The organism is Pseudomonas sp. LS2P72 (assembly GCF_054897865.1).
The window spans coordinates 5705564-5819466 of sequence record NZ_CM142708.1 but is presented as its reverse complement, the minus strand read 5'-3'; the positions used below and the strand labels follow the sequence as shown (position 1 = coordinate 5819466).

Sequence of the window (113903 nt, the reverse complement as noted above, 5' to 3'; positions counted from 1 at the left end):
GGGTTCGGGTAAAACCATCCTCGCACTGGCGGCGGCGATCGAGCAGACCATGGTCAGCAAACGCTATCGCCGGATCATCGCGACCCGTAGCGTGCAGGGCCTGGACCAGGAGATTGGTTTCCTGCCCGGCACTGAAGCGGAAAAAATGGAGCCTTGGCTGGGCGCCATCACCGACAACCTCGAAGCCTTGCACATGGATGACGAAAACACCCATGGCAGTGTCGATTACATCCTCAGTAAAGTGCCGTTGCAGTTCAAATCCCTCAACTACATTCGAGGCCGCAGCTTCCAGCAAAGTCTGATCCTGATCGATGAATGCCAGAACCTCACGCCGCACCAGATGAAAACCATCATCACCCGCGCCGGCGCCGGCTCCAAAGTGGTGTGCCTGGGCAACCTGGCGCAGATCGACACCCCTTACCTGTCCGCGACCAGTTCCGGGCTGACGTACCTGACAGAGCGTTTCAAGGATTTCCCTAACGGTGTGCACATCACCCTGCAAGGGGTGCCACGTTCGATTCTGGCCGAATACGCCGAATCGCATTTGTAACCTTCACCAAAACCGGGCGGCCTGATGGTCGCCCGGTTTTTTATGGGCAACTCTTTTACCCCTGTGGGAGCGAGCCTGCTCGCGATGGCGGTCTGGCATCAGGCATTGATGTCGACTGACACGCCGCAATCGCGAGCAGGCTCGCTCCCACAGGGATATGTAGTGATCGGATAATCTTGCGTGCGGAATTTTGACCCACAGGTTTACAATCGGGGCTCCTGATCAGGAGTATCCCTGTGCTGACTCATCTCGATTCCCAAGGTCGCGCCAATATGGTCGACGTCACTGAAAAAGCCGTGACGTTCCGTGAAGCTACGGCCCAAGCGCTGGTGCGCATGCTGCCCGAAACCCTGCAGATGATCGTCAGCGGCGGTCACCCCAAGGGTGATGTGTTCGCCGTGGCGCGTATCGCCGGCATTCAGGCCGCGAAGAAAACCAGCGATCTGATCCCTTTGTGCCATCCGCTGCTGCTTACCGGCGTCAAGGTCGAACTCAGTGCCGAAGGCGACGACACCGTGCGCATCGTGGCGCGCTGCAAGTTGTCCGGACAAACCGGCGTGGAGATGGAAGCACTGACCGCCGCCAGCGTCGCGGCGCTGACTATCTACGACATGTGCAAAGCCGTGGATCGCGGCATGACCATTGAAAGCGTGCGCCTGCTGGAGAAGCTCGGCGGCAAGAGCGGCCATTTCCAGGCGGATCAGCCATGAACGTCACCGTGAAGTTTTTTGCCCGTTACCGTGAAGCGCTCGGCGTTGATTCGGTGAAGGTTGAAGGCAACTTCGCCACCGTCGACGATGTGCGTGCACTGTTGGCCCAGCGAGACGGTGCCGAAGTGTTGAGCGAGCAAAACTTGATGTGCGCTCGCAACGAAGACCTGTGCCAGCTCGATGAGCCGGTGAGCGATGGCGATGAAGTGGCCTTTTTCCCGACCGTGACCGGAGGCTGAGCCATGGCGATTCGCGTGCAATGCACGGCGTTCGATCCGGGTGCTGAAGTCAACGCCATGCACGCCGCCAATGTGGGCGTTGGTGCGGTAGTGAGTTTTGTCGGCTATGTTCGCGATTTCAATGACGGACTCGACGTCGCCGGGATGTTCCTTGAGCACTACCCGGGCATGACCGAAAAAGCCCTCGCCAAGATCGCCGCAGAGGCCGAGCAGCGCTGGCCGCTGCTCAAACTTGAAGTGCTGCATCGCATCGGCGCCCTGGAACCGGGGGAGCCGATTGTCTTCGTCGGCGCCGCCAGCGCCCACCGCCAGGCCGCGTTCGATGCCTGCGCCTTTGTCATGGACTACCTGAAAACCCGCGCACCGTTCTGGAAGAAAGAAAACACCCCTGACGGGGCGCGTTGGGTTGAAGGGCGCGACAGCGATCATGCAGCGGCGGATCGCTGGAAGCAGTAAGATCTTTGGCGTCCGCCAATACGCCTTCGCGGGCAAGCCATGCTCCTACAGGTTTTGTGTCGTTCACCTAATGCGTGATCACCACAAAACCTGTAGGAGCATGGCTTGCCCGCGAAGAGGCGATCCGCAACACCCAATCTCTTCGTGACCCACCTCCCGACCACCGGCCGGCACATCTTCATTTGTCCCAATTGACGCGATATACATAAAAGTCCAGTATGGAATTATAAGTACAAAAAAGGCCTTGCCCGTTTCTGCTCTTCTTTTGTCTTGCCAAACCAACAACAACCCGCGAGAGAACGAACATGAAGAAATTCCCCCTCATCACCGGTCTGGCCCTGAGCCTGTTGGCGTGCAGCAGCCTGTTCGCCGCCGATAAAACCCTGCGCATCGGCATCGAAGCGGCTTACCCGCCATTCGCGTCCAAAACCGAAAAAGGCGAGATTGCCGGGTTCGACTACGACATCGGCAATGCCCTGTGCGCGCAGATGAAGGTCAAGTGCGTTTGGGTCGAAGGTGAGTTCGACGGTCTGATTCCTTCCCTTAAAGTGAAGAAAATCGACATGGCGCTGTCGTCCATGACCATCAACGAAGACCGCAAGAAGTCGGTGGATTTCACCCACAAGTACTACTTCACCTCATCGCGTCTGGTGATGAAGGATGGCGCGGTCGTGGATGACCAGTACGCCAGCCTCAAGGGCAAGACGGTTGGCGTGCAGCGCGCAACCACCACTGACCGTTACGCCACTGAGGTTTTCGAGCCGAAGGGTATCAACGTCAAGCGTTACAGCAACAACGAAGAGATCTACATGGATCTGGCTGCCGGTCGCCTCGATGCCATTTTTGCCGACACCATCCCGCTGAATGACTTCCTGACGATGCCGCGTGGCAAGGGTTATGCCTTTGTCGGGCCGGAGCTCAAGGATCCGAAATACGTGGGCGAGGGCGCCGGGATTGCGGTGCGCAAGGGCAACACCGAGTTGGTCTCCGAGTTGAACACGGCCATCGACGGCATTCGCGCCAGCGGCGAATACCAGAAGATTTCAGAGAAGTACTTCAAGTCTGATATCTACGGCGAGTGATCAATCGCATCGCCAGCAGGCTGGCTCCCACAGTTGAATGCATTCCAAAGTAGGCCAGCCTGTGAATGCATTCCAAAGTGGGAGCCAGCCTGCTGGCGATGCAGTCGTGGGATCATGCAAATCTCCGGAAATAGCCCGAATTTAATCCCTTCTTAACCGGCTTGTCGTCTATTCCCCGATACCCCGCTGTGCGCGCCGGACTCTCAAAGGTCAGGGCCAGCGTGTAGACTTCTGGGCAATCGATATTTAGAAGGGAAACGCAATGAGCGAGGAAACGATGCGGTTGAGCCGTGAACGGCGCTATCTGGTGGTGCTGGGCATCATCTGCCTGGGGCTGATCGGTGGCGCGCTGTACATGCAAATTGTTCTGGGCGAGGCGCCATGCCCGCTGTGCATCCTGCAGCGTTATGCGTTGCTGCTGATTGCGCTTTTCGCGTTCATCGGCGCGGCCATGAGCACCCGTCGCAGTATCACGGTATTTGAAACCCTGGTGGTGATCTGCGCCATTGCAGGCGTCGGGGTGGCCGGGCATCACGTCTATACCCAGTTCTATCCGGCGGTCAGCTGCGGCATCGATGTGCTGCAACCGATTGTCGACGGTTTGCCACTGGCGAAGATCTTCCCGCTGGGCTTCCAGGTCGACGGCTTTTGCTCCACGCCGTACCCGCCGATCCTCGGTCTGTCGCTTGCACAATGGGCGCTGCTGGCCTTTGTGCTGATCGTGGTGCTGGTGCCGCTGCTCACTTCGCGTAACCGCAAAGCGCTGCGCTGAAGTCAACCGCCGCAATCGCTGCCACACAAAAAAAACGCCCCGGCCCTCGTTGAGGGGGCCGGGGCATTTTGCATTTCAGGGCACAGGTCAAATGACCTTGATGCGCGACAAGTCTGGGTGCGGCACGTGTGCGACATGTTGTCACAGCGGGAGTGTCGCAAGGCATTTCAGGGCGCCGAATTGGTGCGTTGGTACGCAACAAAACTGGTCTGTTTTAGCGTCTGACGTCTTCAACCCGAATTATCCGCAACAGGCAGTTTTAACAGGCCCTGGCGAATCGCCGAAGCCCTTGTCTCATGGGGCCTTTGGCAGTGTCGAAGGAGGGCGCAGAGCCTTCGATACTGTCTGAACTACCTAAGGTAGACCTACAATTTTTGGTGTTTTTGTTGAGAATTAATTTCGATACCATGGCGCACTTTTGCAAATACCGTGAATGATTGTTGCTGGAATGGATAAAAATTATTTCGGGATGAGACATGGTTTATAAAACGTTACATATCTACAATCGCCCGCACTGAATTCCCGGCACTGCTCATCCCTGAGCAGGAATAGGGCGTCGAGAGGCCGATTGGCTTCATGCGACTCCCAGGTGTCGGTGCCTTCCAATTATCCGCGCCAAATGGAATTGGTCTGTAACAAGGCCTTTGACCACGAATTCGAATAAGAACTCAACGCTAGCCCAGGATTTGTCGAACAGCGTCTGACGCGCGACGGGCAGCCACTTATTCAATCCAAGAAAAATGCCAACCCTTGGCAGGGTGAAGTGTTGGCGATCAAAACCCAACTGCATTGCGCAAGCTGCTTTAGAGGTCGTGAGATGAGTAAAAACAGGTACCCCAGACTACTAGGCTTATTGCCGCTGATCGGCACGTTGTTGCTGTCAGGCTGCAACATGACCTTGCTCGATCCCAAGGGCCAGGTCGGCCTGGACGAGCGAAACCTGATCATCACCGCAACGCTGCTGATGCTGTTGGTCGTGGTTCCGGTCATCGTCATGACCTTCCTGTTCGCCTGGAAATACCGCGCGTCCAACACCGACGCCGTCTACACGCCGAAATGGTCGCACTCCACCAAGATCGAAATCGCGGTGTGGGCTGTTCCAGTGCTGATCATCATTGCCCTGGGTTATGTCACCTACAAGTCGACCCACGCGCTGGATCCTTACAAGCCGCTGGAATCCGACGTCAAGCCGATCACCATTGAAGTAGTCGCGCTGGACTGGAAGTGGATGTTCATCTATCCAGAGCAAGGCATCGCCACCGTCAACAAGATCGTGTTCCCGGCGCACACGCCGATCAACTTCAAGGTGACTTCGGACTCCGTGATGAACTCGTTCTTCATCCCGGCGCTGGGCGGCCAGATCTACGCGATGGCCGGCATGCAGACCAAACTGCACCTGATCGCCAACCAGAACGCTGAAATGGACGGTATCTCCGCCAACTACAGCGGCGCTGGTTTCACCGGCATGAAATTCAAAGCTATCGCCACCTCTCAGGAAGATTTCGACGCCTGGGTCAGCGAAGTCAAAAAGGCACCTAAACAGCTTGAAAAAGCTGAATACGAAGCTCTTTCCAAGCAAAGCCAGAACAACCCAGTCGAGCTCTACTCCTCGGTCACACCAAACCTGTTCCAGATCATCGTCGACAAGTACGAAGGCATGAAACCGGGCAAGCCGATGCACCACGAGAAGAAAGAGCACGAAATGGCCGCCATGGAAGGGATGGACATGAGTTCGCATTCAGCTGCCGGGGCAGAGGAGTAAACGATGTTTGGTAAATTAAGTTGGGAAGCGGTCCCGTTCCACGAACCGATCGTGATGATAACCATCGCCATGATCGCGCTCGGTGGTCTGGCGCTGTTCGCTGCAATCACCTATTTCAAGAAGTGGACCTACCTGTGGTCCGAGTGGCTGACCTCGGTCGACCACAAGAAAATCGGCGTGATGTACATCATCGTTGCCATGGTCATGCTGCTGCGCGGTTTTGCCGACGCCATCATGATGCGTACCCAGTTGGCCATGGCCACCGAGGGTTCGCCTGGCTACCTGCCGCCTGAACACTATGACCAGATCTTCACCGCTCACGGTGTGATCATGATCATCTTCATGGCGATGCCATTCTTCACCGGCCTGATGAACCTTGCAGTGCCGCTGCAGATCGGCGCGCGTGACGTGGCCTACCCGTTCCTGAACTCCTTGAGCTTCTGGCTGCTGGTTTCCGGCGTGGTGCTGATCAACCTGTCCCTGGGCGTCGGCGAATTCGCCAAGACCGGTTGGGTTGCCTATCCGCCGCTGTCGGGCCTGCAATACAGCCCGGGCGTGGGGATGGATTACTACATCTGGGCGCTACAGCTATCCGGGTTGGGTACGACGCTGACCGGGGTCAACTTCCTGGCCACCGTGCTGAAAATGCGTACCCCGGGCATGAAGCTGATGGACATGCCGATCTTCACCTGGACCTGCACATGGGCCAACGTTCTGATCGTCGCTTCTTTCCCGATCCTGACCGCTACCCTGGCACTGCTGACGCTTGACCGTTACATGGATTTCCACATTTTCACCAATGAACTTGGTGGCAATCCAATGATGTACGTCAACCTGTTCTGGGCCTGGGGTCACCCCGAGGTTTACATCCTGATTCTGCCGGCGTTCGGGATCTTCTCCGAAGTCATCTCGACCTTCACCGGCAAGCGTCTGTTCGGCCACCACTCGATGGTCTACGCATCGGGCGCGATCTCGATCCTGGGCTTCATGGTCTGGCTGCACCACTTCTTCACCATGGGTTCGGGTGCCAGCGTCAACGCCTTCTTTGGTCTGGCGACGATGCTGATTTCGATCCCGACGGGGGTGAAGTTATTCAACTGGCTGTTCACCATTTACCAAGGGCGTCTGCGTTTCACCAGCCAGGTTCTGTGGACCCTGGGTTTCATGGTGACCTTCGCCATCGGCGGCATGACCGGCGTACTGCTGGCCATTCCGGGTGCGGACTTCGTCCTGCACAACAGCCTGTTCGTGATCGCTCACTTCCACAACGTGATTATCGGCGGCGCGGTATTCGGCTACATCGCAGGCTTCAGCTTCTACTTCCCTAAAGCGTTCGGCTTCAAGCTGCACGAAGGTTGGGGCAAGGCAGCGTTCTGGTTCTGGATCTCGGGCTTCTTCGTCGCGTTCATGCCGCTCTATGCACTGGGCTTCATGGGCATGACCCGTCGTCTGAACGCCACCACCAACCCTGAGTGGGTGCCGTACCTGTACGTCGCCATGTTCGGTGCGGTGATGATCGCGGTCGGTATCGCCTGCCAGCTGATTCAGCTGTACGTCAGCGTGCGTGATCGCAACAAGCCGGAAAACATGTGCGAACACGGTGACCCGTGGAATGCACACACGCTGGAATGGTCGACCTCGTCGCCACCACCGTTCTACAACTTTGCCGTGCTGCCAACAGCGGAAACCATCGATCCGTTCACCGAAGCCAAGGAAAACGGTACCGCGTACAAGGCTCCGGCCAAGTACGAACCGATCCACATGCCAAACAACACTGCGACCGGTGTGGTCATGGGTGCTCTGTTGACCGTGTTCGGTTTCGCGATGATCTGGCACATCTGGTGGTTGGCCATCGTTGGCCTGGTTGGCACCGTGGTCTACTTCGTGATCCACGCTGCCCGTGATGATCAAGGCTACATGGTGCCGGTCGACGTGATCGAGCGCATCGAAGCCGAGCAGCACAAGCGTCTGGTAGCGGCCGGGAAAGTTCCAGCCACCGCCACCCGTGTTGAAACCTCGTTGGAACAGGCTTAAACCATGTCGAACTTAGTGACCACTGCTGGACACGCCCATGGCACGGACCATGGGCACGACGACCATCACCACGACTCGGGCGAGATGACCATATTCGGTTTCTGGCTCTACCTGATGACCGACTGCATTCTGTTTGCGTCGATCTTCGCGGTGTACGCGGTACTGGTTAACAACGTAGCGGGTGGCCCGTCGGGCCACGAGATCTTCGAACTGCCGTACGTACTGGGCGAAACCGCTCTGCTGCTGTTCAGTTCGATCACCTACGGCTTCGCCATGCTGGCGTTGTTCAAGGGCAAGAAAACCCAGGTACTGGGCTGGTTGGCCATGACCTTCCTGTTGGGCGCCGGCTTCATCGCCATGGAGATCAACGAGTTCCACATCCTGATCGCCGAAGGCTACGGTCCTAGCCGCAGCGGCTTCCTGTCCGGGTTCTTCACCCTGGTCGGCACCCACGGTCTGCACGTGACCAGCGGTCTGATCTGGATGGCGATCATGATGTATCAGGTGCAGAAAAACGGCCTGACGGCGACCAACAAGACCCGTCTGAGCTGCCTGAGCCTGTTCTGGCACTTCCTGGACGTGGTGTGGATCTGCGTATTCACCGTTGTTTATCTGATGGGGACTATGTAAATGGCTAACGCTCATTCCCACGATAGCCACGACGCCGGCCACGGCAGCGTCAAGTCTTACGCTATCGGTTTCATTCTGTCGGTGATCCTGACGGTCATTCCTTTCGGCCTGGTGATGTACCCATCGCTGCCGAAAGCCCTGACCCTGTGGATCGTACTGGCCTTCGCAGTGATCCAGGTGCTGGTGCACCTGGTGTACTTCCTCCACCTGGACCGTTCGGCCGCGCAGCGTAACAACGTGATTGCGTTTGTTTTCGCCGCGATCGTGATTGTCCTGCTGGTTGGCCTGTCGCTGTGGATCATGTTCAGCATCCACTCCAACATGATGGCGCACTGAGGAAAGTCCGGATGTCCTTTAAGCACTTTATCCAAATCACCAAACCGGGGATCATTTTCGGTAACGTGCTTTCTGTGGCGGGCGGATTTTTCCTGGCCTCGAAAGGGCATGTCGATCTGGCCATTTTCCTGGCCGCCATGATCGGCACGTCGCTGGTGGTGGCTTCCGGTTGCGTGTTCAACAACTGCATCGACCGCGACATCGACCTGAAGATGGAACGCACCAAAAACCGGGCGCTGGTCCAGGGCTTGATCTCCCTGAAACTGGCCCTGGCGTTTGCGACCGTCCTGGGTGTTTTCGGCGTTGCACTGTTGTACAAAGTGGCCAACCCGTTGGCCGCGTTGTTCGCGGTAATCGGCTTCGTCATCTACGTCGGCTTCTACAGCCTGTATCTCAAGCGCAAGTCGGTTCACGGCACGCTGGTGGGCAGTCTGTCGGGCGCCATGCCGCCGGTGATTGGCTACGTGGCTGTGACAAACAGCTTCGACATGGCCGCACTGACATTGCTGGTGATGTTCAGCCTGTGGCAGATGCCGCATTCCTACGCCATCGCGATCTTCCGCTTCAACGATTACCTGGCCGCATCGATTCCGGTGTTGCCAGTGAAGCGCGGGATTCAAGTGGCGAAGAAGCACATCCTGCTCTACATCCTGGCGTTCCTCGTGGCGACCTTGATGCTGACCTTCAGCGGCTACGCCGGCATGAGCTACCTCGCCGTCGCCGCGGCCATGGGCATGTACTGGTTGTACATGGCCTGGACCGGCTACAAGGCAGTGGATGACACGGTCTGGGCACGCAAGCTGTTCGTGTTCTCGATCTTCACCATTACCGCGTTGAGCGTGATGATGTCGCTGGACTTTAAAGTGCCGAGTGAGCTGTTGCTGACGTATGCGCCTTAAGATCCGGATGCTGCACAAAAAGCCCCGCCTTCGAGAGAAGCGCGGGGCTTTTTATTGAGCGATTTCTGGCGGACCGAGTTGCCCCATTCGCGAGCAGGCTCGCTCCCACATTGGATCTGAGTTGCCGCCATTTATGAGTACGACGCTGAACCCCTGTGGGAGCGAGCCTGCTCGCGATGGCAGCACCGCGGTCTATCAGGAAAACTCAGCTGTCCAGCAACCGGAAAAACCGTTCCCGCACCTGGCTGTTATCACTGTGCGCCACGTTGAAGCGCAGGAAGTGGCTAGCGCTCGGCGCTTTGCTGAGCAGGGTGCCGGGCGCCAGTACAAGATCGATTTCCAGGCCTTTCCTTGCCAGCGTTTCGGCATGCAGCCCTTCGGGCAGACGCGTCCAGATAAACAACCCTTCGCCCGGCAGCGAAGACACCGAGCAACCTGCCTCCACCAGCCAATCCGTCACCCGACTGCTCGACTCGTAAAGCCGATCCACCGTGCGCCGGGTATGTTTGGCATAGCTGCCGTCACTGAGCATCGTGCAGATAATCTGCTCCGCCAGTTCCGACGTCATTCCACCGCAGGCCATTTTGAGCGCAACCAGCCGCGCCGCCAGTTGCGGTGACAGCACCGCGTAGCTGACGCGGCTGTTAGCTGTCAGGGTCTTGGAGAAACCGGACACGTAACTGACGTTGTCCAGCCCGCCTGCTGCCAGACGTGGCGTGCTTCGTTGCTGCAGGTCGCAATACAAGTCGTCTTCGACGATGTGGAAACCATAGCGGTGGCTCAACTCCAGCAAGCGATAAACCTGCGCCGGGGTGAATGAATGCCCGGTCGGGTTGTGCAAGGTATTGTTGGTCATGTAGAGCACGGGACGATGGGCAATCAGCAGTTGTTCGAAGGCCTCAAGGTCCATGCCGTCACTCCCGCGGGGGATGGTGATGACCTTGGCACCATGCAAGGCCAGATTGGTGTGCATGGTGAAGTAACACGGATCGTCGAGCAGCACGGTGTCGCCGGGTTTGACCAGCAGGCGCATCAGCATGTCGATGGCCTGCACGGTGTTGGCCGTGGTGATGATCTGGTCCACCGGCACTTCGATGCCCAAGGCCGACAGCTTGACCCGCAACGCCTCGCGCAGCGGCACGTAACCGCTGGCGACGCCGTATTCGCCCATGCGCAGGGAAGTTGCGCGCAGGGTGCCGCGCACGGCTTTCAGCAACTCGTCAGCCGGCAGCCACGAGGACGGCAGGAAACCGGCCCCAGGGCGCAGCGCGCCATTGTCCAGCAGCACCGCGCGGCGGACCACGCTGAGCGTGTCTTGAGGTTGCAGGTCCGGGCCGGCATCGGTCTTGATCGTGATGCTGGAACGGTGCACGTAATGCCCCGAGCCCTGGCGTGAAACCACCAAACCCTTGGCCCGCAAGCGGTCCAGAGCATCCACCACCGTGGATTTGCCCACGTTCATCAACTCGGAGAGTTCGCGAATCGGCGGCAGCCGGGAGCCGTGAGGCAAGCCTCCGTGGCTGATTGCCTCCGATAACTGATCGACGATCTGCTGAACCAGCGGTACACCCTGCTGGAACTCGATAGCGGCGATCACTGCGCGCTGAACCTGCATTTTACTGGTCTCTCCGGCAGTAAAGTTCGTTGGATTCTATACGAACTTGCTCTGATGAAAATAAGCGTCTCTCTCTACCATACCTTACAGACTTTCCTGATTGTCGGCGCTTGTGGCCTTGGCAGTCGCATGGTTCCAGAGGTATTGCATGAGTGTAGAAACAACGGCCGTCATAGCCAAACCGGTGATAAACATTCGCCTGTTCACAATCCGAATTATCACCGCCGTGTCGCTGTTTGCCGTGCTGGGCAAGGCCAACGTCTGGCTCGATACCGCCACCAACAGCATTCTCGCCCTCGGCTATCGGGCCTTGTTGTTGCTGTTGCCGCTGACCTTGTTGGTGTTGGGCCGGCGTTCGCTGAGCGTCACGTTGCTGTGCGCCGCCCTCGGATTGGTCTTGCTCGCGGTCACCAGCAACCAGGGCATGGTGATGTTCGCTGCCGCGTTGTTTGCCTACGGCATTGCGATTGCCGGTTACCTGATCAAGAGCGAAGCCGCACAAACCAAAGAGGGCGCGGCCTACAACCGGGTCGCGATGAACATGGGCAGCCTGCTGGCGGGGTTGATCCTGCTCTCGCCCTTGTTGACCCCAACGATGTTTTTCCTCGGTGCCGCCGCTTTCGTGCTGCTCTGTTTACCCATCGCCATGGGCGCAACGTTCACCACTCAACCGGTCGTTGCCCACCCGGTGACCCAGGACGGCAGCGGCTGGCGCAACAAACTGCCGTGGGTGATCGCCGGCATCATCATGGGGATCAAACTGTTTGGCGTGTTCTCGATCCTGCCGCAAGCCATCCTGCTCGAAACCGGCGAATTACCGGCCTGGTATGGCTTGATGCTGATCCTCAACAGCGCGGTGGTGGTGTTCGCTCAGGTGCCGATGATGAAACTGATCGAGCGCACCGGACGCTTCAAGGTGGTCGCCGTGATCGGGATCATTGTCGGAGGCTTTGCGGTGCTTTCGTCTCCGGCCGCTTTTCACGTCGAAACCCTCGTCGGCGCGTTGATCTGGGTGGCGCTGCTGTCCCTCGCCGAATGTGCGTTCAGCTACCTCGATTACTTCTCCGTCAAACAAAACAACATGTTCGTCAAGGAAGTGTCCCTCGGCGTTGGCGCCGGGCTGACGGTGCTGATCATGCGGGTCGTGCCGCCGCCGTACAACGCACTGGTGCTGGCCGCCATTGGCGCGGGCGGGATCCTGGCCTGGTACTACCTCAACCGTAAATCCAATGCGTCGTTGCACGACTGACTCATCGCGGTTGCGTTATTCATTTCACAGGTGGGAGGCTTCATGAATACGACATCATGCGTAGTCGTGGTCGGGTACAACGGCAATCGGGTTCACGATATCCGGAAACTGCGCGAGCTCTGCCAGACGCTCTATGACGCCCGGCTCATCCTGTTGGTCGATCAGATTCAGCCCGATGACGAGCAAGTGGCCGATCACGTCTGCAGCACTTCACTGGCGCCCGAAGAGGTCGCGGCCTCCCTCGAACTGGTGGTGGGGTGTTTGAACGCCGATCGATGGAAGCTGATCGGGGTTCTGCCTTTTTCCGACCGTGGCGTGCTGCTCGGCGCCGCGCTGGCTTCCCATTTCGGCCTGCCCGGCATCACCCCGGGCGAGGCGCGGGCGGGGCTGGACAAGCAGATCTTTCGCAAACTGGAAGCGGCGGCCAGCACTTCACCGGAGCATTACCGTCCGGTGTTTTCCGCACGCATCCAGAGCTTGCCCGAACTGCGCCAGAGGGTCATCGAACTGGGCGGAAAAGCCTTTATCAAACCGGCTTGTGAAGGGGCGAGCAGAGGTTGTCGGGTCATCCATTATCCGTCCGAATGCGACGAGGCCTGGCAGGCACTCAAGCCATATCGCGAAGGTGGCATCGTCCTCGAAGAGCTGATCCAGAACGCCCGGGAATACAGCTGGGATTACGTGGCCGGCAGCACCTGGGTGACCGAAAAAACCACCACTGAAGGCGCCTATCGCGCGGAAATCCAGCAGGTGGTGCCCGCGCCGTTAACAGGCGATGTGCAGGCTCGGTTGTCGGCAGCGGGTCGGCACATGTCGGCGTTGGTCTCGCTGGATAACGGCGCTTACCACAACGAAGTGTTCCTGCGCGCCGACGGCCTGACCTCGGCCGTGGAAACCAACATGCGCCCCGGCGGCATGCATATCTGGGACCTGGCCCGTCTGGCGTTCGTGGATTTCGATCCGTGGGAAAGCTGGGTCAGATGGGCGGTGGAAGGCAAGACCGAACACCACGATCCAGTCGCCCGGGGTTTTTGCGGCATCCGTCTGCTCAGAGCGCCGGCTGACGGTCTTTTACGCGCCACGCCAGACATCGAATCGCTGTCCCGGAAACTCAACATCGAACTGGTGGAAGCGCTGTATGCCAAGCGCGTCGGTGATTCGGTCACGGCATTGGTGAAAGACAACACCTCATTCATCGGCCACATCGTGTTGTTCAGCAAGGACTACGGACAACTCAGCGACGACCTGTTGCGGCTGGCAGAAGCGATCGAGTCACGCGTCGAGGTCACCTGCCTGGCCCCGGCGACGAGGGCCTGTGGATGAGCTGTGGGACCTGCGTTTTTTTGCATTATTGATTCAGAGGGTTTGGTAAATGATTGAGCAAAAGAGCTGTGATGAGCGTTTCATCGACCTGGCAAAAGAGCTCGGCTATGACATCTACGGCGAGAACACCGCCGGCGGGCATTATGCCCCGCTGGTTCGGCATCATGATGAGCTGTACATCAGTGGTCTGGTGCCGCGCATGAACGGCAAAATCCAGTACCCCGGCAGAGTCGGCCTGGAATTGAACATGGCGGATGCTCAAACGGCAGCCAGCATCAGCGCGATGCGCGGGCTGGCGCTGATCGTTGATGCCATTGGTTCGCTGGATAAAATAAAGTCGCTGATACGGATAACGGTCTATGTGAAATCCACGGCAGACTTTGTTGATCTCAGCGAAGTGGCCAACGGCGCATCGGATGTATTCAGCCATGTGTTGGGGGATGCCGGTAAACATACTCGAACGACCGTGGGTGTTTATCAATTACCGAAAAATGCCGCGATAGAAGTCGACATGATTGCAGCGCTGAAGCCGTCAGCGTTATAAGTGTTAGTTGTTCGGCTTTACAGCACTGAATGGTTGGCCTAAGGTTCGGTGATTCAAGTCGACAATATAAGTTGGAACTCGCGATGAATAACGTTCAAGGTGCGTTTTTTTCATATAAGGACTTTCGCCAGAGTTTGCACCAGCCGCCGGTCAGTGCACAGGTGTGGAAGAGGGGTGAACTGACAGACATGCGTCAGAGCCTCGAGGCCAGCGAGGTCGATATTGTCGCGCTGGCTCACGACAACAGCATCGAAGGTTGCAAGTTGACGCCAGGGATGGCGGTGTCCATGCAATGGTTGAAACCGGGCGCGGTGTTGAACGGGCATGCTCATTCGTGGTGGCACCTGTTTATCATTCAGTCCGGCCGCGGCGCGTTGACCTTGGGCGATGCCGATGAAGTGAGCGTCAGCATGGGCGATGTGCTGCTGGTGCCGGCATGGACCCGGCACGGCTTCGTCAACACCAGCGACGACGAGCCGTTGGCGATGCTGAACATGAGCAACATGCCGCAAATGGCGTCGCTCTCCAATCTGGGCGATCGCCAGGCCTGATCACTGTCCAACCGTCATTTTCCCTTCGTTGCACACCAGGGAGTCAGCGTTCGCTGACTCCCTTTTTCTTTTCTGCGGCCCTGCCGAATCCTCCTGACGATCTGCGCTTTTGAACTTTCTGTATCGATAGAAACAGATAATTTCTGTATCTGTTCAGCGCTTGATCAACTAACTACGATCACTTCCAAGGCAACGGATTAATGTGGTTAATGCAAGGGAGCGTTCTATGGAAAGTACAAAGCTTAAACTCTATGTCGGCGCAGATTTTGTCAGTGCTTTTGCGATGTCGGCTTTTGTGGCGCTCAAGGAAAAGCAACTTTCATTTGAACTGGTCACGCTGGATTTAAAGGCGCGGGATAACTATCAAGCGAGTTATCGTGATCTGTCTCTCACCTGCAAGATCCCCACGCTCATTCACCAGGGTTTCGCATTGTCGGAATCTTCGGCCATTGCCGAATACCTGGAAGAAGTAGCGCCGGGGCATAACAGGCTATTGCCGCTGGACATCAAGCAGCGCGCACGCGCCCGTCAACTCCAGGCCTGGTTGCGCAGTGATTTGTTGGTCATTCGCAAAGAACGCCCGGCGGATCTTATTTATTTCGGCAAAAAAGATACTCCGCTGTCCGACGATGCCCTGGCCGCCGTCGATCGGTTGTTCTTTGTCGCCGATCGATTGCTGGAGGGAGGCGCCGAGCATTTGTTCGGTGACTGGAGCATTGCCGACACCGACCTGGCAATCATGCTCAACCGATTGGTCGCCAATGGTGATCAGGTTCCCTCCCGACTCGCCGCGTATGTCCGCCGCCAGTGGGATCGCGACAGTGTTCGGGCATGGATGGACATAGAGCGCGCAGCGCCGGCCATTCAGTAAGAACTGCCAGCCAATCACCAGGAGCGCTGCCATGCAGGGAATGTCGGAGCAGGAACGCTACAAGCCCTATAACTCACGCACCATTCGAGACACGCCGTACTGGCAGAAACTGGCGCCTGCGTTGCAGGAAGCCATGACCGTCGTGGCCCGGGTCATGCCGTTTCGCACCAATGAATATGTACTGGGCACGTTGATCGACTGGAACAACATCCCGGACGATCCAATTTTCCGCATGACCTTTCCCCACAAGGACATGCTGCTGCCGGACGAGTACGCGTCGCTCAAGCAACTGATCGAACGGGATGACGCTGTTGCTATCAAGCGGCGGATCGAGGCGATCTGGTTGCGGATGAACCCGCATCCGGCCGGGCAACTGACCCACAACGGCGCGACCCTCGACGGAAAAGTCCTGCCGGGCATACAGCACAAGTACCGCGAAACCGTGCTGTTTTTCCCCGGTGCCGGTCAGACCTGTCACGCCTACTGCACGTTCTGTTTCCGCTGGGCGCAGTTCATCGGCGAAGAAGAACTCAAGTTCAATGCGCGCGAATCCCAGGAGTTGGTGAGTTACCTGCGGGTGCACACCGAAGTCACCGACGTGCTGATCACCGGGGGCGACCCGATGATCATGAACACCCGCTCGCTGGCCGGCTACATCGAGCCGTTGTTGGAGTTGCCTCACCTGAAAAGCATCCGCATCGGCACCAAATCCGTGGCGTACTGGCCGCAACGGTTTGTCAGCGACAAGGACGCGCCCGAGCTTCTGGAGCTGTTTAAGCGGATCGTCGCGGCGGGGAAAAACCTCTCGATCATGGGTCACTACAACCACCCGGTGGAGATCCGTCAGGACATCGCCCGCCAGGCCATCGAACGCATTCGCTCCAGCGGCGCGACATTGCGCATGCAGGCGCCGGTGATTCGGCACATCAACGAGAACCCCGCTGATTGGGCGGCGCTCTGGACCGAAGGCGTGCGGCTCGGCGCGGTGCCTTATTACATGTTTGTCGAGCGCGATACCGGCCCCAGCCATTACTTCGCGATGCCACTGGCCCGGGCGTTCGAGATCTTTCAGGCGGCGTATCGCACGGTGTCCGGATTGGCGCGCACGGTTCGCGGTCCGTCGATGAGCACCTTCTACGGCAAGGTGTTGATCAATGGCATTGAAACCGTGGCCGGGGAAAAAGTCTTCGTGCTGCAGTTCCTCCAGGCTCGCGATCCGCAATGGGTGTTGCGCACGTTCTATGCGCGATTCGATCCGCAAGCGACCTGGTTCGATGAGTTGCGGCCGGCGTTCGGTGAGCGCTTGTTCTTCTTTCAGCCCGAGCCTGATCTTGTGGTTGCGCCGGCGCCCGAATTGATACCGGTTCTGCTCGAAACGGCGTAGGACGATTCATCAGGAGATATGGATATGAGCGGTATTCCGTTTGATCAGCGAGAAGGTTTCATCTGGCTCGACGGCGAGTTCGTCGAGTGGTCCCAGGCGCGGCTGCATGTGTTGACCCACGGTCTGCATTACGCGAGCACGGTGTATGAAGGGGAGCGTGTCTACAACGGCAAGATCTTCAAACTGCGCGAACACAGCGAGCGTCTGTATCGCTCGGCTCAGCTGATGGATTTCGTCATTCCCTATGAGCTGGCCAAACTGGAAGCGGCCAGCCATGAGCTGCTGCAACGCAACAACGTGGTCGACGGTTATCTGCGGCCAGTGGCCTGGCGCGGCAGTGAAATGATTTCCACCTCGGCTCGCTTCAACAGCGTCCATGTGGCGATCGCCTGCTGGCAATGGCCGAGCTATTTTGACCCTGCCGGGCACATGGCCGGCATTCGTTTGAAAACCGCCGAGTGGCGTCGTCCGCCACCGAGCTGCAGTCCGTTTGAAGCCAAGGCATCCGGGCATTACCAGATCGCCACGCTGAGCAAGCACGATGCTGAAAACAGCGGTTACCACGACGCTTTGATGCTCGACTGGCGCGGCAACGTTGCCGAAGCCACCAGCGCCAACGTGTTCTTCGTCAAAGGTCGGACGTTGCACACCCCGGTGCCGGATTGTTTCCTCAATGGCATCACCCGTCAGACCGTTATCGAACTGGCCAGGGCGCTGGATTACCAAGTGGTCGAGCGAACCATTGTTCCTACGGAGCTTGGCGACTTCGACGAGTGTTTTCTCACCGGTACCGCTGCCGAAATCACACCCGTGCAGCGCATCGATGAACATCGCTATCGACCGGGCAACGCCTGCCGCGAATTCATTGCCGCCTACACCTCAACCGTCAACGCCTGATAAACAGCCAGGAATCTCACCATGTCAGATCAAGGGATTGTCGCGTCTAAACCTTACGTTTCACTGGGCCACCGCCACGAAGAATTGTCGGCGCGAGGCTGGACGGTGCTAACGCCGGACGAGTTCGCCGATGATGTGCTCGGCACGCTGCAGGAGTTCGGCCCGGTCATTCCGCAATTCAACGGGCAGACCGCGTTCGCCATCACCCGCAAACCGGGATACGAAGACTTGCCGTATTCCCAGAGCATGAATGGAATCGGCCCACACACCGAAGCGCCGGTTTACGGACCGCCGCCGCGCTACCTGGCGTTGCATTGTCATCAACAGGCCACGTGCGGTGGCGGGCATACAGGGCTGGTGGACGGTTATGAGTTGTTGGCGTTCCTTGAGCGCACCGATCCCGAGTTGCGTGAATGGATCGACGACACGCCTGTGGAGTTCGTCGCCACCGCCAAACCCGGTGAAGCCGCGCAACGCCGGGTCAAGGAATACATCCTGACGCCTACAGAGGACGGGGATATTTTCCGCTTCAGCTACAACCAGTTTCACTACGGCGATGTGAATCCTTCCAAGACAGCGCTGCTGCACTCGCAAGTCGCCAATAGCTCGTCGCCACTGGCCAGGTTTGCAGTCCTGGGCGAAGCGTATTTCGTTGAGCACAACACGCCGGTGCTGATTCCCGACGGATGTCTGCTGATTTGGGACAACTGGCGAATGATCCACGCCCGCAGCCGATACACTGACCCGGCGCGAAACCTGACCCGCTACTGGCTGGCCTGATTCATCCGTCGCCCTTAACTCTATTGGCGTACCCGTCATCGGGTACGCGTCCTACAGGTATCGCGTCATGCAAACAGCAATCGAGATCGCCAAGGTCGATCATCAACTGGTCGTGCGGCTCAATCAGGCCTGGACAAAAAGAGCCACGGTGTGTGCACCGGACAAGGCCGAGGCCAGCGAAGCGTTCGATCCGGCGCGCCCGGATTACCCGGAGTGCATGGTGCCGTTTTTCCATCATCCGAAATTCCAGGCCCTGAGCGATGAACTCAAAAGCACCGTGGTGACCTGGGGCTGGATCGGCTACAACCTGCGCACGGTGACCGCCGAAGAGCATGTGGTAAACCCGGCGCTGAGCGTCATCGCCAATCAATACCTGGGCAAGGATGACTGGCATTTTCGCGAGGCCATGCAACAGACGTTGATCGATGAGCACTACCACACGCTCATGCACCTGCGGGCGATCGAACGGACCAAGCTGGAACGCGCACTCGATCAGGATCTTGAGTTGCCGCCGTCAGTCACCTATCTGCGGCTGATCGCCCTGCGCGAAGAATTGGCGGAGCAGTGGCAGCGTGATCTGGCAGCGATCACTTTTGCAGTGGTGGCCGAGATCAGCGTCAATGCCTATCTGGATTTGCTGGCCGACGATCAAAGCATTCAACCGCAAAACCGCCGCGTGGCCGAACTGCATAACCGCGACGAATATGCCCACAGCAAGATTCTCGCCGAAGTGGCGAAGGTCATGTACGCGAACATGCAGCCGACCCAACGGGCGTTTTTCGCTCGTACGTTGTCCGTTGCTCTGAGTGCCTTTGTCGCCCAGGACTACTCGATGTGGGAGGAAATTCTCACGCAGCTGGGGGTCGAGGACGCCGCGCTGATCATCGCCGACACCCGGGAAAGCAACAAGAACGCCACGATCATGCGGGACTACAGTGGCCTGCATCGTCTGGCCCAGGATCTGGGCATCAGCGACGAGATCGATTTCGACTTCCGTCCGACCCTTAAAGCCACCGCAGCGGCCTGAACCAGGAGGTGAATATGTCCGTTCCTGTGTACGAAGTGTTCGCCATCCGTGTCGGCGCCAATGCCCAGCGCACCGCCCGGGAGAACTTTCTCTACGACGCCTGCTGTGGTGATCCGAATGCGTCGATGCCGTTGGATTACTACTTCTGGGTCATTCGTAACGAGCAGCAGGTGATCGTGGTCGACACTTGTTTTCAACCGGCCACGGCAGACCGGCGCAACCGTCAGATGTATCGCCTGCCGGAAGAATCCCTACGCCAACTGGATATTGATCCGGCACAGGTCGACAACCTGATCCTCACCCATTTGCACTGGGATCACGCCGGCAACCTGGGGCTTTTCCCGAAGGCCACGGTGCATCTGCAAGAAGCGGAACTGCGCTTCTGCACCGGGCCGAAAATGGCCCATCACACGGTGAACAAAACCTACGAGGTCGACGACGTGATGTCGGCGCTTCCACCGCTGTTTGAAGGCCGGATGCGTTTGCACACCGGCACAGTCGAGGTGATTCCCGGTGTGACATTGCACCCGGTGGGCGGGCATACACCGGGTAGCCAGGTCGTGCGGGTGAACACCGAGCGCGGGTGGATTGTTCTGGCCTCGGATGCCGCGCACTTGTGGGCCAACATTCGTCAGCGCAGTCCGTTTCCGATTCTGGATGATCTGGCGCAGACGCTTGAGGCGTTCAGTCTCATCGATAGCCTGGCTGACGGCGAAGACCATGTCATTCCCGGCCATGATCCGCTGATTGCCGAGCGCTTCCCGCATTGGAATGACGATCCGCACATCATCTGCCTGCACCAAAACCCTCTCTGAACTCAACACCGAACCCTGTAGGAGCAGGGGGGGCGCCTAGCCCTTGCCCGCGATGACGGCGACACATTCAGCATTTATGTGCCTGACACACCGCCATCGCGGGCAAGCCTTGCTCCTACAGGGTATGTGTCAGCCTTGGGTTTTGAGGAGTTGGCCAAGGGTCGCCAGCGCGTCATCGATTTGCGATGAATACGGCGCACCGCAACCAATGCGCACAAAGTGATTGAAACGCTGGTCGTTGGAAAAGATATCCCCAGGCGCAATCTGGATGCCCGCCTTCAACGCCTCATGGAAAAACGCCATGGACGAATGCTGGCGCGGCAGTTCCACCCATAACAACGTACCGCCCCGAGGGGAAGTCACGCAGGTGCCGGCGGGAAAGTAGCGAATGATCGCTGCGCTCATTTGCTGGCGTTGGTGAGTCAGGATTTTCCTCAAGCGGCGTAGGTAACGTTCGTAGGACGGTGTCTTCATGAACGCACTGACCGCCAGTTGCGACAACGCCTCGCATCCCCGGGACTGAGTGTGTTTGAGCATTTCCACGCGGTCGTGCCATTTCCCCGCGCTGATCCAGCCCAGGCGTATGCCCGGTGCCAGGGTTTTGTTCAGCGAGGCGCAATAGATCACGTTATCGGTGCGGTCCCAGTACTTGAGCGTGGACAGCGGCTGCTCGGTATCCACCAGATCGCCATAGGTATCATCTTCGATCAGCACCGTGGCGTGCTCGGCGCACAGCTGCACCAGCCGCGCCTTGTTGGCGTCGGGCATGATGCTGCCCAGCGGATTTTGCAGGTTGGGAATGACGATCAGCGCCTGAATCCGTTCGGGGCCTTGCAGCAATTGTTCGAGGGCGAACAGATTGATTCCGGCGTGCGAAGTCGCCGGGACCTCCAGCACCCGCAAATTCAGGCTTTCAAGAATTTGCAGCAAACCGTAAAAGGTCGGCGACTCCACGGCCACGGTGTCGCCCGGTTGGGTGACCGCGCGCAAGGCCAGGTTGATCGCTTCGGTCGCGCCGTTAGTGATCACAATCTTCTCCGCTGGCAGGTTGGCCTTCGCGGTCAACGCCCGTCGGGCAAGAATACTGTGCAATGTGCTGTTGCCGCAGGTGGAACCCGCCGCGCCGAGCAAGTGCGGATCGTGACGCAGTGCCTTGACCATGTGATCTTGCAGGATCTTCAGCGGATAGAGTTCCGACGAGCAGAAGGCACTGGCGAAATTGACCTTGATCGTCGCGCGCTGACTGGCCTTGAGGACCGATGACACTTGCTCGTGAATGCCGACGTAAACGCCGGTGTCCAGCGGCGGGGGAGGTGCGATCGGGACGGGTTTGCGCAACGTATCAGGCTGGCGAATGTAATTGCCGGAGCGCGGCCGCGCTTCCAGTACGCCACAGTCCTCTAGTTCACGGCAAACCTGCACCGCGGTCGACAGGCTGACGGCGTGTTTTTCCATCATCAGCCGAATGGAGGGAAACCGTTCACCGGTTTTCAAGGTGCCGCTGCGGATCGCGTCGAGGTAGTGGTTGGCTAACTGACGGTAAAGGGGAGTTGTGTTCATGATGACCTCAGCAATCGCACCACTGAAGTCTTGGGCTGGAAAGTGAGTTGACGCTCCCTGCAGGCGGACCCGTGGTGCTGAAGGGTTAAGGAAAAGTGTTTTTCTGGCGCCGAATCACCGTGGCATGAGTGCCTTTGGGCATTGATTGCCGCACGGGGTGGCACTTTGCAACTGTCTCGGTATGGGCGACGACGACAGGAAGGGAAATTGTGGGTTTTATAAAATCACGGGCAATAAAAAGCCCCGCTCTAGGGCGGGGCTCTTGGGTCAGTGGCGCCCGAAGCGCTACTGATGGATCGTATTACTGTGCGGCGATGCTGTAGCCATCGAACGCGGTTTGGTGCTGAAGCGCGGTGATGATGTTCTTGCGGTTAACAGCTTGTTCAGCCCCGGCATTGTCCAGGAACGTCTCGCTTTCCAGCTCCGCTTCTTCGCCTTCGCCAACGAAGGTAAAGCCCAGGAACTCCAGCGCTTCACGGTCAACGTTCAGCCGCGAACGCGGAGTACGCAACGGCAATGTCACGCTGATGCCGTCCTTGCTGATGGTGAACACTTCGACATCTTTCTTGGCGCGAGCCGCCTTGCTTTTGCCACTGCTCGGGTTGCTGATGGCCTGGTGGGTCTGGTTCAGCACTTTCAGTGCGAGGCCATAGACCAATTCCTGAAATGCCGGGTCGTCCTTGAAACTGGAGAGAATCCGGCTGATCGGGAATTTGCTGCTCAAGTCTTCCAGGGCTGCAATGTCGGCAGCCTCGGCGTCCTTGAGCTGCTTGAGTTCGCCCATCAGTTGGTAGGCTTTATCGTCGTCGAAGCTGTCATGAGCCTGGCGAATCGCGGCGCGCAGCTCGCGGATCTGGTCGCTTTCCCGGGTGGACTGGAAGGCGTCCAGGACCATCTCGCTGATGGTCTTGGCCTGGGGCACGTGCTGTGAAAGATTGATGGAGTTTTCGTATTCCGCTTTGGACGACAAGGTGACTACGGATTCAGCGGTATTGGAATCGGACATTGAAATTTCACTACTTCTTTTAACTTGGGTTGAGGCGAGAAAGCTCTGGGCCTTTTCAGGCCGCCTAATCTATTGGACCGAGGCGGCGTTGTCACGGATGAACAGGCGGCTGGTCATCATTTTTGGTACAGCGGCTTTTAATCGGCGGCTATCGGGGGGCGTTTTGCCTGAAGTGTCAGCAGCAGTCGATAAAGCTTCAACGCCCGACCGCTGATCAGTCCACAGACAAAACCGGAAGCCGACGCCTTGAGCAGTAACATCTCCAGGGTGGCGGCCATTTCCGGGTGAGCGTCATCCTGGTAGCCGAAGTAATAGTTCACCGCAAAAAACATCAGATAGAGCACCAGGGTTTTTAACGTGCCCGGCACGATCAGGCCGGTTTGCGGATCATCCAGCTCAATGTCCTTGCGTGGGAAAATCAGCAGCGCCGAGAGGCTGCCCAGAATGACGGCGGCCAACCAACAACTGACCGATAGCTGCGGATTCAGCGTCAGGTTCAGCGAGTAGAGTGACCAGCCCAGCAAAATCGGCGCTGTGACGAGCAATGATGTTTTGCTTTCACGGGTTGGGGACAGGGCTTTGATACCGTAGTAGCACAGCAGCAGAAAAATCGCGTAAACCCACAAAGGGGTGTTTTGTAGGGTGTTGAGCATTGCGTAGCGTCCTTGCCGAAATGGGGGCCGGGATATTAGCCGTTGCTGTGGCCCAGGCAGTCGATTATTTCCCTAGCGAATTCAGATTCATCGACCGCCCCGCCGATTGCTCGGCCGTTTGCTGATCCACCGCCAACGAAAAGCGGAAGGTCGCGCCGCGTCCGGGAACGTCAATCAGCTGGATTTCGCGGCCATGCAATTGCAGGATTCGGTGCACGATCCGTAACCCCAGTCCGCCATCACGCCGTGCGCCGCCAATGTTGAACGGGCGCAGGAACAGACCTTCACGCAATTCGGCAGTGATGCCGGGGCCGGTGTCGCTGACGGTAACTTCGATAAACGGTCCTTGAGGGCGCAGGCTGAGCTCGATTTCTCCTCCTTGCGGGGTGTGGCGCAGGGCGTTGTCGAACAGGTTGGTGAGTACCCGCTCGATCAACCCGAGGTCGGCGCAGGCTGCTGACACATTGGGTGCAAAGGAGGCCTTGAGTTCGATGTGACGCGCCTCGGCCGTCAGTTCAAACTTCTGGAAAATGTCCTGCACCAGATCGGTCAGCGAGAAACGCTCCAGCACCGGTTGCACAAAGCCATGTTCCAGGCGCACCAGCTCCAGAAGCGATTGCGCCAGACCACCCACCTTGCGGCTTTGATCCAGCGCGATGCCCAGGTATCGGCGGCGGTCGGCGGGTGACAACGTGGCGTCCTTGAGCGACAAGGTTTCCAGGTAGCCGTGCAGCGAGGCCAAAGGCGTGCGCAGGTCGTGGGAGATATTGGCCACCAGTTCGCGGCGCTCCTGATCCTGGCGGGTCAATGAACGCCATTGTTCGCTGAGGCGGGCCTGCATCTGCCTGAAGGTGGCGTCGAGTATGGCAATTTCATCGTGGCTGGCGGCTTTTTCCACGGGGACGGATGCAGGCGGCGTTACCGGAGCGCCATCAATGTCGAACTGGCTGACGGTTTCGGTCAAGCGGCGCAAAGGACGGGTGATGAGGGCGAATGCCGTGAGACCGGCAATCAGGCACAGCAACGCGACGAGCCCGATCGACAACAGTGCGGTATTCAGCGCGGCGCTGGTGGCGCCGCGTTCGGCCAAGCGGTCGTGCTCTTCGCTCAGCAGCACCACATAGAGATAACCCACCTGCTTGCCATTGACCTGCAATGGCGCGGCGCTGAACACTTTGCGTCCATCAACGCTGCGCGGATCGTCGCCGAGAACCGGCAGGGCATCGCCCTTGAGTAGACGCTGGATCGGCGCCAGCTCGACCCGCTCCCGGCGTATCCGACCCTCGGGAGCAGCACTGCCGACAATCCGTCCATCGGGGTCGAGCAGATAGACCTCGACACTGGGATTGACCAGCATCAGTTTGCTGAACAGGTCGCGCACGGCGTCGGGCATCAGGCCTTTGGTGTCCATCAGCACGGTGTCATGGGCAATGTGTTGAGCCAGATCCCGCGACAACCCTTGCACCACTTCCAGCTCATGCATCTTGTTGGACCGCACCTGCATCCAGGCCGACGTGCCGCAGCACACCAGCAGCAACACGGCGAACACCAGCGACAGGCGCTGAGTCAGGGTCAGTCTCACGGCTGCTCCTCCCTGGGCGCGAATTTGTAGCCTCGTCCCCACACCGTGAGGATGCGCGCCGGTTGAGCCGGATCGGCTTCGATCTTTGCCCGCAAGCGGTTGATGTGCGTGTTGACGGTGTGCTCATAACCCTCATGGCTGTAGCCCCAGACGGCGTTGAGCAGGTCCATGCGCGAGAACACTTTGCCGGGCTGACGGGCGAAGAAATACAACAGGTCGAACTCCCGTGGCGTGAGGTCGAGGCGGCGACCGTCAAGGGACACATCGCGCGTGATCGGGTCGATGGAGAGGCCGTCCGTGATCAGGCTGCCGGCGTCCATTTTCAGGTTGCGGGCCATGGCGTCGACCCGTCGTAACAGCGCTTTGACCCGGGCCACCAGTTCGAGCATCGAAAAGGGTTTGGCCAGGTAATCGTCGGCGCCGAGTTCGAGCCCGAGAATCCGGTGCACTTCGCTGGAGCGCGCACTGGTAATGATGATCGGGGTGTAGCGGGCCATGGCGCGGGCGCGGCGGCAGATTTCCAGGCCATCGACGCCGGGCAGCATCAGGTCGAGGATCAGTGCGTCCCAGCTTCCTTGCTGCAGCAGGCGCATGCCTTCATCGCCGTCGGCGCAGTGCACCACCTCGAACTGCTCATCGCGTAGATGCAGGCAGATAAGGTCAGCGATATGCAGGTCGTCCTCGACCACGAGGACGCGTTTGGTCTGTTCCATCAAGCTCAATCCTTCGGCGCAATGAGCGCATTGTGCGGGTTTTCCGGGGCCTGAGTTATCACGAATTGTTTAACTTCTCGTGAGGATTTGGCGATCAACCCAAGCCTAGGCTGTGTTCCATGACAGGCACCTGGAATTTTCGGAGACGACCATGTTTTCACGGCGACAGTTTCTCGTAGCAAGCGGCGGGCTAGGCGCTGCAGCCCTGGTCATCGGTGTATTGCCAAAATTTGCCGCGCGTTCTGCACTGGTCAGTGATGCCGACGCGGCGCAGGTGTTCGAGGTGACTCACAGCGACAGCGAATGGCGCGCCATGCTCAGCGCCGAGCAGTACGAAATCCTGCGCGAAGAGGGCACCGAACGGGCCTACAGCAGCCCGCTGAACAACGAGCACCGGGAAGGTACGTTTGCCTGTGCCGGTTGCGGTCTGCCGTTGTTTTCTTCCGCGACCAAGTTCGACAGCCGCACCGGGTGGCCGAGCTTCTGGGCACCGCTGGATAAGGCTGTGGCCACTCGTCAGGACCGTTCCTTCGGAGTGCTGCGCGAAGAAGTCCACTGCCGGCGTTGTGGCGGTCATTTGGGTCACGTCTTCGATGATGGGCCCAAACCCACCGGTTTGCGTTACTGCATGAACGGCCTGGCGATGACTTTTGTGCCGCAGGCGACTTGATCTGCGGGTACTCCCTTTCACTCATTTTTGCAGGTCGTGTTGGGGCCTGGCGCTGACGGTAAACCGGTGCGCTTCAAAGTGTGATTGACCGAAAAGCCCCGGCGGCGCCAAACCGGCGGCGTGACGGATCGGACTTTCAGCATCGAGTTTCTCGATCCCGAAGTGTCAGCGTATGCGTTTACGTTCGGTTAATCGTCATTCCATTTATTCAGGAATCAGCCTCATGAAAACTCTATTCACCTGGCGCCGCACTCTATTGGGCCTGGCCGCTGCCGGCGTCATCGGCCAATGCCTGGCGTTCTCTTTCGGTGGGGCGGAAGACTCGGTCATCATTCCTCCACCCACCCTCGACGAAACCACCCAGGCCGACAGTGAAAGGGCGGTCTTTGCCGGCGGTTGCTTCTGGGGCGTCCAAGGCGTGTTCCAGCATGTCAAAGGGGTGAAGAAAGCTGTCTCCGGTTATGCCGGCGGTGCAGCCAACACTGCTCAGTACGAGCGGGTCAGCAGTGGCGATACCGGTCATGCAGAATCCGTCGAAGTCACCTTCGACCCCCGTCAGGTCAGCTATGGCACCTTGCTGCAAATCTACTTCTCGGTGGCTCACAACCCTACCGAACTCAACCGTCAGGGACCTGACAGCGGTACTCAATATCGTTCGGCGCTTTTCCCGGAAAACATCGAGCAGCAGCGTATCGCCCAGGCCTACATCGCCCAGCTGGACGCTGCCCGTTCGTTCAACAAACCCATTGTCACCAAGCTGGAGACCTACAACGGTTTCTATCCGGCCGAGGAGGAGCATCAGGACTTTCTGACCGAGCACCCGACCTATCCCTACATCGTGATCAACGATCTACCGAAGGTCGCGCAGCTGAAAAAGCTTTATCCGGATCGGTATCAGGAGAAACCGGTATTGGTGAAGGCGGGGATGTGAGACGTGAAGGACATAACCCTTACCCCGAAATCACATTCTTGCCCGCGATCTTCGACCGATACAGCGCCTGATCGGCTCTGGCCAGCAACCCGGTCTGTTGTTCTTCGTCAAAGCGCTGAACCACGCCAAAACTCATGGTCACTTGAAAGTCCCCCACTGGCAGAAGGCTTGCGAGGCCATGGCGGATACGTTCAGCGAGGGCTCGGGCGTCGGCGAGCGGTGTATTGGGAAGGATCAGGATGAACTCGTCGCCGCCCCAACGCGCGAGCAGATCGCCTTCACGCACGCAGTGCTTCACGCTATCGACCACCTGCACCAATGCCGCATCACCCAGCGCGTGGCCGTAGTGATCGTTGATAGTCTTGAAGTCGTCGATGTCCATCGCAATCAGCGACAGCGGTTGTCGAAAGCGCTGGGCGCGGTCGCATTCCTGGGGCAGGGCTCTTTCCAGAAGATAACGATTGGCGATTGAGGTCAGTGTGTCGGTTTCCGCCAGTTTTCGGTTTTCTTCGAGTTGGATTTGCAGTTGCTGATTGACGCGAGACAACTCTCGGGTGCGTTCTTCAACGATCGCTTCAAGGGATTGGTTGCGCCGTTCAAGCGCTTCGTACAGACGCTTCTTGTCTTCGATGCTGCGGTGCGCGCCGACCATCCGCGCCACCGAGCCGTCGGCATTGCGTGCCAATACATAGCCACGGTCTTCGATCCAGGTATAGCTGCCATCCTGCATGCGGCAGCGATACTCGGCCTGATAGCCGGGGGCGCGTTGATTCAGGTAGTCATCGAACAGCGCCATGACCTGCGGGTAATCGTCGGGATGGATTATGCTTTCCCAGGTCAACACGTTGTTACCCAGGGAATGAGGCGGGTAGCCGAGCATCTCGTACCACCTGGGGTTGCGATAGACGAACCCGGTGTTGGCGTTCCAGTCCCAGATCCCGTCACTGACCAGTTCCAGAATGGTGTGCAGCATGTCTTCGTTCAAATCCGACAGATTGAACTTCAACGGCTCGATACTCGACGCCTCACCCATCTCCGCACTCCCTGTCGCCCTGATATCTAAGTGACCCGCCTGGCGAGGAGATTAGTCGATGGCGTATTGAGCCGGCTAGTGCTTGCCCCACATCTGCATGGCGAAGTCGACGAAGCGGCGCAATTTCGGTAAACGGTAACGGTCCTGCGGATAAACCAGATTCATCGGCCGGCTCGGCAATTGGTAATCCTGCAGCAACGCCACCAGTTTTCCGTCCGCAAGATCCTGTTCGACCAAGGCATCGGGCACCATCACGATGCCCATGCCCGCACGCGCGGCCTGGTGCAGGCCCGCCGAACTGTTGATCTGCATCGGGCCACTGACCGGCACGACGATTTCACCTTCGGGGCCGGTCAGGCGCCATTGTTTTCCCACCGAGTGCCAGTCATCGCCGGCTGGGTAGGCAAAGGGTAAACAGTCGTGAAGTTGCAGGTCTTCGGGTTTTTCCGGTGTACCTCGGCGATTCAAGTACGCCTTCGATGCGCATACGGTCATTGTGTAGTCGATGAGCGGCCGAGCGATCAGGTTGGACGGGTGGGTCGTGCCGAGGCGAATCGCCACATCGAAGCCGTTGTCGAGCAAATCCATTCGCTGGTTGGTCAGGACCACGTCCAGCTTGACCTGTGGGCACTGCCGGGCGAATTCGCCGAGCGCCGGCGCCAGCCGCTCGGTGCCGAACGTCAGCGGTGCGGTGATGCGCAAGGTGCCGCTCGGCTCGTCGAGGGTTTGCTCGGCCAACCGTTCGGAATCGGCCACCAGCCCCAGCACTTCGAGGCACCGCTGGTAATAAGCGGTGCCGAACTCCGTTAACCGCTGGCGTCGCGTTGTTCGGTTGAGCAGGCGTACACCCAGCCGTTGCTCCAGCGCCCGCAGGTGATTACCGACCATGGTCGTGGACATTTCGCACTCCAGCGCGGCAGCGGTCATGCTGCCGGTTTCCACCACCCGGACGTAAACGGTCATTGCCTGGAACAAATCCATTATCAAGCCCAGCTTTAAAATGATTGAAGTGTTGCAGCGTTTATCCAGCTCAGGTGGCTAACCATACTGCAAAAACACCGACCATTGATGGAGCTTGATGTCATGACCGCTGCCTGCCTGATGACCACTTACCAACCTTTGGCCTTGAGTTTCAGCAAGGGACTGGGCACACGCCTATGGGATCAGGCCGGTCGTGAATACCTGGACGCGGTGGCGGGCGTGGCAGTGACCAACGTCGGTCACTCCCATCCGAAAATTGTCTCGGCCATCAGTGAGCAGGCCGGACTGCTGTTGCACACCTCCAATCTTTACAGCATCGATTGGCAACAGCGGCTGGCGCAGAAACTGACGCAACTGGCGGGCATGGAGCGAGCGTTCTTCAACAACTCCGGTGCCGAAGCCAACGAGACGGCGTTGAAACTCGCGCGGTTATATGGCTGGGGAAAAGGCATCGAACAACCGCTGGTGGTGGTCATGGAAAACGCCTTTCACGGCCGCACCCTGGGCACTTTGTCCGCCAGTGATGGCCCGGCCGTGCGCCTGGGGTTCAACGAGTTGCCAGGGGACTTCGTCAAAGTGCCATTCGGTGACCTCAAGGCGCTGGACAAGGTGCAGCAAGCCCACGGCCCGCGCATCGTGGCGATCCTGATGGAGCCGATTCAGGGTGAAAGCGGTGTCCAAATGGCCCCGCCCGGTTACCTGAAAGCCATTCGCGAACTCTGCACTCGCCGCTCGTGGCTGCTGATGCTTGACGAAATCCAGACCGGCATAGGCCGCACCGGCCAGTGGTTTGCCTTTCAGCACGAAGGCATAGTTCCGGACGTCATGACCCTGGCCAAAGGCCTGGGCAACGGCATTCCCATCGGCGCCTGCCTGGCCCGGGGCAAAGCCGCCGACCTCTTCACCCCCGGTAGTCACGGCAGCACCTTCGGCGGTAATCCACTGGCCTGCCGGGTCGGATGCACCGTGCTGGAGATCATCGAAGAACAAGGACTGCTGGATAACGCCAAGCTTCAGGGCGAGCGTCTGCTGGCCAGATTGCGCATTGAATTGGCGGACGACCCGAACGTGTCGGCGATCCGCGGTCAGGGTTTAATGATCGGCATCGAACTCAAACAGCCGATTCGCGACCTGACCCTCATCGCCGCACGGGATCACGGCTTGCTGATCAACGTGACACGGGGCAAAACCATTCGCTTGTTACCGCCGCTGACGATTGATGAGTGGGAAGTGGAGATGATTGTCAGAGGGGTTTGCCGGGCAGTGAGCGCGGCCTGAGACTTAACTCAGTAGTGGTATCTACACATCACGATGCGTATTTCACCGTCCTCGACTGCATAGACCAAGCGATGCTCGGCTGTAATCCGCCGCGACCAGAGGCCGCTCAAGTTGTACTTGAGCGGTTCAGGTTTTCCGACTCCATCGAACGGCTCGCGCTGGATTGATTTGATCAGCAGGTTGATTCGCTTGAGTCCTGCCTTATCGTTTTGTTGGAACCACAGATAGTCTTCCCAACCTTCAGGAGTGAACTCAATATTCATTCTTCGATGAGTTGCCTGGTTTTAGTTTTCCCTGCCCGCAGGTTGCCGATCGATTTGATCAAGCGTTCAGCATTAGCAGGAGAGCGAAGTAGATAGGCTGTCTCTTCGAGGGCGTTGTACTCTGCCAGAGACATCATCACCACGGGTTCGCCTTTCTGGCGAGTGACCAACAGTGGAGCGCGGTCTTCATTGACCCGATCCATGGTTTCGGCCAGATGTGCACGTGCGGTGGTGTAGTTGATAGTTTGCATGTTGTAGTCCTCGCTCGATGCAAAGAACGTACAGAAATGAGTACAGGATGACAAGGTGATACCTACGAGTGGTCGTTGCGCAGACGATGCATCCGCGCTTGTCCTGAGTATCCCCGAAGATTCTTCAAGACGTTTCCGTGATCGATGTAATCCCGATCCGATTTACTCGACATCCCCCGGCACCCAAGGACATCGGCGCAAGGACGAAACAGCGGACATCCAACGTCGGCCAGGCGCTGGAGTATTGGCTCGACGACATCGACCGTGATCTGAAAGTTGATGCCTCGACCAAACGGTGCTTGCAATGCGCCGGTCACCCACTGGCCTTCAGCCGGATCGAATTGCTCCAGCATGATCTGAACGCCGTTTTGATCGAGGTAGGCAAAACCGACTTCGGGACGTTCATAGGCGATTTGAAAACCGATCAGGGAGGTCCAGAAGTGAAGGCTTTTCTGGATGTCCGAGACCATCAGTTCGGGGACTAATTTGCTCCGTGCAAACATACGTATCCTTGGTAAACAGTGTGAGTCAGTTGGCCTGTAACACGGTGTCGGCGAATGTTGTGATTTCGGTTCGATCCCTGAGTTTGAGTTTCGAACCGCTAAACCCTTCGAACAGTTGCTGATGCGCGGCAAATCCACTGGACTCTTCGCGCGTACGATAGCTGCCGGCCCAGTCGAGCAACGCAATCAATAACTCGTCATTCCTGTCCCGGTGCGCCTCGCGCTGACGAATATTGGCAACACATTTCTCATCTTCAACACACAGCCAGATCAGTGTTGTCGCCCGGGGCATGAGTTCGCTGATGATCCAGCCGTAAACGCCTTCGATAACCCAGCGCTCTTCACTGGCCTCCACCCATGCCAAGCCCAACGCCTCGGCACGGGGGCGCGGGATGCTATGTTCGTCGGACAACCAGTGAATCGAATCGAGATCGACCCACGGCACCGGTAGGTACTCGGCCAGTCGTTCGGACAGCCAGCTTTTGCCAGAACCGGAGTTGCCGATGATCAGGATTCGAGTGAGGTTCATGAGCGACACCAGTCATGTAAGGGAGCCGAAATTCGATCAGCCTTCAGCCTTCAGTCGTCATTCTCAGGCGCAACCATTCGCGTCTTCGGCGAACCGTTCGAGTTGTGCTGATAGATCTCCTGCGGCTGTCCTTTTTCATTAAAGAACACTTGGCCGATTCCCGCCGAATTCCACAGCCGTTCCCCCGCTTCAGCATGTTCCGGGACATGCGGGACAATGCGCATGCGCCGGCGCTTGGTCAGCCAGTTGAGCGGCGAGCGGGGCGAGTAGAGCCAGCGGTTGAGGCGGTCGAACCATTCGAGCAACGCGGGCGGGAACTCGTTTTTGATGCCGCTGCTGGTGATCTGCCAGATGCGCGGGCCGGCCTTGCGGTGTCGGATCAGTACTTCGTAGACGAAGGAATAATGCACATCGCCCGACAGCACCACGTAGTTACCGGGCGTGCGCGAGTGTCGGAAAATGTTCAGGATCACCTGGGCCGCGCCGCGATGGGCCATCCAGTTTTCGGCGTCCACCAGCAGGGGATAACCGCACCAGCTGAAAACGCGCTGCACGGTTTCGATCAGTTTGACGCCGAAGATCGGTGCCGGCGAAACGATGATGGCCGAAGGGTGATCGAGCAGTTCCTGTTGCAGTTCGCTGAGGGCTTCCCAGTCCAGCAAACCCGAGGGCTGCTTGAGGTTCATCTCGCTGCGCCAGCGTCGGGTGCGGGTGTCGAGCACGACGATGGCCGGGCGGGTGGGCAGCACGTAATGCCAGTTCTGAAATCTCAGCAGCTCATCAATCAACTCGTCCTGAATGTCACTGTCGAGGTAGCGGTCATGCCCGGTCGCGGTCAATCCGCCGGCCTTCTTCAGCACAGCGCCAAACGCATCCGGGTTGTTGCCCCAACCCTGGCATAGCATGTAAGCAATCAGCGCGTTGCCGATGATGCGCCTGGAGAACGGATGGCCGTAGGCCGTTTCCTCCCATTGCGCGGAAAGATTCCAGTCATCGGTAATATCGTGGTCGTCGAAAATCATCAGGCACGGCAGGTGAGCGAGTGCTCGGGCGACGCCTCCAAGCCCAGCCTTGAAGCCATCGATGCGCGTCTGCTCGAGTGCATAACGCTCACGTCTTGCCGGCGTCAGTGCCGGTGGTTGCGGGGCGATCAATGTCCAGGCGGTTGGCGACCAGACCAGCAGGTACATGGCCATGACTTCGGCGAACGTCACCAGATGGTTGTCGGCACTGCTGCTGGTGAAAATCGGCTTACGCGCCCCACCGAAAAATCGCTCGCGCAGGGTTTCGTTGCTCTCCAGCGCCGGTAACAAATCCGCACGATGGTAGTAACTGGCGGGGTGCTCGTAGAGTTTGGCGCTGTCGCTGACCACCGCGCCTTCGAGGTGCTCTTCGAACAGCCCAAGCCGTTTGATCAAGGCATGGATGGCTCGCAGCATCGGCCCCGCGACATCGTCGGCATAAACCTGATCGCCACTCATCATCAACAGCGCCGGGCGTTTGTGTGCGTCCGGCTCGGTCTCCAGCAAACGATCGACGCACAACAAGCCATCCGTGGCCGGATGGTGAGGTTTGCGGCAGGAACCGTGCAGCAGATGATCAGCCCGTTTACGCAGGACGAAGTTTGGGCAACGGGCGTCGCCGTACAGCAAGTGCGGAGCCCAATCGGCGATGCCTGTGCCCGCGTCGTCAATCAGCAGGTCGTATTCGATTAACGTGTCGCAGGGCAGGGCGGCGTCCAGCGACACATCGATCAAATGAACAAAGGCCTGGGTGCCCACCGCAATGATCGTGCACTGATTCGCGTCGAGGTGGATGGCGTCGCGATCTTGCAGACGCAACGTCAGCGTCAACGCCCGCGACCCCACCATCCACATCACCAGCCGCGAGGGCTCCAGGCGCCGCAACAGCGGCCCGACCAGGACAGGGGGCAGGGGTTGGTGATCGTCAGGCAGCGGCAAAGACATGGACATCCGGGTTTTTGGAACAGAGAAGCGCGCGATGATAACGCAGCTGACGTCAATGAAACGCAACTGGCTCGAATCTGACAGTCAAGGCAGCAGCTCGCTGTCCGCCTTTATTACATCCGTCTCGCCATTGGCCACGAGCCAGCGAAACAGCTCTGCCACCGACACCGTGTGGCTACGCTCGATCCATCGCACCAACGCCGGCCCGTAGTGTTCGGTGTAGCGGGTGAGCACCAGTTGGCGACAGTCCGCTGACAGGCGCAGGGTAATTTCCCGACAGTGCAGAGTGGCCGGGTCGTGCTGGATGACCCGTTGCTGCAGAATCAGGCCATTGCCTTCAGAAACCATCGGCCGGTGCTCCTGAGCAGTGTGGTTGGGTGTTCTGCGCCGAGCCTTGTTTGCCATCCGCCACGTAAGCGGCACGATGCTCGGCGACCACGTTGCGTAACGCGCTGTAGTAGTCGGGCAGTTTTTGCAGGCTGTCGGTCAGCGGTAAGGCTTCTGCTCGACCATCGACGATGCCGCCGACCGTGCTGATGGTGGACAGCGTGTCCACGGTGTCGCTGTTGCTGCCAAACGGATCGACCACAAAACCGAGCACGCGGCCGACGGCGTCGCGGCTGTTGGAGGTGCCGAGCAAAGGCAGCTCGACGATCGGCCCGTTGCCGATGCCCCACACGCCGAACGTCTGGCCGAAATCGGCGTCGTGACGCGGGATGCCGGCCATGCCGGAGACATCGATCAAGCCCACCACGCCCACTGTGGTGTTGAGCACGAAACGCCCCAGCGTATTGGCCGAGCGCATCGGGTTGCCTTGCAGCAGGTCATTGATAAAGACCTTGGGCTCGCCGAAGTTCGCCACAAAGTTATGCACACCGGTCTGGAAAAAGTCCGGCGAGTAGCGATAGCCGCGAGCGACCGGCGCCATGGCGTAGTCATCGACCACCCGGTTAAACGCGAAAACCCCACGATTGAACGGTTCCGCTGGGTCGTACACCGAATAGGCGATGTCGGCGCAACTTACATCGGTGGTGGGCGGCGGCTGACTGCTGCAGCCCGCCAACCCGGCAGCCAGCACGACAATCGAGGTGTTGCGGGCCAGCCTGGGAGCATATTTGAAAGGCAACATGGACGCGATTCTCGGGAGGAATTCGCCGAGATGCTGAGCCCCAAGCCTTGCGCAAAGATGTCTTGTTTATTGCGGCGCTGACGCTTTATTACAGGATTGAAATATATGACGCGCTGCCGTGAATGGTTTTAGATGGCGGTTCCATTCGCCCCTTAAGTGAACTTCGGTGAACAGTCTTTTAATTGTGGACGACGACCTTGAGGTCCTCGATCTACTGAAAAAATTCTTCGTGCAGCACGGCTACAGCGTCGAGGTCGCCACCGACGGCCCGTCGCTGTGGACGGCCATCGAGCGACAGCCGCCAGACCTGATCATTCTTGACGTGATGTTGCCGGGGGACAGCGGGCTGATCCTGTGCCAGCAACTGCGGATTCGTTACGCCATGCCGGTGATCATGCTGACCGCCATGGGTGAACTCAGTGACCGGGTGGTCGGTCTGGAACTGGGCGCCGATGATTACCTGACCAAACCCTTCGACGCCCGTGAACTGCTGGCCAGAGTGCGCGCCGTACTGCGTCGGGTGGACGAGCGCCGTCCGGTATCGCAGGAACGGCCACGGCCGCTGATCGACTTCTCCGACTGGCACTTGGACGTCACGCGCCGGGAATTGCGTTCGCCGGACAACGTGCTGATTCCGCTGTCGGCCGGTGAGTTTGACTTGCTGCTGGTCTTCGTCGAACACCCGCAGCGCATTCTCACGCGCGAGCAGTTGCTGGACCTGGCGCGCGGGCATTGCCATGAAGCGTTCGATCGCAGCATCGACGTTCAAGTCAGCCGACTGCGGCGCAAGCTCGAGTCCGACACCAAGCGCCCGGCGATGATTCGCACCGTGCGCAATGGCGGTTACCTGTTCACGCCCAGCGTGACGCGGCGATGAGTTGGTTGAAGCGGATTCGCCGGGATACCGTGGCGCGCTGGATTGCGTTGACGATCATTTTGGCCATGCTCATTTCATTGGCACTCAACGGGCTGTTTATCCAACTGGCCGGCGTCTGGGCGCGCCCGCCGCTGACCGAAATCGGCCTGCTGGAAAAAGCCGCCGCCATCACCCGTGTCATCGAGGCCGCTCCGGCGCCTCTGCGAAACTCATTGGCGCAAGCGGCCGGCGAGAACGGCTTCACCGTCAGTTGGCACCCTGACCGGCACGGTCTCAATCTGCCGACCGTGGACGATCCGAAGTCTGGCATCGGCTCGACCATCCTGCAGCCAATGCTCAGAGCCCCTGACCGGCGCATCGAAGCCTATGAGCCGGCCGACTGGACCGAGCACACGGCGGACGCACATTACGCGCTGCTGATCGAGCTATCGGATTCGACATGGCTGATGTTCTCCGCGCCTTCGCGCAGTTGGGGCCTCGACGAAACGCCACGCTACTTGATCGTGATCCTGCTGGTGCTGATCTCCACCGCCCTAGTCGCGCTGATCGCCACCCGGCGCCTCGCCACACCTTTGCAGCACTTTGCCGACGGTGCCCGACGCTTCGGCGTGGATTTCCGTGCACCGCCCATCGAACCGCTGGGCCCACAGGAAATTCGCCAGGCGATCCTCGCCTTCAACGCTATGCAGGCCCAGCTGCAACACTTCATCCGCGACCGCACGCAAATGCTCGCCGCCATCTCCCACGACCTGCGCGCGCCTCTGACGCGGATGCGTTTGCGGGGCGAATTCATCGAAGACAGCGAGCAACAGCAGCGTTTGTTTCGTGATGTGGATGAAATGCAGGCGATGATCAACTCGGCGTTGGAGTTCTTTCGTGATGATGCCCGGCTTGAGCCGGCGACCCAGTTTGATCTGGCGGAACTGCTGCAAACGCTGCTGGATGATTACCGGGATCAGGGTGTCGAGATTGCTTTCAGTGGGCCGCTGCGTTGGGTGTATTTCGGGCGACCGTCGGGGCTTAAGCGGGTGATGACCAATCTGCTGGATAACGCGATCAAGTACGCGAGTGAGCCGGCGATTGAACTGATCCCGGGTGCTGGAGAGGTGCGGATCAAAGTACTGGATCGTGGGCCGGGTATTCCGGATGCCAGCCTTGAACAGGTTTTTGCACCGTTCTTCAGACTGGAAGGCTCACGAAACAAAAGCACGGGGGGCGTTGGTTTGGGGTTATCGGCGGCGCGGGCGATTGTGCTGGAACACGGAGGCGAGCTGACACTGCGTAATCGATCGAAGGGCGGGATGGAGGCGTTGGTGGTGTTGCCGGTGCAGCCAGGTTGAGGCTTCGGGCTACCACGGGACCGATTCTGATGAGTAGCCCCTGTGGGAGCGAGCCTGCTCGCGAAAGCGGAGTGTCAGGCGCCATATAGGTCGATTGACACTCCCTCTTCGCGAGCAGGCTCGCTCCCACAGGTTTTTCAGTCAGGCTTAAGTCGTGTGGATCTAAGCCTCCCAGCCCGCGCCACTGACCGCCGCCTGCGCCAGTGGGTGCAAGTCTGCCCCCTGATGCGCTGTCTGCCAGGCCAGCAATTCCTTGCGCATGCCGGGCGTCCAGTACATCTGCAGATGATTACGCACGCCGAGCACGGCCTGTTGCTGGTCCGGTTGGCTGGCGAAATACTGGGCGATCTGGTTGGCCATTTTGATCAGGTTTTCAGTGCTCATCGGCGTACCTCGGCTTTAGAGCCACGCGCCTGGCGGCGTTCGTCGAGCAGGCGGTGCTGGTTGTCACTGAACTCCTGATAGCGTTTTTGCCACTCGGAAGGGTGGTAGACGCGGCTCACTTCCACGGCAGTGACCTTGTACTCCGGACAGTTGGTGGCCCAGTCGGAGTTGTCGGTGGTGATCACGTTGGCCCCCGACTCAGGGAAGTGGAAAGTGGTGTACACCACGCCCGGGGCGACCCGTTCGGTGACCCGCGCACGCAGTACGGTCTGGCCGGCGCGGCTGCCGATGCCGACCCAGTCACCCTCGTTGATGCCACGGCTCTCGGCATCGGTCGGATGGATTTCCAGGCGGTCTTCGTCGTGCCAGGCGACGTTTTCGGTACGCCGGGTCTGAGCGCCGACGTTGTACTGGCTGAGGATGCGCCCGGTGGTCAGCAGAAGCGGATAGCGATTGTTGACCTTTTCCTCTGTGGGCACGTAGCCGGTGAGCATGAAACGCCCCTTGCCGCGCACGAACTCCTCGATGTGCATGGTCGGTGTGCCGTCCGGTGCCGCGGCGTTGCACGGCCATTGCAGGCTGCCGTGGCGATCCAGTTCGGCGTAGCTGACGTTGGTGAAGGTCGGCGTCAGGCTGGCGATTTCATCCATGATTTGCGACGGGTGTGTGTAGTTCATCGGGTAGCCCAGGGCGTTGGCCAGGGCCACCGTGCCTTCCCAGTCGGCCTTGCCGCCCAGAGGTTCCATGACCTTGCGCACTCGGGAGATGCGTCGCTCGGCGTTGGTGAACGTGCCGTCTTTTTCCAGGAACGAGCAGCCCGGCAGGAACACGTGGGCGAACTTGGCGGTTTCGTTGAGAAAAATGTCCTGCACCACGATGCATTCCATGGCCGACAGCGCCGCGGTAACGTGTTGGGTATTCGGGTCGCTCTGGGCGATGTCCTCGCCCTGGCAATACAGGCCCTTGAAACTGCCGCTGAGGGCGGCTTCGAACATGTTCGGAATACGCAGGCCCGGGTCGGGTTGCAGAGTGACGTTCCAGGCCTGTTCGAACTGCGCCCGTACCACCTCGTTGGAGATGTGCCGGTAGCCAGGCAGCTCATGAGGGAAGGAGCCCATGTCGCAGGAACCCTGAACGTTGTTCTGCCCACGCAGCGGGTTCACGCCCACGCCTTCGCGGCCGATGTTGCCAGTGGCCATGGCCAGGTTGGCGATGCCCATGACCGCGGTGCTGCCCTGACTGTGTTCGGTGATGCCCAGGCCGTAGTAGATCGCGGCGTTGCCACCGGTGGCATACAGGCGGGCGGCGGCGCGGATGTCGGCAGGTTCTACGCCGCAGATGACGCCGAGGACTTCCGGCGAATTTTCCGCGCGGCTGACAAACTCGCTCCAGTGGGCGAAATCCGTTCCCTCGCAACGGGCGTCGATGAAGGGCTGATTGAGCAGGCCTTCGTTGACGATGACGTGGGCCAGGGCGTTGAGCATGGCGACGTTGGTGCCCGGGCGCAGGGCCAGGTGCAGTTCGGCGCGGGCATGCACCGAGTCCACCAGATCAATGCGTCGTGGATCGATGACGATCAGTCGCGCGCCTTCACGCAGGCGGCGCTTGAGCTGGGAGGCGAACACCGGGTGGGCGTCGCTGGGGTTGGCGCCCATCACCAGGATCACGTCGGCCTGCATCACCGAGTCGAAACTCTGGGTGCCGGCGGACTCGCCCAGGGTTTGTTTCAGGCCATAACCGGTCGGCGAGTGGCAGACTCGCGCACAGGTGTCGACGTTGTTGTTGCCGAACGCGGCGCGCACCAGTTTTTGCACCAGGTAGGTTTCTTCATTGGTGCAGCGGCTGGAGGTGATGCCACCAATGGAGTCGCGGCCGTATTTTTGCTGCAGTCGACGGAATTCGCTGGCGGCGTAGGTCACCGCTTCATCCCAACTGACTTCCTGCCAGGGATCGTTGATGCTTTTACGGATCATCGGTTTGGTGATGCGATCCGGGTGAGTGGCGTAGCCCCAGGCAAAGCGACCTTTGACGCAGGAGTGGCCGTGGTTGGCCTGGCCGTTCTTGTCTGGAACCATGCGCACCAGTTGGTCGCCTTTCATCTCGGCGCGGAACGAGCAGCCCACGCCGCAATAGGCACAAGTGGTGATCACGCTGCGTTCTGGCTGGCCCAGTTCGACCACGCTTTTTTCCATCAGGGTCGCGGTGGGACAGGCTTGCACACAGGCGCCGCAGGACACGCATTCCGAGTCGAGGAAGTTCTCGCCGCCGGCGGCCTCGACCCGGGATTCGAAACCGCGCCCGGTAATGGTCAAGGCAAAGGTGCCCTGGGTTTCTTCACAGGCGCGCACGCAACGGTTGCAGACGATGCACTTGCTCGGGTCGTAGTCGAAGTAAGGGTTGGAAGTGTCCTTCACGTCGGCCAGATGGTTGTCGCCTTCATAGCCGTAACGCACTTCTCGCAGGCCGACCTGACCGGCGACGGTTTGCAGCTCGCAGTTGCCGTTGGCCGAGCAGGTCAGGCAATCCAGCGGGTGATCGGAGATGTACAGCTCCATGACGTTGCGGCGCAGGGTCGCGAGTTTCGGCGTCTGGGTGTGCACGCTCATGCCTTCGGTGACCGGCGTGGTGCAGGACGCCGGATAGCCGCGCATGCCGTCGATTTCAACCAGGCACATGCGGCAGGAGCCGAAGGCTTCCAGGCTGTCGGTGGCGCACAGTTTAGGAATGGTGGTGCCTAGCAGCGCGGCGGCGCGCATCACCGAAGTGCCTTCGGGCACGCTGATGCTGCGGCCGTCGATGTTCAGGGTGATTTGCACCTCGCTGTCGCGGGCCGGTGTACCTAGGTCAAGAGCGCCCGAGGCGATATCGGTGGCAGGGTCGAAGAGAGTGATCATTGGTCGGCCTCCGGAGATTGCAGACCGAAGTCGGCGGGGAAGTACTTGAGGGCGCTGGCTACCGGAAAGGAAACCATGCCGCCCAACGCGCACAGCGAACCGTATTGCAGGGTGTCGCACAGGTCCTTGAGGATGATCACCTGCTCATCGCGACCGCTCTGGTCCGGCGCGGCCAGCAGACGGTCGATCACTTCCACGCCCCGGGTCGAGCCGATGCGGCATGGGGTGCATTTGCCACAGGATTCCTCGGCGCAGAACTGCATCGCAAAGCGCGCCATGTGGGCCATGTCCAAGCTGTCGTCAGCCACTACCACACCACCGTGACCGAGCATCGCGCCGATGGCGGCGAAGGCTTCGTAATCCAGCGGGGTGTCGAATTGCGACGGCGGCACCCAGGCGCCGAGGGGGCCACCAACCTGAGCGGCTTTCAGCGGTCGGCCACTGGCGGTGCCGCCGCCATAGTCTTCCACCAGTTCACGCAGGGTCAGGCCAAAGGCCCGTTCCACCAGTCCACCGTGACGAATATTGCCCGCCAGCTGGAAAGGCATCGTGCCCAGGGACCGGCCCATGCCGTAATCGCGATAGAACTGTGCGCCCTTGGCCAGAATCAGCGGCACCGAGGCCAGGGTCAGCACGTTATGCACCAGGGTCGGCAGGCCGAACAAACCCTGCAAGGCAGGGATCGGCGGTTTGGCGCGGACGATCCCGCGCTTGCCTTCGAGAGAGTCCAGCAGCGCGGTTTCCTCGCCGCAGATGTACGCGCCGGCACCGACGCGCACTTCCATATCGAAGGCCTGACCGCTGCCGCCGACATTGGCGCCGAGGTAACCGGCGGAGCGAGCAATGTCCAGCGCCGCGCGCAGGGTTGCTACGGCAGCCGGGTATTCCGAGCGCACATATATGTAGCCGTAAGTGGCACCGACGGTGATGCCGGCAATGGCCATGCCTTCGATCAGCAGGAAGGGGTCGCCTTCCATCAACATGCGATCGGCAAAGGTGCCGGAATCGCCTTCGTCGGCGTTGCACACAATGTATTTCTGCGCAGCCTGGGTGGCGCGCACCGTGCGCCATTTAATCCCGGCGGGGAAGGCTGCGCCGCCACGGCCACGCAGGCCTGAATCGAACACCTCAGTCGCGGTATGTTCGCCACCAATGGTGACGGCTCTTTTCAAACCCTCGAAACCGCCATGATCCCGGTAATCGTCGAGGTACAGCGGCCGGGTGATACCGGCGCGGGCGAACAGCAGGCGCTGTTGAGTCTTCAGATACGGCAATTCTTCCACCAGGCCCAAGGCCAGTGGGTGAGCGGACGGCTCGCCTTGCAGCGCATAGAGCACGGACGGCACATCGGCAGCTGTCAGCGGGCCGAAGCCGATACGGCCTTGCGGGGTGTCCACTTCCAGCAGCGGTTCCAGCCAGTACAGGCCGCGCGAGCTGGTGCGTTGCAGGTCCAGATTGCTTTCCTGCGACTGATTGGCAAGGGCCAAGGCCACCTCATCGGCGCCCACGGCACGGGCGAGGGAATCACAGGGCAAATAGAGGTGCGGCATCATGCGTCCTCCCGGCAAGCGTCGAGCAAGGCATCCAGACGCTCGGCACTGAGCCGCGCATGCACCTGGCCATCCAATTCCAGAGCGGGCGAACAGGCGCAAGCGCCGAGGCAATACACCGGGCGCAGGCTGATGTTGCCGTCGGCGCTGCTGCCGTGGTCGTCCAGTTGCAGGCGTTCGCGCAGCTGCGCTGCAAGCTGCTCGGCGCCGCGGCTCTTGCAGGACTCGGCCCGGCACAGACGCAGGATATGCCGGGCCGGAGGCGCGGTGCGGAAGTCATGGTAGAAGCTGATCACCCCGCGAACCTCGGCCTGACTCAGGTTTAGCGCGTGGGCAATCTCGGGGATGGCGGCATCGGGGATATAACCGATGCCCTCCTGAATCTCATGAAGAATGGGCAACAGTGCGCCCGGGGAGCGTTTGTGGCGCTCCAGCAGGTTGTTGACCATAGGCAGGTGCAACATCTCATCAGGCATTCAGCATTCCTCACGGTCACGGACAAACCAGAGGGTTGTCGGTCGTCCGAAAGTGTCGGCTGCGGCACTCACACCACGTCACGGAATCGTGGCAATTTCAGGCCGTTGGCCAGGGCACCCTGAGCGGGCATCTTGTTGTGCCCGGCGCGGTCTTCGCCGCACCTCTATAAGGGCATTAAGGCAGCTTGCCACGCCGCTTTTGATTCATCTGCACCAAAGCGACGTGTTCGGTTCTTTCCACGACCTTCTATTGAGTCTAGAAGAGGGCGGCCCGTGGCGTCGTCCCTGAATGGTCGATGGCGTCGAAGTCACCGATCGAGGTGTCCGGAAATTAGTTGACCACTACACAGTTGATCACCAGTTTCCAGTGCTTGTGCCAAGCTGATGGAATGTTAATACGCCTACCGCTCAGGCAAACCTCAGGAAGCTCATGACATGAAGCCCTCTCATGCATCGCACGTCCGTCGAGAATTCTACAAAGCAGTCGGGTTCTACTTCCGCGTTGTCTGGCCGATCTTTTCTATTCTGCTTTTTTCTATCGTGCTGTTCGGCCTCATCATCAGCTACCTGGAGGGCTGGGATCCTTTTGACGGCATCTATTTCGGCTTCGTGACCGGTTTGACCATTGGTTATGGAGAACTCGTGCCGAAACTTGGCATCTCGCGGGTTCTGGCGATTTTGCTGGGGTTCAACGGGGTGTTGATGACAGCGATATTTGCGGCGATCAGTATTCGGGCGATCGAGGTTGCAGTGCGGGCAGCAGGGCCGGAAGAGTCGGGTATGCCGACGGTGTGAAGTCATGCTTGGAATGCGAATGCCTATAGAATCAGCCCAAAGCGGTCAGTCAGAGGCTACGAAGTAGGGGGGATTCAGTGACGACGTGGCCTGGGTTCTCTGCGGCCCTGATGTTTTGTGCAGCCTTGGAAGTTTTCATAATGGCAAGTCAGGCGCTTTGCTAAGGAAAATAATTACTAGACGGGGGTTGACCACGTATTTTAATACTGTACTATTCGCCTCCCGCTAACGAGCAGCTTAATGTTGCTTCTGGTGTAAGTTGTTGATTTTGTTAATGAAGTCAGAAACTTTTAAGGTTGCTACTTGAGGAGATGTGCTGTAGAGTACGCCCCTCGGTTGAGACGAAAGATCTTAACCAACCGCTCTTTAACAACTGAATCAAGCAATTCGTGTGGGTGCTTGTGGAGTCAGACTGATAGTCAACAAGATTATCAGCATCACAAGTTACTCCGCGAGAAATCAAAGATGTAACCAACGATTGCTGAGCCAAGTTTAGGGTTTCTTAAAAACCCAAAGATGTTTGAACTGAAGAGTTTGATCATGGCTCAGATTGAACGCTGGCGGCAGGCCTAACACATGCAAGTCGAGCGGCAGCACGGGTACTTGTACCTGGTGGCGAGCGGCGGACGGGTGAGTAATGCCTAGGAATCTGCCTGGTAGTGGGGGATAACGCTCGGAAACGGACGCTAATACCGCATACGTCCTACGGGAGAAAGCAGGGGACCTTCGGGCCTTGCGCTATCAGATGAGCCTAGGTCGGATTAGCTAGTTGGTGAGGTAATGGCTCACCAAGGCGACGATCCGTAACTGGTCTGAGAGGATGATCAGTCACACTGGAACTGAGACACGGTCCAGACTCCTACGGGAGGCAGCAGTGGGGAATATTGGACAATGGGCGAAAGCCTGATCCAGCCATGCCGCGTGTGTGAAGAAGGTCTTCGGATTGTAAAGCACTTTAAGTTGGGAGGAAGGGCATTAACCTAATACGTTAGTGTTTTGACGTTACCGACAGAATAAGCACCGGCTAACTCTGTGCCAGCAGCCGCGGTAATACAGAGGGTGCAAGCGTTAATCGGAATTACTGGGCGTAAAGCGCGCGTAGGTGGTTTGTTAAGTTGGATGTGAAATCCCCGGGCTCAACCTGGGAACTGCATTCAAAACTGACAAGCTAGAGTATGGTAGAGGGTGGTGGAATTTCCTGTGTAGCGGTGAAATGCGTAGATATAGGAAGGAACACCAGTGGCGAAGGCGACCACCTGGACTGATACTGACACTGAGGTGCGAAAGCGTGGGGAGCAAACAGGATTAGATACCCTGGTAGTCCACGCCGTAAACGATGTCAACTAGCCGTTGGGAGCCTTGAGCTCTTAGTGGCGCAGCTAACGCATTAAGTTGACCGCCTGGGGAGTACGGCCGCAAGGTTAAAACTCAAATGAATTGACGGGGGCCCGCACAAGCGGTGGAGCATGTGGTTTAATTCGAAGCAACGCGAAGAACCTTACCAGGCCTTGACATCCAATGAACTTCCCAGAGATGGGTTGGTGCCTTCGGGAACATTGAGACAGGTGCTGCATGGCTGTCGTCAGCTCGTGTCGTGAGATGTTGGGTTAAGTCCCGTAACGAGCGCAACCCTTGTCCTTAGTTACCAGCACGTTAAGGTGGGCACTCTAAGGAGACTGCCGGTGACAAACCGGAGGAAGGTGGGGATGACGTCAAGTCATCATGGCCCTTACGGCCTGGGCTACACACGTGCTACAATGGTCGGTACAGAGGGTTGCCAAGCCGCGAGGTGGAGCTAATCCCAGAAAACCGATCGTAGTCCGGATCGCAGTCTGCAACTCGACTGCGTGAAGTCGGAATCGCTAGTAATCGCGAATCAGAATGTCGCGGTGAATACGTTCCCGGGCCTTGTACACACCGCCCGTCACACCATGGGAGTGGGTTGCACCAGAAGTAGCTAGTCTAACCTTCGGGAGGACGGTTACCACGGTGTGATTCATGACTGGGGTGAAGTCGTAACAAGGTAGCCGTAGGGGAACCTGCGGCTGGATCACCTCCTTAATCGACGACATCAGCTGCTCCATAAGCTCCCACACGAATTGCTTGATTCATTGAAGAAGACGAGAGGCCAGCCTTTAAGGTGGTCTGTTTTGTTAGAGTTTAGAAATGAATATTCCAGTATGAATATTGATTTCTAGCCTTTGGCTAGATCGTTCTTTAAAAATTTGGGTATGTGATAGAAAGATAGACTGAACGTTACTTTCACTGGTAACGGATCAGGCTAAGGTAAAATTTGTGAGTTGCTCTGTATGAGCAAGAATCGAATTTTCGGCGAATGTCGTCTTCACAGTATAACCAGATTGCTTGGGGTTATATGGTCAAGTGAAGAAGCGCATACGGTGGATGCCTTGGCAGTCAGAGGCGATGAAAGACGTGGTAGCCTGCGAAAAGCTTCGGGGAGTCGGCAAACAGACTTTGATCCGGAGATGTCTGAATGGGGGAACCCAGCCATCATAAGATGGTTATCTTAAGCTGAATACATAGGCTTAAGAGGCGAACCAGGGGAACTGAAACATCTAAGTACCCTGAGGAAAAGAAATCAACCGAGATTCCCTTAGTAGTGGCGAGCGAACGGGGACTAGCCCTTAAGTGGCTTTGAGATTAGCGGAACGCTCTGGAAAGTGCGGCCATAGTGGGTGATAGCCCTGTACGCGAAAATCTCTTGGTCATGAAATCGAGTAGGACGGAGCACGAGAAACTTTGTCTGAATATGGGGGGACCATCCTCCAAGGCTAAATACTACTGACTGACCGATAGTGAACTAGTACCGTGAGGGAAAGGCGAAAAGAACCCCGGAGAGGGGAGTGAAATAGATCCTGAAACCGTATGCGTACAAGCAGTGGGAGCCCACTTTGTTGGGTGACTGCGTACCTTTTGTATAATGGGTCAGCGACTTATTTTCAGTGGCGAGCTTAACCGAATAGGGGAGGCGTAGCGAAAGCGAGTCTTAATAGGGCGTCTAGTCGCTGGGAATAGACCCGAAACCGGGCGATCTATCCATGGGCAGGTTGAAGGTTGGGTAACACTAACTGGAGGACCGAACCGACTACCGTTGAAAAGTTAGCGGATGACCTGTGGATCGGAGTGAAAGGCTAATCAAGCTCGGAGATAGCTGGTTCTCCTCGAAAGCTATTTAGGTAGCGCCTCATGTATCACTGTAGGGGGTAGAGCACTGTTTCGGCTAGGGGGTCATCCCGACTTACCAAACCGATGCAAACTCCGAATACCTACAAGTGCCGAGCATGGGAGACACACGGCGGGTGCTAACGTCCGTCGTGAAAAGGGAAACAACCCAGACCGTCAGCTAAGGTCCCAAAGTTATGGTTAAGTGGGAAACGATGTGGGAAGGCTTAGACAGCTAGGAGGTTGGCTTAGAAGCAGCCACCCTTTAAAGAAAGCGTAATAGCTCACTAGTCGAGTCGGCCTGCGCGGAAGATGTAACGGGGCTCAAACCATACACCGAAGCTACGGGTATCACTTAGGTGATGCGGTAGAGGAGCGTTCTGTAAGCCTGTGAAGGTGAGTTGAGAAGCTTGCTGGAGGTATCAGAAGTGCGAATGCTGACATGAGTAACGACAATGGGTGTGAAAAACACCCACGCCGAAAGACCAAGGTTTCCTGCGCAACGTTAATCGACGCAGGGTTAGTCGGTCCCTAAGGCGAGGCTGAAAAGCGTAGTCGATGGAAAACAGGTTAATATTCCTGTACTTCTGGTTATTGCGATGGAGGGACGGAGAAGGCTAGGCCAGCTTGGCGTTGGTTGTCCAAGTTTAAGGTGGTAGGCTGGAATCTTAGGTAAATCCGGGATTCCAAGGCCGAGAGCTGATGACGAGTTACCCTTTGGGTGACGAAGTGGTTGATGCCATGCTTCCAAGAAAAGCTTCTAAGCTTCAGGTAACCAGGAACCGTACCCCAAACCGACACAGGTGGTTGGGTAGAGAATACCAAGGCGCTTGAGAGAACTCGGGTGAAGGAACTAGGCAAAATGGCACCGTAACTTCGGGAGAAGGTGCGCCGGTGAGGGTGAAGCATTTACTGCGTAAGCCCATGCCGGTCGAAGATACCAGGCCGCTGCGACTGTTTATTAAAAACACAGCACTCTGCAAACACGAAAGTGGACGTATAGGGTGTGACGCCTGCCCGGTGCCGGAAGGTTAATTGATGGGGTTAGCTAACGCGAAGCTCTTGATCGAAGCCCCGGTAAACGGCGGCCGTAACTATAACGGTCCTAAGGTAGCGAAATTCCTTGTCGGGTAAGTTCCGACCTGCACGAATGGCGTAACGATGGCGGCGCTGTCTCCACCCGAGACTCAGTGAAATTGAAATCGCTGTGAAGATGCAGTGTATCCGCGGCTAGACGGAAAGACCCCGTGAACCTTTACTATAGCTTTGCACTGGACTTTGAATTTGCTTGTGTAGGATAGGTGGGAGGCTTTGAAGCGTGGACGCCAGTTCGCGTGGAGCCAACCTTGAAATACCACCCTGGCAACTTTGAGGTTCTAACTCAGGTCCGTTATCCGGATCGAGGACAGTGTATGGTGGGTAGTTTGACTGGGGCGGTCTCCTCCTAAAGAGTAACGGAGGAGTACGAAGGTGCGCTCAGACCGGTCGGAAATCGGTCGTAGAGTATAAAGGCAAAAGCGCGCTTGACTGCGAGACAGACACGTCGAGCAGGTACGAAAGTAGGTCTTAGTGATCCGGTGGTTCTGTATGGAAGGGCCATCGCTCAACGGATAAAAGGTACTCCGGGGATAACAGGCTGATACCGCCCAAGAGTTCATATCGACGGCGGTGTTTGGCACCTCGATGTCGGCTCATCACATCCTGGGGCTGAAGCCGGTCCCAAGGGTATGGCTGTTCGCCATTTAAAGTGGTACGCGAGCTGGGTTTAGAACGTCGTGAGACAGTTCGGTCCCTATCTGCCGTGGACGTTTGAGATTTGAGAGGGGCTGCTCCTAGTACGAGAGGACCGGAGTGGACGAACCTCTGGTGTTCCGGTTGTCACGCCAGTGGCATTGCCGGGTAGCTATGTTCGGAATAGATAACCGCTGAAAGCATCTAAGCGGGAAACTAGCCTCAAGATGAGATCTCACTGGGACCTTGAGTCCCCTGAAGGGCCGTCGAAGACTACGACGTTGATAGGTTGGGTGTGTAAGCGCTGTGAGGCGTTGAGCTAACCAATACTAATTGCCCGTGAGGCTTGACCATATAACACCCAAGCAATTTGCGTCGAAAGGCCAGATTGCGGTGTGTGAAGACGCAACGAACCGAAAATTCGAGAGACTCACAAAACACCCGCTGTCACATACCCGATTTGCTGAAGCGAGGCCGACTGGCCACGACTCGGTACCCGAATTTCTTGACGACCATAGAGCATTGGAACCACCTGATCCCATCCCGAACTCAGCAGTGAAACGATGCATCGCCGATGGTAGTGTGGGGTTTCCCCATGTGAGAGTAGGTCATCGTCAAGATTAAATTCCGAAACCCCTATCTGCGAATGCAGGTAGGGGTTTTGTTTGTCCTCGAAAAAAGCATCCTGAGACTGATACAGAGTCACCGTCCGGCCGTATACGTCCGGCATCACGCCTTGCGTAATTAAACCGGTTGCCACTTATGCGGCAGCAACTGATCGATTTCACTCGTCCGCTGCGTCGGCAGGCGCGTGAGAACATCTTTCAGATACGCGTACGGATGATGACCACTCAGCCGTGCAGACTGGATCAAACTCATGATTGCCGCCGCCCGTTTGCCGCTGCGCAGCGGACCTGCGAAGAGCCAGTTCTTGCGCCCCAGTGCACACGGACGGATCTGGTTCTCGCACCAATTATTATCAATGGGTACGGCCCCGTCATCGAGGTAGCGCGACAGCCCTGCCCAGCGTTTCAAGCTGTAATCCAGCGCTCTGCTGATAGCCGAACCTTCAGGCACGAGATCGCGCTGGGCGATCATCCAGGCGTGTAGTGTCTTCATCACCGGCACGGCTTTTTCTTGCCGTATTCGGCAGCGTAAATCCGGCTCCAGGTCGCGGATTTCGCTCTCGATTTCGTACAGCAACTGGATGTAGCGCAGGGCTTGTTCGGCGAGCATGCTCTTGTTGGTGGCGTGCAGTTCGAAGAACTTGCGCCGCGCATGGGCCATGCAGCCGATCTCGGTCACGCCGAGTTCGAAGCTGGCCTTGTAACCGCCAAAATCATCACACACCAGCTTGCCCCGCCAGTCTTGCAGGAAGTTGCGAGCGTGCTCACCGGCGCGGCTGGGGCTGAAGTCATAAACAACCGCTGCCGTTTCGCAGAATTGGCTGGTGGCGTAGGCCCACACCTAAGAACGATGGGTGTTCTTCGCGCCCGGAGCGAGCATCTGCACCAGTGTTTCATCGGCGTGGATGACCTGCTGCCCGAGCACTACATCGCGTAGCGCATCGACCAGAGGCTGTAACTGCACACCTGTCACGCCAACCCATTGCGCCAACGTTGAACGTGGAATCGCCAGGCCCGCTCTACCGAAAATCGATTCCTGACGGTAAAGAGGCAGATGGTCGGCAAACTTCGCGATCATGACGTGGGCCAACAGCCCGGCGGTCGGGATACCCTTGTCGATGACCTGTGCCGGAACGGGTGCCTGGATCAGTGTTTCGCAGTCATCGCATACCCACTTGCCACGGACATGGCGCTCGACGGTAAATACGCCGGGCGTGTAGTCCAGCTTCTCGCTGACGTCCTCACCGATGCGCTTGAGTGCACAGCCGCATGGGCAGTGGGTGTTGTCCGGTTCGTGATGGATCAACGTGCGTGGAAATTCTGCCGGCAACGCGGTGCGCTTGGGCTTTTGCTTTTTCTCGGTCGGCGTAGGAGCTGTTTGCAAGGCTTGAAGCTCAGCTTCAATCGCCGCGATATCGGTATCGATCAAGTCGTCGAGCAAGCTGGCCTGCTGCGGATTCAACTGCTCGCTACGCTTGGCAAACTTCAAGCGCTTGAGTTGCGCGATCTCATGGGTCAGTTTCTCGATAACCGTCTGGTCGCGGTTGATCTTCTTGCCCATGGTCTCGACCGTCTTGCCCATCGTCTCGACTTGCTGGTCGAGTGTCTCGACACGCTGTATCAACTGCGCCGCCAAAGCGCGCAGTTGTTCAGGGGTAAGGTGATCGAGATTGGGGAGCGAAGTCATGGTGCCGATTTTGCCAGACCAGGCAATTCGCGGCGATAGACCGATAGGCTAATGGAAGCCGTTAAAGCAGTGTGATCGCACCGCCGGAGCCCGCGCGCTGCCACGGCAGGCCCAACACCAGGGCCTGGAGTTGCTCGGTATCCAGCTCTATTTCAGCGCCATGGCGAATGCCTGGCCAGTGGAACTTATCTTGGTTCAACCGGCGAGCAGCCAGCCAGATGCCGAAGCCGTCATGCACCAGAACTTTCATCCGAGTGGCGCGGCGGTTGGCGAACAGATAAGCACAGTGCGGCTTCGCCGCACCGAACATCGCTATCAACTCTGGCCAACGCGGTCTCGGTGCCGGCACGCATGTCCATGGGGTCGGTGGCGAGCCAGATGGAGTCGATGCGAATCATTGAGCGAGCCCACGGATGAATCGGGCGCATCCTTCGGGATCGGAAGTTGGCCACTTTACCGTGAGCATTTGCTGGCCGAGCGGTAACTCGATGATCGCCAACGCTTCGGTCTTTCGCTTTGGTTCGACTTTCAAAGGAATGAAAGCTGGCAGAGCGACTGCCTGCTGATCCCGGTAAAGCGATATCCCTTACCAACTTTCCGCTGACTTCAAACGCCCCGCAAGTCGTCCAGCCACTGGCAGAGTGTCACTCCGAGATGATTGTTGAAGTGGGAAAAGCCAAGCTACACATCACCGGTACGCCTGACCCGCAGACCGTGCAACTTATCTTGCAGCAGCTCCTGCGATGATTGTCCCTCCCGCTGGAACCCGTATCTGGATCGCCGCCGGCGTCACGGAATGCGCCGTGGCTTCGCGATTGAAGAAGCTGCGTGCTGGGCTCACGCCCGCCGCAAGTTCTACGATGTCTGCAAAGACCTGGTCTCGCCGCTTGCCGCCCAGGCGCTACAACGGATTGCGGCACTGTATGCCATCGAAAGCGAGATTCGAGGGCAGCCGCCCAACCTGCGAAAAGCGGTTCGGCAAAGCCGAGCCAGTCCGCTGCTGAAACAACTACACGCGTGGCTTAACCAGACGCTGACTCAACTGTCGAAAAAATCGGTGCCTGAAAACATTACCTTGAGCAAGTTGCATCACGTGATTCAAGGCGGTAATGGGCTGGAGTGGTAGCGACTTGCACGAGTTTTTAATTGATGGGGAAAGTTATGGCGTACCCGAGTCAGGTTGGGGCTCGGCGGTGGTCTCGGAACAGCGCAAGACGCTGATCAAGGTGTTGTACGCAAAGAAAACGTTTCGCTATGTTTATGACTTCGGCGATAACTGGGAACACCGCATCAAAGTTGAAAAAATCTTGCCTGCCATTGTTTGTCCTCAAGTGCCGTACTGCATCGATGGCACCAGTGCTCGGCGTTTGATTGTGATCGCGTTTATCAATGGTTGAAGCAGGTCAAGGTCTCAGCAAGAGTGGATTGGGCGTACGGTTACGCTATCTTGGGATTTTCGGCGTGCAATTCCGCGGCAGCAAGGCCTCGAAGTCTTCTGCGTTCGAGGCTGTGGCAGGCGCTCAAGCGCCTGCCAACAGCCACGCATAGGGCTCTTGGCCTTTGCCTTTGATCGGGCAGTTCGTGATACGTGGAAGATCGGTGCGCTCCCGGTACAAAATGTTCACTCGATTTCGAGGCTTGTTGAGGAAAACGAAAAGCACCGGGTCAAACACCGCGACCTTGATGTCCAGTGCTGTGAAAGATAGTTATTTATATTGGTTAGTGTTTGTTTTGTAAGCTGTAGTCGTCGGATAGACAATATGATTTTATCGCTTTCATACATATGGAAATCACCTGGTTTTCATAGAGATTTTTTATGTTTGATATGTATAGATTTCTTGCGGTCTCTGTATTTTTTTTGCTGTTTTTTTACAAGAGCGATAGTTTTTCTTAGTTTAGGAAGTTCGATAAAAATGAAATTAGGAGGCTCTTTTTCTATGCCTGCATAGCCCCTGAATGTGTAGATGTTCATGGGTGTTTGCCTGCAAAGTGCGGACTATCATATTTTGCGCATTTGAAGTCGGAAGCCCGATTCCTGGGGTGACTATTTAATGGCGATAGGAAGTCGTGCGGCAAGTCTGTTTCGTGGCTTTGACGGGGGCCAGACATGTGTTGGATGCCTGCTGACCTGATGCGATGGTTGTGGCGCAGTTATAAAATAGATCCGAATATTAGGGCGAAGACGACCTTTGCAACTGGGGCATTACCCGGGGGGGGCTCTGTCAGAATCCAAAGACCCCGGCAGCTTCATTCACTGAATGTCTATCAAATAGTGCTTGAGCGCGAGTAGCGGGGAACTAAGCTGCTCCATCGTTCGTGCGCCGCTGAAATCTGCCGCCAACCTATGCAGTTCGCGACCCAAGACTGTATTAACGCCCCCGATAGCGTTTAGCGCCAGGCTCAGGCATTCGTTCACCTTCTTCTGAATCGCCTCAACATCACCCCTACGCACCAGCAACCCAAACACCTCCCTCTCATATTCACTCATCATTAGATCGTCACGCAGAATCGGACTTGAATCCTCCGTTTCGTAAGCGAGCTTCAGGGAGAACAGGGCGACGGTTTCCAGGAGCAATTCCATTGAAGGGAATCCTTGTGAAATGTTCCGCCGATGCGGGCGGTGTAGAAGAACAGCAGGATCAAAAGATCAGCTCCTACCGGATCGCGGCGGGGCGGGGTGGCTTTTTTTGCAGACGAAAAAAAAGGCCTTGCAAAGCAAGACCTTTCTTAATTTTGGTGCCCGAGGGAGACTCGAATATTAGCATAACTGTATAATTAACATAGTTTTTTGCATGTGTACACTTCCACGTTGTACCGTGAAGTGTACACCCTACCTGCCTCCAATAAGGACTGGTGTGGATGGAAGCTTGATCGGATTTCTCCGTCCAATTTCCGACGAGCTGTGAATAATATCTACAAGAAACTAGTTACGGATAGACTCCCTGGTCTGCCCAAAAAATGCCGAACCGACACCTGGCGAACTTTCGCGATTAGTCGGGCGTCATGAGCACAGCAAGCGTTATCTTGATGAACTCCTCGTTTCGATCGATCGTGTCTAGGGCGCCCCGAACATTGTCGGCGACGTCCGCCGATCCGCGCATCTTTACCCAGTTCGAAAGCTCCATGATGGCGGCCTCCAGGGCGAGCTGGTTTTCGTTGATCTTAAGCAGCAGGGAAGGGAGTAAGTCTGAGTTTGGCATTGTGCAATCCTCCGTGAAATTTCAGCGTAGCAGGGGGATTACTGACCTAGGTAGGGAGTTGCGCATGGTCGGAAGGACGCCGGAAGGAGGGTGCATCCACAGTCGATTGCAGCCCTTCGCGACAGGCAGCAACCGGCCAATAGCTGTCGCACGTATATGTCTGCGAATCTAGGGGGATTCAGTAATTGGAAGCTTGACTAGAAAGGTGGTGCCTCTACCCGAGTCGGAACTGACATCGATTGAACCGTTATGTGATGTCACGATCTCTGACGCGATGAACAAGCCCAAGCCCAGCCCTTCTGTCGGCCCGTGATCAATTGCAGATCGCTGCGAGAAACGACCCATAGGGTTAAACAAAAACGGGAGAACGTCCTCTTGTATGGGCTCACCACTGTTATGGACGGTGAAAATAGCGCAGTTTTCTGAGGTGTCTAACTCCACCTTGATAGGGAGTTGATTATCTCCATGCTGCACAGCGTTGCTGATTATGTTCGAAAAGACCTGCTCCATTCTGGCGCCATCGAACTGCCCTTGAACCGAAGTCTTCGCATCAAACAAGACAGTGGCCTCCGGATGGAACGCTCGAATTTCTTCGACAACACGTTCGCAAACGTACGCGAGATCTATACCTGACGTTTTTACAGGAATGCCTGGGCCCATTTGGCAGCGTGTTAGATCAAGTAAGTCTCCGACAATTTGGCTCGCTCGCCGCACGCTTGTATAAATCTGATTGGCAACCTTAGTAGCCTTGGTTCCGGCCCCTTCTGAGCGCCTCAACATGTCGGCACCCAGCAAAATCGCTCCAAGCGGGGTGCGCAGGTCGTGGCCGAGAATGCCCAAGAATATATTGCGCGAAGCCTCCACCGCGCGTGAGTAACTGGCGATGGATTCGGCGAGAGCCTGATCGATGGCCTCGTGGAACCGGGTCATGTCGTCGACATTAATCGGTGTGCCATCCTTCACTTGCCTCATCCACTGGCTGACGACACTTGTTCTCAGTGCTCGGTATTCCGACACCATTTGATCAATCGTGAAACCTGCCATTAACCGCGTAATTGCGTGAGTTTCAGCTGCGGTTTCTTCGTCATCTAAAGGGGCTTGGCCTTGAGACTTGGCAGCTTGCTCTCGCTTCGTCTGCTTTGTGCGTAGGTCAATTACAATTGCCCGCAACATTTGTTCCGCATGATCTCGCAGAGCTTCACTGTCGAGTTCAGCACCCGGCGTCTCAATGGTTCTGGCGAAATCTTCCCAGGCCTGCAGAATGGGCTCAAGGTTCTCAAGAATGAAATCGGACAGGCGCATGTCGGTGATCCTAATGGGAGGCGATTCAGGTGCCGGCAGGAGGCGAGGCTGCGCAGATACCGTGTGAGCGGGTCTCCAGCAGTGTAGGAGGTTGTTTATAGCTTTTAAAGCTCGGTCCGTATCAGGCTCGCTTTGTCGATACGCATGATCAAGGCGTCGCCAGCTTTGACACTGACTCTGATCTCTTGCGTCCATTGTTTGGAGCATTCCTCCGTCGTCCCGCAGAGAGAGTGTGTGATCCGAACGTCAGCCCTAAATGGGCTATTTCTGCGCCAAAAAAGTCAGCTGTCGGCTTTTGATCTATTGAAAAACGGATCGCGCAGTCATTTTCCAATGAGGCTGCGGTCAAGATGACGAGATGGACATCAGATCTTTTTGTGAAACCAAAAAGCCGCTCCTGGGGAACAGTGGTGACCTCCTCCGGAGCGGGTGCTATTTTGCAGCCTGCCATTAGAGCAAGTGTTAAAAGGAAAGTGACATACTTCATCCTATTCCTCTACGCAGTATCTTCTATCCAGTTGACGCTACTGTCCTAATATCAGCGACTTCAATCGTTGCTCCACGATGCTGTCAAAATGGTCTGATAACAATTCACAGCGCTCGGCGGGTAGGCCATCACAGCATTTTATCCCGAGTATGAATCCTTGGGCTTTAGCACCGCTTTTAACCGCTAGAATCATGGAGCCTGCGAGTTCGATCTCGCGGAGAATCCTCTCTGCCTGCTGCTTTATGGGGTCGGGTAAATCGTTTGTTGCTTCTCTCATGGCTTTTTCCACCAGCGCTTACGATCAGACAATAAATGCACCAGTTCGCTTTGTAAGCATGGACCAAAGGTTGCTTCAAGAGTTTCGCTTATTTCATATCGTAAGATCTTCGCCCGTCGACATCCAGAGTACTGCTGGTGCCGACAAGAACTCAGCAGCTGCCGCTCTTGACTGGCCGCTTCAGGCCGGCGAAAGGTTTGTAACGGCTGCCAGGTTGCTCCGGATATACCCCGCACTGGTTGCGGCTTGAAGTCCATCGTTGATCGAGTACAGCCAACGCACGCGGCGTCTGCGATAATGACGATCATAGCGGCGCGATGACATCGAGTGCTCGTGCCAGCATCCGGCATTCGCTTTTGGAGGACTCCATGCGTGACATTATTGATGGCTTTCTGCGCTTTCAGCGCGAGGTTTATCCGCAACGCGTCGAGCTGTTCAAGCAGCTCGCGACGGCACAGAATCCGAAGGCGCTGTTCGTCACCTGCTCGGATAGTCGTGTTGTGCCCGAACTCTTGACGCAGCGCGAACCGGGCGAGCTGTTCGTGATTCGCAACGCCGGCAACATTGTGCCGTCGTATGGTCCCGAACCGGGCGGCGTCTCGGCCACCGTCGAATATGCCGTCGCAGTGCTTGGCGTACAGGACATCGTGATCTGCGGCCATTCGGACTGCGGAGCAATGGGCGCGATTTCACGCTGCACCTGTCTGGATCATCTTCCGGCGGTTGCTAACTGGTTACGTCACTCGGACGCCGCGAAAGCGATTAACGCGGCGCATGAGTTCGACACGCCTCGTGCGAAGCTCGACGGTCTCGTGCGCGAAAACGTGATCGCGCAACTGGCGAATCTGCGTACGCATCCATCGGTGGCACTCGCGCTCGAGCAGGGGCGCATGAATCTACACGGCTGGGTCTACGACATCGAAGCGGGATGTATCGATGTGCTTGATGGCGCGACACGAAACTTCGTTCCACTTGCTGAATCGCCGACCACCGTCGCGATCGCTGCGCGCAACGGTAGAGGGACGTAATAGCGTCAGACAGCTAGCGGTGGGCGCATAAATTCGGGAAACGTTCGCCACGACATAGGTCAACGAAGCGGTCGTGCATCTATCGGGCAAGTTTTGGAGCCGCCCCTTCGAATGACTACTCGGCGAACTAGCGAACGACCGGAACTGGCCGATTGCTGTCCAGAAGGGGGACGCATTGATGCTTCGCTGGTTATCCCGGCTAAACCTGACAAGGCTAGAAAGCCACCGAAGGCGAAGGCTTTGAGTTAAGCCCGGAGAGAGCATACCTACAATGCCCCCCCGTCCTTACAAGCCTACTGGGATGCAGGGAAGGGTTCAGTATCCTCTCTGTGCCCTGAAATCAACGCCATCGACTTATGGCAGTCATTCAGGAAGGATAAAAAAACTGCAGAACACAGCTGTCCCCCCGTCATTTGACTGGATTTAGCCAATCAAAGTTTAAAGGGCTGCTCATCGGAGGTACTAAAAACTTGGTGGCAGTAGTAGCGCATTGCCGCTGGTGCTTGCAGTAATACTGGAGAAGGTGAAAAAATGCTCTCAAAATTCGTTGTTGTTCCTGCAATTCCCAAGGACTTGGAGTCAACGCGCATTGGGGGGGCGCTTCTACTGCCAAACCGAAGCCATAGGTTTCGATATTTATGACAACGTAGAAAAGCGAAGACTGCCGCTCACCTTTCCTACTCGTGGGGAAGCTGAAGATGAATGCCGTCGGCTTAACCGTTAGCGCCTCAGTATTCATCATTCACGTCGGCGCGCACAAACACAGGGTACCGGCAAAATGCTTAACGATTCTCTAACGGCGTGGAACACACGCTGGCATTTATCAAACGATATTGTGACCTGCCAGATGTGTAAGGCTTCACAGCGCAGGTCTGATCGGTCAGTGGTGTTTGAGCATCAAGCTAGCTGCGGGATTGCTGAGCAGGGGGTTAGCCCTTGGGATGACCTGGAAAATGTCCTGACTACCATTCGCAAAACCGGGTTATGGGAGCCGAACAAAGTTGAATGAGTTTGATGCGTTATTGGTCATTTCATGACCATTTGAACTGTCCTTGTACGAGCCGGCAGTCTTTAAGGTAGATTACGGTTACCTGATGAGGCGGTTTCAACCCACCGCGCACACATTGCAGCAGCCCATATGGACGACTAGGCGAGGACGTACATGGTGGAACCTCGCGCCGAACCCTTTGCTGGCGAACAACTCATCATTCATCTGCACCAAGCCCCGAACGATGTCACGAGCTTCGGTCAACTGAAGTGTTAACGATTCAAACTCGTTCGCGCACTCAACTGCCGCTAGTTCGTAGGCGCTGCTTTCTGATAAAAGATCGAAACGCTCGGTGCGAAAGCAGGTATATGGCTTTCGCACTACCGGCCCTGTCGAATAGAAGAATCAATACGCCATGCTCAGCAACCAGATAGTCGATACCGAGTGGGAATGGGTTATCCGCGGGTGATGGCATGGCTGGGCTCTCGATGTTGAACTGCAAGTAATGATTTTATAGCCCTAAAAAGGTCCCATTGAGAGACCGCTTTTGGCCGTTTTCTGACCTTCGCTTAGGGGTTGAACTGCCAGTATTTTCCTAGACGATGAGTGAGTAATTGCATGGTCAGCAAATAGTAATAGCGCGTCGATTCAGTGCGCTGGTTTAGATGGTGATTCAAAAACCACGCAAGGTGTTTTCTCTGCCAAGTCCATGGATTGTCGCATTGCCAGCGCTCAGCGATTGCTGTTTGGATAGTCTTTGCCTGACGAAGGTGGCGTTGGCGTGTGGTATGCGACCCGGTCAGGACGCCTGACAGGAACAGTTCCATATCGAATGTCTTGCTCATGCGCGGCCCCCGATATGCGCCGAAACCACGTCGATACGGTTGTGCCCCAGCTCATAGCTAATTTGTGTTCGGGCCTCCTGATCGAGGTGTCGGTCGAGCTGGTTCCAGCGAGGTGCCGACGCACCTAAGCGGCCCCCTTTGGTACCGTCTTGGATGTTGATCCTCTCGAGTTGCTCGGCTTCGCGTTGCAGTCGTGGAAGGTCGGCCAAAATCGCCTCCCGTAAGCGCATTCCTGTTGCTCGGGTCAACTGCGCGATGGCGGCGGCGCGCGGCTGCTGGTGTGCGCAAAGCACCTCTACGATCAGCTTCACCTGTTCGCGGTCTTGGCCTTGCGGCACCGAACGACGAACACTGGTGCGCCGCATTCCTAGCGCCTTGCTCGGACTCTGCACCTTCACATACTGATCACAGCGAAGCGCGGCCATGGTCCGATTCACACTGGATAACCGGTTTTGCGCAGTGGCGATGGAGAGCTCACCTTGTTCAACTTGCTGGCGCAGATGTCCGGCATAGTCCAACAAGGTCTGCCGATCAATCTGCCGCGCATCGTTGAACCCCGGCCCATCCTCCGAGCGACACCAGCGCACAAACGCCTGCCAGCGATCACTGTGCGCCTTGACCGTGCCGTAATGCCCGCCGCCAAATAGATCGCGCAATGCCTGGGGCCCTGCATAACTCAGTTGCCGACCATAGCCAAAATTCCGCCCATCTCGTTTACCCACCAACCCCATGATCAAACTCCTCTCGAAGCCAACCTCTTAAAACCTTCCCCACGTCATCCCGCCAAGAATGTTGAGTGTTATCAGGGATCAAGGCCCCTGCGACCTGTGAGGGTTGTCCACTAACGCGGGACTGGCGGCTCTTTACGACCGGGAACTTGGGCATCTCATGATCTGGCCTCCTGAGCACTTCCGAAGAAGTGGGCGGGTGAAGGCTGCGCTGGCTGACGAGACCAACGCCGCGAGATCCTGAGTCGGGTGAAGGCAGTGATGCGATGACCGGGGCATGCCTGACTGTCAGTCAGGAGCAGTCCATTCCTTGGGCTGCGGCACCATCATCTGCATCGCTGTTGCGGGTGACTTCGGTGTTTGTCACGCCGATTGTCACGAGGGGGATTGCCGCAAAGCCTTGTACGAGTTGGGCTGCAGCAGCGGTAGGAGCGCCCGTCTCTTTCCGGGAGAAAGAGACGGGCGCAGGTTGGCGCAAGGAAATGGCCAAGCGGATAGGTTGCTGCAGGGCAGCTATGAAAGGGAATGAGTTGCCGCAGTGGGCACACTGGTAAAAGTAGGCATCCATCACATCGCTGTGACCGTGCGAGCCGCCGGACGCTAATCGCACTTTGGGAGAACCACCACGGTGTGGCGTAGCCTTAAAGGTTCTGGCTACCTGGGTTGCTGTCAACGACAGCGGTTTGCCCGATCTTTTCTACGCCTGTGGATAATTAGGGTCAAGGCTCGACTTTTCGAGAATTCTGCGGCTGCGGATGAAATTATCCACCGATGGAAATCCGTGGTCTTCTACAGAAAGTTGCGTGGGCTTTAGATTTTTTAAGTGAGGTCCATCCAAACGGGGCGGCTTTGCAGCCCTGTTTGGATGGACCCGCGTGGAAGACTGGGCTGCGGAGATCTAACTGACTTACCAGCGTTGGAATGCGCCATGGCTGTTTTACAAGGCGATGATGTTGTCGCCGATCGGGTCGAATTGGTGAGGCGTCATGTGATCACAGAATCGCCGCTTAGTCTGTCTCGATAGGCAACTTTTGGAGGTGATCATCTTTGTGTGCATGGGATGCTGTTAGAGGCGGTGCAGAAGGACGCGCGAGGAACTGATTAACGCGAGTATCAAATTGATCGCGAAGGTTGGCTGTAATGCCTTCTTTGAGAGCATCGAGATAGTCCGCATACCACTGCATCATGATCCGACGTTGCGATAGGTATAGGGCTTGGTTGTACTCGCCGGAGATGCCGCCCTCGACGTGAGCCAGTTGGCTTTCGACATGATCCTTCAGCCAGCCATGTTCGCGCAGCAGCGTGCTTGCGGTATGACGAGTGCCATGGCTGACGAGTCGTCCTTTGTAGCCGATCTTGGCGAACACCAGGTTGATCGTGTTTTCACTGATGACTGGCTGCTTTTCACCATTGCCAGGGAATAGATACCGGCTGCGTCCAGTGCTTTGATTCAGTTTGATGAGCATGGCTATCAATTGATGAGGTAGAGGGCTGACGTAATCTCTACGCATCTTCATGCGGGCGGCCGGGATGGTCCATATCCCCTCCTCGAAATCGATTTCCTCCCATTTTGCGTAGCGAACCATCCCGGGGCGGCTAGCGATCAAAATCGTCATCCATGATGCAACCCTTGCTGGTAACCGGCTGGTGGTCTTGCTCAAGGCCTGTAGAAACTCAGGCAGTTCGTTTTCGTGCAGATGTGGGTAGTGCTGAGTGGGCGGTGGAGCTATCGCAATGGCATGGAGTTCGGAGGCTGGATTGTGTTCGCACAGGCCGCGTGCGATCGCTTGACTGAAAATCTGTTTGAGCCAGGTTCGGGTTTTGTCTGCGACGTTGAAGGCGCCCCGTTTTTCGATACTGGCCTGTAGGTTGGCGCAGTCACCTCGGGTAATTGCGCTCAACTGCTTCTCACCCAGGGCGGGTAGTAAATCCTTGTCGAGATAGTCGCGGATTTTTTTCAGCGTCGCGGGGCTGCGGCCGGAATCGGATTTGAACTGATACCAATACTCTGCTGCACGCCTGAAGGTGTTAAGTCCCGCTTCTTGCTGTTGCAGCTTGTCATCGCGGCGCTTTTCTCCCGGGTTGGTTCCTTGCTTGAGCAGGCTGCGGCACTCCGTAGCCAGTTCGCGAGCCTCTTGTAAGGAAATATGCGGGTAGACACCTAGAGACATGCGGGCAGCGCGGCCCTGGAAGCGATAACGGAAGTGCCAATACTTGCTGCCGTTCGGTTTCACCAGCAGGGCAAGACCCGAACTATCACTCAGGGTGAATGCCTTCTCGGCAGGCTTGGAAGCTTTGATCTGCAAGACGGTCAGCGGCATCTGTGTACATCTCCCGTTCTCGAACTGGATTTGTACTCAAAAATGTACCAAAAAGACGCTGGCTTGCAAGAGATGGGGGTAGAACCCCAGAGACCAAAAAGCCCGCAGTTAGCGGGCTCTAGGGGGGTTGCGTAGACGCTGGTAGTCGTCTATGTACTGCAAATGGTGCCCCGAGGGAGACTCGAACTCCCACTTCTTGCGAAAACGGATTTTGAATCCGCCGCGTCTACCAATTCCGCCATCAGGGCTCAATGGCGGCGAAGTATAGAGATGAGATTACCGTCGGTCAATCAGGTACATAGAGAATTTTCACTATTTCGGCTAGACTTCCGGCCCCTGCTAGACGAACCCCATCATGCGCGTTGCTGACTTTACTTTCGAACTCCCTGATTCGCTGATCGCTCGCCATCCTTTGGCTGAGCGTCGCAACAGTCGCCTGTTGACCCTTGATGGGGTCAGCGGCGCCCTGGCACACCGTCAATTCACTGATCTGCTCGAGCATTTGCGCCCGGGCGATTTGATGGTGTTCAACAATACCCGGGTGATTCCGGCGCGGCTGTTTGGCCAGAAAGCTTCCGGCGGCAAGCTGGAAATTCTGGTGGAGCGGGTGCTCGACAGTCATCGCGTGTTGGCGCATGTGCGTTCCAGCAAGTCGCCCAAGCCGGGGTCGAAGATCCTGATCGACGGCGGTGGCGAAGCCGAAATGCTGGCGCGTCACGATGCGTTGTTCGAGCTGGGTTTCGCCGAAGAGGTGTTGCCGCTGCTCGATCGCGTCGGGCACATGCCGTTGCCTCCCTATATAGACCGCCCGGATGAAGGCTCGGACCGCGAGCGTTATCAGACGGTCTACGCCGAGCGTTTGGGCGCGGTAGCGGCGCCGACGGCGGGGCTGCATTTTGATCAGCCGCTGATGGAGGCGATTGCCGCCAAGGGCGTCGAGACGGCGTTCGTGACCTTGCACGTCGGCGCTGGCACCTTCCAACCGGTGCGCGTCGAGAAGATCGAAGATCACCACATGCATAGCGAGTGGCTGGAAGTCGGTCAGGACGTGGTCGATGCCGTTGAAGCCTGCCGCGCTCGCGGTGGTCGCGTGATAGCGGTGGGGACCACCAGCGTGCGTTCGCTGGAAAGTGCCGCGCGCGATGGCGTGCTCAAGCCGTTCAGTGGCGACACCGACATCTTTATCTACCCGGGCCGGCCGTTTCATGTGGTCGATGCCCTGGTCACCAACTTCCATTTGCCCGAATCCACGCTGTTGATGCTGGTTTCGGCGTTCGCCGGTTATCCCGAAGCCATGGCCGCTTATAAAGCCGCCGTTGAGCATGGTTACCGCTTTTTCAGCTACGGTGATGCGATGTTTATCACCCGTAATCCAGCACCACGTGGCCCTGAGGAAACAGAATGAGTCGCACCAGTCGCATGTCTTTTGAGCTCCTTGCCACCGACGGCAAGGCTCGCCGCGGTCGTTTGACCTTCCCGCGCGGCACCGTCGAGACTCCGGCGTTCATGCCGGTGGGCACGTACGGCACCGTCAAGGGCATGTTGCCGCGGGATATCACCGCCACGGGCGCGGAAATCATTCTGGGTAACACCTTCCACTTGTGGCTGCGTCCTGGCACCGAGGTGATCAAGAAGCACGGCGACCTGCACGATTTCATGCAGTGGAAAGGCCCGATTCTGACCGACTCCGGCGGTTTCCAGGTGTTCAGCCTGGGCGCGATGCGCAAGATCAAGGAGGAGGGCGTGACCTTCGCTTCTCCAGTCGACGGTGCCAAAGTGTTCATGGGGCCGGAAGAGTCGATGCAGGTCCAGCGTGATCTGGGCTCGGACATCGTGATGATTTTCGACGAATGCACCCCGTACCCGGCCGACGAAGACGTCGCTCGCGTGTCCATGGAGTTGTCGTTGCGCTGGGCCAAGCGTTCGAAAGAAGCCCATGGCGACAACACGGCGGCGCTGTTCGGCATTGTTCAGGGCGGCATGCACCAGGATTTGCGCATGCGCTCCCTGGAAGGTCTCGACAATATCGGTTTCGATGGTTTGGCCATTGGCGGTCTGTCGGTGGGCGAGCCGAAACACGAGATGATCAAGGTGCTCGACTACCTGCCGGGTCAAATGCCGGCTGACAAACCTCGTTACCTTATGGGCGTTGGCAAACCGGAAGATCTGGTTGAGGGTGTGCGCCGCGGTGTGGACATGTTCGATTGCGTGATGCCAACCCGTAATGCCCGCAATGGGCATCTGTTCATTGATACAGGCGTGCTGAAGATCCGTAACGCGTTCCATCGCCATGATGATTCGCCGCTGGATCCGACCTGCGATTGCTACACCTGCCAGAACTTCTCCCGTGCTTATCTGCACCATCTGGACAAGTGCGGCGAAATGCTGGGTAGCATGTTGAATACCATCCACAATTTGCGCCATTACCAGGTGCTTATGGCTGGTTTGCGCGAGGCTATTCAACAAGGTACATTGGCCGCCTTTGTCGATGCCTTCTACGCCAAACGCGGGCTTCCTGTTCCGCCTTTGGACTGAGTTTTCTGACCCTAAGATTCAATATTTGCAACTGGAGTGCTAAATGAGCTTTTTTATCTCTAATGCCATGGCTGACGCTGCTGCACCTGCTGCAGGCCCAATGGGCGGCGGCTTTGAGTGGATTTTCCTGGTCGGTTTCCTGGTCATCTTCTACCTGATGATCTGGCGTCCACAGGCCAAGCGCGCCAAAGAGCAGAAAAACCTGCTGAGCAGCCTGCAGAAAGGCGACGAAGTTGTGACCACCGGTGGTATCGCCGGCAAGATCACTAAAGTGGCAGACGACTTCGTTGTTCTGGAAGTTTCCGACACCATCGAAATGAAGTTCCAGAAAGGCGCCATTGCCGCCACGCTGCCAAAAGGCACGCTGAAAGCGATCTAAGTTTCAACTTCTACTCAATCGACGGGGCGCGCAAGGCGCCCCGCGTCATAAGCGGGCGGCGTGATGCTGAACAAATACCCTCTGTGGAAATACATTCTGATCCTGGCGGTGCTAGCGGTCGGTCTGATTTATTCCGCTCCCAATCTATATCCTGATGACCCGGCCATTCAGGTCAGCGGTGCAAGCACTTCGCTGCAGGTCACTCAGGCTGATCTGGACCGTGTGGGCGCAGCGCTCAAGGAATCCGGGATCAACGTCAAGGCTGCCACCCTGGCAGCAAACGGCAAGGGCGGTTTGATTCGTCTGACCAAGGCTGAAGATCAGTTACCTGCCAAAGACGTCGTGCGCAAGGCATTGGGTGATGACTACGTCGTTGCACTGAATTTGGCACAAACCACCCCGCAATGGCTGCGCAGCCTGGCCGCGCACCCGATGAAGCTGGGTCTGGACTTGTCCGGTGGTGTGCACTTCCTGCTTGAAGTGGACATGGACAAAGCGCTCGATGCGCGCCTGAAAGTCTACGAAGGCGACGTCAAGAGCCTGTTGCGTAAAGAGAAGCTGCGCTATCGCAGCCTGCCGCAACTCAACGGTGCCATTCAGCTGGGCTTCACTGATGAAACTGCCCGCGAACAAGCCCGTACGCTGATCCGCAAGAGCTTCAACGATTTCGACATTGTTCCGGCCGACCTCAATGGCCAACCGGTACTGCGTCTGGCGATGACCCCGGCCAAGCTGGCGGAAATCCGTGAATACTCCATCAAGCAGAACTTGACCACGGTACGTAACCGCGTCAACGAGCTGGGTGTTGCCGAGCCAATCGTTCAGCGTCAGGGCGCCAACCGCATCGTGGTTGAGCTGCCGGGCGTGCAGGACACTGCCGAAGCCAAGCGCATCCTCGGCAAGACGGCCAACCTTGAGTTCCGTCTGGCCGCTGAGCCGGGCGCTTCGAAAGCGACTTCCGAAACCTTCGAGTTCCGTGAAGGCAATCGTCCTCCGGCACAGATCGAGCGTGGCTTGATCATCACTGGCGACCAGGTGACTGACGCCAAGGCTGGCTTCGGCGAGCAAGGCACGCCAGAAGTGAACATCCGTCTGGATGGCCACGGTGGCGAGCTGATGAGTCGTGCGACTCGCAGCAACGTCGGTCGCAGCATGGCAGTGATCTTTATCGAGCAACGTCCGGTTACCACTTACGTCAAGCAAGTGGTCAATGGCGTCGAGAAAGACGTGCCGGTCCAGACATTCAAGGAAGAGAAGAAGATCATCAGTCTCGCGACCATTCAGTCGCCGCTGGGTGCTCAATTCCGCATCACTGGCCTGAACGGCCAGGGCGAGTCGTCCGAACTGGCGCTGCTGCTACGTGCCGGTGGTCTGGCTGCACCGATGTACTTCGCTGAAGAGCGCACCATTGGTCCAAGCCTGGGTGCCGACAACATCATCAAAGGTGTCGATGCATCGCTGTGGGGCATGCTGTTTGTCTCGCTATTCATCATTGCCATCTACCGCTTCTTCGGCATCATTGCCACCGTCGCTCTGGCGGTGAACATGGTGCTGCTGCTGGCCCTGATGTCGCTGCTGGGTGCAACGCTGACCCTGCCAGGTATCGCCGGTATCGTGTTGACCATGGGTATGGCCGTCGACGCCAACGTTCTGATCTTCTCGCGGATACGTGAAGAGATCGCGGCGGGCATGACCGTACAACGGGCAATCAACGAAGGCTTCGGCCGGGCATTCACCGCGATTCTCGATGCCAACCTGACCACTCTGTTGGTCGGCGGGATTCTCTTTGCCATGGGCACCGGCCCGGTCAAAGGTTTCGCAGTGACCATGTCCCTCGGGATCTTTACCTCGATGTTCACGGCCATCATGGTGACCCGCGCGATGGTCAACCTGATCTTCGGCGGTCGTGACTTCAAGAAGTTGTGGATTTAAGGGGCTGCCATGTTACGTACAATCAACTTCATGGGCGTTCGCAACTTTGCGTTCGGCGTCACATTATTCCTTACCGTGCTGGCCTTGTTCAGCGTCGCCACCAAGGGCATGAACTGGGGCCTGGACTTCACCGGCGGTACGCTCATCGAGCTGACCTACGAGCGTCCGGCCGATGTCACCAAGGTGCGTGAGCAGCTGGTTACATCGGGTTATCACGAGGCGATCGTCCAGAGCTTCGGTGCGACTACCGATTTGCTGGTGCGCATGCCGGGTGAAGACCCGCAGCTGGGTCATCAAGTGGCGGAAGCGCTGCTGAAAGTCGGCGGCGACAACCCGGCGACGGTCAAACGCGTCGAGTTCGTTGGCCCGCAGGTGGGTGAGGAGCTGCGCGACCAAGGCGGCCTCGGCATGCTGATGGCGTTGGGCGGCATCCTGATCTACCTGGCTTTCCGCTTTCAGTGGAAGTTCGCGGTCGGTGCCATCGTTTCGTTGATTCACGACGTGATCGTGACCATCGGTATCCTGTCGTTCTTCCAGATCACCTTCGACCTGACGGTGCTGGCGGCGGTACTGGCGATCATTGGTTACTCGCTCAACGACACCATCGTGGTATTCGACCGGGTTCGTGAGAACTTCCGTGTGTTGCGCAAGGCGACCTTGATCGAGAACATCAACATCTCGACTACCCAGACCCTGCTGCGGACCATGGCAACGTCGATCTCCACTTTGCTGGCGATCGCGGCCCTGTTGTTCTTTGGTGGCGATAACCTGTTCGGCTTCTCCATCGCGCTGTTTATTGGTGTGTTGGCGGGTACTTACTCGTCGATCTACATCGCTAACGTCGTGCTGATCTGGCTGAACCTGAGCACCGAGGATCTGATTCCTACAGTGGCTACCGATAAGGAAGTCGACGACCGCCCATAACGGCTATCGTTTTCCCGCTGTCGGCCGAAAAGGCGCGAGTATTGAACTCGCGCCTTTTTTTATGCTCCAAGGCTGGGAGAAGCGCGGGCTTGTCCCGCATATGATGGTCAGGAGGTTCATGTGAACAAGTCGTTGCTGGTTGGTGCGGTATTGGGTGCTGTCGGCGTAACTGCCGGGGGTGCTGTTGCTACCTACAAGCTGGTTAAAAGCGGCCCTGAATATGCGCAAGTGCTAGCCGTTGAGCCGGTCAAGACACAAATCAAGACGCCACGTGAAGTGTGCAAGGACGTCGCAGTAACCCGGCAAGCGCCGGTGAAAGATCAACACCAGATCGCCGGTACCGTATTGGGTGCCGTGGCGGGTGGTTTGCTCGGTAATCAGATCGGTGGTGGCACCGGCAAGAAGATTGCCACCGTAGCAGGTGCAGTTGGCGGTGGTTACGCGGGCAACAAGGTTCAGGAAGGCATGCAGGAGCGCGACACCTACACCACGACTCAGACGCGGTGTAATACCGTGAATGACATCAGTGATAAGGTCGTAGGTTACGACGTCCGTTATTCGCTGGACGGCAAGGAAGGCAAGGTGCGGATGGATCGCGATCCGGGCAACCAGATTCCGGTCGACAAGGAAGGCAAGCTGATCCTGGGGCAGAACGAGCCGGCCCAGTAAATAGCTGAAATTCAGATTCAAAAAGAAGCACCCTGCGGGGTGCTTTTTTTGTGTTCGCGATTTATGCATCACCACAGATTCCTGTAGGAGTGAGCCTGCTCGCGATAGCAGTCTTGCATTCAATATCAGTGGTGATTGATCCACCGCTATCGCGAGCAGGCTCACTCCCACATTGGATTTGTGGTGTTGTGCAAGGCGGATTCCAGGCATAAAAAAAGCACCCCGAGGGGTGCTTTTTTGTGGCTGCTCGCTTAGCGTTTCAGCGAGGCCGGCAGGTGCGGCTGGATGGCCGTCAGTACTGCTTTGAAGCATTTGGTGTTACCGGCAACAACGTGGCCTTTCTCAAGGAAGTCGTGGCCGCCGGTGAAGTCGCTCACGAGACCGCCTGCTTCCTGAATCAGCAGGGCGCCTGCAGCCATGTCCCACTCGGACAGGCCCGACTCCCAGAATGCGTCGAAGCGGCCGGCCGCTACGTAAGCCAGGTCCAGGCTCGCCGAGCCAGCGCGGCGGATGCCGGCAGTCTGGCCAACCAGGGCGCGGAACATGCCCAGGTAGTTGTCGAGGTTGTCCATCTGGTCATCGCGGAACGGGAAGCCGGTACCCAGAAGGGCGCCGTCGAGGCTGGTGCGGCCGCTGACGCGCAGACGACGACCGTTCAGTTGAGCGCCACGACCACGGCTGGCGGTGAATTCTTCCTGGCGAACCGGGTCCAGAACAACAGCGTGTTCCAGGCGGCCGCGGTATTTGCAGGCGATGCTGACAGCGAAGTGAGGAATGCCGCGCAGGAAGTTGGTGGTGCCGTCCAGTGGGTCGATGATCCACAGGTATTCTTCGCCTTCGCCGCTACCCGGGTGCATGCCGGTTTCTTCGCCGAGAATGCCGTGGGTAGGGTAGGCCTTGCGCAGCGCGTCGATGATTTTCTGTTCGGCGGCGCGATCCACCTCGGATACATAATCCTTGGCGTCTTTTTCGTCGACCTTGATGGTATCCAGGCGCTCGATGGAGCGGAAGATCAATTCACTGGCGCTGCGGGCGGCGCGCAGCGCGATATTCAGCATGGGCTGCATGGATGTGTCACCTAAGGTTGTTAAAGAAAGCCGGGCATTCTATCAGAAAGTTTCTACAGGAGAAGGTCAGTGTTCGCTTTCATAGCTTAACGGTAGGTTGAGCTGTAAGATTCTGCTCCCCATAAAGTGTTCGAGAGCGCCTCCCTTGCTGCAAAACATTCGTGTCGTCCTGGTCAATACCAGCCATCCCGGGAATATCGGCGGGGCAGCGCGTGCCATGAAGAACATGGGCCTGTCGCGACTGGTGCTGGTCGAACCGCGGTTGTTCCCGCATCACGAAGCCGATGCTCGTGCTTCCGGTGCCGGTGACATCCTTGAAAACGCGCAAGTCGTCGCCACCTTGGAAGATGCCTTGGTCGGCTGCAATCTGGTGCTCGGCACCAGCGCCCGTGACCGTCGCATTCCCTGGCCGTTGCTCGATCCGCGCGAATGCGGTGTAAAAGTGGTCGAGGAAGCAACGCAGGGCGCTGAAATCGCCTTGGTCTTTGGTCGTGAAGATTCCGGCCTGACCAATGAAGAGCTACAGCGATGTCATTATCACGTGCATATCCCGTCAGACCCTGAGTTCAGTTCGCTGAACCTTGGGGCCGCGGTGCAGGTGTTGAGCTATGAAGTGCGTATGTCCTGGCTCGCGGCCCAAGGTCAGCCGAGCAAGGTCGAGAAGGATGAAGTGGCGTCCACCAAAAGTGGTGAGCTGGCGACCATGGATGAGCTGGAGCGATTCTATGAGCACCTGGAGCAAACCCTGGTGGCCATTGAATTTCTCGATCCGGAAAAGCCACGGCACTTGATGGCGCGCCTGCGCCGGTTGTACGGACGCAGCTCGGTCAGCCGGGCGGAAATGAATATATTGCGTGGCATCCTCACGGAAACCCAGAAAGCGGCCCGTGGTGAGCTTCTTAAGCGGAAGGATTAAAAATGTTCGAGCGTTTGCGTGAAGATATCCAGAGTGTTTTCCATCGTGATCCGGCAGCGCGCAACGCCTTTGAAGTTCTGACGTGCTACCCGGGCATGCACGCCATCTGGATCCACCGCTTGTCGTCGGCCCTGTGGGGCATGGGCTGGAAGTGGCTGGCGCGGCTGGTGTCGAACTTCGGTCGCTGGTTGACCGGAATCGAAATTCATCCGGGTGCCAAGGTCGGTCGTCGCTTCTTTATTGACCATGGCATGGGTATCGTCATCGGTGAGACCGCTGAGATCGGCAATGACGTCACCCTCTATCAGGGCGTGACCCTGGGTGGCACCAGTTGGAACAAGGGCAAGCGTCACCCGACGCTTGAGGATGGTGTGGTGGTCGGGGCGGGGGCCAAGGTGCTTGGTCCGTTCACGGTCGGCGCCGGAGCCAAGGTCGGTTCCAATGCTGTGGTTACCAAAGCTGTTCCGGCCGGTGCGACGGTGGTCGGCATTCCGGGTCGGATCATCGTCAAGCCCGATGAAGAGCAGGACGCCAAGCGCAAGGCCATGGCCGAGAAGATCGGTTTTGACGCCTACGGTGTTGGCGAAGACATGCCGGACCCGGTGGCGCGGGCCATCAATCAGTTGCTCGATCATCTGCAGGCAGTTGATGGGCGTCTGGAGGGTATGTGCGGAGCGTTGAAGGATCTGGGCAGCAATTACTGTGCGAAAGATCTGCCTGAGCTGCGTGAAGAAGACTTTGCCTGTGTGAAGGACAAGGATCAGAGCCAGGCCGGCTAGACCGTGTCAGTTTCTTCGCGGGCAAGCCTCGCTCCTACAGGATTGGCGCAACCCATGTAGGAGCGAGGCTTGCCCGCGAAGAACGATAACGTGCAATTACTGGCTGTACACGGCCAGCCTTTGCTATGATGCGCCCGCTCTTTTGTGGGTAATCCTGACTAAAGTACTAGGTCTTATAGTTGACTTAAATACTCGGGAATTGCATACTCGCCCCATTCTGAACTCCGTGGTAATTGTCCATGCGACTGACTACAAAAGGCCGATACGCCGTGACTGCCATGCTTGACCTGGCGTTGCACGCGCAGCACGGGCCGGTGTCCCTGGCCGATATCTCCGAGCGCCAAGGCATCTCCCTGTCCTACCTCGAACAGCTCTTCGCCAAATTGCGCCGCAGCAATCTGGTGTCCAGCGTTCGTGGTCCAGGCGGCGGCTATCAGCTGTCGCGCGACATGCAGGGTATCCAGGTCGCCCAGGTGATCGATGCGGTGAATGAATCGGTCGATGCAACCAAATGCCAGGGCCAGGGCGATTGCCATCAAGGCGACACCTGTCTGACCCACCACTTGTGGTGCGATCTGAGCCTGCAGATTCACGAATTTCTCAGCGGTATCAGCTTGGCTGACCTTGTCACTCGCCGTGAGGTACAAGAAGTAGCCCAGCGTCAGGATCAGCGCCGTTGCAACAGCAAGGCGCCACGCCTGGACAAGATTGAAGCGTCCGCCGTCGAATGACAGCCAAAGAGCTAGCGGCACGCCAGCCAGCCTGATTTAGGAGATAGTCCATGAAATTGCCGATTTACCTTGATTACTCTGCGACCACCCCGGTTGATCCGCGTGTAGCGCAAAAGATGAGTGAGTGCCTGCTGGTTGACGGAAACTTCGGTAACCCGGCGTCCCGTTCCCACGTGTTCGGCTGGAAAGCTGAAGAGTCCGTCGAAAACGCTCGTCGTCAGGTCGCAGACCTGGTCAACGCCGACCCGCGTGAAATCGTCTGGACCTCCGGTGCCACCGAGTCCGACAACCTGGCAATCAAGGGTGCGGCGCATTTCTATGCCACCAAAGGCAAACACCTGATCACCACCAAGATTGAGCACAAGGCTGTCCTCGACACCATGCGCCAACTGGAGCGTGAAGGCTTTGAAGTCACCTACATCGAGCCTCGCACTGATGGTCTGGTCACCCCAGAGATGATCGAAGCTGCCCTGCGCGACGACACCATCCTGGTTTCGGTCATGCACGTGAACAACGAAATCGGCACCGTCAACGACATCGCAGCCATCGGCGAACTGACCCGTTCCAAGGGCATCCTGTTCCACGTCGACGCTGCTCAGTCCACCGGCAAGGTCGATATCGACCTGTCGAAGCTGAAAGTCGACATGATGTCGTTCTCCGCTCACAAAACCTACGGCCCTAAAGGCATCGGCGCACTGTACGTGAGCCGCAAGCCGCGTGTTCGCATCGAAGCGACCATGCACGGCGGTGGTCACGAACGCGGTATGCGTTCCGGCACCCTGGCGACCCACCAGATCGTCGGCATGGGCGAAGCCTTCCGCGTAGCCAAGGAAGACATGGTTGCCGAGAACATCCGCATCAAGGCCCTGAGCGACCGTTTCTTCAAGCAGGTCGAAGGCCTGGAAGAGCTGTACATCAACGGCAGCATGACCGCCCGCGTTCCGCACAACCTGAACCTGAGCTTCAACTACGTTGAAGGCGAGTCGCTGATCATGGCGCTCAAGGATCTGGCGGTTTCGTCCGGCTCGGCCTGCACCTCGGCTTCCCTTGAGCCTTCGTACGTACTGCGCGCCCTGGGCCGCAATGACGAACTGGCACACAGCTCGATTCGCTTCACCTTCGGCCGTTTCACCACCGAAGAAGAAATCGACTACGCCGCGCAGAAAGTCTGCGAGGCCGTTACCAAGCTGCGCACTCTGTCGCCGCTGTGGGACATGTACAAAGACGGTGTCGACATTTCGAAAATCGAGTGGGCGGCACACTGATTTCAAGTCGCCGCAAACCGGCCCTGTAAGACGCAGGTTTTCAGGGCTCAAGAGCGACTCTCTGATGAGTGAGGATTAAGAATCATGGCTTACAGCGAAAAGGTCATCGACCACTACGAGAACCCGCGCAACGTCGGCAAGATGGACGCGGAAGACCCAGATGTCGGCACCGGCATGGTCGGCGCTCCGGCGTGCGGCGACGTGATGCGTCTGCAGATCAAGGTTAACGAGCAAGGCATCATCGAAGACGCCAAGTTCAAGACCTACGGTTGCGGTTCGGCTATCGCCTCCAGCTCGCTGGCGACCGAGTGGATGAAAGGCAAGACTCTGGATGAAGCCGAGACCATCAAAAACACTCAGCTGGCTGAAGAACTGGCTCTGCCGCCAGTAAAAATTCACTGCTCCGTACTTGCTGAAGACGCCATCAAAGCGGCCGTTCGCGACTACAAGCAGAAGAAAGGCTTGATCTGATTTTCAAGTTTTGGCGACGAGTAAGGAGTCACCGATGGCTATCAGCATGACAGAAGCGGCTGCTCAACACGTGCGACGCTCCCTCAACGGGCGCGGCAAAGGTGAAGGGATTCGTCTGGGTGTTCGCACCACAGGCTGTTCCGGCCTTGCCTACGTGCTGGAGTTTGTCGACGAGGTGGTTGCAGAGGATCAGGTGTTCGAAAGTCACGGCGAGAAAGTGATCATCGACCCGAAAAGCCTGGCCTACCTGGACGGCACCGAACTCGATTTCGTCAAGGAAGGGTTGAACGAAGGCTTCAAGTTCAACAACCCCAACGTGCGCGGTGAATGTGGCTGCGGCGAAAGCTTCAACATCTGAGGCTGCTCGTGGGTACTCCTTGTCATTTCGCTTTATTTGAGCTGAAACCGAGCTTCCGTCTGGATCTCGATCAGTTGGCCACGCGCTATCGTGAGTTGGCGCGCGGTGTTCATCCGGACCGCTTTGCAGACGCTTCCGAGCGCGAGCAGCGGCTGGCGCTAGAGCAATCCGCGAGCCTCAACGAGGCCTACCAGACGCTCAAAAGTCCCCCAAAGCGCGCGCGTTATTTGCTTGCCATGGGCGGTCGCGAGCTGCCGCTGGAGGTCACGGTGCATGATCCGGAGTTTCTTCTGCAGCAGATGGAGCTGCGTGAAGAGCTCGAAGACCTGCAAGACAGCGCCGACCTGGCGGGTGTTGCAGTGTTCAAGCGTCGCCTGAAGATTGCGCAGGATGAACTGAACGAAAGCTTCGCAGCCTGTTGGGATGATGCAGCGCAACGTGAACAGGCCGAACGCCTGATGCGGCGCATGCAGTTCCTCGACAAGCTCACCTACGAAGTGCGCCAGTTAGAAGAGCGCCTCGACGATTAACCCAGTGCCGCTCCGGTCGCACGCCTGATATACAGATAAGTCCTGATAACGATGGCCCTACTGCAGATCGCCGAACCCGGCCAAAGTCCTCAACCGCACCAGCGTCGTCTGGCTGTGGGGATCGACTTGGGCACTACCAATTCGCTGGTCGCTGCGTTGCGCAGTGGTCTTTCCGAACCTCTGGCCGACGCGGACGGGCAGGTCATCCTGCCGTCTGCCGTGCGCTACCACGCGGATCGCGTCGAAGTCGGCGAGTCGGCCAAGCTGGCTGCCGCCGCCGATCCTTTGAACACTGTGCTGTCGGTCAAGCGCTTGATGGGTCGTGGTCTGTCCGACGTCAAGCAATTGGGCGATCAACTGCCGTACCGCTTTGTCGGCGGCGAGTCGCACATGCCATTCATCGACACGATTCAGGGGCCAAAAAGCCCGGTCGAAGTTTCCGCCGATATCCTGAAAGTGCTGCGTCAGCGCGCCGAAGCGACGTTGGGTGGCGAACTTGTAGGTGCGGTAATCACCGTTCCGGCCTATTTCGACGATGCTCAGCGCCAAGCCACCAAGGATGCGGCCAAGCTGGCCGGTCTGAATGTGCTGCGTCTGCTCAATGAGCCGACCGCCGCCGCTGTGGCTTACGGTCTGGATCAACACGCTGAAGGCCTGGTCGCGATTTATGACCTGGGTGGCGGCACCTTCGATATTTCGATTCTGCGCCTGACTGGCGGTGTGTTTGAAGTTTTGGCTACCGGCGGCGACAGCGCGCTGGGCGGCGATGACTTCGACCACGCAATCGCTGGCTGGATCATCGAGCGTGCCGGTCTGTCCGCCGACCTCGATCCGGGTGCGCAACGCCATCTGCTGCAAACCGCTTGTGCGGCCAAAGAAGCCCTGACCAATACCTCGACCGTCGAAGTCGCTTATGGCGACTGGAAAGACGAGCTGACCCGTGAAGCCTTTAATGCGCTGATCGAGCCAATGGTTGCCCGCAGCCTGAAAGCCTGCCGCCGCGCTGTGCGTGATTCCGGCATCGAGCTGGACGAAGTGCATGCCGTGGTCATGGTTGGCGGTTCGACTCGTGTGCCTCGCGTTCGCGAGGCCGTCGCTGAAGCCTTCGGTCGCGAACCATTGACCGAAATCGATCCGGATCAAGTGGTGGCCATTGGTGCCGCGATCCAGGCCGATACGCTGGCCGGCAACAAGCGTGATGGCGATGAGCTGCTGTTGCTTGACGTGATTCCGTTGTCCCTGGGGCTGGAAACCATGGGCGGGCTGATGGAGAAGGTGATTCCGCGCAACACCACCATCCCTGTCGCCCGCGCTCAGGACTTCACGACTTATAAAGATGGCCAGTCGGCCATGGCGATCCACGTATTGCAGGGTGAGCGCGAGCTGATCAGCGACTGCCGTTCCCTGGCACGCTTCGAATTGCGCGGCATTCCGGCGATGGTGGCCGGTGCGGCGAAGATTCGCGTGACCTTCCAGGTCGATGCCGACGGTCTGCTCAGTGTTTCTGCCCGCGAGCTGGGCTCGGGCATTGAGGCCAGCATCCAGGTCAAGCCGTCCTACGGTCTGACGGATGGCGAAATTGCCAAGATGCTCAAGGACTCGTTCCAGCACGCCAACGACGACAAGGTCGCCCGGGTGTTGCGTGAGCAGCAGGTCGATGCCCAGCGCCTGATCGAAGCGGTGCAGGGCGCCCTCGATGTCGATGGCGAGCGCTTGCTCGACGCCGAAGAGCGCATGGTCATCGAATTGCAGATGCAGGAACTGACCGAACTGATGAAAGGTACTGATGGTTACGCCATCGAGCAGCAGACCAAGCGTCTGTCGCAAGTGACCGACGCCTTTGCTGCCCGCCGCCTGGACTCGACGGTGAAAGCCGCGCTGGCGGGGCGCAACCTGAATGAGATTGAGGAATAACGATGCCGCAGGTCATTTTTCTGCCACACGATAAGTTTTGCCCGGACGGCATGGTTGTGGAGGCTGAGCCTGGCACATCCATTCTCGAGCTGGCCCATGAACACCATATCGAGATGGAAAGCGCCTGTGGCGGCGTCTGCGCCTGCACCACCTGCCACTGCATCATCCGCGAAGGTTTCGACTCGCTGGAAGAAGCGGATGAGCTGGAAGAAGACTTTCTTGATCGTGCCTGGGGTCTGGAGGCGCAATCGCGTCTAGGCTGTCAGGCGATCGTCGGGAATGAAGACCTGACTGTCGAAATTCCGAAATACTCGCTCAACCATGCGGCTGAAGCGCCGCACTGATTCAAGGAACTGAAATGAGTCTGAAGTGGGTTGATGTGCTGGAAATCGCGATCCAACTGGCTGAATCCAAGCCGGATGTGGACCCGCGTTACGTGAACTTCGTCGATCTGCACAAATGGGTGCTGGCATTGCCGGAGTTCAGTGATGATCCGACCCGCGGTGGCGAGAAGGTGCTTGAAGCCATTCAGGCCGCCTGGATCGAAGAAGCAGACTGAGTCTGCGCCGTACGCAGTTAGGCAATACCAAAGAACCCGCGTATAATTCGCGGGTTTAATTTTTCGCAAATTACCGTTTCTGGAGTTACACCATGGCTGTTCAACGTACTTTCTCCATCATCAAGCCTGACGCTGTTGCAAAAAACGTTATCGGCGAGATCACCACTCGTTTCGAAAAAGCTGGCCTGCGCGTTGTAGCTTCGAAACTGAAGCAACTGTCCAAAGCTGAAGCTGAAGGCTTCTACGCTGAGCACAGCGCTCGTGGTTTCTTCGGCGACCTGGTTGCTTTCATGATCTCCGGTCCGGTTGTCGTTCAGGTTCTGGAAGGCGAAAACGCTATCGCTCTGAACCGTGAGCTGATGGGCGCCACCAACCCTAAAGAAGCTGCTGCCGGTACCATCCGCGCTGACTTCGCTGATTCCATCGACGCCAACGCTGTACACGGTTCGGACTCCGAAGCCGCTGCTGCTCGCGAAATCTCGTACTTCTTCGCAGCTACTGAAGTAACCACTCGCTAAGCATTGGCTTAAGAGTGAAGGTGAATCCATGACTACATCGACTGTAAAAACCAACCTGCTGGGTCTGACTCAGCTGGAAATGGAAAAATTCTTCGACTCGATCGGGGAGAAGCGTTTCCGTGCCGGTCAGGTAATGAAATGGATTCACCACCTTGGCGTCGATGATTTCGACGCCATGACGAACGTCAGCAAGGCCTTGCGCGACAAGCTCAAGGTCATTGCTGAAGTCCGCGGCCCCGAAGTGGTCAGCGAGGATATTTCCACCGACGGCACCCGCAAGTGGGTGGTTCGTGTGGCGTCCGGCAGCTGCGTCGAGACCGTGTACATTCCCCAGGGCAAACGCGGCACTTTGTGCGTTTCGTCCCAGGCAGGCTGTGCCCTGGATTGCAGTTTCTGCTCCACCGGCAAGCAAGGATTCAACAGCAACCTCACCGCCGCCGAAGTCATCGGCCAGGTGTGGATTGCCAATAAATCGTTCGGCAGCATCCCGGCGACCGCCGACCGTGCCATCACCAACGTGGTGATGATGGGCATGGGTGAACCGCTGCTGAACTTCGACAACGTCGTCGCTGCCATGCATCTGATGATGGATGACCTGGGCTACGGGATCTCCAAGCGCCGCGTAACCCTGTCTACATCGGGTGTGGTGCCGATGATCGATGAGCTGTCCAAGCACATCGACGTCTCCCTGGCGTTGTCCCTGCACGCACCGAACGACGCATTGCGTAACCAATTGGTACCGATCAACAAGAAGTATCCGCTTAAGATGCTGCTCGAGTCGTGCCAGCGCTACATGTCGTCCCTGGGCGAGAAGCGCGTGCTCACCATTGAGTACACCTTGCTCAAGGACATCAACGACAAGGTTGAACATGCCGTTGAGATGATCGAGTTGCTCAAGAACATCCCGTGCAAGATCAACCTGATTCCGTTCAACCCGTTCCCGCATTCCGGTTACGAGCGCCCGAGCAACAACGCGATTCGTCGTTTCCAGGATCAGCTTCACCATGCCGGCTTCAATGTCACCGTACGCACCACCCGCGGTGAAGACATCGATGCCGCGTGTGGCCAATTGGTAGGACAGGTGCTGGATCGCACCCGTCGCAGCGAACGTTATATCGCCGTGCGCGAGTTAAGCGCCGAAAACGATATCGCACAGAACGCTGCGAACAATAATTAAGAGAGGATCTCTATGTCCCTGCGCTTCGCGCTGCTTTTGCTGTTGGCCAGCCTGTGTGCTGGTTGTGTCCTGTCGGGCGATTTCAACCCGATGAAGACCAGCAAGGGCCGCGATGAAGCGCGCGTTGCCTATGTGCAGTTGGGCTTGGGGTACTTGCAACAGGGCATGACCGAACGGGCGAAAGTACCGTTGAAGAAAGCGCTGGATCTGGATGACTCGGATCCGGATGCCAACGCTGCACTGGGTCTGGTATTCCAGGCCGAGATGGAGCCGGAGCTGGCGGATCAGCATTTTCGCAAGGCGCTGTCTTCCCGTCCCAACGATGCGCGAATCCTGAACAACTACGGCAGTTTTCTTTTCGAAGAGAAACGCTACAAAGAAGCTTACGAGCGCTTTGAACAGGCCGCCGCCGATACCTTGTATCCTGAGCGTTCGCGGGTGTTCGAGAACCTTGGAATGACCGCTTCGAAGCTGGGGCAGCGCGATCTGGCGCAGCAGCAGCTGGAAAAAGCCCTGCGTTTGAATCGCCAACAGCCACGTGCATTGCTGGAAATGGCTGAGTTGTCTTACGAAGACAGGCATTATGTGCCCGCGCGTGACTACTACGATCGTTTTAGCCTGCTCACCGAGCAAAATGCACGTAGTCTATTGCTCGGCGTTCGGCTGGCAAAAGTGTTTGATGATCGCGACAAGGCCGCCAGTTTTGGCCTGCAACTAAAACGACTCTATCCCGGCACGCCGGAATATCAGCAATACCTGTCGGAGCAATGATGAAAGCGGCGCATCCCGAAGTTGTAGCAGCGAATCGCGTTAATCCCGGTGAGACTTTGCGCCAGGCTCGCGAAAGCAATGGCTGGTCGCTGGCCGAAGTGGCCCTCAAGCTCAACCTCACCGTCAATTCCCTGAGCAATCTGGAAGCCGGCGCTTTTGACAAGCTGCCTGGGCATACCTTTGCTCGCGGTTATATTCGCGCCTACGCGAAACTGCTCGGCATGGATCAAACCGTACTGGTTCAACAGTTCGACCAATCCACCGGCACCGACTCCCAAGGCAGCAACGTTCATAGCCTGGGACGCATCGAAGAGCCGGTTCGGGTTTCCCACACCATTTTGCGAGTTGTCAGCCTGCTGTTGCTGTTCGCAGTCATTGGTGGTGGTTTTGTCTGGTGGCAGGATCAAACCTCATTGCGCAGCAAAGACCTGACTAGCCTGAGCCCGGAACACGTTGAAGTCGAAGGCGCTGACGGCACCACCCAGATCCATCCGCTGGACGAGCCGGAAGACCAGGCCGTCGCGGAAGGTCAGACTGAAGGCACCACCGCTCTTGCGTTGCCGCAGGCCGAGACCTCGGCTGAAGCGCCGGCCGAAGCTGAAGCGACTGCGCCTGCTGCACCGGTTGCACCAGCGCCAACGCCTGTTGCACCGACGCATAGCACCGCTCCGGTTGTCGCGACTCCGGCCCCGACATCCCCGACTGCTCCTGTTGTATCAACCCCGCCTGCAAGCGCTTCGGTGACTCCGACCATTCCCGCTACAACCGCGGCTGCACCGGTTGCCGGCCAAGGCCAGGTTCAACTGCAATTTACTGCCGATTGCTGGACGCAAGTGACCGATGGCACCGGCAAGGTGCTGTTGAGTGGTCTCAAGCGCAAAGGCGAAAACGTTTCCGTGAGCGGCAAGCCACCGTTTTCCGTGCGTCTGGGCTTCGCCCGTGGCGCGCAGGTCAGCTACAACGGGCAGGTGGTTGATGTCGCTTCGTTCACCAGTGGCGAGACTGCTCGCCTGAAGTTGGGTCAATAAGTCATGCACGGCGAATCTCCAATCAAACGTCGCGAATCCCGCAAGATCTGGGTCGGTAACGTGCCTGTTGGCGGCGATGCGCCTATCGCTGTGCAGAGCATGACCAACAGCGACACCAATGATGTCGCCGCCACCGTGGCCCAGATCAACCGTCTGGAAGCGGCAGGCGTCGATATCGTGCGAATTTCCGTTCCCGATATGGATGCCGCTGAAGCCTTCGGCAAGATCAAGAAGCTGGTCAAAGTGCCTTTGGTTGCCGACATTCACTTCGACTACAAGATCGCTCTGCGCGTAGCCGAACTGGGCGTTGACTGCCTGCGCATCAACCCCGGCAACATCGGTCGCGAAGACCGCGTGCGTGCGGTAGTCGATGCCGCCCGTGATCGCGGGATTCCGATCCGTATTGGCGTGAACGCCGGTTCCCTGGAAAAAGACCTGCAAAAGAAATACGGCGAGCCGACCCCGGCTGCGCTGGTTGAATCTGCCTTGCGTCACGTCGAGCACCTTGAACGCCTGAATTTCCAGGACTTCAAGGTCAGCGTGAAAGCCTCCGATGTGTTCATGGCCGTCGCCGCTTACCGCTTGCTGGCCAAGGAAATCGTCCAGCCGCTGCACTTGGGCATCACCGAAGCCGGTGGTTTGCGTTCAGGCACGGTGAAATCCGCCGTGGGCCTCGGTATGCTGCTCGCCGAAGGGATTGGCGATACTATTCGCATCTCGTTGGCGGCCGACCCGGTCGAGGAAGTGAAAGTCGGCTACGACATTCTCAAATCCCTGCATCTGCGTTCCCGTGGTATCAACTTCATCGCCTGCCCGAGCTGCTCGCGGCAGAACTTCGATGTGGTCAAAACCATGAACGAGCTGGAAGGGCGCCTCGAAGACCTGCTGGTGCCGCTGGATGTCGCGGTCATTGGTTGCGTGGTCAACGGACCGGGTGAAGCCAAGGAAGCCCATATCGGCTTGACCGGCGGCACGCCAAACCTGATTTACATCGACGGCAAGCCGTCGCAGAAACTGACGAATGACAATCTGGTGGATGAGCTTGAACGCTTGATCCGTCAGAAAGCGGCCGAAAAGGTCGAAGCTGACGCAGCAGTCATTGCGCGCGGCTAAGTCGAACGAATTTAAGGATTTATAGTGAGCAAGTCTCTGCAAGCCATACGTGGCATGAACGACATCCTGCCCGAGCAGACCCCCCTGTGGCGTCATTTCGAAGGCACCGTCTCGCGTTTGCTGGATAACTACGGTTACAAGCAGATCCGCATGCCAATCGTCGAGTTCACCGAGCTGTTCAAGCGCTCCATCGGTGAAGTGACCGACATCGTCGAAAAAGAGATGTACACCTTCGACGACCGCAACGGCGACTCCCTGACGCTGCGCCCTGAAGGCACGGCGGCCTGTGTGCGTGCAGTGCTTGAGCACGGCATCACCGGCGGTGGCCAGGTGCAGAAACTCTGGTACATCGGCCCGATGTTCCGCCACGAACGTCCGCAGAAAGGCCGTTATCGCCAGTTCCACCAGATCGGTTGCGAAGTGTTCAACCTCGATGGTCCGGACATCGATGCCGAGCTGATCGTGCTGACCTGGCGCCTGTGGGGCGAGCTGGGCATCCGTGATGCGGTCAAGCTCGAGCTCAACAGCCTGGGTACCGCCGAGTCCCGCGGTCGTTATCGCGAAGCGCTGGTCGAGTTCCTTTCGGCCCGCCTGGACACGCTGGACGAAGACAGCCAGCGACGTCTGAAGACCAACCCTTTGCGGGTTCTGGATACCAAGAACGCTGACACTCAAGCCGTGCTGGTCGACGCGCCGAAAATGGCCGACTACCTCGACGAAGAATCCCGCGTGCACTTCGAGGGCCTCAAGGCTCGCCTGGACACCGCCGGCATTCCTTACGTGATCAACCCGAAGCTGGTTCGCGGGCTGGATTACTACAGCAAGACCGTTTTCGAATGGGTCACCGACAAGCTGGGCGCCCAAGGCACCGTGTGTGCCGGTGGTCGTTACGACGGTCTGGTGGAGCAGATGGGCGGCAAGCCGACTCCGGGCGTTGGTTTCGCGATGGGCATCGAGCGCCTGGTGCTGCTGCTTGAAACCCTGGAGCAGATCCCGGAAGAAATTTCCCGTCAGGTCGACGTCTACCTCTGCGCCTTCGGTGAAGCCGCCGAGTTGGCCGGCCTGGCCCTGAGTGAACGTGTTCGTGATCAATTGTCCAACCTGCGCCTGCAAGTGAATGCCGGCGCCGGCAGCTTCAAAAGCCAGTTCAAGAAAGCCGACAAGAGCGGTGCGTTGTACGCGCTGATCCTCGGTGACGACGAAATGGCCCAGCAAGTGGTAGGTTTCAAACCCCTGCGTGGCCAGGGCGAACAACAAAGCATTGCCTGGGATGCGCTTGCTGCACACCTGGCCACCTGCGTCGTGCAGGGTTGAAGCTGTCAAACAGCCGATTTAGCGATTAAGGAGTATTGGGGTGTCGAGTACCGAAGACGAACAGCTGTCGGATTTGAAGGACTGGTGGACACGCAACGGCAAGCCCCTGGTCACTGGCGGCCTGTTGGCGCTGGTCATCGTGTTCGGCTGGCAGGCCTTTCAAAAGTATCAGAGCAATCAGTCGCAAGGCGCCTCGATGCTCTATCAGCAACTGCTGGAAACCACGCTGACGCCAGACGGCAAGCCTGATGCCGCTCGTGTTGCGGACCTGGCCGGCAAGCTCAACAGCGAGTTCGGCGGTAGCGCTTACGCGCAGTACGGCAGCCTGTTCGTGGCAAAAGTTGCGGTCGACAGCGGCAAGCTGGATGACGCAGCCAGCGAGCTGAAAGCCATTGTTGCCAAACCGGCCAACCCGGCGCTGGGCGAAATTGCTCGTCAGCGTCTGGCGCAGGTGCTGGCCGCGCAGAACAAGGCCGATGAAGCCCTGAAACTGCTTGAAGGCGATGCCGATAAAGCATTCCTGGCCACTCGCGAAGAACTCAAAGGCGACCTGCTGGTGCAGCTGGGTCGTACCGACGAAGCGAACACGGCGTATCAAAAAGCCAAGGCGGCACTGTCGGATGAAGCGGCAGTGGGTGGCCTACAAATCAAGCTGGACGATCTGGCCAAAGGGGATGCGTGACGTGATTCGTTGGAAACATGCAGCATTGCTGGCTCTGGCCATATTGGCCGCGGGTTGCAGCAGCAACAGCAAAAAAGAACTGCCACCGGCCGAGTTGACCGACTTCAAAGAAGAAGTGGTTTTGCAAAAGCAGTGGAGTCGTTCGATCGGTGACGGTCAGGGCGATTCGTACAACATGCTGGTTCCGGCGATCGATGGCGATACCATCTATGCCGCCGACGTCACCGGTGTGGTGATGGCGATGGATCGCAGCAATGGCGACGTCAAATGGAAGAAAGATCTCGAATTGCCTGTTTCCGGCGCTGTTGGCGTCAGTTACGGTCTGCTCCTGATCGGTACGATCAAGGGTGAAATCGTTGCCCTGGACGCCATCAACGGTGAAGAGAAATGGCGCGCTCGCGTGTCCAGTGAAGTCCTCGCACCGCCGGTCAACAACGGTGATGTCGTTGTAGTTCAGACTCAGGATGACCGTCTGATCGGTCTGGATGCCGCTACCGGCACCCAGCGCTGGTTGTATGACAGTACTCCGGCGGTATTGACCCTGCGCGGCACCAGTGCGCCGATCGTCACCAACCGCCTCGCGGTGGCTGGCCTGTCGACCGGTAAAGTGGTCGCTCTCGATATTTCCAACGGCGTGCCGGTATGGGAACAACGTGTAGCCATTCCACAGGGTCGTTCGGAACTGGAGCGCGTTGTCGATATCGACGGCGGCCTGCTGCTGTCCGGCGGTACGCTGTATGTCGCCAGCTATCAGGGTCGCGTTGCGGCACTGGATCTGGAAAGCGGTCGTCAGCTCTGGCAGCGTGATGCTTCCAGCTATGCCGGTGTCGCCCAGGGTTTTGGCAACGTCTATGTGAGCCTGTCTTCGGGCACCGTTGAAGGCGTCGACGAACGTTCTACCACAGCCTTGTGGAGCAACGATTCGCTGGCCCGTCGTCAACTGTCGGCTCCGGAAGTGTTCTCCAGCTATGTTGCAGTCGGTGATATGGAAGGTTACCTGCATCTGCTGAGTCAGGTGGACGGTCGTTTCGTCGGCCGCGAGCGCATCGACAGCGACGGCCTGCGTGCCCGTCCGCTGGTGGTGGGTGACACGATTTATCTCTATGGCAACAGTGGCAAGCTGGAAGCCCTGACCATTAAGTAAATGGTTTGACTATGCTTGGGGTTAACACCCCAGGCGGCCCCGTTCTGCGGGGCTCGCAGCGCTTACAGGCGCTGCCCCGAGCACCAGCCGCTGCCTCGCAGCGGCTTTTGTATTTTCTGAAATAACGAAGTGGAGAGCCGCATGGTTCCCGTAATCGCCCTGGTGGGCCGACCGAACGTCGGCAAGTCCACCTTGTTCAACCGCCTGACCAGGACTCGCGACGCCATCGTCGGCGACTTGTCCGGTCTGACCCGTGATCGCCAATACGGTGAGGCCAAGTGGCAAGGGCGTTCCTACATTCTGGTCGACACCGGCGGTATCTCCGGTGACGAGCACGGTATGGACGAAAAAATGGCCGAGCAGTCGCTGCTGGCCATTGAAGAAGCGGATGTCGTTCTGTTCCTGGTAGATGCCAAGGCCGGTTTCACCGCCGCCGACCAGATGATCGCCGAGCATTTGCGCAAACGTAACAAGCGTTCTTACGTGGTTGCCAACAAGGTCGACAACATCGACCCTGAAATGGCCCGCGCCGAATTCGCCCCGTTGGGCATGGGCCACGCGATCCCGATCGCCGGTGCTCATGGTCGTGGCATCACCCAGATGCTGGAAATCGCCCTCAGCGACTTCCCGAAAGACGATGACGAGCTGGAAGAAGGCGAGGAAGAGATCGTTGCCGAAGGCGAGGAAGCCAAGCGCATTCCTGGTCCTAGCGAAAAAGACGGGATCAAGATCGCGATCATCGGCCGCCCGAACGTCGGCAAGTCCACCCTGGTCAACCGCATGCTCGGTGAAGACCGGGTAATCGTCTATGACGAGCCCGGCACCACCCGCGACAGTATCTACATCCCGTTCGAGCGTAACGACGAGAAGTACACGCTGATCGACACCGCCGGTGTGCGCAAGCGCGGCAAGATCCACGAAGAAGTCGAAAAATTCTCCGTGGTCAAAACCCTGCAGGCGATCAAAGACGCCAACGTGGTGATCTTTGTGATGGACGCCCGCGAAGGTGTGGTCGATCACGATCTCAACCTGCTGGGCTTCGCCATTGAGTCGGGTCGTGCGCTGGTGATCGCGATCAACAAGTGGGACGGCATGACGCCGAGCGAGCGCGACTTCGTGAAGGTCGAGCTGCAACGTCGACTGTTCTTCGTTGATTACGCCGACATTCACTTCATCTCGGCCCTGCACGGCACGGGCGTGGGCAACCTCTACGCCTCCGTACAGAACTCGTTCAAGTCTGCGGTCACCCGCTGGCCAACCAACCGCCTGACCACGATTCTGGAAGATGCGGTTGGTGAGCACGCGCCGCCGATGGTCAACAACCGCCGGATCAAGCTGCGCTATGCCCACTTGGGTGGTGCTAACCCGCCGATCATCGTGATTCACGGTAACCAGATCGAGAAGGTGCCGAAGTCTTACGTTCGTTACCTGGAAAACACTTACCGTCGTGTCTTGAAGTTGGTCGGTACGCCGATCCGCATCGAGTTCAAGGGCGGCGAGAACCCGTACGAAGGCAACAAGACCTCGCTGACCGATCGCCAGGTCAACAAGAAGCGTCGCATGATGTCGCACCACAAAAAGGCCGACAAGAAGCGCCGCGACAAGCGCTGATTCACAACCCCACACCATTTTGTGTGTGGGGGCTGTTGTGGCGAGGGGATTTATCCCCGTTGGGTGGCGTAGCCGCCCCAAAACCATCCACTGCGGTTTGTCAGATAAACCGCGGTGAAGGGTTTACGACTACTTCGTAGCCGAACGGGGATAAATCCCCTCACCACAATGTTTAGAAGAAGGGTGCCAATGGGCGCCCTTTTTTTATGGGCGCTGGATGGGCTATTCTCGGGTTCTCCCGCGCCGCCGTAGAGCCGGGTGCAGAGCAGGGAATCACCGATGATCACCAGTAAGCTGCCGAATGTCGGCATCACTATCTTCACTCAGATGTCTCAGCTCGCGGCGCAAACCGGGGCGCTGAACCTGTCCCAGGGTTTTCCCGATTTCAATGCGCCGCAGGCCCTGTGCGATGCGGTCGGTCGGCATATCGCCAGTGGCCACAACCAGTATTCGCCGATGACCGGCCTTCCTGCATTGCGTCAGCAGATTGCGGCGAAGATCGCCCGCAGCTACGGCGTCAACGTGGATGCCGACCATGAAGTAACTGTCACGCCCGGTGCGACCCAGGCGATTTTTTGCGCCATTCAAGCGGTTATCCACAGCGGTGACGAAGTGATCGTTTTCGATCCGGCCTACGACAGTTATGAACCTTCGGTTGAGTTGGCCGGTGGTCGCTGCGTTCATATGCAACTGGGCCTGAATGACTTCGCCATCGACTTCCAGAAGCTGGGTGAAGCCATTACCCCACGCACGCGGATGATCATCCTCAACACCCCGCACAACCCAAGCGGCGCGCTGATCAGTCGTGCCGAACTGGATCAGCTGGCGGCGTTGATTCGCGACCGCGACATCTATGTCATCAGCGATGAGGTCTACGAACACCTGGTGTTCGATGGCGTGCCTCACGTCAGCGTGCTGAATCACCAAGAGCTGTATCAGCGCGCTTTCGTGGTCAGCTCCTTCGGCAAGACTTATCACGTCACTGGCTGGAAAACCGGCTACGTGGTAGCACCGCCGGCGCTCACCGCCGAGCTGCGCAAGGTTCACCAATACGTCAGTTTCTGCGGCGTGACGCCGTTGCAATACGCCTTGGCCGACTTCATGGCCGAGCACCCGGAACACGTCGAAGAACTGCCGGCTTTCTATCAGGCCAAGCGCGATCTGTTCTGCGATCTGTTGGCGACTTCGCGCTTCAGTTTCACCCGAGTGGCCGGCACGTATTTCCAGTTGGTCGATTACTCGCAGATCCGCCCGGACCTCAATGATGTCGAGATGGCGCTGTGGATGACCCGCGAACATGGCGTGGCGAGCATCCCGATCTCGGTGTTCTACCAGACCCCGCCCGAAGGCCAGCGCCTGGTGCGCCTGTGCTTCGCCAAACGCGAGGAGACCCTGCGTGAAGCAGCGGCAAAACTATGCGTGATCTGAGTGCACTGCCCAACCTGAACATCGCGCTGATCCAGACCACCTTGGCCTGGCACGATCGTCAGGCCAATCTGGAGCATTTCGAGCCATTGCTGGAACAGGCTCGAGGCGCTGACCTGATCATCCTGCCGGAGATGTTCACCACCGGTTTCTCGATGGAGTCCGAGACCCTCGCCGAATCGGAAAACGGTCCGACCAGCAAATGGCTGCGGGTTCAGGCAGCGAAACTGGATGCGGTGATCACTGGCAGCGTGATCGTCCAGGCGGCTGACGGCAGCCATCGCAATCGCCTGTTGTGGGCGCGGCCGGACGGGGAGGTGTGGCACTACGACAAGCGCCATCTGTTCCGCATGGCCGGCGAACACAACCACTTCACGCCCGGCGAGCGGCAGGTGCAGTTCGAACTCAAGGGCTGGCGAGTGAGGCCGCTGATTTGCTATGACCTGCGCTTTCCGGTCTGGAGTCGCGATGCTCAGGACACCGATTTGCTGCTGTACACCGCCAACTGGCCGGGTGCGCGGCGTCAGCACTGGAACCGTTTGTTGCCAGCGCGGGCGATCGAAAACCTCTGCTACGTGGCGGCGGTGAATCGCATTGGTACTGACGGCAAAGGTTTCGCGTATACCGGCGACAGTCAGGTGCTGGACTTCCAGGGTGAGACGTTACTCAGTGCGGGCGAAGCTGATGGGGTGTTTCAGGTAGTTCTGAACGCTGCGGATCTTCAGGCTTATCGAACACGCTTTCCAGCGAACCTGGATGCCGATACGTTCGAGTTCACCTGATATCGTCGCTGCCTGACCTGCCGTCATCGCGAGCAGGCTCACTCCCACAGTAGATTGTGTGAACCCCCAATTTTGTGTTCATCCAAAATCCAATGTGGGAGCGAGACCGGCTTGCCGGCGATGAGGCCATGACAGACGACTCAAAAAATACAGGCAAACAAAAAGGCCTCGAGGTTCGCACCTCGGGGCCTTTTTTGTTTCAGCGAAGGCTTACGCCGCTTTCGCTTCCGGCTGGCTCAGCGAGCGGTTAAGTGCGCTGAACAGGGCTTTGAAGCTGGCGGTAGTGATGTTTTCATCGATACCGACGCCGTGCACCGCACGTTCACCGTTCACGCGCAGTTCAATGTAGGCGGCAGCCTTGGCATTGGTGCCCGAACCGATGGCGTGTTCGTTGTAGTCCATGATCTCAACCGGAATCGGCAGGCCGGCCACCAGCGCCTCCAGGGCACCGTTGCCCTTGCCACGCCAGTGCAGGTTGGTTTCGCCCTGACCTTTGCCAGAGACTTCCACTTCGACGGCGCTGTGACCGTTTTCTTCCTGCAGGCGATGGCTGACCAGCGCGTACGGCGTGTTGGCCTGCAAGTACTCGCTGTGCAGCAGCGCGTGGATCTGCTGAGCCGTCATCTCGAGGCCCAGACGGTCGGTTTCACGCTGCACAACCTGGCTGAACTCGATCTGCATGCGGCGCGGCAAGCTGATGCCGTATTCCTGTTCCAGCAGGTAAGCGATACCGCCCTTGCCCGACTGGCTGTTGACGCGGATCACCGCCTCGTAGCTGCGGCCAATATCGGCCGGGTCGATCGGCAAGTACGGCACTTCCCACAGGGCGTCCGGTTTCTGCTGGGCGAAGCCCTTGCGGATGGCGTCCTGGTGGGAGCCGGAGAACGCGGTGTGAACCAGGTCGCCGACGTACGGGTGACGTGGGTGCACCTGGATCTGGTTGCATTCTTCGACGACTTTGCGCACGCCGTCGATGTCGGAGAAGTCCAGCTCAGGGTGAATGCCCTGGGTGTAGAGGTTCAGCGCCACGGTCACCAGGTCGACGTTACCGGTACGTTCGCCGTTGCCGAACAGGCAGCCTTCGACGCGGTCGGCGCCGGCCATCAGGCCCAGTTCGGTAGCTGCAACGCCAGTGCCACGGTCGTTGTGGGTGTGCAGGCTGATGATCACGCTGTCACGACGGTTGATGTGACGGCCGAACCATTCGATCTGGTCGGCATAGATGTTCGGGGTCGCGCATTCGACGGTGGCGGGCAGGTTGAGAATCACCTTGTGCTCAGGCGTCGGGTTCCAGACTTCGATGACTGCGTCGCAGACTTCTTTGGCGAACTCGAGCTCGGTGGCGCTGAAGGTTTCTGGCGAGTATTCGAAGGTCCACTCGGTGTTTGGCTGCTGGGCGGCATATTTGACGAACAGCTTGGCCGCGTTCACGGCGATGGCCTTGACCCCTTCCTTGTCCTGGTTGAAGACAATGCGGCGGAAGGAAGGAGAGGTGGCGTTGTACAGGTGAACGATGGCTTTCTTCGCTCCGCGCAGGGATTCGAAAGTGCGCTCGATCAAATCTTCACGGCCCTGGGTCAGCACCTGAATGGTGGTGTCGTCCGGGATGTGGTTGCCTTCGATCAGGGTGCGCACAAAGTCGAAGTCGGTTTGCGAAGCCGCCGGGAACGACGCTTCGATTTCTTTAACGCCGACCGACACCAGGGTTTTCCAGAAACGCAGCTTCTTGACCGCGTCCATTGGCTCGATCAGCGACTGGTTACCATCACGAAGGTCGGAGCTGCACCAGATCGGCGCGGCGGTGATGGTCTTCGACGGCCAGGTACGGTCCGGGATGTCGATGGTCGGGAACGCGCGGTATTTCGAAGACGGGTCTTTGAGCATGCTCATCGGAAAATCCTTATTGTGTGGGCCGAAAAAAGGCGGCCTGCCGGTGGATCAAATGTTCTGGGGATAAAGCGTAGGACGAGGCACCGCGATTCAGCCTGGCAGTCGTGCACTGACAAGGCACAGGCTGCGGTGCTGGCGAAGCTGAATGAGGGTGTGAGAGGTTTTCATGCCCTCAACCCTAACCGCGAGGGTGAAGGATGGCAAGCGGTCGAAAAAAATTGAGAGGAATTCTCGAAAAGTCGTGGTTATCGAGATTTTATTGCGGTGAACGGTGGTGATTGTTTTTATGTTTGCGCGAGGTTTGAGCGATGCGCAATTGAAGGCTTTTGGGGGTGGGGCGTGTCAGCGCGGCTATTCTTAAAGCTTCACCAAGGACTACTGGCAGGCAGGAGTCGGCAATGAACGAGTCGGATTGGAAGCTTTACAGCGTACTGCGTCCGTTGGCCCATGAGCGGCTGTGCATCCGGATCATCGAAGAGGTCGAGCGCATAGTGCTGGATAAAAGCATTGCACCTTATGAGCGGATAGAAGCCAGCGAAGAAAGGTTGAAGGCGGGTCAACAGGAGCTGTATTGGGCGTTTGGCGTGTTCAGGCACTCACGCAATGAGGCCTCTGCTCACTTGCTGGGGTTGTGTACTCATGAGTTGATCAGCGCTGAAGAGTTGGCGGGATTCTCGGAGGAAACTCAGGCCTGGATCAAAGAATGCCTGGCGCACAGGGAAATTCATGGGATTGAGGATCTGGAGGCTGAATAAGCGGTCGCCTGTGATGCCCCCATCGCGAGCAGGCTCACTCCTACAGTTGATCTATGGCGAACACAAATCCAATGTGGGAGTGAGCCTGCTCGCGATGGGGCCGGCAGCCTCAACAACTATCTATGGCTGAAACGCCCCAATGAAAATCGCCGGATCCACCCGTGCATCATTCAGGCTGACGTTCCAGTGCATATGCGGCCCGGTCGCGCGCCCGGTGGCGCCGACTTTCCCGACCACACCACCGCGGGCCAATTGCTGGCCAACCTTCACGTCGATTTTCGACATGTGGCAAAACATGCTGATAAACCCTTGTCCATGATCGACAAACACCGTGTTGCCGTTGAAAAAGTAGTTGCCGATCAGAATCACCTTGCCGGCCGCCGGGGTTTTGATTGGCGTACCGGCAGGCACAGCGAAGTCCAGGCCGGAGTGGGGATTACGCTCTTCACCGTTGAAGAAGCGGCGCACGCCGAACTTGCTCGACAGCGGGCCGTTGACCGGTTTGTCCAACAGCAAATTGCTCGGCGTATTCGGGCTGAACGTGCGGTAGGCAGTAATCTGCTCGGCCAATTCGCGCTCAATGCGCTTGAGGTTTTCCGGGTTCGGATTGACCTGCTGCGTGTTCTTCAAGGTGATGTGCTGTTCCGGGTATTTCTTGTTACCCACGTTGAAATTCAGAGTGCGACCGCCACTGCTGACCTGCTGCGTGCCCGGTTTGACCGTCAGCGGCACACCGACAATCGCCAGCCAGTTGTTCTGTTCCTTGACCACCAATACGGGTTTGCCCTGATAACTGGCCTTCGGCGCCTGCGCAGAGGCACCCAGATCTACCACGGCCACGCCGCCCGGCACCGGTTTGTTCAAGAGGCGGGTGATGTAACTGTCGGCGTGGGCGTTGAAGGTCAGGCACAGCAACAGCAGCGGAGCTAAAAAACGCGGCATGGATCAATCCAGTAAAGAAAGGGTGACGGGCGTCAGGTGATTGTCTTCGACGCGCACTTGCAGTTCGCCTTCACCCAGTTTGGCTTTCAGGCGCTGACCATTGTGGGTTTGCGCGGCGTTGCGGATCGCGTTGCCGCGTTCGTCCAGCAAAATGCTATAGCCACGGCCGAGGGTCGCCAAAGGGCTGACCACATGCAGCGTCTGCATCTGGCTTTGCAGTTGCAGGCGACGGGATTTGAGCCCTTCGCGCATGGCACGGGGCAGGCGTTCGGCAAGGCTGTCGAGGCGCTGACGGAGCATCGCCAGTTGCCGTCCCGGATGTTGCCCGGCGAGGCGGGTTTCGAGGCGGATCAACCGTTCGCGACGGGTATTGAGGCTGCGTTCGAACGCCCGGCGCATGCGCATGTCCAGATCGTCCAGGCGCTGCGCTTGCTGGCGCAGACGTTCACCGGGATGGCGCAAGCGGCGAGACATGCCTTCCAGGCGCAGTCGATCACGCATCAAACGGTCGCGGATACGCATCACCAGACGTCGATGCAGGCTTTCGAGCCGACGAACCAGGTCACTGGAATCCGGCGCGAGCAGTTCGGCAGCGGCGGACGGCGTCGGGGCGCGGACGTCGGCCACGAAGTCGCTGATCGATACGTCGGTTTCATGGCCGACGGCGCTGACAATCGGCGTCACGCAGGCATCCACGGCGCGGGCCACGGCTTCTTCGTTGAAGCACCAGAGGTCTTCCAGCGAGCCGCCGCCACGGGCGAGGATCAACGCGTCGAAACCGCGAGCGTCCGCCAGTTTCAATGCGCGGACAATCTGCGCAGTGGCTTCGCGGCCCTGCACGGCGGTGGGGATCAATGTGAGTTGGATCTGCGGCGCACGGCGGCGGAATACGCTGATGATGTCGCGGATCACCGCGCCGGTGGGCGAGCTGATGATGCCGATGCGTTGTGGATGCGCTGGCAGCGGCACTTTGCGTTCGGCGCTGAACAGGCCTTCGGCGCTGAGTTTTTCCTTCAACGCATCGAAGGCCAGACGTAGCGCACCGTCACCGGCCGGCTCCACGGTATCGAGGATCAACTGATAGTCGCCACGACCCTCGAACAGCGAAACCTTGCCGCGCACCTTCACCGCCAGGCCATCCTTCAAGGCCTGACGAACCCGCGCCGCGTTCTGCCGGAACAGCGCGCAACGCACCTGGGCACCGCTGTCCTTGAGGGTGAAATACACGTGGCCGGACGCCGGACGGGCGAGGTTGGAGATTTCGCCTTCAACCCAGATGTTGCTGAACACGTCTTCGAGCAACACCCGCGCACGGCCGTTGAGCTGGCTGACAGTCAGGACTTCACGGTCCAGGCCGAGTCTTGCAAAGGGATCTTTAATCATGGGGCGCAGTTTAAAGGCATTCGGCAAACAATCTCCATGATCCAACAAAAATCCCCTTGTAGGAGTGACCCTGCTCGCGATTGCAGTGTGTCAGTCGACTGAACTATTGAATGTTAAACCGCTATCGCGAGCAGGCTCGCTCCCACAGTGAACGGTGCAGGTGTTGATGAAGTGTTGAACCAGCGCCGTGGGATTCTGCCGGCAGGCGAGGGCGACGGTGCTGTGGCAATCCGGATCGGCGAGGGACAGGAAGTGGATGTCGGGGGGCGCAATGTCCTGCATCGATTCCGGCAGCAGGGCGATGCCGAACCCGGCCTGGATCAATTGCAGTTGCGTGGTTTTGCGCGATACCACTCGTGCCGCTTTCGGGAAAAATCCCTGGCGCATGCACAACTCGGCGGACAGATAACTCAACCCGCCACGCTGCGGATGAGGAATCGAGATAAAGGCTTCATCCTTCAATTGCGCCAGATCGATGCCTTGAGCGGACTTATCCACAGCCAGCCTGTGATTGGGGGGCACGGCCAGCAGCAAGCGCTCGTTGTACAAAGGAACAATCTGCACACCTTCACGTTGGCGCAATACCGGCAGGCGCAGCAGTCCGACATCCAGTCGATTGTCGGCCAGCGCTTCAAGTTGCGCTTCGGAAGACAGTTTGACGATGTCCATGGACACGCCGGCATGCTGATCCAGATAGTCGCTGATGCCTCGCAGCAGTCGTCCGCTCATGGGCACGGTGCTGGAATGGCTGAGGCGCAAAGTGCCGAGTTCTCCATTGCCGACCTGGGTGGCCATCTCGCTGGCTTTGGTCAGTTCATTGAGCAGGTTTCTGGCCCGGGGCAGGAAAGCTTCACCGGCCGCCGTCAGCCGGGGCTGGCGTGCGGTGCGTTCGAACAATGGCGTTTGCAGCCGGGTTTCCATGTCCTTTATTTGCCGGCTCAGGGCCGACTGGGCAATGAACAGCCGTTCGGCCGCGGCGCTGAAGCTCCCGCAGTCGGCGATTTCCACGAAGTAACGCAATTGGCGGGTTGAAAGCACCAGTCATGCCTTTTTGAGATGGGTGGGTGGCTTTGAAGATATTAGTCGCAAGACTCGGCGCTGGCTAAAGTCATCACAGGTATTCGAGGAAGCCGTGCAGATGAATGTGCTTGAGCTGTTGAACCAATGGCCATTCGGCGCTACGGATTGGCTGGTGATCGGATTGGGCATCGCCCTGGCTTACATCGTGTTTGGTATCGCCGGGTTTGGCACCGCGTTGGTGGCGGGGCCGATTCTGATTCTGTTCATGCCGCTGTCGAAGATTGTGCCGTTGCTGGTGTTGCTGGATTTCGTTGCGGCCTTCGGCAATCTGCTGCCTTCGCGGCGGGATGTGGCGAAGCCTGAGTTGTTGCGGCTGCTGCCGTGCATGGCGGTGGGCTGCACGCTGGGGGTGATTTTTCTGTTGAACCTGAAATCCGATGTGTTGCTGCTGTTGATGGGGCTGTTTATTAGCGCTTATGCGATTTACAGCTTGTGGGTCAAAACCCGTCCGACGCAATTGTCCGCCGGTTGGGCCGTGCCGATGGGCACGGTGGGCGGGATGTTCGGGGCCTTGTTTGGCAGTGGCGGCTTTTTATATGCGATCTATTTGAACAGTCGCCTGCCCAAAGAGGCGGCCCGGGCGACCCAGAGTGCGCTGATCAGTTGCAGCACGGTGGTGCGCTTGAGCCTGTTTGCTGTCGCGGGTGTGTACGCCGAGCTACCCTTGTTGGTATTGGCCTTGTGTCTGTTGCCGGCCATGGCATTGGGGCTGTGGATCGGCCGGCGGTTGACCATGAGATTGTCCCGCGAGGCGTTTGTGCGGTTGGTGACCTGGTTGGTGCTGGCCAGCGGAATTGCCTTGATCGGACGTTATTTGAGTGCTTGACCGGATTTCGTCAGGGATTAAGCTGCCGGCCGCAAACCCTGTGGGAGTGAGCCTTTGTGGCGAGGGGATTTATCCCCGTTCGGCTGCGAAGCAGACGTCAGCTCATTAATGCGATTGGACTTTGAAGTGCTGGGGCCGCTTCGCGACCCAACGGGGATAAATCCCCTCGCCACAAAGGCTCACTCCTACAAGGGTGAATATTCAGTATTTGCAGAGTCTGCACCCATGAATTCGCAAAGCATTATTGTCCCGAAAATCTCCACACTGCCGGTGCACGAACCCCGGGCCCGGGCGGTCGTGCGTTGGCTGGTGCGCAAGAACATCATTAAAGAAGAACTGACCACTTGTGGTCGCACTGGCAACCGCATGGCTCATGCCATCGCCGACGGTGCCCGCGCTGTGGTGCTGCATCCTGAAGCGCTGCCGTTCGGCGAACCGATCAATGGCCTGGAGATCATCACCAAGCGCTGCATCTATACGCCGGCCAAGGGTTTTCTTGAAGAGGCGGGTTGCGCCGAGTGCCGCAAGGAAGTCGGCGAAGCGCTGTTCGAAAGCCTGGAAGACTGGATGCCGGGGCGCACCGATAACTTCACGTGTCCGGAGTGCGGGCATGAAGATGACATCAACGGCTTTCTTTTCCTGCAGGAATGCGGCTTTTCCAACCTGGGGTTTATCTTCAACAACTGGGCCGAGGCCGGGTTCAAACAGAGCTTTATCGACGAATTTGCCGATTGGCTCGATCAGCCTGTCAGTTGGGTGAAAGTCGAACTGTAGGAGCACAGCTTGCTGGCGATGGCGGACTTAAGAGCGCCATCGCGGGCAAGTCGGGCCGCACCGCTTGTTCCTACAGAATTCGGCGTTAAATACCCGTCGATCGACCGTGTCGATAATAGACAGAGTTTTACATTGAACCCGAGGGGGTGTCTGACTATAATGGCGCGCTTCCATTTTCCCGCTCGGGAGCCCCCGCGATGCTGCGTATCAGCCAAGAAGCTCTGACATTCGACGACATTCTCCTAGTGCCCGGTTATTCCGAGGTGCTTCCTAACGAAGTCAGTCTCAAGACCCGCCTAACCCGTGGCATCGAGCTGAATATTCCTCTGGTTTCTGCCGCCATGGACACCGTTACTGAAGCCCGTCTGGCAATTGCCATGGCTCAGGAAGGTGGCATCGGCATTATCCACAAGAACATGACCATCGAGCAGCAAGCTGCCGAAGTGCGCAAGGTCAAGCGTTATGAAGCCGGCGTGGTCAAGGACCCGATCACCATCGAGGCTGACGCCACGGTTCGTGAACTGTTCGAACTCACCCGCCAGCACAACATCTCCGGCGTTCCGGTACTGCACGATGGCGACCTGGTCGGCATCGTCACTTCCCGTGACGTACGTTTCGAAAACCGTCTGGACGCCTCCGTCCGTGATGTGATGACGCCTAAAGAGCGTCTGGTCACGGTCAAGGAAGGCGCCGACAAGAACGACGTCCGCGAGTTGTTGCACAAAAACCGTATCGAACGCGTGCTGATCGTCGACGACAAATTTGCCCTCAAAGGCATGATGACCGTCAACGACATCGAAAAAGCCAAGGCCTACCCGCTGGCCAGCAAGGACGATCAAGGTCGTCTGCGTGTTGGCGCTGCTGTCGGTACCGGTAAAGACACCGGTGATCGCGTAGCTGCCCTGGTCAATGCCGGCGTTGACGTGGTGGTGGTCGACACCGCTCACGGTCACTCCAAAGGCGTGATCGACCGCGTTCGCTGGGTCAAACAGAATTTCCCTGAAGTGCAGGTCATCGGCGGCAACATCGCCACCGGCGCTGCCGCCAAGGCTCTGGCCGAAGCGGGCGCCGATGCGGTCAAGGTCGGTATCGGCCCAGGCTCTATCTGCACCACCCGTATCGTCGCCGGTGTCGGCGTCCCGCAAATCAGTGCCATCGCCAACGTCGCCGCTGCCCTCGAAGGCACTGGCGTTCCGTTGATCGCCGACGGCGGCATCCGTTTCTCCGGTGACCTGTCCAAGGCCATCGTTGCCGGTGCTTCCTGCGTGATGATGGGCTCGATGTTCGCCGGTACTGAAGAAGCACCGGGCGAGATCGAACTGTTCCAGGGTCGTTCGTACAAGGCTTACCGCGGCATGGGTTCGCTGGGCGCCATGTCCCAGGCTCAAGGCTCCTCCGATCGCTACTTCCAGGACTCCTCGGCAGGCGCCGAGAAACTGGTTCCGGAAGGGATCGAAGGGCGTGTTCCTTACAAGGGCACCCTGAGCGCCATCATCCATCAACTGATGGGCGGCCTGCGTTCCTCGATGGGTTACACCGGCAGTGCCGACATCGAAGAAATGCGCACCAAGCCTGAGTTCGTGCGGATCACCGGTGCTGGCATGGCCGAGTCCCACGTTCACGACGTACAGATCACCAAAGAAGCGCCAAACTACCGCGTAGGTTGAGCCTTCCAGCAATAAGTTAAGCAACCGGGGCTGTTTTCAGCCCCGAGTTGTTTCTGATTTTCTTCACCGAACTGCATAGACGAGACTGACCACATGGCCCTCGACATTCACGCTCACCGCATCCTGATCCTCGACTTCGGTTCCCAGTACACCCAACTGATTGCCCGCCGCGTGCGTGAAATCGGCGTGTACTGCGAACTGCATCCGTTCGACATGGACGACGAAGCGATCCGCGAATTCGCTCCAAAAGGCGTCATTCTCGCCGGCGGCCCCGAGTCCGTGCACGTCGCCGACAGCCCGCGCTGCCCGCAAGCAGTGTTTGACCTGGGCGTACCGGTCTTCGGTATCTGCTACGGCATGCAGACCATGGCTGAACAGCTGGGTGGCAAGGTCGAAGGTTCCGAGCTGCGTGAGTTCGGTTACGCCCGTGTCGACGTGGTCGGCAAGAGCCGCCTGCTCGACGGCATCGAAGACCACATCGACGCCGACGGGCTGTTTGGCCTCGACGTGTGGATGAGTCACGGTGACAAGGTCACCAGGATGCCGCAGGAATTCCACATCCTGGCCAGCACTCCGAGCTGCCCGATCGCCGGCATGTTCGACGACGCGCGCGGCTACTACGGCGTGCAGTTCCACCCGGAAGTGACCCATACCAAGCAGGGCGGTCGCATCCTCTCGCGCTTCATCCTCGACATTTGCGGCTGCGAAGCCCTGTGGACGCCTTCGAAGATTGCTGAAGACGCCATCGCCAACATTCGCGCCCAGGTCGGCACCGACAACGTACTGCTCGGCCTGTCCGGCGGTGTGGACTCCTCGGTGGTTGCCGCGCTGCTGCACAAAGCCATTGGCGACCAGCTGACTTGCGTCTTCGTCGACAACGGCCTTCTGCGTCTGCACGAAGGCGAGCAAGTGATGGCCATGTTCGCCGAGAACATGGGCGTCAAGGTGATCCGCGCCAATGCCGAAGATCAATTCCTCGACAACCTGGCCGGCGAGTCCGACCCGGAGAAGAAGCGCAAGATCATCGGTCGTACCTTCATCGACGTCTTCGATGCCCAGTCCAACAAACTGGACAACATCAAATACCTCGCACAAGGCACCATCTACCCTGACGTGATCGAGTCGGCTGGCGCCAAAAGCGGCAAGGCTCACGTGATCAAGTCGCACCACAACGTGGGTGGCCTGCCGGAAGAAATGAACCTCAAGCTGGTTGAACCCTTGCGCGAGCTGTTCAAGGACGAAGTCCGTCGTCTGGGCCTGGAACTCGGCCTGCCGTACGACATGGTCTACCGTCACCCGTTCCCGGGCCCGGGCCTGGGCGTGCGGATCCTTGGTGAAGTGAAGAAGGAATACGCCGACCTGCTGCGTCGCGCCGACCATATCTTCATCGAAGAACTGCGCAAGGCCGACTGGTACCACAAAGTCAGCCAGGCATTCGTGGTGTTCCAACCGGTGAAATCGGTTGGCGTGGTCGGCGATGGCCGTCGTTACGCCTGGGTGGTTGCCCTGCGTGCCGTTGAAACCATCGACTTCATGACCGCGCGTTGGGCGCACCTGCCTTACGAACTGCTGGAAACTGTTTCCGGCCGGATCATCAACGAAATCGAAGGCATCTCCCGCGTCACTTACGACGTGTCGAGCAAGCCGCCAGCGACCATTGAGTGGGAATAATCCCGCGCAAGCCTTGATGGCTTGATCGCAGGTAACTGAAAGGCCGTGTGAACACTGTTCACACGGCCTTTTTGCGTTTTAGACGCCGGGTAGTCGGACGGGGGTCATGCCCATTCTGTGCAGCGCTGAACTCAAGGCGTCGGGGTTTTGAAAGCGTCGGCCGTTGATCTGCCAGGCATCCCGTTCGACGTAGTACCCATCTGCATCATGCTTGATGGGCGTTCGAACGAGTTTGCCACGGGTGATTTTGCCGCTACTGGTGATGACTCTGTTGGTGAGGGTTCTGCTGCGATGAACCAGAAAGGGTTCACCGGTACTGGTGCTGAGGGCGTACATGCCCGGCATGGGTAGGCCATCCTCCAGCCTTTGCGCCAGGATCACGCTTGTCGGCGTCGGGATTTGCAGCAACAAGTCATTTTTGGCAAAACCGGCTGCTTGCCCCGGGCGCGGCTCGTCGGCCACCCCCGGGTCGACCTTGATACCGCCGAGCTCATCCGCGCCCACGCTTTCAATGCGCAGCCCGATGCTGCCTTCAAGCTCGCTGACACCCGCCACGCCGGCATAGGTATTGGCGTGGCTGTTCCCGACCAACGCCACCCAGCGATGCGCGCCTCTGGCCGTCTGGTCGGCGTCGATGACCTGGCGGGCGAAGAAATTCATCATTTTTTGCCGAAAATTGATGTTTGCCCCCTGAATGCCAGCGCTGCGGTAACTGGCGAGGCAGTCGATGGCCTGAACGCGAATATGGTTTTTCTGCGCCGTCCTGACCACCTGCTCAAAAGTGAATTGTTCGCTGGGGTCAGTCGAAAAACCTGCATCAAGGTCCTTGAGGTAGCTTTCCAGGTCCTCGGACATCACTCCGGTGCGATTGAACACATCCAGGTCAGCCTGATGGAAATCGGTCAGCAGATGCTCCATGTACAGGGTTTTGACTTTTTGTTGGCGCAGCTCATTCATGTTCTCGACCAGAAACTGTTTGCTACCCACGCTGTCGTGGCTTTCACCGATGACCAGGCTCGGTGACCGCTTGAAAAGGGTCTTGATGATGTCCTTGAACTTTGCATTCGCAATGAACGATGGAATGGTCGGCCTGGGTTGCAGTGGCGGTTGCGAATAGAAGGCCGCGGCGGCGTCGTGCAGCGTTCGGCGCAGTCTCTTGAAGGCTTCCAGCTCATCGTTCGGATTGTTGGGATTGACAAAGCCGTCCTTCAAATCCCCCTTCGAGGCCGTACCCTTGGCCGCCTGTTTGAGGGCTGGCTTGATGTCCTGTGGAACATCGTATGCAGTCGCCGGGGCATCGAAGTCCGGGAGTGGCGGCTCGGCCCTGGCAAACAGATCGGCAAACAGGTCGGCAAACTTGCCACCGCCCACCAGGCCGGGACGCGTGAGGGGCACCCATTCACCCATTTCATTCAGGCGTACCGGTATGTTGCGGTAAAAGGAGTAAGGATTGACCGGGTCAATGATTGCCCAGGTTTTCAGTTCGTTGCTGTAGCGCACCAGGTAGAAACTGTCACCGATGGCAATGTAATTACCGCCTGTCTCAGGCTGATAGATACCTTGAAACTTGCCTTCGGCGTTGACTGGGGAATGGCCGTCGAGAATTTCATTGGTTTCAAAAGGAGCCAATATGTCGGAATCGCTTGGACGGGGTGCAATGGCTTCGACGGGTGGAAGCACGGTTACGCCCGACTCTGCCGAATTTTTCTCGGTGATGAGTACCTCCTCGGCTTCTGTTTCTGCTTCCGCTGCTTCTGCGAATTCGGCAGCGCCTCGTAAAAATGGCAAGTTGAACAGCACATCCACGCTACCGAGAATGGCACCTGTGATGGCTGCCTTGCGTTCCATTGGAGTGGTGCCGTTGATGGCCTGGTCGATGTGAAGCCCGACATTGGCGATGCTGGCGCCGATAACGACAAGCGCTGCCGGCCAAGCAAGGGCGGCCATCGGTCCAAAGGTGTGGTTGAAGGCATTGAGATAGCCTATCCACAGTTTTTTCCTGATCTCGCCGTTGGAGTGCAGCAGGTAATTGGCGTCGCTGAGCATGCGCTCATGAGTGGACCGGTTCAGATGGGTGAACGCATCACCGGCAATTTTCTCGCCACGGTAGTGGAGCAAATGATGGTCCGCGACTGCATATTCGCCGGGTAATACGTCATAGGTGTGGGTGAGGCCGATATTTTCGGTTTCCGTCTCCTCAAATGCATGAACGATCAAACCGATGCCGGTGAAGTTGGCCAGTTTGTGCCCCAGCGAAGTCGGCTTTTCCTGAAGGACATCCCGCTCTTCCTGTTTGAAGTGCATGAGCATGCGTTCGCGGCCTTCAGCGTCCTTGACCTCATTGACCAGCCATTCGTGCACCTCCTCGACCTTGTTGAAACAGTAAAATCCTCTGGGTTCGCCCGGAACGTAGAGGATGTTCAGGTCACTGTCGTCAGTGATGCTGAGGATGTCCGTCGACACGAAGTGGTCAATGCAAAACTTGCGAACCGATAAGCCGCTGCCGGCAGACGCCTCGTCCAGCAGCATTTGCCGGGTGAGCGGCCTGCTCACATTACCGACGACAGCCCTGAGCACCGTGGTGAAGTGTTCTTGGGTCAAGTGACCCTTCTCGTAGTCTTCAATGGCTTTGGCAATGAACGTGCACTTGGCCAGCGCACGGAAGTTGTCGCTGTGCTTTTCCCAGAACGTCGCGATGGCCGTTTTGTAGCGGTCAGCGAAATTGATATCCCAGAAGGTTTTCAACACATCCCGGGCATGCAGGCGAATCTCGTTGGTTTCATCGTAGTTCCCGGCATTGCCGTCGGCACGGTAGAAACCGCTGTCAACGTCCAGCAAGTCCCCATTGTCCTGATCGTGGACACTGAAACGCTGCATGACCAGTTGCGGGAAGGTCATCGATTCCCGGGGTTTTTCAAACACATGCTGCCAGCCGGTAAAGGTCTTCGAGCTGCTTTGAGCGGCATTAAACCGATGCCAGTAGACCTTGTCGGGTTCGATATCCGTGATGGTGTGCTGGATGAGAATGTCTTTGGCGACTTGGTACGCCATGGCGTACAGGTCGGGGCAATCGGTGACCAGATCAGGGATCAAGGCCTGGAGGGCCTGCGCATCGGCAGCGTCGAGGGTGATTTCTTGAGCATCGTCCATGATGTTTTCCTTGAGGGGTGGTTGGGGCGCTCACTATCTCAAGGGGCATCGGTTCCATCTATAAGGCACTGGGTAGCTGGCGGTGGTCAGTTGCTGACGGAAGACGTAGGAGATGCCGAGTACCAGAGTCAGGCTCAGCGCCGTGCAATGTCAGAAAAGTAAAACTTGTCCAGGGTGTGCCGCGATTCGGTGTACTCGAACTGGCGGCCGTCCTGCAGAAACGTCTGGTTGCTGACCACGATCACATGGCTCTGACCGTCCAGGTCCAGGTGTTGCTGGTCATCCTTGCTCCGGGGCACCGCTTCGATGGTGCGCTGGGCGTAGGCGATTTGCAGTTGCAAGGTTTGCTCGATGAAGGCGTAGATCGAGTGCTCGGCGATGTCTCGAGACAGGCCGGGGATCACGTCGCTGACGAAATGGTTGATGTCGAGGATCACGCGTTTGCCGTCGATCCGCCGCACTCGTTTGATCCGTGTGATCAGGCTGCCTTCTTCGGCCTTGATGTGTTCGAGCAGATAACCTTCGAGGGGGATCTGAGTGAACTCGACCACCTCGGTGCTGACGTCGTTACCCAGGCGTGGATACGTTTCCTGAAAGCTGACGATGCCGCCGAGCTGGAATTCAATCGGGTTGGTCGACAACACAAACGTGCCTTTGCCATGGACCTTCTGGGCGAAACCGCGCTCCTGCAATTGCTCGATGGCCTTGCGCACGGTGCCGCGACTGGCCTGATAGCTGTCCATCAGTTCGGTTTCGGAAGGCAGCCGGGCGCCGCGTTCCAGACGTTCGGTCGTGATACTGGCAAGCAGATCGCTGTAGATCTGGTTGTATTTACTCATGGGGATGGCTCTGTGCCGCGCTGTACTCAAGGTTTCGAACCTTAAGGGCAGGGTAGGGGTTTGTCCATGCGGCGTTAGGTTTCTTTGACTTATGAGGTGGGAAATGTCGCCGCTGGTCGGGTGCAGGATAAACAAATTCAAACTCGTCTGTACGAGTTGTTGCTTTAACTCGTACAGACGAGTACTTTTCGCTTCGGCGTGCTGCCAATAACAAAAAACTACAGCGGAAGAAAAAGCATGAGCCACGACTATCCGAATATCGCCAGCGAGCTGCTGCAAAGCCTCGGTGGCAGCGACAACCTCGAGCAGGCCGCGCACTGTGTCACACGGCTGCGCCTGGCCCTCAAGGACCCAAGCCTGGTCGACAGCGCCACGCTGAACCAGATCGATCTGGTCAAAGGTTCGTTTTTCACCGGTGGCCTGTTTCAGGTGGTTATCGGCCCTGGCGAGGTTGAAAAGGTCTACGCCGAACTACGCCGTCAAACCGGTCTCGCGGCCTCAACCATCGCCGACGTTAAACAGAAAAGCGCTGACAAGATCAACGCCATGCAGCGTCTGGTGCGGGTGTTTTCCGACGTCTTCATGCCAATCCTCCCGGCGCTGATAATTGCCGGCCTGCTGATGGGCATTAACAACCTGATCGGCGCCAAGGGCATGTTCATCGAGGGCAAGACCCTGCTGGATGTCTATCCGAAGCTTGACGGGCTCTGGAGCCTGATCAACCTCATGGCCAATACCTCGTTTGTGTTCCTGCCGGCGCTGGTGGGCTGGTCGGCGGCCAAACGGTTTGGCGGCAGCGAAATCCTCGGCATCGTGCTTGGCCTGATGCTGGTGCATCCGGACCTGCTCAACGCTTGGAACTACGGCAAAGCGGTGGCCGGGCTGGACGGGCAGAGCCTGCCGTACTTCGACATCCTGGGGTTGTTCCAGATCGAGAAGGTTGGCTATCAGGGACAGATCCTGCCGATCCTGATGGCGGCCTATGTGATGAGCGTCATCGAAAAATGGCTGCGGGCGCGGGTGCCGAACGCGATTCAATTGCTGGTCGTGCCGATCACCACCATTGTCGTCACCGGCGTGTTGGCGCTGGCGGTGATCGGCCCGGTGACCCGGCATCTGGGGATTCTTATCACCGAAGGCGTGGTCATGCTATTTGATCTGGCGCCAATGGTCGGTGGGGCGATTTTCGGTTTGCTCTACGCGCCGCTGGTGATTACCGGCATGCACCACATGTTCCTCGCGGTCGACTTGCAACTGATCTCCACCCAGGGCGGCACCTTTATCTGGCCGATGATCGTCATGTCCAACCTGGCCCAGGGCAGCGCGGCACTGGCGGTGTTCTACATGACCCGCAACGTGCGAGATAAAAGCATGGCCTCGACCTCGGCGATTTCCGCTTACTTCGGCATCACCGAACCGGCCATGTTCGGGGTCAACCTGCGCTACAAATTTCCGTTTTATGCAGCCCTGATCGGCTCGGCCCTGGGCTGCATTTTCCTGTCGCTGAACAAGGTCCAGGCCTCGGCGATCGGCGTCGGTGGCTTGCCCGGTTTTATCTCGATCATTCCGCAGTTCATTCCGATGTTCGTGATCGGGATGGTGATTGCCATGGTCGTGCCGTTTGTTCTGACCTGCGGGTTGAGCATGAAGATTGTTCGGCCCGGGTATCGGGTTGCCTGACAGATCGCTATCGCGAGCAGGCTCGCTCCCACAGGTTGACCGCATTCCAAATGTGGGAGTGACGGTGCGGCGATCCGACCTGCTCGCGAAGAGGCCCTAAAGGCCGATACAAAACTTACTGAAGGAATCCGCCATGCAAGACTGGCAACGTTCGGTGATCTACCAGATCTACCCGAAGAGTTTTCACAGCCACGCCGGCAACCCCACGGGTGATTTGCTTGGCGTTGTGGCCAAGCTCGATTACCTGCACTGGCTGGGTGTCGATTGCCTGTGGATCACGCCGTTCCTGCGTTCGCCCCAGCGCGACAACGGCTACGACATCAGTGATTACTACGCCATCGACCCGAGTTACGGGACCATGGCCGATTGCGAGTTGCTGATCGCCGAGGCTGGCAAGCGCGGGATCAAATTAATGCTCGATATCGTGGTCAACCACACCTCCATCGAGCACACCTGGTTCCAGCAGGCCCGCAGCAGCCTCGACAACCCGTACCGGGATTTCTACATCTGGCGCGACCAGCCGAACAACTGGGAATCCAAGTTCGGCGGTTCGGCCTGGGAGTATGAAGCCCAGACCGGTCAGTATTTCCTGCACCTGTTCGATCACACTCAGGCCGACCTGAACTGGGACAACCCCAAGGTGCGCGCCGAAGTTTTCAAGATGATGCGTTTCTGGCGCGACAAGGGCGTAGGCGGGTTCCGTCTGGACGTGATCAACCTGATCTCCAAACCGGCGGACTTCCCCGAGGACAACACCGACGGTCGACGCTTCTACACCGATGGCCCGAACGTCCACGAATACTTGCAGCAAATGCACCGCGAAGTCTTCGAAGGCCATGACCTGATCAACGTCGGCGAAATGTCTTCCACCAGCCTGGAACACTGCATTCGTTACTCGCGGCCAGAGTCGAAAGAGCTGTCGATGACCTTCAACTTCCATCACCTGAAGGTCGATTACCCGAACCTGCAGAAGTGGATTCGTGCCGATTTCGATTTCCTGCAACTCAAGCGCATTCTCTCCGATTGGCAAACCGGCATGCAGGCCGGCGGTGGCTGGAATGCGCTGTTCTGGTGTAATCACGACCAGCCACGGGTGGTCTCGCGTTTTGGTCATGACGGCGAATATCGGGTGCTCTCGGCGAAGATGCTCGGCACGGCGCTGCATTTCCTCCAGGGCACGCCGTTCGTGTACCAGGGCGAGGAACTGGGCATGACCAATCCGGGCTTCGATCACATCGATCAGTACCGCGATGTCGAGACGCTGAACATCTTCCGGCTCAAGCGCGAGGCGGGGGCGAGCGACGCCGACAACATGGCGGCGATCATGCAGAAGTCCCGGGACAACGGCCGTACGCCGATGCACTGGAATGCCGAGCCCAACGCGGGTTTTAGCGCTGTCGAACCGTGGATCGGGGTGCCGGCGAACGCCGGGCAGATCAACGTTGCCACTCAGCTCGATGACCCGGATTCGGTGCTTCATCACTACCGCCAATTGATCGCCCTGCGCCGCAGTGAAGCGCTGATGTCCGACGGTATTTACCGGCAACTGTTGCCCGAACACACGCGAATCTGGGCGTACGTGCGTGAGGGCAATGGCGAACGGCTGCTGGTGCTGAACAACTTCTACGGCACGCCATGCGAAGTCGACCTGCCGGATGAAGTGATCAGCGAAACCATGACCCAACGTCTGGTCATCAGCAATTACCCGGACTGTCCGGCGCGAAATCGGCAGGTCCTCTTACGGCCTTATGAGTCGTTCGTGCTGCATATGACCGACTGACTGACCGACCGCAAAAAAACACTGACTCAAAAAAACACGCAGAACGCTGCGCGGGGGAGTTTTGCGCGCCGATTTTGCCGCTGCACACAATAAAAATAATGGGGTGGTTCTTGAAAACAACAATAAATCGCAGCCTTTTAGTGGCGGGCGTGTGCCTGACTTTGCCTCTTTCGGCACAGGCGCTGGAGTTCGCCGGTTACTTGCGCAGCGGCGTCGGCACCTCGGTCAACAGCGGTAAACAGCAGTGTTTCCAACTGCCGGGGGCGCAGACCAAATACCGCTTGGGCAACGAATGTGAGCAGTACGCGGAACTTGAGTTGCGCCAGGATTTGTACACGCTGGATGACGGTTCGGTGCTGAGCGTCGACGGTATGGCGTCGTTGTACAACCAGTACGACAAGGACCTGACCTTCAACGGTGACAACGGCTCGGTGCGCCTGCCGCAGGCGTACGCGCAGTGGTCGAACATGCCGAGCCTCAACGGCGGTTCGCTGTGGGCCGGTCGGCGTTACTACAAACGGAACGATATTCACATTTCCGACTTCTACTATTGGAACCAGAGCGCCACCGGCGGCGGTATCGAGGACGTGCTGATCGGCGATCTGAAATACAGCTACGCCTTCTCGCGCAAGGACAACCTGTACCAGAAGGACTACATCAACCGTCACGACTTCAACGTCGCCGGCTTCAACACCAACCCCGGCGGTGAACTGGAATTCGGCCTGAGTTACATCGACAAACCCGACAGCCGCGACGCTCATCGCGGTTGGGCGATCACCACCCAGCATGTGCAGAAAGGCTTTCTGGGCGGCAAGAATAAACTGGCCTTTCAGTACGGCGAAGGGCCCGGCACCGGGTTGGGTTATACCGGTAACGTGAAGCTCGATGACAGCAGCAAAAGCTATCGTTTGGTGGAGTTCTTCGACTGGCAAGTGACGCCACGATTTGGCGGGCAGATCGAGGCGGTCTATCAGAAAGACATTCGCCCGGACGGCGCTGATCAGAACTGGATTTCCCTGGGTGTTCGCCCGGCCTATGCGATCACCGAGCAGTTCAAACTGGTGACCGAATTGGGTCACGATCAGGTCGAAGCCACGGGCGGTACGCGAAAGCTGAGCAAGTTCACCTTCGCCCCGACCTGGTCGCCCAAAGGTCCGGAATTCTGGGCTCGCCCCGAGGTGCGTCTGTATTACACCTATGCGAGCTGGAACGAGGCGGCCAAACGGGCGGCCAATGAACTGGCGCAGGGGTCGGCATTATCCGACACCGGCGCCTTCGGCACGGCGCGACACGGTTCAAATGTCGGATTGCAGCTCGAGTATTGGTGGAAATAAGCGATGCTATCGGAGCCTCGCGCTCCATCAGCACTTCAAAGTACAAAACAGCAGGTGACGTCATGGCCACACCCCAACAATTGCAACTGCACGCGCCCCTGTCCGGCGTATTGATGCCACTGGACCTTGTGCCCGATCCGGTGTTTTCCAGCCGCGTGATCGGCGATGGCCTGTGCATCGATCCGACTTCAACGACGTTGTGTGCGCCGCTGGCAGGGGTTGTCAGCAATGTGCAGGCCAGCGGGCATGCGATCAGCATCACCGGCGAAAATGGCGTGCAGGTGTTGATGCACATTGGTCTCGACACGGTGAACCTGGCCGGGAAGGGGTTCACGCGGTTGGTGGAGGAGGGCGAGCAGGTTGACATCGGGCAGTCGCTGATCGAGTTCGATGCCGATTACATCGCCTTGCATGCGCGCAGTTTGTTGACTTTGATGCTGGTGGTCAGTGCCGAGCCCTTCACTTGGCTGGTACCTGAAACGGGTCAGGTGGACAGCGGCCAACCGTTGTTGGGTTTGAATACGGCCGATCAGATGATGGATGAAGTGGTGCCGGAGGAGAGCGAGGCGCTGTTCTCCAAACCGGTGACGCTGGCCAACCCGAACGGCTTGCACGCCCGCCCGGCGGCGGTGTTCGCCCAGGCCGCCAAGAGGTTTTCAGCGAGTATTTTCCTGCATAAACAGCAGGTCAGCGTGAACGCGAAATCCCTGGTGGCGATCATGACGTTGCAGACCGCTCACGGCGATGTTGTGCAAGTCAGCGCGGCTGGCCCGGATGCTGAAGCGGCGATCAAGACGTTGGCCGAGCTGCTGGTGACCGGATGCGGTGAAGCGGTGGCGGCCTCGGCGCAGGTTGGGGCGAAGGGGATCGAGGCCTCATCGCTGACAGTGTTGCGTGGAGTTTGTGCATCGGCCGGATCGGCGTTTGGCCAAGTGGTGCAGATTGCCGAACAAAAACTGGAAGTAAATGAACTCGGCACTACTGCGTATGCTGAGCGCGATCACTTGACCCGGGGCCTGGCCGAGGCACGGCAGGTCTTGCAGCAGTTGCGTGACAACGCCATTGGCAGCGCGCAGGCAGACATCTTCAAGGCTCACCAGGAACTGCTCGAAGACCCGGGTTTGTTGGAAGTGGCTCACGTGCTGATCGACGAAGGCAAAAGTGCCGGGTTCGCCTGGCGCGCGGCCACCGAGTCGGCGGCAACCTTGTTCAAAAGCCTCGGCAATGCCTTGCTGGCGGAGCGGGCGGCAGACCTGGCCGATGTCGGCCAGCGGGTGCTCAAGCTGATCCTCGGTGTACAGGATCAGGCGATGGAACTGCCTGAAGGGGCAATCCTGATCGCCGAACAACTGACGCCATCACAGACCGCCGGGCTCGATACCCGCAAGGTACTGGGTTTCGCCACGGTCGGTGGCGGCGCTACCAGCCACGTCGCGATCCTCGCGCGGGCGTCCGGTTTGCCGGCGATCTGCGGGCTGCCCCTTCAGGTGCTGGCGCTGGCCAACGGCACCCAAGTGTTGCTCGACGCCGACAAGGGCGAGCTGCATCTGGACCCGGATCTGGCAGCCATCGAGCAGCTGCAAGCCAATCGTCAGCGCCTGCAGAAGCGCCATCAACATGAGTTGGCGCACGCTGCGCTGGCGGCGTGTACCCGCGATGGTCATCACATTGAAGTGACGGCCAACGTCGCTTCTCTGACCGAAGCCGAGCAGGCCATGACACTGGGCGGAGAAGGCGTCGGACTATTGCGTTCGGAGTTTCTTTATCTGGACCGCAATCATGCGCCGAGCCATGACGAACAGGCATCCACCTACAGCGCCATCGCCCGCGCCCTGGGGCCGGCGCGCAATCTGGTGGTGCGGACTCTGGATGTCGGCGGCGACAAACCGTTGGCCTACGTGCCGATGGACAGCGAAACCAACCCGTTCCTCGGCATGCGCGGGATTCGTTTGTGTCTGGAGCGCCCGCAGCTGTTGCGCGATCAGTTCAAAGCGATCCTGAGCAGCGCCGGGCTGGCTCGTCTGCACATCATGCTGCCCATGGTCACGCAGCTATCGGAGTTGCGACGGGCCCGGCAGCTGCTTGAGGAAGAGGCGCTGGCATTGGGTCTTACCGAGTTGCCGAAACTGGGGATCATGATCGAAGTGCCGGCAGCGGCACTGATGGCCGATCTGTTTGCGCCGGAGGTGGATTTCTTCTCGATCGGCACCAACGACCTGACCCAATACACCCTGGCCATGGACCGCGATCACCCGCGTCTGGCCAGTCAGGCCGACAGTTTTCATCCGTCGGTGCTGCGACTGATTGCCAGCACCGTGAAGGCCGCCCACGCCCATGGCAAATGGGTCGGTGTGTGTGGGGCCATGGCGTCCGAAACGCTGGCGGTGCCGTTGTTGCTGGGACTTGGCGTGGATGAACTGTCGGTGAGCGTGCCGTTGATTCCGGCGATCAAAGCGGCGGTTCGCGAAGTGGATCTGCTGGACTGCCAGGCCATCGCCCAGCAAGTGCTGGGCCTGGAAAGCGCCGAGCAAGTGCGCGAGGCGTTGCGGCTGTATCACGAGGCGACCGTCGATACTTCACTGGTACTGGAGAACTGAGCATGTTCGAGAAAATGCAACGGACGTTCTGGAAAGCGTTGACCCCGGACCTGGTGGTGGATGAGCCGAAAGTGGTTGCTCAGCCTGTTTCTGGTCTGGCCCCGGAAATCGTCGTCGCACTGGGCGGAATGGATAACCTCAAGTCGCAGCAGCCGGTGGCGCTGACCCGGGTTCGGGTGGTGTTGCGGGATGTGGCAAGAATGGATCGGCAGGCCCTCGATGTGGCCGGTGTACCGGGCGTCATGGTGCTGGATGACGGGGTGGTGCATCTGATCACCGGCCTCCAGCTATAACCGGAGCACTGTGGCGAGGGGGCTTGTCGGAATGCCGCATCACCCCATTGGGTCGCGAAGCGGCCCCAAGATCTCCCGGCCAACCGAAAACCCGTGGTGAGGGAGCAAGCGCCCTCGCCACAAAAGCCGCCCGGCGCTACTCCGAAGGTCGAGCCTTCAATCGTCGCCCTAACACATCCAGCACATCACACCCATCCCGCAACGGAATGGCACAGAGCAAAGCAAAATCACTAAGAATGAAGGACTGACACTCGATCGAACCGCGCATGGACAAGTTCTCCATCACTTGGGTGACGGCACGAATTCGGTAGTTGGCAGCGTCATACAAAACATCCAGCGGCGCTTGGGTGTCGACGAACAGGGTTGGCATGTCGTCGCAATTGCTGGTGAGCGCCATGAAGCGGCTTTTGGGGTGGGGCATTGGTTTTTCGTAGGGTGGGTCTGGCGTTAGCGTCGTCATTTGCAATTTCCATGAGTATGAATATGAGCTGCAACACGCACCCTCCTACAGGTTTGGGTGGCAGCCATGCGCAGGAGTAGGAGTACCGAGCACTCATGAACCTCGGCCACGCCGAAGCGTGTCCCGCGCACAGCCGCCGCGAACGATCTTACGGACACCAATTAAGTGCCGCAATCAAACGACAGAGCTGTTGCACCATGAGAGAGGGCTCCTACACCCTGCCACTGCATTCGCAGTGACAGCCAAAGACTATCCATGGAACTCACTTTGTACCAGTTCATGCAAACCGCTACATCTTGAAGGAAACTTCCGACGACCTTGCCCAGAAATTTCGCTGCCTGTAAGACCGTCTTCGCGGGTAAGCCACGCTCCTACAGATCGCCACCGTTCTGTGGGAGCGTGGCTTGCCCGCGATTGAGCGCGAAGCGGTCATAAAATCTATCCACCTCAGGGATAACAAGCCTTACCAGGTTGATTGATCTTCAAGGCTGGCCTTATGAAGGTCGTTTCTCCACTCAATAGTCGCTAAGCGAAAGATATCCTCAAAAAATGCTCTGGTGTTCTCCATCTCATCCCAACCATCAGGAAATGAAGAATATGCTTCTGGGTCATATGCCAGCAGCGACTGAAAATCATATTTTCCGTCCTGAAGAGCTTCCTCCAAACTCTTATAAATCAAAAATTTGTGCCGGTATGACTTTCTTGTAGGCAAGCAGTATTTGAGTATTATCTCTTCTCTATCAGCCGGGTCATTAGGATCAAGTTTTTCAAGAGCTTCCCCTAGCGTTTCTTCGCGATCATAAATATCAACTCCCCCTAAAAAAAATGCGGGTGTCGGGAGGTATGGCTGCCCATCATCTGGATCAATAAAAATTTCTGGCAAAAAGGGGGCGGATTTATTTGGTAGCTGTTCATCTTCCCAACTATTTTTCGCGACAAAAATTAAAAACTGCTGAATTTTTTCAGATACCTGTCGGAAAAACATTTATATTCTTGATCTTTAAATCCACGAGCACCGAGTCAGTTTTCACACATCCAGTCAACTCAATAAATACTATTGATCCACCCACATCAACAATTGCGCCGCCCTCCATATCATTTGAGATCAACGCCCCCGTCATAGTTACGATGCCATCCATCACTCCAATAGAGTGAGCATTATTGGGCGAAGAACAAGCATTCTTTCCCCAAACAAACTCATCATCGACTTCTAATTCGACATCATACTGTTCACCTGCTTTCGGTGGGGCAGCACGCCAAACTGCGGTTGCGGCCCCGACATTAGTTGAAAATCCAACAAGAACTTCTTGAACAACAAGAGTCACGAGATCTATGGTCATTTTCATACTTGTTTCTTCAGTAATGGGCCGCGGATAACGGTATTTTCAACGTTCATGACATTCTCCTTTAACTGGAGTATCCACTTCTTCTCGTGGTCATGATGCTTACTCGGCTTGCCACCCATTTCATGTGCTCCGTATCGAATGCTTCTCTTACCGTCCGCTGAAACCAATCTGGGAGATTCGTCCTTGGGTGATTATTTGTACAGGGACCCTCACCTAAAAACTCTTCCCGCTTATGACGGGCAAAAGGGACAGATTTATTTGCCCTGCATACATTCCACCTGTATCCGTTCTTGAAAATAAATAATCCAAAGCGACCTTACCATCGCAGCTTATTTTTGAAATATAGACTCGACATAGAGCCAGAAACCCTCTCAACTTTACCAAGCTTAATATACTCTTCGAAGTCGCTCTCTAATACGCTTTGATCTATATACTTCGGATGCAGACTGGGAGCCTCGCATGCATACACATAGAGTCTCCATACATCAAACCCATCAACCCTTTCGTCGGGTCCGTAATCGAAGTCGATGCACATTTTCGGAAAACTC

General features: G+C 57.8%; 104 protein-coding genes, 1 tRNA gene, 3 rRNA genes and 5 pseudogenes (2 of these 113 running past the window's edge). 71 read left to right on the top strand and 42 right to left on the bottom strand.

The window, feature by feature from the left end:
• From ACYZUA_RS26765 to cyoE, 11 genes are all read left to right on the top strand, one after another.
• On the top strand, nucleotides 1-550 hold the 3' end of the coding sequence (locus ACYZUA_RS26765) for a PhoH family protein (RefSeq protein ID WP_095132961.1). The gene continues 845 nt to the left of window position 1, outside the view; the window shows 550 of its 1395 coding nt (coding positions 846-1395); its start codon lies off the left edge, out of view; it ends in the stop codon at nucleotides 548-550.
• Nucleotides 551-786: 236 nt separating this feature from the next.
• Nucleotides 787-1260, top strand: a complete 474-nt coding sequence (gene moaC / locus ACYZUA_RS26760) for a cyclic pyranopterin monophosphate synthase MoaC (protein WP_033061025.1) — start codon at nucleotides 787-789, stop codon at nucleotides 1258-1260.
• Nucleotides 1257-1499: a molybdopterin converting factor subunit 1 gene (moaD, locus tag ACYZUA_RS26755; RefSeq protein WP_461961263.1), complete on the top strand. Its 243-nt coding sequence runs from the start codon at nucleotides 1257-1259 to the stop codon at nucleotides 1497-1499. Before moaC ends, moaD begins: the two co-directional genes overlap by 4 nt.
• Nucleotides 1500-1502: 3 nt before the next feature.
• Entirely contained in the window at nucleotides 1503-1955 is a 453-nt protein-coding gene (gene moaE / locus ACYZUA_RS26750; RefSeq protein WP_461961262.1) for a molybdopterin synthase catalytic subunit MoaE, read from the top strand.
• Nucleotides 1956-2260: 305 nt separating this feature from the next.
• Complete coding sequence (locus tag ACYZUA_RS26745; RefSeq protein ID WP_461961261.1) at nucleotides 2261-3037, top strand: ABC transporter substrate-binding protein; 777 nt, start codon at nucleotides 2261-2263, stop codon at nucleotides 3035-3037.
• A 262-nt stretch (nucleotides 3038-3299) separates the two neighbouring features.
• A complete protein-coding gene (locus ACYZUA_RS26740) occupies nucleotides 3300-3809 on the top strand; it encodes a disulfide bond formation protein B (RefSeq protein ID WP_461961260.1) in 510 nt (169 codons plus the stop codon).
• A gap of 817 nt (nucleotides 3810-4626) precedes the next feature.
• A complete protein-coding gene (cyoA, locus tag ACYZUA_RS26735) occupies nucleotides 4627-5571 on the top strand; it encodes a ubiquinol oxidase subunit II (RefSeq protein WP_095132949.1) in 945 nt (314 codons plus the stop codon).
• 3 nt (nucleotides 5572-5574) lie between these two features.
• Complete coding sequence (gene cyoB / locus ACYZUA_RS26730) at nucleotides 5575-7605, top strand: cytochrome o ubiquinol oxidase subunit I (RefSeq protein ID WP_461961259.1); 2031 nt, start codon at nucleotides 5575-5577, stop codon at nucleotides 7603-7605.
• A 3-nt stretch (nucleotides 7606-7608) separates the two neighbouring features.
• A complete protein-coding gene (locus ACYZUA_RS26725; protein ID WP_461961258.1) occupies nucleotides 7609-8235 on the top strand; it encodes a cytochrome o ubiquinol oxidase subunit III in 627 nt (208 codons plus the stop codon).
• The gene (cyoD, locus tag ACYZUA_RS26720; protein WP_095132945.1) at nucleotides 8236-8571 is read left to right on the top strand and encodes a cytochrome o ubiquinol oxidase subunit IV; all 336 of its coding nucleotides are present in this window, start codon (nucleotides 8236-8238) and stop codon (nucleotides 8569-8571) included.
• An 11-nt stretch (nucleotides 8572-8582) separates the two neighbouring features.
• Entirely contained in the window at nucleotides 8583-9470 is an 888-nt protein-coding gene (gene cyoE, locus ACYZUA_RS26715; RefSeq protein ID WP_095132943.1) for a heme o synthase, read from the top strand.
• Between the two features lie 205 nt (nucleotides 9471-9675).
• Here cyoE and ACYZUA_RS26710 read toward each other — a convergent pair whose 3' ends face one another.
• Nucleotides 9676-11085, bottom strand: coding sequence for an aminotransferase-like domain-containing protein (locus tag ACYZUA_RS26710; protein WP_461961257.1), 1410 nt, complete (start codon nucleotides 11083-11085; stop codon nucleotides 9676-9678).
• 148 nt (nucleotides 11086-11233) lie between these two features.
• On the opposite strand from ACYZUA_RS26710, the gene ACYZUA_RS26705 reads away from it, so the two are divergent.
• The 10 genes from ACYZUA_RS26705 to ACYZUA_RS26660 all read left to right on the top strand — a co-directional run bounded on the left by ACYZUA_RS26705 (nucleotide 11234) and on the right by ACYZUA_RS26660 (nucleotide 20526).
• Entirely contained in the window at nucleotides 11234-12334 is a 1101-nt protein-coding gene (locus ACYZUA_RS26705; RefSeq protein WP_461961256.1) for a hypothetical protein, read from the top strand.
• Between the two features lie 42 nt (nucleotides 12335-12376).
• A complete protein-coding gene (locus ACYZUA_RS26700; RefSeq protein ID WP_461961255.1) occupies nucleotides 12377-13657 on the top strand; it encodes a biotin carboxylase in 1281 nt (426 codons plus the stop codon).
• A gap of 49 nt (nucleotides 13658-13706) precedes the next feature.
• Nucleotides 13707-14201: a RidA family protein gene (locus ACYZUA_RS26695; RefSeq protein ID WP_046045959.1), complete on the top strand. Its 495-nt coding sequence runs from the start codon at nucleotides 13707-13709 to the stop codon at nucleotides 14199-14201.
• 83 nt (nucleotides 14202-14284) lie between these two features.
• Nucleotides 14285-14752: a cupin domain-containing protein gene (locus ACYZUA_RS26690; RefSeq protein WP_461961254.1), complete on the top strand. Its 468-nt coding sequence runs from the start codon at nucleotides 14285-14287 to the stop codon at nucleotides 14750-14752.
• A gap of 226 nt (nucleotides 14753-14978) precedes the next feature.
• On the top strand, nucleotides 14979-15623 hold the full coding sequence (gene yfcF, locus ACYZUA_RS26685) for a glutathione transferase (RefSeq protein ID WP_461961253.1): 645 nt from the start codon (nucleotides 14979-14981) through the stop codon (nucleotides 15621-15623).
• A gap of 31 nt (nucleotides 15624-15654) precedes the next feature.
• Nucleotides 15655-17007 carry a KamA family radical SAM protein gene (locus tag ACYZUA_RS26680; protein ID WP_461961252.1) on the top strand — a complete coding sequence of 451 codons (1353 nt, stop codon included), beginning with the start codon at nucleotides 15655-15657 and terminating at the stop codon, nucleotides 17005-17007.
• A gap of 24 nt (nucleotides 17008-17031) precedes the next feature.
• Nucleotides 17032-17904: a branched-chain amino acid aminotransferase gene (locus ACYZUA_RS26675; RefSeq protein ID WP_461961251.1), complete on the top strand. Its 873-nt coding sequence runs from the start codon at nucleotides 17032-17034 to the stop codon at nucleotides 17902-17904.
• Nucleotides 17905-17925: 21 nt separating this feature from the next.
• Complete coding sequence (locus ACYZUA_RS26670; protein ID WP_461961250.1) at nucleotides 17926-18684, top strand: TauD/TfdA family dioxygenase; 759 nt, start codon at nucleotides 17926-17928, stop codon at nucleotides 18682-18684.
• Nucleotides 18685-18751: 67 nt separating this feature from the next.
• Entirely contained in the window at nucleotides 18752-19711 is a 960-nt protein-coding gene (locus ACYZUA_RS26665) for a diiron oxygenase (protein ID WP_461961249.1), read from the top strand.
• A gap of 14 nt (nucleotides 19712-19725) precedes the next feature.
• The gene (locus tag ACYZUA_RS26660; RefSeq protein ID WP_461961248.1) at nucleotides 19726-20526 is read left to right on the top strand and encodes an N-acyl homoserine lactonase family protein; all 801 of its coding nucleotides are present in this window, start codon (nucleotides 19726-19728) and stop codon (nucleotides 20524-20526) included.
• A 129-nt stretch (nucleotides 20527-20655) separates the two neighbouring features.
• Here ACYZUA_RS26660 and ACYZUA_RS26655 read toward each other — a convergent pair whose 3' ends face one another.
• The 5 genes from ACYZUA_RS26655 to ACYZUA_RS26635 form a co-directional block, all read right to left on the bottom strand.
• A complete protein-coding gene (locus ACYZUA_RS26655) occupies nucleotides 20656-22086 on the bottom strand; it encodes an aminotransferase-like domain-containing protein (protein ID WP_461961247.1) in 1431 nt (476 codons plus the stop codon).
• A 301-nt stretch (nucleotides 22087-22387) separates the two neighbouring features.
• Complete coding sequence (locus tag ACYZUA_RS26650; RefSeq protein WP_461961246.1) at nucleotides 22388-23092, bottom strand: hypothetical protein; 705 nt, start codon at nucleotides 23090-23092, stop codon at nucleotides 22388-22390.
• Nucleotides 23093-23229: 137 nt separating this feature from the next.
• Nucleotides 23230-23745 carry a hypothetical protein gene (locus ACYZUA_RS26645; protein WP_461961245.1) on the bottom strand — a complete coding sequence of 172 codons (516 nt, stop codon included), beginning with the start codon at nucleotides 23743-23745 and terminating at the stop codon, nucleotides 23230-23232.
• A 64-nt stretch (nucleotides 23746-23809) separates the two neighbouring features.
• Nucleotides 23810-25327: a sensor histidine kinase gene (locus ACYZUA_RS26640; protein WP_461961244.1), complete on the bottom strand. Its 1518-nt coding sequence runs from the start codon at nucleotides 25325-25327 to the stop codon at nucleotides 23810-23812.
• Entirely contained in the window at nucleotides 25324-26040 is a 717-nt protein-coding gene (locus ACYZUA_RS26635; RefSeq protein ID WP_461961243.1) for a response regulator transcription factor, read from the bottom strand. The genes ACYZUA_RS26640 and ACYZUA_RS26635 overlap by 4 nt, the downstream gene beginning before the upstream one ends.
• A 151-nt stretch (nucleotides 26041-26191) precedes the next feature.
• On the opposite strand from ACYZUA_RS26635, the gene msrB reads away from it, so the two are divergent.
• The 3 genes and pseudogenes from msrB (at nucleotide 26192) to msrA (ending at nucleotide 27641) form a co-directional block, all read left to right on the top strand.
• Nucleotides 26192-26710 (top strand): peptide-methionine (R)-S-oxide reductase MsrB, encoded by a 519-nt coding sequence (msrB, locus tag ACYZUA_RS26630; protein WP_461961242.1) that lies wholly within the window; start codon nucleotides 26192-26194, stop codon nucleotides 26708-26710.
• Between the two features lie 27 nt (nucleotides 26711-26737).
• Nucleotides 26738-26902 (top strand): annotated as a pseudogene (locus ACYZUA_RS26625) (hypothetical protein); the annotation flags it as partial.
• Between the two features lie 31 nt (nucleotides 26903-26933).
• Nucleotides 26934-27641 carry a peptide-methionine (S)-S-oxide reductase MsrA gene (msrA, locus tag ACYZUA_RS26620; protein WP_461961241.1) on the top strand — a complete coding sequence of 236 codons (708 nt, stop codon included), beginning with the start codon at nucleotides 26934-26936 and terminating at the stop codon, nucleotides 27639-27641.
• A gap of 19 nt (nucleotides 27642-27660) precedes the next feature.
• Here msrA and ACYZUA_RS26615 read toward each other — a convergent pair whose 3' ends face one another.
• Together ACYZUA_RS26615 and ACYZUA_RS26610 are read right to left on the bottom strand one after the other, a co-directional pair.
• Entirely contained in the window at nucleotides 27661-28674 is a 1014-nt protein-coding gene (locus ACYZUA_RS26615; RefSeq protein ID WP_461961240.1) for a sensor domain-containing diguanylate cyclase, read from the bottom strand.
• A 75-nt stretch (nucleotides 28675-28749) separates the two neighbouring features.
• Complete coding sequence (locus ACYZUA_RS26610; RefSeq protein WP_461961239.1) at nucleotides 28750-29655, bottom strand: LysR family transcriptional regulator; 906 nt, start codon at nucleotides 29653-29655, stop codon at nucleotides 28750-28752.
• Between the two features lie 102 nt (nucleotides 29656-29757).
• On the opposite strand from ACYZUA_RS26610, the gene ACYZUA_RS26605 reads away from it, so the two are divergent.
• The gene (locus tag ACYZUA_RS26605) at nucleotides 29758-30933 is read left to right on the top strand and encodes an acetylornithine/succinylornithine family transaminase (RefSeq protein ID WP_461961238.1); all 1176 of its coding nucleotides are present in this window, start codon (nucleotides 29758-29760) and stop codon (nucleotides 30931-30933) included.
• Nucleotides 30934-30941: 8 nt separating this feature from the next.
• Here ACYZUA_RS26605 and ACYZUA_RS26600 read toward each other — a convergent pair whose 3' ends face one another.
• The 7 genes from ACYZUA_RS26600 to ACYZUA_RS26570 form a co-directional block, all read right to left on the bottom strand.
• Complete coding sequence (locus tag ACYZUA_RS26600; RefSeq protein WP_461961237.1) at nucleotides 30942-31196, bottom strand: Txe/YoeB family addiction module toxin; 255 nt, start codon at nucleotides 31194-31196, stop codon at nucleotides 30942-30944.
• Complete coding sequence (locus tag ACYZUA_RS26595; RefSeq protein WP_134096615.1) at nucleotides 31193-31447, bottom strand: type II toxin-antitoxin system prevent-host-death family antitoxin; 255 nt, start codon at nucleotides 31445-31447, stop codon at nucleotides 31193-31195. The genes ACYZUA_RS26600 and ACYZUA_RS26595 overlap by 4 nt, the downstream gene beginning before the upstream one ends.
• A 62-nt stretch (nucleotides 31448-31509) precedes the next feature.
• Nucleotides 31510-31950, bottom strand: a complete 441-nt coding sequence (locus tag ACYZUA_RS26590) for a VOC family protein (RefSeq protein WP_461961236.1) — start codon at nucleotides 31948-31950, stop codon at nucleotides 31510-31512.
• A gap of 25 nt (nucleotides 31951-31975) precedes the next feature.
• Complete coding sequence (locus ACYZUA_RS26585; protein ID WP_403139942.1) at nucleotides 31976-32479, bottom strand: P-loop NTPase family protein; 504 nt, start codon at nucleotides 32477-32479, stop codon at nucleotides 31976-31978.
• A gap of 50 nt (nucleotides 32480-32529) precedes the next feature.
• Nucleotides 32530-34452 carry an alkaline phosphatase D family protein gene (locus tag ACYZUA_RS26580; protein WP_461961235.1) on the bottom strand — a complete coding sequence of 641 codons (1923 nt, stop codon included), beginning with the start codon at nucleotides 34450-34452 and terminating at the stop codon, nucleotides 32530-32532.
• A 78-nt stretch (nucleotides 34453-34530) separates the two neighbouring features.
• Nucleotides 34531-34794, bottom strand: a complete 264-nt coding sequence (locus tag ACYZUA_RS26575) for a hypothetical protein (RefSeq protein ID WP_461961234.1) — start codon at nucleotides 34792-34794, stop codon at nucleotides 34531-34533.
• A complete protein-coding gene (locus ACYZUA_RS26570; protein WP_461961233.1) occupies nucleotides 34784-35575 on the bottom strand; it encodes an MlaA family lipoprotein in 792 nt (263 codons plus the stop codon). The genes ACYZUA_RS26575 and ACYZUA_RS26570 overlap by 11 nt, the downstream gene beginning before the upstream one ends.
• A gap of 166 nt (nucleotides 35576-35741) precedes the next feature.
• On the opposite strand from ACYZUA_RS26570, the gene ACYZUA_RS26565 reads away from it, so the two are divergent.
• Nucleotides 35742-36452: a response regulator gene (locus tag ACYZUA_RS26565; RefSeq protein WP_461961232.1), complete on the top strand. Its 711-nt coding sequence runs from the start codon at nucleotides 35742-35744 to the stop codon at nucleotides 36450-36452.
• Nucleotides 36449-37792: a sensor histidine kinase gene (locus tag ACYZUA_RS26560; protein WP_461961231.1), complete on the top strand. Its 1344-nt coding sequence runs from the start codon at nucleotides 36449-36451 to the stop codon at nucleotides 37790-37792. Before ACYZUA_RS26565 ends, ACYZUA_RS26560 begins: the two co-directional genes overlap by 4 nt.
• A 162-nt stretch (nucleotides 37793-37954) precedes the next feature.
• On the opposite strand, the gene ACYZUA_RS26555 is transcribed toward ACYZUA_RS26560, so the two are convergent.
• From ACYZUA_RS26555 to ACYZUA_RS26540, 4 genes are read right to left on the bottom strand one after another with little or no spacing between them, the layout of a single operon-like run.
• Nucleotides 37955-38176, bottom strand: a complete 222-nt coding sequence (locus tag ACYZUA_RS26555; protein ID WP_461961230.1) for a formate dehydrogenase subunit delta — start codon at nucleotides 38174-38176, stop codon at nucleotides 37955-37957.
• Nucleotides 38173-41070 carry a formate dehydrogenase subunit alpha gene (fdhF, locus tag ACYZUA_RS26550; protein ID WP_461961229.1) on the bottom strand — a complete coding sequence of 966 codons (2898 nt, stop codon included), beginning with the start codon at nucleotides 41068-41070 and terminating at the stop codon, nucleotides 38173-38175. Before fdhF ends, ACYZUA_RS26555 begins: the two co-directional genes overlap by 4 nt.
• Nucleotides 41067-42623: a formate dehydrogenase beta subunit gene (locus ACYZUA_RS26545; protein ID WP_461961228.1), complete on the bottom strand. Its 1557-nt coding sequence runs from the start codon at nucleotides 42621-42623 to the stop codon at nucleotides 41067-41069. Before ACYZUA_RS26545 ends, fdhF begins: the two co-directional genes overlap by 4 nt.
• Nucleotides 42620-43096: a formate dehydrogenase subunit gamma gene (locus ACYZUA_RS26540; RefSeq protein ID WP_461961227.1), complete on the bottom strand. Its 477-nt coding sequence runs from the start codon at nucleotides 43094-43096 to the stop codon at nucleotides 42620-42622. The genes ACYZUA_RS26545 and ACYZUA_RS26540 overlap by 4 nt, the downstream gene beginning before the upstream one ends.
• 435 nt (nucleotides 43097-43531) lie before the next feature.
• Between ACYZUA_RS26540 and ACYZUA_RS26535 the strand changes: the two genes are divergently transcribed.
• The 4 genes from ACYZUA_RS26535 to rrf all read left to right on the top strand — a co-directional run bounded on the left by ACYZUA_RS26535 (nucleotide 43532) and on the right by rrf (nucleotide 49425).
• On the top strand, nucleotides 43532-43891 hold the full coding sequence (locus ACYZUA_RS26535; protein WP_461961226.1) for a potassium channel family protein: 360 nt from the start codon (nucleotides 43532-43534) through the stop codon (nucleotides 43889-43891).
• 522 nt (nucleotides 43892-44413) lie between these two features.
• Nucleotides 44414-45952: ribosomal RNA gene (locus ACYZUA_RS26530) — 16S ribosomal RNA — on the top strand.
• Between the two features lie 315 nt (nucleotides 45953-46267).
• Nucleotides 46268-49159, top strand: a 23S ribosomal RNA gene (locus tag ACYZUA_RS26525).
• Nucleotides 49160-49309: 150 nt separating this feature from the next.
• Nucleotides 49310-49425 (top strand): 5S ribosomal RNA (gene rrf / locus ACYZUA_RS26520).
• The 16S, 23S and 5S rRNA genes sit together here, the layout of an rRNA operon.
• Before the next feature lie 124 nt (nucleotides 49426-49549).
• On the opposite strand, the pseudogene tnpC reads toward rrf, so the two are convergent.
• A pseudogene (gene tnpC / locus ACYZUA_RS26515) lies at nucleotides 49550-51118 on the bottom strand (IS66 family transposase).
• Between the two features lie 61 nt (nucleotides 51119-51179).
• Complete coding sequence (tnpB, locus tag ACYZUA_RS26510) at nucleotides 51180-51467, bottom strand: IS66 family insertion sequence element accessory protein TnpB (protein WP_461961225.1); 288 nt, start codon at nucleotides 51465-51467, stop codon at nucleotides 51180-51182.
• A gap of 465 nt (nucleotides 51468-51932) precedes the next feature.
• Here tnpB and ACYZUA_RS26505 point away from each other — a divergent pair.
• Nucleotides 51933-52175, top strand: a pseudogene (locus ACYZUA_RS26505) (IS66 family transposase); the annotation flags it as partial.
• Nucleotides 52176-52479 (top strand): annotated as a pseudogene (locus ACYZUA_RS26500) (plasmid pRiA4b ORF-3 family protein); the annotation flags it as partial. It abuts the pseudogene before it with no gap.
• A gap of 81 nt (nucleotides 52480-52560) precedes the next feature.
• On the opposite strand, the pseudogene ACYZUA_RS26495 reads toward ACYZUA_RS26500, so the two are convergent.
• The 6 genes and pseudogenes from ACYZUA_RS26495 to ACYZUA_RS26470 all read right to left on the bottom strand — a co-directional run.
• Nucleotides 52561-52686, bottom strand: a pseudogene (locus tag ACYZUA_RS26495) (transposase domain-containing protein); the annotation flags it as partial.
• A gap of 233 nt (nucleotides 52687-52919) precedes the next feature.
• Entirely contained in the window at nucleotides 52920-53090 is a 171-nt protein-coding gene (locus ACYZUA_RS26490; protein ID WP_461961224.1) for a hypothetical protein, read from the bottom strand.
• Between the two features lie 279 nt (nucleotides 53091-53369).
• Nucleotides 53370-53699 (bottom strand): hypothetical protein, encoded by a 330-nt coding sequence (locus ACYZUA_RS26485; RefSeq protein ID WP_461961223.1) that lies wholly within the window; start codon nucleotides 53697-53699, stop codon nucleotides 53370-53372.
• Between the two features lie 409 nt (nucleotides 53700-54108).
• Entirely contained in the window at nucleotides 54109-54318 is a 210-nt protein-coding gene (locus ACYZUA_RS26480; protein ID WP_461961222.1) for a hypothetical protein, read from the bottom strand.
• 168 nt (nucleotides 54319-54486) lie between these two features.
• Nucleotides 54487-55620 (bottom strand): ATP-binding protein, encoded by a 1134-nt coding sequence (locus ACYZUA_RS26475; RefSeq protein ID WP_461961221.1) that lies wholly within the window; start codon nucleotides 55618-55620, stop codon nucleotides 54487-54489.
• A 524-nt stretch (nucleotides 55621-56144) separates the two neighbouring features.
• Complete coding sequence (locus ACYZUA_RS26470; protein WP_461961220.1) at nucleotides 56145-56384, bottom strand: hypothetical protein; 240 nt, start codon at nucleotides 56382-56384, stop codon at nucleotides 56145-56147.
• A 368-nt stretch (nucleotides 56385-56752) separates the two neighbouring features.
• Here ACYZUA_RS26470 and ACYZUA_RS26465 point away from each other — a divergent pair, with 368 nt between their 5' ends.
• Nucleotides 56753-57412, top strand: a complete 660-nt coding sequence (locus tag ACYZUA_RS26465; protein WP_461961219.1) for a carbonic anhydrase — start codon at nucleotides 56753-56755, stop codon at nucleotides 57410-57412.
• Between the two features lie 1557 nt (nucleotides 57413-58969).
• On the opposite strand, the gene ACYZUA_RS26460 is transcribed toward ACYZUA_RS26465, so the two are convergent.
• From ACYZUA_RS26460 to ACYZUA_RS26445, 4 genes are all read right to left on the bottom strand, one after another.
• Nucleotides 58970-59245, bottom strand: coding sequence for a hypothetical protein (locus ACYZUA_RS26460; RefSeq protein WP_461961218.1), 276 nt, complete (start codon nucleotides 59243-59245; stop codon nucleotides 58970-58972).
• A complete protein-coding gene (locus tag ACYZUA_RS26455; protein ID WP_461961217.1) occupies nucleotides 59242-59976 on the bottom strand; it encodes an integrase domain-containing protein in 735 nt (244 codons plus the stop codon). The genes ACYZUA_RS26460 and ACYZUA_RS26455 overlap by 4 nt, the downstream gene beginning before the upstream one ends.
• 1004 nt (nucleotides 59977-60980) lie before the next feature.
• Nucleotides 60981-62294, bottom strand: coding sequence for a tyrosine-type recombinase/integrase (locus ACYZUA_RS26450; protein WP_461961216.1), 1314 nt, complete (start codon nucleotides 62292-62294; stop codon nucleotides 60981-60983).
• 163 nt (nucleotides 62295-62457) lie between these two features.
• A tRNA-Leu gene (locus ACYZUA_RS26445) sits at nucleotides 62458-62542 on the bottom strand.
• 107 nt (nucleotides 62543-62649) lie between these two features.
• Here ACYZUA_RS26445 and queA point away from each other — a divergent pair.
• The 6 genes from queA (at nucleotide 62650) to ACYZUA_RS26415 (ending at nucleotide 68733) form a co-directional block, all read left to right on the top strand.
• Complete coding sequence (queA, locus tag ACYZUA_RS26440) at nucleotides 62650-63699, top strand: tRNA preQ1(34) S-adenosylmethionine ribosyltransferase-isomerase QueA (RefSeq protein ID WP_461961215.1); 1050 nt, start codon at nucleotides 62650-62652, stop codon at nucleotides 63697-63699.
• Nucleotides 63700-63713: 14 nt separating this feature from the next.
• The gene (gene tgt, locus ACYZUA_RS26435; protein ID WP_161990833.1) at nucleotides 63714-64829 is read left to right on the top strand and encodes a tRNA guanosine(34) transglycosylase Tgt; all 1116 of its coding nucleotides are present in this window, start codon (nucleotides 63714-63716) and stop codon (nucleotides 64827-64829) included.
• Nucleotides 64830-64872: 43 nt separating this feature from the next.
• On the top strand, nucleotides 64873-65208 hold the full coding sequence (gene yajC / locus ACYZUA_RS26430) for a preprotein translocase subunit YajC (protein WP_008147715.1): 336 nt from the start codon (nucleotides 64873-64875) through the stop codon (nucleotides 65206-65208).
• Between the two features lie 63 nt (nucleotides 65209-65271).
• Complete coding sequence (gene secD, locus ACYZUA_RS26425; protein ID WP_461961214.1) at nucleotides 65272-67140, top strand: protein translocase subunit SecD; 1869 nt, start codon at nucleotides 65272-65274, stop codon at nucleotides 67138-67140.
• Nucleotides 67141-67149: 9 nt separating this feature from the next.
• Entirely contained in the window at nucleotides 67150-68064 is a 915-nt protein-coding gene (gene secF, locus ACYZUA_RS26420; RefSeq protein ID WP_461961213.1) for a protein translocase subunit SecF, read from the top strand.
• A 120-nt stretch (nucleotides 68065-68184) separates the two neighbouring features.
• Nucleotides 68185-68733 (top strand): glycine zipper 2TM domain-containing protein, encoded by a 549-nt coding sequence (locus ACYZUA_RS26415; protein WP_461961212.1) that lies wholly within the window; start codon nucleotides 68185-68187, stop codon nucleotides 68731-68733.
• Nucleotides 68734-68984: 251 nt separating this feature from the next.
• Here the strand turns inward: ACYZUA_RS26415 and suhB are convergent, their stop codons facing one another.
• Nucleotides 68985-69800 carry a type III secretion system regulator SuhB gene (suhB, locus tag ACYZUA_RS26410; protein WP_008147729.1) on the bottom strand — a complete coding sequence of 272 codons (816 nt, stop codon included), beginning with the start codon at nucleotides 69798-69800 and terminating at the stop codon, nucleotides 68985-68987.
• Between the two features lie 145 nt (nucleotides 69801-69945).
• Between suhB and trmJ the strand changes: the two genes are divergently transcribed.
• The 21 genes from trmJ to ACYZUA_RS26305 all read left to right on the top strand — a co-directional run bounded on the left by trmJ (nucleotide 69946) and on the right by ACYZUA_RS26305 (nucleotide 88888).
• A complete protein-coding gene (gene trmJ / locus ACYZUA_RS26405; protein WP_046046028.1) occupies nucleotides 69946-70716 on the top strand; it encodes a tRNA (cytosine(32)/uridine(32)-2'-O)-methyltransferase TrmJ in 771 nt (256 codons plus the stop codon).
• A gap of 2 nt (nucleotides 70717-70718) precedes the next feature.
• Complete coding sequence (cysE, locus tag ACYZUA_RS26400) at nucleotides 70719-71495, top strand: serine O-acetyltransferase (RefSeq protein WP_461961211.1); 777 nt, start codon at nucleotides 70719-70721, stop codon at nucleotides 71493-71495.
• A 239-nt stretch (nucleotides 71496-71734) separates the two neighbouring features.
• Nucleotides 71735-72226 carry a Fe-S cluster assembly transcriptional regulator IscR gene (gene iscR / locus ACYZUA_RS26395; RefSeq protein ID WP_007903581.1) on the top strand — a complete coding sequence of 164 codons (492 nt, stop codon included), beginning with the start codon at nucleotides 71735-71737 and terminating at the stop codon, nucleotides 72224-72226.
• Between the two features lie 50 nt (nucleotides 72227-72276).
• Nucleotides 72277-73491, top strand: a complete 1215-nt coding sequence (locus ACYZUA_RS26390; protein ID WP_461961210.1) for an IscS subfamily cysteine desulfurase — start codon at nucleotides 72277-72279, stop codon at nucleotides 73489-73491.
• Nucleotides 73492-73575: 84 nt separating this feature from the next.
• Nucleotides 73576-73962 carry a Fe-S cluster assembly scaffold IscU gene (gene iscU / locus ACYZUA_RS26385; RefSeq protein WP_003443374.1) on the top strand — a complete coding sequence of 129 codons (387 nt, stop codon included), beginning with the start codon at nucleotides 73576-73578 and terminating at the stop codon, nucleotides 73960-73962.
• A gap of 34 nt (nucleotides 73963-73996) precedes the next feature.
• Nucleotides 73997-74320, top strand: coding sequence for an iron-sulfur cluster assembly protein IscA (gene iscA, locus ACYZUA_RS26380; protein WP_007903589.1), 324 nt, complete (start codon nucleotides 73997-73999; stop codon nucleotides 74318-74320).
• A gap of 8 nt (nucleotides 74321-74328) precedes the next feature.
• Nucleotides 74329-74850, top strand: coding sequence for a co-chaperone HscB (hscB, locus tag ACYZUA_RS26375; RefSeq protein ID WP_461964129.1), 522 nt, complete (start codon nucleotides 74329-74331; stop codon nucleotides 74848-74850).
• A gap of 51 nt (nucleotides 74851-74901) precedes the next feature.
• Nucleotides 74902-76764, top strand: coding sequence for a Fe-S protein assembly chaperone HscA (hscA, locus tag ACYZUA_RS26370; RefSeq protein ID WP_461961209.1), 1863 nt, complete (start codon nucleotides 74902-74904; stop codon nucleotides 76762-76764).
• A 2-nt stretch (nucleotides 76765-76766) separates the two neighbouring features.
• A complete protein-coding gene (gene fdx, locus ACYZUA_RS26365) occupies nucleotides 76767-77108 on the top strand; it encodes an ISC system 2Fe-2S type ferredoxin (RefSeq protein WP_415757793.1) in 342 nt (113 codons plus the stop codon).
• Between the two features lie 14 nt (nucleotides 77109-77122).
• Nucleotides 77123-77323, top strand: coding sequence for a Fe-S cluster assembly protein IscX (gene iscX / locus ACYZUA_RS26360; RefSeq protein WP_008147746.1), 201 nt, complete (start codon nucleotides 77123-77125; stop codon nucleotides 77321-77323).
• 92 nt (nucleotides 77324-77415) lie between these two features.
• A complete protein-coding gene (gene ndk, locus ACYZUA_RS26355) occupies nucleotides 77416-77841 on the top strand; it encodes a nucleoside-diphosphate kinase (protein WP_007916882.1) in 426 nt (141 codons plus the stop codon).
• Between the two features lie 28 nt (nucleotides 77842-77869).
• Nucleotides 77870-79018 (top strand): dual-specificity RNA methyltransferase RlmN, encoded by a 1149-nt coding sequence (rlmN, locus tag ACYZUA_RS26350; RefSeq protein ID WP_033061468.1) that lies wholly within the window; start codon nucleotides 77870-77872, stop codon nucleotides 79016-79018.
• Nucleotides 79019-79030: 12 nt separating this feature from the next.
• Entirely contained in the window at nucleotides 79031-79789 is a 759-nt protein-coding gene (gene pilW / locus ACYZUA_RS26345) for a type IV pilus biogenesis/stability protein PilW (protein WP_461961208.1), read from the top strand.
• Nucleotides 79789-80817 (top strand): RodZ domain-containing protein, encoded by a 1029-nt coding sequence (locus tag ACYZUA_RS26340; protein WP_461961207.1) that lies wholly within the window; start codon nucleotides 79789-79791, stop codon nucleotides 80815-80817. Before pilW ends, ACYZUA_RS26340 begins: the two co-directional genes overlap by 1 nt.
• 3 nt (nucleotides 80818-80820) lie before the next feature.
• Nucleotides 80821-81930, top strand: a complete 1110-nt coding sequence (gene ispG, locus ACYZUA_RS26335) for a flavodoxin-dependent (E)-4-hydroxy-3-methylbut-2-enyl-diphosphate synthase (RefSeq protein ID WP_008147751.1) — start codon at nucleotides 80821-80823, stop codon at nucleotides 81928-81930.
• A 24-nt stretch (nucleotides 81931-81954) separates the two neighbouring features.
• Nucleotides 81955-83244: a histidine--tRNA ligase gene (gene hisS / locus ACYZUA_RS26330; protein ID WP_461961206.1), complete on the top strand. Its 1290-nt coding sequence runs from the start codon at nucleotides 81955-81957 to the stop codon at nucleotides 83242-83244.
• A 40-nt stretch (nucleotides 83245-83284) separates the two neighbouring features.
• A complete protein-coding gene (locus ACYZUA_RS26325; protein ID WP_095131572.1) occupies nucleotides 83285-83926 on the top strand; it encodes a tetratricopeptide repeat protein in 642 nt (213 codons plus the stop codon).
• Nucleotides 83919-85070: an outer membrane protein assembly factor BamB gene (bamB, locus tag ACYZUA_RS26320; protein WP_461961205.1), complete on the top strand. Its 1152-nt coding sequence runs from the start codon at nucleotides 83919-83921 to the stop codon at nucleotides 85068-85070. Before ACYZUA_RS26325 ends, bamB begins: the two co-directional genes overlap by 8 nt.
• 141 nt (nucleotides 85071-85211) lie before the next feature.
• Nucleotides 85212-86681, top strand: a complete 1470-nt coding sequence (gene der / locus ACYZUA_RS26315) for a ribosome biogenesis GTPase Der (RefSeq protein WP_008147761.1) — start codon at nucleotides 85212-85214, stop codon at nucleotides 86679-86681.
• Between the two features lie 279 nt (nucleotides 86682-86960).
• Nucleotides 86961-88109, top strand: a complete 1149-nt coding sequence (locus ACYZUA_RS26310; protein WP_461961204.1) for a pyridoxal phosphate-dependent aminotransferase — start codon at nucleotides 86961-86963, stop codon at nucleotides 88107-88109.
• Entirely contained in the window at nucleotides 88097-88888 is a 792-nt protein-coding gene (locus ACYZUA_RS26305; RefSeq protein WP_095131624.1) for an amidohydrolase, read from the top strand. The genes ACYZUA_RS26310 and ACYZUA_RS26305 overlap by 13 nt, the downstream gene beginning before the upstream one ends.
• Before the next feature lie 210 nt (nucleotides 88889-89098).
• On the opposite strand, the gene leuA is transcribed toward ACYZUA_RS26305, so the two are convergent.
• Entirely contained in the window at nucleotides 89099-90778 is a 1680-nt protein-coding gene (leuA, locus tag ACYZUA_RS26300; RefSeq protein ID WP_008147766.1) for a 2-isopropylmalate synthase, read from the bottom strand.
• A 398-nt stretch (nucleotides 90779-91176) separates the two neighbouring features.
• Between leuA and ACYZUA_RS26295 the strand changes: the two genes are divergently transcribed.
• Nucleotides 91177-91533 (top strand): hypothetical protein, encoded by a 357-nt coding sequence (locus ACYZUA_RS26295; protein ID WP_461961203.1) that lies wholly within the window; start codon nucleotides 91177-91179, stop codon nucleotides 91531-91533.
• 120 nt (nucleotides 91534-91653) lie between these two features.
• On the opposite strand, the gene ACYZUA_RS26290 is transcribed toward ACYZUA_RS26295, so the two are convergent.
• From ACYZUA_RS26290 to ACYZUA_RS26280, 3 genes are all read right to left on the bottom strand, one after another.
• On the bottom strand, nucleotides 91654-92475 hold the full coding sequence (locus ACYZUA_RS26290; protein ID WP_461961202.1) for a peptidoglycan DD-metalloendopeptidase family protein: 822 nt from the start codon (nucleotides 92473-92475) through the stop codon (nucleotides 91654-91656).
• A gap of 3 nt (nucleotides 92476-92478) precedes the next feature.
• Nucleotides 92479-93858: an exodeoxyribonuclease VII large subunit gene (gene xseA / locus ACYZUA_RS26285; RefSeq protein ID WP_461961201.1), complete on the bottom strand. Its 1380-nt coding sequence runs from the start codon at nucleotides 93856-93858 to the stop codon at nucleotides 92479-92481.
• Nucleotides 93859-93948: 90 nt separating this feature from the next.
• A complete protein-coding gene (locus ACYZUA_RS26280; RefSeq protein ID WP_461961200.1) occupies nucleotides 93949-94896 on the bottom strand; it encodes a LysR family transcriptional regulator in 948 nt (315 codons plus the stop codon).
• Between the two features lie 100 nt (nucleotides 94897-94996).
• Here ACYZUA_RS26280 and ACYZUA_RS26275 point away from each other — a divergent pair, with 100 nt between their 5' ends.
• The 4 genes from ACYZUA_RS26275 to guaA all read left to right on the top strand — a co-directional run bounded on the left by ACYZUA_RS26275 (nucleotide 94997) and on the right by guaA (nucleotide 99876).
• A complete protein-coding gene (locus ACYZUA_RS26275) occupies nucleotides 94997-95764 on the top strand; it encodes a sulfite exporter TauE/SafE family protein (protein ID WP_461961199.1) in 768 nt (255 codons plus the stop codon).
• A gap of 225 nt (nucleotides 95765-95989) precedes the next feature.
• Nucleotides 95990-96538 (top strand): hypothetical protein, encoded by a 549-nt coding sequence (locus tag ACYZUA_RS26270; RefSeq protein WP_046046046.1) that lies wholly within the window; start codon nucleotides 95990-95992, stop codon nucleotides 96536-96538.
• Nucleotides 96539-96735: 197 nt separating this feature from the next.
• Nucleotides 96736-98205 (top strand): IMP dehydrogenase, encoded by a 1470-nt coding sequence (gene guaB, locus ACYZUA_RS26265; RefSeq protein ID WP_461961198.1) that lies wholly within the window; start codon nucleotides 96736-96738, stop codon nucleotides 98203-98205.
• A 93-nt stretch (nucleotides 98206-98298) separates the two neighbouring features.
• Entirely contained in the window at nucleotides 98299-99876 is a 1578-nt protein-coding gene (guaA, locus tag ACYZUA_RS26260; protein ID WP_008147787.1) for a glutamine-hydrolyzing GMP synthase, read from the top strand.
• Nucleotides 99877-99954: 78 nt separating this feature from the next.
• On the opposite strand, the gene ACYZUA_RS26255 is transcribed toward guaA, so the two are convergent.
• Complete coding sequence (locus ACYZUA_RS26255) at nucleotides 99955-103026, bottom strand: membrane-targeted effector domain-containing toxin (protein ID WP_461961197.1); 3072 nt, start codon at nucleotides 103024-103026, stop codon at nucleotides 99955-99957.
• Nucleotides 103027-103160: 134 nt separating this feature from the next.
• Nucleotides 103161-103865: a trehalose operon repressor gene (gene treR, locus ACYZUA_RS26250; protein WP_461961196.1), complete on the bottom strand. Its 705-nt coding sequence runs from the start codon at nucleotides 103863-103865 to the stop codon at nucleotides 103161-103163.
• A 237-nt stretch (nucleotides 103866-104102) separates the two neighbouring features.
• Between treR and treP the strand changes: the two genes are divergently transcribed.
• From treP to ACYZUA_RS26225, 5 genes are all read left to right on the top strand, one after another.
• Complete coding sequence (gene treP / locus ACYZUA_RS26245) at nucleotides 104103-105545, top strand: PTS system trehalose-specific EIIBC component (protein ID WP_461961195.1); 1443 nt, start codon at nucleotides 104103-104105, stop codon at nucleotides 105543-105545.
• A gap of 133 nt (nucleotides 105546-105678) precedes the next feature.
• A complete protein-coding gene (gene treC, locus ACYZUA_RS26240; protein WP_461961194.1) occupies nucleotides 105679-107325 on the top strand; it encodes an alpha,alpha-phosphotrehalase in 1647 nt (548 codons plus the stop codon).
• A 110-nt stretch (nucleotides 107326-107435) separates the two neighbouring features.
• Nucleotides 107436-108659, top strand: a complete 1224-nt coding sequence (locus tag ACYZUA_RS26235; protein WP_461961193.1) for a carbohydrate porin — start codon at nucleotides 107436-107438, stop codon at nucleotides 108657-108659.
• Nucleotides 108660-108721: 62 nt separating this feature from the next.
• A complete protein-coding gene (ptsP, locus tag ACYZUA_RS26230) occupies nucleotides 108722-111256 on the top strand; it encodes a phosphoenolpyruvate--protein phosphotransferase (RefSeq protein WP_461961192.1) in 2535 nt (844 codons plus the stop codon).
• 2 nt (nucleotides 111257-111258) lie between these two features.
• On the top strand, nucleotides 111259-111549 hold the full coding sequence (locus ACYZUA_RS26225) for a PTS transporter subunit EIIB (protein ID WP_461961191.1): 291 nt from the start codon (nucleotides 111259-111261) through the stop codon (nucleotides 111547-111549).
• Nucleotides 111550-111685: 136 nt separating this feature from the next.
• Here the strand turns inward: ACYZUA_RS26225 and ACYZUA_RS26220 are convergent, their stop codons facing one another.
• From ACYZUA_RS26220 to ACYZUA_RS26205, 4 genes are all read right to left on the bottom strand, one after another.
• Nucleotides 111686-112009 carry a hypothetical protein gene (locus tag ACYZUA_RS26220; RefSeq protein WP_461961190.1) on the bottom strand — a complete coding sequence of 108 codons (324 nt, stop codon included), beginning with the start codon at nucleotides 112007-112009 and terminating at the stop codon, nucleotides 111686-111688.
• A gap of 463 nt (nucleotides 112010-112472) precedes the next feature.
• Entirely contained in the window at nucleotides 112473-112994 is a 522-nt protein-coding gene (locus ACYZUA_RS26215; protein ID WP_461961189.1) for a hypothetical protein, read from the bottom strand.
• On the bottom strand, nucleotides 112972-113355 hold the full coding sequence (locus tag ACYZUA_RS26210; RefSeq protein WP_461961188.1) for a hypothetical protein: 384 nt from the start codon (nucleotides 113353-113355) through the stop codon (nucleotides 112972-112974). The genes ACYZUA_RS26215 and ACYZUA_RS26210 overlap by 23 nt, the downstream gene beginning before the upstream one ends.
• Before the next feature lie 316 nt (nucleotides 113356-113671).
• Nucleotides 113672-113903: the 3' portion of a DUF6896 domain-containing protein gene (locus ACYZUA_RS26205; RefSeq protein WP_461961187.1), read on the bottom strand. Its footprint extends 188 nt past the window's final position; 232 of the gene's 420 nt are visible here — the last part of the coding sequence; its start codon lies beyond the right edge, outside the window; the stop codon is at nucleotides 113672-113674.

What these genes read in the sequence shown, in the direction of transcription:
- moaD (WP_461961263.1), top strand. Translation starts at nt 1,257, where the DNA reads ATGAACGTCACCGTGAAGTTTTTTGCCCGTTACCGTGAAGCGCTCGGC.
- moaE (WP_461961262.1), top strand. Translation starts at nt 1,503, where the DNA reads ATGGCGATTCGCGTGCAATGCACGGCGTTCGATCCGGGTGCTGAAGTC.
- ACYZUA_RS26745 (WP_461961261.1), top strand. Translation starts at nt 2,261, where the DNA reads ATGAAGAAATTCCCCCTCATCACCGGTCTGGCCCTGAGCCTGTTGGCG.
- ACYZUA_RS26740 (WP_461961260.1), top strand. Translation starts at nt 3,300, where the DNA reads ATGAGCGAGGAAACGATGCGGTTGAGCCGTGAACGGCGCTATCTGGTG.
- cyoA (WP_095132949.1), top strand. Translation starts at nt 4,627, where the DNA reads ATGAGTAAAAACAGGTACCCCAGACTACTAGGCTTATTGCCGCTGATC.
- cyoB (WP_461961259.1), top strand. Translation starts at nt 5,575, where the DNA reads ATGTTTGGTAAATTAAGTTGGGAAGCGGTCCCGTTCCACGAACCGATC.
- ACYZUA_RS26725 (WP_461961258.1), top strand. Translation starts at nt 7,609, where the DNA reads ATGTCGAACTTAGTGACCACTGCTGGACACGCCCATGGCACGGACCAT.
- cyoD (WP_095132945.1), top strand. Translation starts at nt 8,236, where the DNA reads ATGGCTAACGCTCATTCCCACGATAGCCACGACGCCGGCCACGGCAGC.
- cyoE (WP_095132943.1), top strand. Translation starts at nt 8,583, where the DNA reads ATGTCCTTTAAGCACTTTATCCAAATCACCAAACCGGGGATCATTTTC.
- ACYZUA_RS26710 (WP_461961257.1), bottom strand. Translation starts at nt 11,085, where the DNA reads ATGCAGGTTCAGCGCGCAGTGATCGCCGCTATCGAGTTCCAGCAGGGT.
- ACYZUA_RS26705 (WP_461961256.1), top strand. Translation starts at nt 11,234, where the DNA reads ATGAGTGTAGAAACAACGGCCGTCATAGCCAAACCGGTGATAAACATT.
- ACYZUA_RS26700 (WP_461961255.1), top strand. Translation starts at nt 12,377, where the DNA reads ATGAATACGACATCATGCGTAGTCGTGGTCGGGTACAACGGCAATCGG.
- ACYZUA_RS26695 (WP_046045959.1), top strand. Translation starts at nt 13,707, where the DNA reads ATGATTGAGCAAAAGAGCTGTGATGAGCGTTTCATCGACCTGGCAAAA.
- ACYZUA_RS26690 (WP_461961254.1), top strand. Translation starts at nt 14,285, where the DNA reads ATGAATAACGTTCAAGGTGCGTTTTTTTCATATAAGGACTTTCGCCAG.
- yfcF (WP_461961253.1), top strand. Translation starts at nt 14,979, where the DNA reads ATGGAAAGTACAAAGCTTAAACTCTATGTCGGCGCAGATTTTGTCAGT.
- ACYZUA_RS26680 (WP_461961252.1), top strand. Translation starts at nt 15,655, where the DNA reads ATGCAGGGAATGTCGGAGCAGGAACGCTACAAGCCCTATAACTCACGC.
- ACYZUA_RS26675 (WP_461961251.1), top strand. Translation starts at nt 17,032, where the DNA reads ATGAGCGGTATTCCGTTTGATCAGCGAGAAGGTTTCATCTGGCTCGAC.
- ACYZUA_RS26670 (WP_461961250.1), top strand. Translation starts at nt 17,926, where the DNA reads ATGTCAGATCAAGGGATTGTCGCGTCTAAACCTTACGTTTCACTGGGC.
- ACYZUA_RS26665 (WP_461961249.1), top strand. Translation starts at nt 18,752, where the DNA reads ATGCAAACAGCAATCGAGATCGCCAAGGTCGATCATCAACTGGTCGTG.
- ACYZUA_RS26660 (WP_461961248.1), top strand. Translation starts at nt 19,726, where the DNA reads ATGTCCGTTCCTGTGTACGAAGTGTTCGCCATCCGTGTCGGCGCCAAT.
- ACYZUA_RS26655 (WP_461961247.1), bottom strand. Translation starts at nt 22,086, where the DNA reads ATGAACACAACTCCCCTTTACCGTCAGTTAGCCAACCACTACCTCGAC.
- ACYZUA_RS26650 (WP_461961246.1), bottom strand. Translation starts at nt 23,092, where the DNA reads ATGTCCGATTCCAATACCGCTGAATCCGTAGTCACCTTGTCGTCCAAA.
- ACYZUA_RS26645 (WP_461961245.1), bottom strand. Translation starts at nt 23,745, where the DNA reads ATGCTCAACACCCTACAAAACACCCCTTTGTGGGTTTACGCGATTTTT.
- ACYZUA_RS26635 (WP_461961243.1), bottom strand. Translation starts at nt 26,040, where the DNA reads ATGGAACAGACCAAACGCGTCCTCGTGGTCGAGGACGACCTGCATATC.
- msrB (WP_461961242.1), top strand. Translation starts at nt 26,192, where the DNA reads ATGTTTTCACGGCGACAGTTTCTCGTAGCAAGCGGCGGGCTAGGCGCT.
- msrA (WP_461961241.1), top strand. Translation starts at nt 26,934, where the DNA reads ATGAAAACTCTATTCACCTGGCGCCGCACTCTATTGGGCCTGGCCGCT.
- ACYZUA_RS26615 (WP_461961240.1), bottom strand. Translation starts at nt 28,674, where the DNA reads ATGGGTGAGGCGTCGAGTATCGAGCCGTTGAAGTTCAATCTGTCGGAT.
- ACYZUA_RS26610 (WP_461961239.1), bottom strand. Translation starts at nt 29,655, where the DNA reads ATGGATTTGTTCCAGGCAATGACCGTTTACGTCCGGGTGGTGGAAACC.
- ACYZUA_RS26605 (WP_461961238.1), top strand. Translation starts at nt 29,758, where the DNA reads ATGACCGCTGCCTGCCTGATGACCACTTACCAACCTTTGGCCTTGAGT.
- ACYZUA_RS26600 (WP_461961237.1), bottom strand. Translation starts at nt 31,196, where the DNA reads ATGAATATTGAGTTCACTCCTGAAGGTTGGGAAGACTATCTGTGGTTC.
- ACYZUA_RS26595 (WP_134096615.1), bottom strand. Translation starts at nt 31,447, where the DNA reads ATGCAAACTATCAACTACACCACCGCACGTGCACATCTGGCCGAAACC.
- ACYZUA_RS26590 (WP_461961236.1), bottom strand. Translation starts at nt 31,950, where the DNA reads ATGTTTGCACGGAGCAAATTAGTCCCCGAACTGATGGTCTCGGACATC.
- ACYZUA_RS26585 (WP_403139942.1), bottom strand. Translation starts at nt 32,479, where the DNA reads ATGAACCTCACTCGAATCCTGATCATCGGCAACTCCGGTTCTGGCAAA.
- ACYZUA_RS26580 (WP_461961235.1), bottom strand. Translation starts at nt 34,452, where the DNA reads ATGTCCATGTCTTTGCCGCTGCCTGACGATCACCAACCCCTGCCCCCT.
- ACYZUA_RS26575 (WP_461961234.1), bottom strand. Translation starts at nt 34,794, where the DNA reads ATGGTTTCTGAAGGCAATGGCCTGATTCTGCAGCAACGGGTCATCCAG.
- ACYZUA_RS26570 (WP_461961233.1), bottom strand. Translation starts at nt 35,575, where the DNA reads ATGTTGCCTTTCAAATATGCTCCCAGGCTGGCCCGCAACACCTCGATT.
- ACYZUA_RS26560 (WP_461961231.1), top strand. Translation starts at nt 36,449, where the DNA reads ATGAGTTGGTTGAAGCGGATTCGCCGGGATACCGTGGCGCGCTGGATT.
- ACYZUA_RS26555 (WP_461961230.1), bottom strand. Translation starts at nt 38,176, where the DNA reads ATGAGCACTGAAAACCTGATCAAAATGGCCAACCAGATCGCCCAGTAT.
- fdhF (WP_461961229.1), bottom strand. Translation starts at nt 41,070, where the DNA reads ATGATCACTCTCTTCGACCCTGCCACCGATATCGCCTCGGGCGCTCTT.
- ACYZUA_RS26545 (WP_461961228.1), bottom strand. Translation starts at nt 42,623, where the DNA reads ATGATGCCGCACCTCTATTTGCCCTGTGATTCCCTCGCCCGTGCCGTG.
- ACYZUA_RS26540 (WP_461961227.1), bottom strand. Translation starts at nt 43,096, where the DNA reads ATGCCTGATGAGATGTTGCACCTGCCTATGGTCAACAACCTGCTGGAG.
- ACYZUA_RS26535 (WP_461961226.1), top strand. Translation starts at nt 43,532, where the DNA reads ATGAAGCCCTCTCATGCATCGCACGTCCGTCGAGAATTCTACAAAGCA.
- ACYZUA_RS26490 (WP_461961224.1), bottom strand. Translation starts at nt 53,090, where the DNA reads ATGAACATCTACACATTCAGGGGCTATGCAGGCATAGAAAAAGAGCCT.
- ACYZUA_RS26485 (WP_461961223.1), bottom strand. Translation starts at nt 53,699, where the DNA reads ATGGAATTGCTCCTGGAAACCGTCGCCCTGTTCTCCCTGAAGCTCGCT.
- ACYZUA_RS26480 (WP_461961222.1), bottom strand. Translation starts at nt 54,318, where the DNA reads ATGCCAAACTCAGACTTACTCCCTTCCCTGCTGCTTAAGATCAACGAA.
- ACYZUA_RS26475 (WP_461961221.1), bottom strand. Translation starts at nt 55,620, where the DNA reads ATGCGCCTGTCCGATTTCATTCTTGAGAACCTTGAGCCCATTCTGCAG.
- ACYZUA_RS26470 (WP_461961220.1), bottom strand. Translation starts at nt 56,384, where the DNA reads ATGAGAGAAGCAACAAACGATTTACCCGACCCCATAAAGCAGCAGGCA.
- ACYZUA_RS26465 (WP_461961219.1), top strand. Translation starts at nt 56,753, where the DNA reads ATGCGTGACATTATTGATGGCTTTCTGCGCTTTCAGCGCGAGGTTTAT.
- ACYZUA_RS26460 (WP_461961218.1), bottom strand. Translation starts at nt 59,245, where the DNA reads ATGAGCAAGACATTCGATATGGAACTGTTCCTGTCAGGCGTCCTGACC.
- ACYZUA_RS26455 (WP_461961217.1), bottom strand. Translation starts at nt 59,976, where the DNA reads ATGGGGTTGGTGGGTAAACGAGATGGGCGGAATTTTGGCTATGGTCGG.
- ACYZUA_RS26450 (WP_461961216.1), bottom strand. Translation starts at nt 62,294, where the DNA reads ATGCCGCTGACCGTCTTGCAGATCAAAGCTTCCAAGCCTGCCGAGAAG.
- queA (WP_461961215.1), top strand. Translation starts at nt 62,650, where the DNA reads ATGCGCGTTGCTGACTTTACTTTCGAACTCCCTGATTCGCTGATCGCT.
- tgt (WP_161990833.1), top strand. Translation starts at nt 63,714, where the DNA reads ATGTCTTTTGAGCTCCTTGCCACCGACGGCAAGGCTCGCCGCGGTCGT.
- yajC (WP_008147715.1), top strand. Translation starts at nt 64,873, where the DNA reads ATGAGCTTTTTTATCTCTAATGCCATGGCTGACGCTGCTGCACCTGCT.
- secD (WP_461961214.1), top strand. Translation starts at nt 65,272, where the DNA reads ATGCTGAACAAATACCCTCTGTGGAAATACATTCTGATCCTGGCGGTG.
- secF (WP_461961213.1), top strand. Translation starts at nt 67,150, where the DNA reads ATGTTACGTACAATCAACTTCATGGGCGTTCGCAACTTTGCGTTCGGC.
- suhB (WP_008147729.1), bottom strand. Translation starts at nt 69,800, where the DNA reads ATGCAGCCCATGCTGAATATCGCGCTGCGCGCCGCCCGCAGCGCCAGT.
- cysE (WP_461961211.1), top strand. Translation starts at nt 70,719, where the DNA reads ATGTTCGAGCGTTTGCGTGAAGATATCCAGAGTGTTTTCCATCGTGAT.
- iscR (WP_007903581.1), top strand. Translation starts at nt 71,735, where the DNA reads ATGCGACTGACTACAAAAGGCCGATACGCCGTGACTGCCATGCTTGAC.
- ACYZUA_RS26390 (WP_461961210.1), top strand. Translation starts at nt 72,277, where the DNA reads ATGAAATTGCCGATTTACCTTGATTACTCTGCGACCACCCCGGTTGAT.
- iscU (WP_003443374.1), top strand. Translation starts at nt 73,576, where the DNA reads ATGGCTTACAGCGAAAAGGTCATCGACCACTACGAGAACCCGCGCAAC.
- iscA (WP_007903589.1), top strand. Translation starts at nt 73,997, where the DNA reads ATGGCTATCAGCATGACAGAAGCGGCTGCTCAACACGTGCGACGCTCC.
- hscA (WP_461961209.1), top strand. Translation starts at nt 74,902, where the DNA reads ATGGCCCTACTGCAGATCGCCGAACCCGGCCAAAGTCCTCAACCGCAC.
- fdx (WP_415757793.1), top strand. Translation starts at nt 76,767, where the DNA reads ATGCCGCAGGTCATTTTTCTGCCACACGATAAGTTTTGCCCGGACGGC.
- iscX (WP_008147746.1), top strand. Translation starts at nt 77,123, where the DNA reads ATGAGTCTGAAGTGGGTTGATGTGCTGGAAATCGCGATCCAACTGGCT.
- ndk (WP_007916882.1), top strand. Translation starts at nt 77,416, where the DNA reads ATGGCTGTTCAACGTACTTTCTCCATCATCAAGCCTGACGCTGTTGCA.
- rlmN (WP_033061468.1), top strand. Translation starts at nt 77,870, where the DNA reads ATGACTACATCGACTGTAAAAACCAACCTGCTGGGTCTGACTCAGCTG.
- pilW (WP_461961208.1), top strand. Translation starts at nt 79,031, where the DNA reads ATGTCCCTGCGCTTCGCGCTGCTTTTGCTGTTGGCCAGCCTGTGTGCT.
- ACYZUA_RS26340 (WP_461961207.1), top strand. Translation starts at nt 79,789, where the DNA reads ATGAAAGCGGCGCATCCCGAAGTTGTAGCAGCGAATCGCGTTAATCCC.
- ispG (WP_008147751.1), top strand. Translation starts at nt 80,821, where the DNA reads ATGCACGGCGAATCTCCAATCAAACGTCGCGAATCCCGCAAGATCTGG.
- bamB (WP_461961205.1), top strand. Translation starts at nt 83,919, where the DNA reads ATGCGTGACGTGATTCGTTGGAAACATGCAGCATTGCTGGCTCTGGCC.
- der (WP_008147761.1), top strand. Translation starts at nt 85,212, where the DNA reads ATGGTTCCCGTAATCGCCCTGGTGGGCCGACCGAACGTCGGCAAGTCC.
- ACYZUA_RS26310 (WP_461961204.1), top strand. Translation starts at nt 86,961, where the DNA reads ATGATCACCAGTAAGCTGCCGAATGTCGGCATCACTATCTTCACTCAG.
- ACYZUA_RS26305 (WP_095131624.1), top strand. Translation starts at nt 88,097, where the DNA reads ATGCGTGATCTGAGTGCACTGCCCAACCTGAACATCGCGCTGATCCAG.
- leuA (WP_008147766.1), bottom strand. Translation starts at nt 90,778, where the DNA reads ATGAGCATGCTCAAAGACCCGTCTTCGAAATACCGCGCGTTCCCGACC.
- ACYZUA_RS26295 (WP_461961203.1), top strand. Translation starts at nt 91,177, where the DNA reads ATGAACGAGTCGGATTGGAAGCTTTACAGCGTACTGCGTCCGTTGGCC.
- ACYZUA_RS26290 (WP_461961202.1), bottom strand. Translation starts at nt 92,475, where the DNA reads ATGCCGCGTTTTTTAGCTCCGCTGCTGTTGCTGTGCCTGACCTTCAAC.
- xseA (WP_461961201.1), bottom strand. Translation starts at nt 93,858, where the DNA reads ATGATTAAAGATCCCTTTGCAAGACTCGGCCTGGACCGTGAAGTCCTG.
- ACYZUA_RS26275 (WP_461961199.1), top strand. Translation starts at nt 94,997, where the DNA reads ATGAATGTGCTTGAGCTGTTGAACCAATGGCCATTCGGCGCTACGGAT.
- ACYZUA_RS26270 (WP_046046046.1), top strand. Translation starts at nt 95,990, where the DNA reads ATGAATTCGCAAAGCATTATTGTCCCGAAAATCTCCACACTGCCGGTG.
- guaB (WP_461961198.1), top strand. Translation starts at nt 96,736, where the DNA reads ATGCTGCGTATCAGCCAAGAAGCTCTGACATTCGACGACATTCTCCTA.
- guaA (WP_008147787.1), top strand. Translation starts at nt 98,299, where the DNA reads ATGGCCCTCGACATTCACGCTCACCGCATCCTGATCCTCGACTTCGGT.
- ACYZUA_RS26255 (WP_461961197.1), bottom strand. Translation starts at nt 103,026, where the DNA reads ATGGACGATGCTCAAGAAATCACCCTCGACGCTGCCGATGCGCAGGCC.
- treR (WP_461961196.1), bottom strand. Translation starts at nt 103,865, where the DNA reads ATGAGTAAATACAACCAGATCTACAGCGATCTGCTTGCCAGTATCACG.
- treP (WP_461961195.1), top strand. Translation starts at nt 104,103, where the DNA reads ATGAGCCACGACTATCCGAATATCGCCAGCGAGCTGCTGCAAAGCCTC.
- treC (WP_461961194.1), top strand. Translation starts at nt 105,679, where the DNA reads ATGCAAGACTGGCAACGTTCGGTGATCTACCAGATCTACCCGAAGAGT.
- ptsP (WP_461961192.1), top strand. Translation starts at nt 108,722, where the DNA reads ATGGCCACACCCCAACAATTGCAACTGCACGCGCCCCTGTCCGGCGTA.
- ACYZUA_RS26225 (WP_461961191.1), top strand. Translation starts at nt 111,259, where the DNA reads ATGTTCGAGAAAATGCAACGGACGTTCTGGAAAGCGTTGACCCCGGAC.
- ACYZUA_RS26220 (WP_461961190.1), bottom strand. Translation starts at nt 112,009, where the DNA reads ATGACGACGCTAACGCCAGACCCACCCTACGAAAAACCAATGCCCCAC.
- ACYZUA_RS26215 (WP_461961189.1), bottom strand. Translation starts at nt 112,994, where the DNA reads ATGTTTTTCCGACAGGTATCTGAAAAAATTCAGCAGTTTTTAATTTTT.
- ACYZUA_RS26210 (WP_461961188.1), bottom strand. Translation starts at nt 113,355, where the DNA reads ATGAAAATGACCATAGATCTCGTGACTCTTGTTGTTCAAGAAGTTCTT.